Origin of the sequence: Nostoc cf. commune SO-36 (assembly GCF_023734775.1) — a bacterium.
Classification (GTDB): Bacteria; Cyanobacteriota; Cyanobacteriia; order Cyanobacteriales; family Nostocaceae; genus Nostoc; species Nostoc commune_A.
In genome coordinates this window covers 4,462,501-4,577,843 of record NZ_AP025732.1, presented here as the reverse complement: position 1 = coordinate 4,577,843, position 115,343 = coordinate 4,462,501, and the positions used below count along the sequence as shown (strand labels likewise).

The window sequence follows — 115,343 nt, the reverse complement described above, 5'->3', positions numbered from 1 at the left end:
GATCATGCTGATTGTCGTAACTGATGGTTACGAGACACATTCTAAATTGATGGATTTATCGCCAACACCAGAAGAAACACAACGCGATTCAGAGGTAATCGATCGCGAGGTACAGATTGTTTCTAACTTTTTGAATAGCCACTTGCGGGGGCGAAGTCTGTCGGAATTAGCCTACCTCAACTGGAGCGAACTAGATCAGGAGTTCCAACGTTACGGGGAATTCTTGAAAAACTCAGTTGCGGAATTGACTCGTCGAACTCTTGCGCCGACTGCAACCCAAATTATGGTTCGGGGTGTGTCAGAAGTTTTGCGCCAACCAGAATTTTCCCAGTTACAGCAAGTACAAACGATTATCCACCTGCTGGAAGAAGAACAAGACCAACTGTGGCGATTAATATTTGAGGAGCCAGAACCAGAAGATGGTGCTAAACCAAAGGTAACGGTTCGCATTGGCGCAGAAAACCCATTAGAACCGATACGCACCTGCACCTTAATTTCTTCCAACTATCGCCGAGGTTCGATACCCGTAGGAAGTGTGGGAGTTTTGGGGCCAACGCGCCTAGATTATGAAAGTGCGATCGCAGTAGTAGCATCTGCTGCTGATTATCTCTCGGAAGCTTTCAGCTACTTCAATCCTTAAATCGTATGAGATGATATTTAGGGAAAAGCCGCTACGGAGTCTAAGCGAATCAACAATATAATAGCAAGCAAATAGCCCAATTTGTAGCGGCAAAATTAATAATTAAAACTACGTAAATCTTTCATGGTTAGAAAAATTGCCTTTGGCTTGCTGTGGCTGGGATTGGTTGTCTATGCTTTTTTCCTTGCGCCTCCTGAGCAACCCGGTACATTGGAGTTAATTAAAAACCTTTCTCTTGGGCAGTGGGAGGGCATTAAACCATTAGTCATAGCACTATTCAACATCATGGGCATCTGGCCTCTAATTTACAGCGGAGTATTGTTTATTGATGGTAGAGGGCAAAAAATACCTGCTTGGCTGTTTGCGATCCCTTCTTTCGCAGTTGGTGCTTTTGCCTTGTTACCCTACTTAGCCCTTAGAGAACCAAATAATGAGTTTGTTGGTAAAAAGAATATCTTGCTTAAGCTGCTAGATTCTCGTGTTACTGGTTTTGTATTGATAGTAGGCACAGTTATTCTAGTTGCTTACGGTTTAAAAGGAGGAGATTGGGGCAGTTTTGTCCAAGAGTGGCAAACTAACCGCTTTATCCATGTAATGAGTTTAGATTTTTGTCTACTTTCCCTACTCTTTCCCGCATTGCTGGGAGATGATATGGCGCGTCGCGGTTGGAAAAATTCGCAGTTTTTCTGGTTAATAGCCTTGATACCGCTATTTGGTCCATTGATTTATTTATCTGTGCGTCCACCTTTACAAGAAGTGGGTGTAGAGTCCATATCCAACCAGCCAGTGGCGAATTAAACTGGAGACTAGGGCTTAGGGGCTTCGCACCCCTACGTTAAGGATTTTGGAAATGTCTAATCCAAAATCTAAAATTTAAAATCAAAAATCGTATCATCCAAAGTCCCCTTTTTCAATAAATTGGGGATTTTCTGTGGGTGCGTAAATCCCAAGAGAAAACTTTTTTCTGAAAGTACTTTACAAAACGCAATAAATTATTTAAGATGTGTAACAGGTAGTCAAACCTACCTAATTCATCCACAAATAATTGCACTTATAAAACAATGACAGCAACCATTCAACGTCGCGAAAGCGCCAACGTATGGGAGCGGTTCTGCAATTGGATCACCAGCACCAACAACCGCATTTACATCGGTTGGTTCGGCGTAGTCATGATTCCAACCCTGCTAGCCGCTACCGCCTGCTTCGTAATCGCCTTCATCGCTGCTCCTCCAGTAGACATCGATGGTATCCGTGAACCAGTTGCAGGTTCATTAATCTATGGAAACAACATCATCTCCGGTGCAGTTGTTCCTTCCTCCAACGCAATCGGCTTGCACTTCTACCCAATTTGGGAAGCAGCATCCTTAGACGAGTGGTTGTACAACGGTGGCCCTTACCAATTGGTAATTTTCCACTTCCTGATTGGCGTATTCTGCTACTTAGGTCGTGAATGGGAACTATCTTACCGCTTAGGTATGCGTCCTTGGATTGCTATAGCTTATTCTGCTCCAGTAGCAGCAGCAAGTGCAGTCTTCTTGGTATACCCCATCGGACAAGGATCATTCTCAGATGGTATGCCTTTGGGTATTTCTGGAACCTTCAACTTCATGATCGTGTTCCAAGCAGAACACAACATCTTGATGCACCCCTTCCACCAACTTGGCGTAGCTGGTGTATTCGGTGGTTCCTTGTTCTCTGCAATGCACGGTTCTTTGGTAACTTCCTCCTTGGTTCGTGAAACAACCGAAACCGAATCTCAAAACTACGGTTACAAATTCGGTCAAGAAGAAGAAACATACAACATCGTTGCCGCCCACGGTTACTTCGGTCGTCTCATCTTCCAATACGCTTCATTCAACAACAGCCGTTCACTGCACTTCTTCTTAGCAGCATGGCCTGTAATCGGCATCTGGTTCACCGCCTTGGGTGTAAGCACAATGGCGTTCAACTTGAACGGTTTCAACTTCAACCAATCAATCATTGACTCTGAAGGTCGTGTGATTGCAACTTGGGCAGACGTAATCAACCGCGCTAACCTGGGTATGGAAGTAATGCACGAGCGCAACGCTCACAACTTCCCTCTTGATTTGGCTGCTGGTGACTTTGCTCCTGTGGCTCTAACCGCTCCTGCTATCAACGGTTAATTCTCAAGTCTTAGCTAAATGAGAAAGCGCCCTCTCGCAACGGAGGGCGCTTTCTCTATTTGTACTAGGTAAAAGATTGGTTAACGTCATACAGTCCAAGTGCCAGAACAAGCACAAAAATAAACTTTTGCACAAACTCTAGGTAAAATACATAAGCCTAATCCTTTTTCTTTAAGATCATGGGCAACACTTTTGGTCATCTATTTCGCATCACTACTTTTGGTGAATCTCACGGCGGCGGTGTGGGGGTTGTGATTGATGGTTGTCCTCCACAACTAGAAATTTCGGCCGAAGAAATTCAAGTAGAATTAGATAGAAGGCGTCCGGGACAAAGCAAAATTACTACCCCTCGCAAAGAAGCAGATACCTGCGAGATTTTATCAGGGGTATTTGAAGGCAAAACATTAGGAACGCCTATAGCGATTTTGGTACGCAACAAAGATGCTCGTTCGCAAGATTACGACGAGATGGCCGAGAAGTATCGCCCTTCTCATGCGGATGCAACTTATGATGCAAAATATGGCATTCGTAATTGGCAAGGCGGGGGTAGGTCGTCAGCACGTGAGACAATTGGCAGAGTAGCAGCAGGTGCGATCGCTAAAAAAATTCTCCGTCAAGTTGCCAATGTTGAAGTTATTGGTTACGTCAAGCGCATTAAGGACTTGGAAGGTGTAGTCGATCCAAATACTGTCACCTTAGAACAAGTGGAAAGCAACATCGTTCGCTGTCCCGATGCTGAATGTAGCGATCGCATGATTGAATTAATTGAGCAAGTTGGGAGACTTGGTGATTCTATCGGCGGTGTCGTAGAATGTGTAGCGCGTAACGTACCGAAAGGTTTGGGCGAGCCAGTATTTGATAAATTGGAAGCTGATATCGCTAAGGGTGTGATGTCTCTTCCTGCTAGCAAAGGCTTTGAAATCGGTTCCGGTTTTGGCGGGACGTTGTTAACGGGAATTGAGCATAACGACGAATATTATATTGATGAAAATGGTGAAATTCGCACTGTAACTAACCGTTCTGGTGGTATTCAAGGGGGAATTTCTAACGGGGAAAATATCATTTTACGAGTTGCATTTAAGCCGACGGCGACAATTAGAAAAGAGCAAAAGACAGTAACTCGTGAAGGTGAAGAAACTCTATTGGCTGCGAAAGGACGACACGATCCTTGTGTGTTACCGCGTGCAGTTCCAATGGTTGAGGCGATGGTGGCGCTGGTATTGTGTGACCATTTGTTACGGCATCATGCACAGTGTAAGGTGTTGTAGGAATTCTACTTTGACTTTCAGAAAATATTTATGCTTCGGGGGTGGGTGTCTGACTCGCCCTTTTTTATCTGTATTGCTATGGTAGCGGATAACACATTTAACTACGTGCGATCGCATCTACTATCAATATGGATAAAGAGTCTCAAAATTGCTTAGAACACTTTGCTGCTTTAAAGTCCAAATACCAAGCAACTCAATATAAAGATTTATTACCCCCTAGTTTGCTGTATCTCATACTACGAAAACTCTTAGGTAATGTTTAATAAAATGTAATAAGCAAGACTTAGGTAATATTAACAAATTTTTATAAAGCTGCTCAATAAAACTTCAAATTCAAAATTTGAAAATAGAGTTGATATTATAAACATCTCTATTCTGTACTTCTCACCCTTTCAAACAAAGCCCGATAAATAGGTTCACCTTTTTTTTGCGTGCCTATTTCCCTTTCTGTGGAAACTGGTAGGGGATTTTCAGCCAACCATTCTTCTGTACCAACTTTCTGAAAAGCTGAATTAGCAGCAAAGCGATCGCGCATTTCCACAGCGACAAATTCCATATCTGATTGCAGAAACACAACTCCCCCAACCGCAAGATAATTAGCTAAGTCTGCCACTAATTCTGCTTGCACTACACGACGTTTAGCATGGCGGGTTTTAAACCAAGGATCGGGGAATTGAATTGTAACGCGTTGTAAACTTCCTGGAGGGAGGGAAGATAAAAGTGAGTGCAGTGAGTTATTTACATTGCAAAATAAATAATGCAGATTTGTCAAAGCTAACTCAGAACCTAACTTATTTGCCTCCGCCACTAGCGGTTCTCGAATTTCCAAGCCTAAATAATTCCAGTTGGGTTCTATCTTAGCCATATTCAGCAAAAATAGTCCTTTAGCGCAGCCAATATCTAAATGTAGTGGTTGATTTGGCTTTGCATAAATTTTTTCCCAGTCAAGCGGACTTGCTGGTGTTTGATACTTTTTACCAAGTGGATTAACATGTTGGCGGACTCGGACTGCTGCCAAAGTTTGCTCTCCTTTACGTGAAAATATCTTGCGATCAAACTCCAGGTTATAAGGAAGTCTAGCAAAAGTATGCCAAAAATTATCGGTCTATCATTAAACCTCTGACAAAAGTCCCTAAATTCCACCCCCAAAGCCTTCAACCGGACAGGGGAGACAAAGCACGGGGTAGGCTTATTCGAGCTTAAAAGTAATCAAGCGGACATGATCTTAGCCAAATACGTCACGCTTGCCCTGCTTTTTTAGGTTTGCGAGAAATTTATATTTTGGAAGTCCCTCATTTTGCATTAATCTCTAGAATTAAAATGCCTTAGCACATTTGCTTTAGTCATGGAGGGAGGAAGCTTAAACAGTGGATATTTTAGATTTGTTTTATAAAGGCGGGCCAGCAATGTGGCCTCTGCTTGTTCTGTCGATTCTGTCTTTGAGTGTGATTTTCGAGCGTTTGTGGTTCTGGTTGCGAATTTTTGCTCAGGAAAAGCAAATAGTCGATCGCGTTGTGGATGCTGCCCAGGATAATTGGGAAGTAGCTGCGGACATTGCAAGACAAGCAAGCAATCAGCCTGTCGGACGTTTTCTCTACGCCCCTCTACGTTTAGCGAAAAGTGATGCGGAAACCTTTCGGCTAGCATTAGAGGCTACGGCGGAAGACGAATTAGCGGGGATGCGGCGGGGCGAAAAACTTTTAGAAGCCGTGATTGCTCTAGCGCCTCTGCTGGGATTGTTAGGTACGGTTTTAGGTTTAATCCAGTCTCTACGCTCAATTAGAATTGGCGATTTGGGAACTGAATCTACTGCTGGGGTGACTACTGGTATTGGTGAATCCTTAATTAGTACTGCAACTGGGCTAATAGTTGCCATCATTAGTTTGGTATTTTACCGCTTATTTCAAAGTTTTGTTGTCAACCAAGTTAAAGTTTTTCGGAAGGCAGGAAATGAGATGGAATTGCTCTATCGTCAATCTCCTCCTAACTTTAGCAATAGTGCATCAACAATTGTTCGGGAAAATATCACTCCACCCCGCAAGCCAGGAAAGACTAGAGTTTCTGAATCTCCTGAACCCCCGAATACACCTAATTAATACTCAATAATTCAACCCCTGAACCAAGCTTGAGATAAGACATGAAAGTTAATCTACATACTCCAATTGAAGAAGTCCAAATTCAAATCATTCCTTTAATTGATGTCGTTTTTTGTATCCTGACGTTTTTTTTATTAGCAGCATTACAATTTACACGGCAACAGGCAATAAATGTTGATTTACCTAAAGCCAGCCCCAGTACAGTATCTGGAATAACGTCACAGAGTGGTAGCCTAATTGTGACTATCGATGCCGTTGGCAATACTTACATAGAAAAACAGCCTGTGAAACAAGAAGATTTGGGACAAAGGTTAAAACAGTATCTCCAAGGAAACCCCAGTGCTGTTGTTGTGCTGAATGCTTCGCGGACAGCAACTTACAATGATGTAATTGAGACATTGGACTTACTGCGGCAAGTAGGGGGCGATCGCGTGTCTTTAGGAATTATTCCTGGCCCATCTCAACTACCCACAAATTTACCAAATCAACCAATTGTCCCTTCTTTCCCAATAAATCCTGAGACTGCACCAGTTCCCGGTATAAATCCCGAAGGGAATCTTACCCTAAATTTCCCTTAGCACCTAATTCCGTACCCTTGCCCACGATAAATAGTAAACCTCCAACTGGACAAGGTATCAGTCCTATTAATCCTGGTATTTCCAATCCTCCAGCATCGCAAGAAGCGCCCGTAGCACCCAAACAAACCCAACCTACTCTTAAAAGATGAGATAGGGGTATGGGGCATTGGCAAGAGGCAGTGAGGCAGGGGAGGTAGTTTTTCTCCCTACCTCCCCTGCTTCTTCATCTCCCTCTGCCTCCCTGCTTCCCTTCAATATTCTTCCCAATCCTAAAGATATCTAAAATAAAATTAGGTTAGAGAAAATTTTCCTGCTAATTTATAGATAATTGGTTGAGCTTTAAAGATTTTTTCACCGATAAACTAAAGTAATTTATCACCAATTGCCATTCACGTTTCAGGGGTTGTGGCATGAATATAGTGACGCTTTTAATTGTTTGGCTAGTAACAGCTATCAGCCTGTTAATAATTAGTAAATTGCCTTTGGGAGTTGAAATCGACACTCCTGGCAAAGCCTTCCTTTCTGCCGCAGTGCTTGGTATCGTGACGGCAATAGTCAGACCGATTTTAAGGCTCGTTTTTGCCGTACCAAATTTACTCACATTAGACTTGTTATCCGGCATTTTCACATTTATGATTGCCGTGGTTTGTTTTAGTATTGCTGCTTGGTTAGTAGAGGGCTTTCGCTTGCGTTACGGGATTTGGAGTGCTGTTATTGGAGCATTTTCGCTGACTATAATTAACAGCTTAATCTACAAATTATTGAACGTATAAATCCAATTCGCAATGGGCTAACGCCCCGCTCCGCTAACGCAATTAAACTCAGCCACTCACAATGGGCGAGGTTTTGAACCTTTACCGAACAGAATTCAGGAGTCAGGAGTCAGAATTCAGAATGAATTCTGTACGACTGGTGGATAGCGTAGCGTTAGCGAGTATTCGAGCGTCGCGTCTGAATAATCGGGTTTAAGACCCCCACCAAATTGAAAATTTGGTGGTCTTCAATCAGTCGCGGGTCTGAATCTCCGACTGATAGCGTTCGCGTAGCGTCTCTAAGAGTTGCGTTAGCGAGTCCGCGATAGCGGAGCGTTAGCGAGTATTTTCGAGTCGCGTCTTGATTCTGACTCCTGAATTCTGACTTCTGAATTCTTCTTCAATTTTTTCATAAACTTAAAAATTAGGAGTTAAGAGTGAAGAGTTATTAACAATTCCTTACTCATAACTCCTAACTCATCACTCCAACATTCTAACTATTCGTTAGAACTTGGAGGAGCAACTGAGGTAGTTGATTGTTGTTTACGTTGTTCGCGTTTTTTGCGATCGGCTGAGAGCATATCTGCCATCACTACCAACGCTTGCGCCATCTTCTCTAGGTTAGAACGGTATAATTCCAAATCCTTGTTGAGTTTGTCATCGGACAGGTGCAAGCCAGCAGCGATCGCTTTTAGCGCCTCAGTGAGTTGCTTTTCATCTTTGACTAATTCCGGATCTGACTGTTCTAATAACGAAAATACACCAATTGCGAACAAACGGTTGTATTTAAAGTTAGGATTGTTGGCGATCGCTTGCAGTTGTGCTTGCAAGTCAGTATCTCTATCTAAGTAAGTAGTTTGGGCCAGCCACCCAATTAAATCTTTAACAGGCAAACCTTTAGCTACAGCTTGCAATCTTTGGGCATCGTGTCGATAGTGTTGCGGATCTGTTTCTATAGCCTGACATAAGGCGTTAAAAATTGATTCTTGATCCCGTTCTGGTTGATAGCCTTCCATAAAACGGTCAAAAGTAGTGACGACACCCAAGGCATAAATTGGATTGTAGCTAAAATCGATATTTACTGACAGCAGATGCATTTCCACCATCAATTCTTCCACTACCCGACGATAAATAGTGTTGATCGGACGGGTGTGGAGATTGTAGAAAGTTCGCTTTGTATCAGAGACAGTACGGACGTTATTCACAAAGAAAAAGGAAATGTTAAGGGCGACGTATCTTTATTTTCTCGCTTAAAGGCTAGTTTGCCAAGTTGAGCTTTTGGCTGGTGACGATTTCATTTACAATATAAATAAATCAAAAGTATTTTATAACCTCTTGGGCACTGGATCTAAGACCATTTCTCCCAAAAGCTAGCCCAAAATTATCATCCTTAATGATTCGTTTATTGCATTTATGAACTTCTCGCCACAGTTAATGGCTTTAGGTGAGTACCTAGCTGGTGAATTTGATAATCGGGAACAAGCCATAGCCGAACCAATTTGGTATGTCCACCTGCGCCTGTGGCAAAGACCAGTTAATCTGTTTACAGAAGATAGCATCACCTTTTTTGCCGAACAGGCTAACGTTATTAACCTAGATCAAGCTTACCGTCAGCGAATTATCCGGTTGCGTCAGGGGAGCGACTCTGACGCAATCGTAGAAGTACAATATTATATGCCTCAAGAGCCAGGTATATTAAAAGGCGCAGGTCAAAACCCTGTTCTACTGAACAGATTGACACCCGAACAATTAGATTTACTACCAGGTTGTATACTAACAGTTACTTCAGAAAAACTAGCTGGCGATCGCTATAAATTTACCGCTAGCCCACTACCAGAAACCCGTTGCAGTTTTACTTATCTTGGTAATAGCGTGAATGTTTCATTGGGTTTTACAGCTACGGCGACAGAATTTCACAGCTACGACAAAGGAATTGATCCAGCAACAGGAAAAGCAACCTGGGGAGCGATTATGGGGCCTTATCGCTACACCAAGCGGAATCAGTATTAAATAAGATAAATTTATGAGTTATGAATTTTGAATTAACTCTTAACTCCTAACTCTTTTTTAACTGGCAATGCTACGAGGCACACCTTCTAAAGCTTCCTCTTCTGTTTCAAAAATTTCAAAGACAGTATCCATCATTGTCACTTCAAACACGAGTTTTGCTTCTGGATGTACATTGCAGATGCGGAAACTGCCCTTGACTTTATCAGCATCACGCATTCCAGCTACCAAAGAGGTGAGACCAGAACTATCAATAAAATTTACCTGAGCCAGATTTACAACTACATGGCGACTGAGTTTGGAAATACACTCTTGTAATTTCAGGCGAAATTGCCAAGCAGTGGTGATATCCAAACGACCTGCTGGTGTCAGGACAATAACGGTGTTTCCGTCTTGAGTTGTATAAGTTTTTTGGTCTATATGAATCACTAAAACTCTCCCCGTGGCATTCCTTTTAAGATTAGCTAGTTGCAGCATTTTTGAATGCTGTCACTTGAGATTAACAAGCTATAGCTAAAAATGTCACCTTTTTCTGCTAAGTGCTTAACTTTAGTAGTTTAACTCACCAAAATAATGCTGAGTAGCAATTTAAAAAGGAAGCGGGGATTATGGACTGAAAAGCAGGGACTGCAATATCTTTGCTAATACCCAATTTCCAGTCCCTAGCCTCTATTGAGGCGGTGTCCAATTGAGCCAATCTTGAGGCTTAAGGAAGGTTTCATACAACTCAGCTTCGGGAGAATTGGGTTCCGGTTTATAGCCGTATTCCCAGCGCACTAAGGGTGGTAAAGACATGAGAATTGATTCGGTGCGTCCGTTGGTTTGCAGACCAAAAATAGTGCCTCGGTCATAAACCAAGTTAAATTCTACATATCGTCCCCGGCGGTAAAGTTGAAAATTTCGTTGGCGATCGCCATACTCTATCCCATTGCGCCGTTCTACAATTGGTACGTAGGCTGGTAAAAATGCTCGACCACAGTCTTGCACAAAGGCAAATAAATCTTCCCAATTGCGGGTTGCTGGTGTTCCCACTTGGTTGCTATAAATAGCCGCTTCCCCATTGGGATTTGGCCCGCGATATAAAGCACCCTGACCATCTTGGTAATCAAAGAATAGACCACCTACACCCCGTGTCTCATCACGATGCTTCAGGTAAAAATATTCATCACACCACGGCTTAAACACTGAGTAATATTCTGGGTGGTGTTTGTCACAAGCCTGCTTCAATGTTTTGTGTAAATGTGCTGCATCTTCAGCAAAAGGGTAATAAGGTGTCAAATCCAGACCACCACCAAACCACCACACTGGCCCCGCTTCAAAATAGCGATAATTTAAATGAACTGTGGGTACATAAGGATTATGAGGATGTAATACCATTGAAGTCCCTGTAGCATAAAAGCCATGCCCTGCTGCTTCCGGGCGTTGGGCTAAAATCGAAGCTGGCAAATGGGAACCCCAAACTTCAGAAAAATTTACACCTGCTTGTTCAAATATTGCACCATCACGTAGCACGCGCGATCGCCCTCCCCCTCCCTCTGGGCGTTCCCAACTATCTTCATGAAACTTACCCACACCATCTACTTCTGCCAACGCGTCCGTAATTTCGTCTTGCAGTTGCTTCATAAACTGACTGACCCTAGCCTGAGCGTCAGTTGCTGGCAAAGATTTGGATGACTCTGCTTCTACAGTTGGTATTTGCGAGTTGGTCAACATAGATTCCCGAACCTAAATTACAATTTCCAGAAAGCCACAAATTTTTCATTTTAAAATTTGGGGGAAACACGCGCCAACAATCAAGCTTTATTTACCCAACCGGCTTTTTTATTACTGGTTAAGCATTTATACGATTGATAGGCATCACTAGAGTTATTTTCCCTCAAATGCGTATAGGCTTGTATATTGACTGAGTTTTTTTTGAAATTCTTAATTGGAACATTCTAGTATAAACACCAGACTTTAGTTTTAACCTTGAATTCTCAAGGGTTTGACTCTCCTACTCAGAACTTTTTTGCCATATTGCTGATGTTTTGCTATTGGAGCGCGTCCAGAATTAAGGCTTGCTATGGTTAGAGCATTTTTGAGAAAGTTTTAAATTAGGGGTTGAGCGTAGTTGCACACCATACCAGAGTTACCAGAAAGTGTCTAGGGAGGAGGATTAGGAAAATGCAAGGTTGGTTATCCAAATTCATCCACCGCAAACGTCGTCGGTTTTGCGCTTCTCTGGTGTGGACGTATCGAGAGATTAGCTCTGCTTCTGTAGATGAACTCTGGCAAAAAGTGGTTGACTTAACAGATGTTTCCTGGCATCCACAACTTAAGAGTACCAATGTCCCCCACGGATTAGTACCCAAACCAGGATTAATTTTTCAAGCCGTAACACGCTTTTCGCCGATTCCCATCCAGATTTTTGTAGAACGCGTCAATCCAAGAGAGATGCTGAGTATCCGAGTCTTGGCGATTCCTGGAATAGAGGAACGGGTGACATATCAAGTAGAGTCAACGGTTTGTGGTACTTGTTTGTCTTATTCTGTAACACTACGCGGATGGTTGTCGCCCTTAATTTGGTCTTTATCGCGTCCTTATGCAGACCGCGTTGCCCGGGCTTTAGTCGAGGCAGTAGAAAAGACGGCATTACCAGCGGTATCTAGTAAGAAAAAATCCCTTAATGATAGCTGTTTTGATTTTTAGAAGCTGGGCATTGGGGAAGTAGGAGAGCAGGGAATAGGTTACAGGGTACAGATTATTGCCACCTGTCTGTCTACCTGTCACTTCCCCCACAACATAATCCCAATGCCCAAAGAAAGTTAAGATTCTATTAGGTGATACTGCAATTTGCTAAGTTTTATTACGGCAGTGACAGTGATAACACTAAGCTGACCTTACTTAAGAAAGGCATCGAGTTAATAACTAAGATGTTCGCCACAGATGTATTTATTCATTTTGAATTTTTATGTACGATGTTCTCGATTCTCGCTCTGTGTTAGAAGTCTTGCGACCAGTGGAAGACCCAGAACTCCGCAAAAGTCTGGTGGAACTGAATATGATTCGCAACGTGAAAATTGACGGTGGCAGAGTTAGTTTCACTTTGGTGTTAACCACTCCTGCCTGTCCTTTACGTGAATTTATCGTTGAAGACTGTAAGAAAGCTGTCAAAAAACTCCCAGGCGTTACAGATGTCAGCATAGAAGTGACGGCAGAAACACCGCAACAAAAAAGTTTACCTGACCGCACTGGCATTTCTGGGGTGAAAAATATCATTGCTGTTTCCAGTGGCAAAGGTGGCGTTGGTAAAAGTACGGTGGCGGTGAATGTCGCAGTTGCTCTAGCTCAAACTGGGGCAAAAGTCGGTTTGCTAGATGCTGATATTTACGGCCCCAATGACCCTACCATGCTGGGTTTAGCCGATGCTCAAATTGTAGTACGTTCCACTGAAACAGGCGACATCTTAGAACCTGCTTTTAATCACGGTGTCAAATTAGTTTCAATGGGCTTTTTGATTGACCGAGATCAACCAGTAATTTGGCGGGGGCCTATGCTCAATGGTGTAATTCGTCAGTTTCTCTATCAAGTTGAATGGGGAGAACTGGATTATTTAATTGTAGATATGCCACCAGGAACCGGAGATGCTCAGTTAACTTTAACCCAAGCAGTGCCAATGGCAGGGGCAGTAATTGTCACCACGCCGCAAAATGTAGCTCTGTTAGATTCCCGTAAAGGATTGCGGATGTTCCAGCAGATGAATGTCCCAGTATTGGGGATCGTGGAAAATATGAGCTATTTTATACCTCCAGATCAACCAGATAAGCAGTATGACATCTTTGGTTCCGGTGGTGGTTCCAAAACATCTACTGAATTGGGAGTGCCACTCTTGGGGTGCGTACCCCTAGAGATTTCCACGCGAGTTGGTGGCGACAGTGGTGTACCGATAGTCGTTGGCGATCCAGATTCAGCTTCGGCAAAAGCATTAACAGCGATCGCTCTTAATATTGCTGGTAAAGTATCAGTTGCTGCTTTGACATAATTAATTTTAATTTCTATCTACTTCCTGGGCTATAGCTTGGGAATACTAGGGACTGGGTATTAGGGACAAGATGGGGAAGCAGAGGGAAAATAACCAATACCCATGCCCCATACCCCATGCCCAACAATTAAATCTAAAAGCTAAAGTCTAAACTAGCACAATGTTATTAAAACGATCGCTCCCCAAAATTCGCTGGAAGTCTTGGGTTAAGCCTTGGCAGAATGTAGATTGGCTACTATTTTGTTTGCCAATTGCTGTCAGTATCTTTGGCGGCATCATGATTCTCAGTACGGAACTGAAGCAGCCAGTAACTGACTGGTGGTGGCACTGGATGGTAGCGGGTATCGGCGTGCTTATAGCCCTGTTTTTATCTCGTATCCGTTATGAAGTTTTAATGCAGTGGCACTGGATAACTTATGCACTAACGAACTTCAGCTTAATCGCCGTGATGATTGCTGGTACTAGCGCCAAAGGGGCACAGAGGTGGATTCCTATTGCTGGTTTCAATGTCCAACCCTCTGAATTTGCCAAAGTCGGCATGATTATCACCTTAGCAGCTTTGCTACACAGGCGTACTGCTTCCACCCTTGAAGGTGTTTTCCGCGTTCTGGCGATCACCGCCATACCTTGGGGATTAATATTTTTGCAGCCAGATTTAGCAACATCAATGGTATTTGGTGCGATCGTCTTAGGAATGCTTTACTGGGCAAATGCTAACCCAGGTTGGTTAATTCTGATGATTTCTCCTGTGGTTGCGGCCATTTTGTTTAGTATATCTTGGCCTTTATCAGAGCCAATAATTTTATTCAAAGAACTATCTTTTGGCCCATTAGGGCTAATTTGGTCAGTTGCGATGGCTATTGTCGGCTGGCAAACTCTTCCGTGGCGTCGATTTGGTTTCGGTGCTATCGGTGCGTGGACTTTCAATATACTGGGTGGCGAATTAGGAGTTTTCGCCTGGAGCCATATTTTGAAAGAGTATCAAAAAGATCGGCTAACTGTATTCATGAACCCCGATCATGATCCCCTCGGTGCTGGGTATCACTTAATCCAATCTCGCATTGCGATTGGTGCTGGTGAAATTTGGGGATGGGGTCTGTTCAAGGGGCCAATGACGCAACTGAATTTCGTACCTGAACAGCATACAGACTTTATTTTCTCCGCAGTCGGGGAAGAATTCGGTTTTATTGGTTGTTTGCTTGTGCTGTTTGTCTTCTGCTTAATTTGCTTGCGTCTACTGCATATTGCCCAAACCGCCAAAGATAACTTTGGTTCCTTGTTGGCTATTGGCGTTTTGTCCATGATCGTGTTTCAGGTGATTGTGAACGTTGGCATGACTGTCGGTTTAGCACCTGTGGCAGGAATTCCCCTACCTTGGATGAGTTATGGGCGTTCTGCGATGCTGACTAACTTCATTGCCTTGGGAATAGTAGAATCGGTAGCAAATTTTCGACAAAGGCAGAAGTATTATTGATTCGTCATTAGTCATTAGTCCTTTGTTCTTTGCTCTTTGCTAATAACCAATGACAAATGACAAATGACTAATAAGAAGTATTAAGCTATTAAAAGGAAACAAGCGAGGCTAAAAACATGATCCTGCCTGGAGCAACTGTCCGCATCAAAAATCCCGCAGATACTTATTATCGTTACGAAGGACTCGTGCAACGGGTGACTGATGGTAAAGTAGCCGTCTTATTTGAAGGTGGTAACTGGGATAAATTAGTTACCTTCCGTTTGAGCGAATTGGAAATTGTAGAGACTACTGCCGGACGTAAAAAAGCCAAATAAAATTAGTCATTAGTCATTTGTCCTTTCTCGTTTGGCAAAAACTAATACTTCTCTTCTTAGGCTGCGCCAGAAGCAAAGCTTAGTACAAGTGACTAATGACCAATGACTAATGACTAATGACTAAATTACTATGCGCCTCCCACTACCACAGTTTGCCACTGGCGATCGCCATCCTAACCACATTGCAGAGGTGATCGAAACTACTAGTACTGAATTTTTGGCTCAGTGTTTAGAACCAGAAGATTTGAGCTTTCCCTCTATGCCACCTTTTGGTAGTTGGGTCTGTTCTATAGATGAAGAATCTGGCAATAAAATTTATGCTGTAGTCTATTATGCCACAACCATGCCCATAGATTCTGTACACCGAGCTAGAGCTTTGGGGTTGTCATTGCAAGATTTACGGGAGGAACAACCCCAAATATTTGCCATGCTCAGAACAGAATTCCGGGCTGCGATCGTCGGATTTGAACTATCTTTGCAAAATCAAAGTTATAACCGAAGAGTATATCAGTATTTACCACCCCGTCCCCCACAAATTCATCAAGCTGTTTATCGATGTGAACCAGAAGCTATCATTAAATTTACTGAAGAACTAGATTTTTTAAGGACACTGCTTTGTATCAATGGTGCGCCCATAGAGTCTTTAACCGCAGCGGCCATTCGAGATGTATATCAGTTACGCAAAGCTGACCGAGAATGGCTAATTAAAGCTGGACGGAGCTTAAGTGTGCTATTAAAAGACGACTACGATCGCTTACGGTTCATTTTGAGTCAAATCCACCCCTAGATAGTTAGTTCTGAGATAATCGCCTAGTTAATGTTAGTTAATATTTTTGATTTTTCTTCAGGTGGCTTCTCCATTTATATCGATCAAGCGATCGCCCCAAAATTAATCGCTATTTTACCATAGCCCCTTCAATTCCTACATCATGGAACTCATATCACAAGTTCTTGTTCTGGAACCAACTTCCCAAGTTCTTGGCAAGGAACCAATTGTTCCCTTTGCTATTTTACTGGTGGTCATCTTAGTTATACCCATCATGTTTGAGCGGCTAAGATTACCAGGATTAGTAGGTTTGGTTTTCTCAGGGCTAGTACTTGGGCCCTCAGGCTGGAATTTATTTCAGTCAGACTCACCAATGATTAACCTATTATCAGAAATTGGGTTAATTTATTTGCTCTTTGTCGCTGGGCTAGAAGTTAATCTAGAAAAGTTTCGCCGTCAAAAAAGTCGCGCCTTTGGGTTTGCTAGCTTGACTTTCAGTGTACCCCTGGTGATAGGAACCTTGCTAGGGCTGATTTTAGGCTATGGGTGGAATACTTCAATATTAGTTGGCTCTCTATTTGCTTCCTATACTCTTTTGGCATATCCCATAATCAGCCGTTTGGGAGTAGTAAACAACGAAGCTGTTACTGTCACCATTGGAGCTACGCTTTTTACAGATATTGGGGCAGTACTGATATTAGCCGTTTGTGTAGCCGTCGCCCATGCTGGAACATTTAGCTTTGCTAAACTACTCACTCTGTTGGGTTGGTTAACTATTTACTCTGTTGTCATTGTGACAGGCTTTGATTGGGCGGGTAAAGAATTTTTTAAGCGGTCTGGAGACGACGAAGGAAACAAGTTTTTGTTTGTGTTGCTTTCTGTGTTTCTGGCAGCTGTGGGCGCTCAATTGATGGGGGTAGAAAAAATTGTTGGTGCATTTTTAGCCGGGTTGGCGGTGAATGAAGCTGTGGGTGAAGGCCCAGTCAAAGAAAAGGTGGTATTTATTGGCAGTGTACTATTTATTCCCATTTTCTTTGTTGACCTTGGCTTACTGATCAATCTACCCGCCTTTGCCAACAACCCAGACACACTCAAGTTAACGCTGTTGATGATAGTTGGTTTGATTGCCACTAAATTGATTGCAGCTTTCTTGACTAAATTGGTTTATCGCTATAAATGGCAAGAAATGCTAACCATCTGGTCGCTGTCACTGCCGCAGGTTGGTACAACCTTAGCAGGAACGTTAGTGGGATATCGGGCTGGGTTACTGCCACTAGAAGTATTACACAGCATCATTGTTTTAATGCTTGTCACATCAACCTTGGGGCCGTTGATGACCAGTCGCATAGCTGTTGGCTTGAATTCCTCACCAGCCGAAGATCCAGCACCACCTGTCCCTGAACAGAATACCCCAGAGGCAGATAGTGCTTTTACTATAGTCGTACCTGTGTATAATCCTCATACCCAGCAGCATTTGATTGAAATGGCGGCATTATTAGCGCGTCAGTCTCAGGCGAAAATCATCCCATTAGCGATCGCCACAGCTGCTGCTCACATGGATGCACCGCAGTTAGAAGCCTCTCTACAACGGAGTGAGTGGTTATTGAGCAAAGCCACGGCACAAAGTCGAGCGCTGGGCGTAGCCGCAGAACCAGTGTTGCGAATTGATGATGCCTTTGCTCAAGGAATTAGCAGAGCGGCGCGTGAACAAAAGGCAAATTTAATTGTTATGGGTTGGGGTAAACGTACTGGGTTGCGAGCGCGTTTATTTGGAAATGTGATTGATGGGGTACTTTGGGCATCCCATTGCCCAGTAGCGGTGACACGCTTAGTAGAATCACCGAAAAAAATTCAACGCATCTTAGTACCAATAGAAAATTTAACAGCACCAACATTACAGCCTATCCAATTTGCCCAGATGCTGGCAGAGGCAAATCAGAGCCATATTACTGTGCTGAATGTGTGCGATCGCCGTACTAGTTCTAGTAAAATTGCTTGGAGGCGATCGCATCTCTCCTTATTAGTATCTAAATTAGCTTTGGCCAATCCCCCAGAAATCCAAATTATCGCTCATGAAAATGTTGCCCAAGCAATTTTGCAGGCAGCACGATTATATGATTTAGTGGTTTTACCTTTTATACGTAATCGTACCAGTCCTGGAGGGTTAGCCATTAGCGATGTCACAACCCAGCTAGCCAGACAACTCACCTGCTCCATTGTTATGCTTGGAGAACCACAACGCACTCAAGTGAATGTAATTACCTCTCATGCTGTTCCTAGCATTACATCTACTGTATAATATCAGCCAAAGTGCAGTTAACTTTAGTGAACTTGGGGTATGATAGCATTTGCGAAGATTCTTGCAAAAATCAATCAGCAGTGGGGATGTATATCTTTAAGCCCCGATAAGTGCATATATTTTTAGTACAAGTTTCATCAAATGGCATGAGTCTCTGTACTCAAGGGCAAAAGTGAATCTTAACAAACGCGGCACAGATCGACTATTACAAAAATATGGTGATAATAAAATCTTGAAATTGGCCGACTTTCAATCTAATTCCTGCTACTTTGTATCCAACTGATAAAATTAGCAACTGTGAAAATAATTTATATTCTTAAAGATTTGATGAAGTTTTGGTGGAAGGCTAACTATTTTCACACTAATTTTGTTAATTTGCTAATTAAAATCTTAAGGATCGTGGATTAAATAACCTGTAACTCTCGGTTGTTGTTTTCGCATAGGACAAGAAACCTCAAACAAAGTTTGATATCTTATTAAATCCACGATCCTAAGCAAAAAGGTAAAAAATAGTCAAGTTCAATACAAGTTTTTGGTTGAGCCTTGTTCCTTTTTTTATTTTGTATTTTTGTAGCCAGGGTGGGTAATCTAAAAGTAAGTGTAATAGCTGTTAAATATTTGTAAATAATTGGGAAACTATGAGAATTTTGGTGACGGGCGGTGCTGGATTTATTGGTTCCCATCTTATCGACCGACTAATGACTGCTGGCCATGAATTAATATGTTTGGATAATTTTTACACTGGCCACAAACGTAACATTCTTAAATGGTTAGGTCATCCGTACTTTGAACTGATCCGCCACGATATTACCGAACCAATTCGCTTAGAAGTGGATCAAATTTATCATTTAGCTTGTCCGGCTTCACCAGTACATTACCAGTACAACCCAGTTAAAACCGTTAAAACTAACGTGATGGGAACACTGAATATGTTGGGGCTAGCTAAACGTGTAAAAGCTAGGTTTTTCTTGGCTTCAACTAGTGAAGTCTATGGAGATCCAGAGGTTCATCCTCAACCCGAAGAGTATCGGGGTAGCGTCAATCCCATTGGCATACGTTCATGCTACGACGAAGGTAAAAGAATTGCTGAGACTCTAGCGTTTGACTACTACAGGCAAAATAAAGTTGATATTCGAGTTGTTCGGATATTCAACACCTACGGGCCAAGAATGTTAGAAAACGATGGTCGGGTGGTGAGCAACTTTATAGTACAAGCGTTGCGGGGTCATCCTTTAACCGTCTACGGTGATGGTTCGCAAACTCGTAGTTTCTGCTACGTTTCCGATTTAGTCGAAGGATTCATTCGCTTAATGAATAGCGACTACATTGGCCCAATGAACCTGGGTAATCCTGGTGAATACACGATTTTACAATTAGCACAAACTGTGCAAAATATGATTAATCCAGACGCGCAGATTAAGTTCGAGGAACTACCTTCGGACGATCCCCGACGTCGCCAGCCTGATATTACAAAGGCAAAAACTTGGTTAAATTGGGAACCTACCATTCCTCTACAAGACGGGTTAAAACTGACAATAGAAGATTTTCGCGATCGCATTCAAAGCGATGTTAATAATTTAACCACCTAAACAGCTTCTAGTGTCGCTTAGAATTTTCATGCAGGCTTGCCCTCAATAACCAATATACTTAGTGGCGAAGTTGCCTGGCAGTGTATAAGTCCGATATTCAGGACTTCTTTTTGAAGACTAACCCCAAAAAAGTGAGGAGTTAAAAAATGCGTGTTTGCGTGATTGGTACTGGTTATGTTGGTTTAGTTACAGGTGCTTGCTTGGCTCATATTGGGCATGATGTCATTTGCGTAGACAACAACGAAGAAAAAGTTAAGTTAATGAAGTCTGGGCAGTCCCCAATTTTTGAGCCGGGACTTTCAGAAATTATCCAATCTGCCATTCAAACCGAGAAAATTCATTTTACTAGCGATCTCGCTGCTGGAGTTTCCCACGGCGAGATTCTGTTTATTGCTGTGGGAACGCCACCTTTACCCACTGGTGAAAGTGACACTCGTTATGTTGAAGCTGTAGCCCGTGGGATTGGTGAAAATCTCAACGGTGGTTATAAAGTCATAGTGAATAAATCTACAGTACCCATTGGCTCAGGTGACTGGGTGCGGATGCTTGTTCTAGATGGTGTTGCTGAACGGCAGAAAACATTAGTGCCCGCAGGTGGGGTTCCGAGTAATGAAAAATTACCTGAGTTTGCAGCCGAGTTTGATGTAATCAGCAATCCAGAGTTTTTGCGCGAAGGTTCGGCAGTTCACGACACCTTCAACCCCGATCGCATTGTACTAGGCGGCAATAGTCAAAGGGCAGTAGGCTTAATGCGACAACTGTATGCCCCAATTGTCGAACGCAAATACGCTGAGGATCAATCTTTACCTCCTGTGCCAATTTTGGCAAACAGACCTAAGTTCGGCGGAAATGATTAAATACGCCGCTAATGCCTTTTTAGCCACTAAGATTAGTTTTATTAACGAAGTCGCTAATATTTGCGATCGCGTCGGTGCTGATGTCACTCAAGTAGCTAAAGGTATCGGTCTAGACTCCCGCATTGGTAACAAATTTTACAAGCTGGTATTGGTTGGGGTGGTTCTTGTTTTCCTAAAGATGTCTCCGCCCTGATTCACACTGCTGATGATTATGGCTATGAAGCCCAATTACTCAAAGCTGCTGTCAGTGTCAACGAACGCCAGCGATTGATTGCTTTAGAAAAACTCCAAAAAGTTCTGAAAATCCTCAAAGGCAAAACAGTTGGACTACTCGGACTGACCTTCAAGCCCGATACTGACGACTTGCGCGATGCCCCAGCCCTCAACCTAATTGAGCAGTTAAACCGACTGGGAGCCAAAGTTAAAGCCTACGACCCCATTGTTTCTCAAACAGGTTTACGTCATGGGCTTTCTGGAGTGCTAGTAGAAACCGATGCCGAAAGACTAGCTGATGGCTGCGATGCGTTAGTACTTGTCACCGAATGGCAGCAGTTCAGCACTCTTGACTATGTGAAGATGGCAAAATTGATGACCAACCCCGTTATCATCGACGGTCGTAACTTCCTTGACCCTGAAGTAATGATCCGGGCTGGATTCCAATATGTAGGGGTGGGGAGATAGAGAGTTAGAAGTTAGGAGTTATCAATAAAAATTAATTACAACCCATAATCAATAACTCCTAACTCCCTTCAAAACCTAAAGATTTAAACTACCGCCTAGAATACTCTAGGCGGTATTTAATTTGTTTAAAGCTTCACTTTATTTTGCATTTTTACGTGATAATTTAATGTCAAGCGCTATGTGGAATACGTTCGATTTCAGCATATCCACTGAAAATAAGTTTTTGACCTTCAGTTTCTAATCGATTGAGCCGCATTTTCACTCCATCAAGGTCAAAACGATCCAAATCGACCATATTATCTAAAATTTCTACCAACGCCACACTCAAGGTTTGCGAGATTTCCCTTTGTGCTTCTGGCACTTGATCAAGTTGGATTTTCGGATCTTTGAAAGAAACTCGCCGCCGCCTTTCAATGGCTATAGTTAAAATCATGCTCAGGGGTACGAGTTCGCCATTATTTAAATCTGCTTTTGCTACAAGCTGTAAGCGATTTTCCGGCAATAGCTTTATCTCAACTCCCGTAAAGGAGACTGGTTCACCGCCAGATAATTCTGTCAGTGATGGCACTGTGAGGTTAAGCAAGCGCTTTTTCACCAGTTCCGCATTAAAAGCTTGGTTTATGCCTACTTCTGATAAAATCACTTGAGCGATCGCTTGAGTGGGTTGCTTAAGACTGAGTTTGCCACTTAAAACCGAGCCGAAGTCAATGGCAACCGCATCGGTTTCAAAAGACATCTCATCTACTGCGAAATCTTTCCGAATCACCAAGCCACGACCGCTCATTTTGAAGCTATCAATGCTGCCTTGCAAGAGCTTGCTGGAGGGGTAGCAGCGCACAAAGACTTCTACTGACTCGCTTTGGGTAAACAGGTGGCGAATCGTTTGGCTGGCAACCGTGTTGAGCATCCGCTCTCCCCAATCTGTGCCTTTAGGATCTTGTAAACCAGTAAGTCCGCCGAACATGTGGTTTTGGGTCTCTAGAAGTTCTTTGTACTTTTGTAACAAACTGTGAAGAATACAGCAAGCGATCCCGTGATTAATTGTGCTGATAGGTAGGTATAGAATGGCTGATGGTTAATAGATAAATGTATAAAATATTATAAATATGATTTAAGTAAGTATGAAGTTGCAGCATTTATGACATCAACAATTATATGTTGAAGTATATGCGCTAAAGGGTTTAGAGTAAACACCCTACCCTTGAGCCTCAAGTCTTACTTTTAACTAAACTGCGTAGGCGCAGCCCGTCGTAGACATCGCTTATCCAATAGAATATATGATTTAAGCATCTTGAATCAGCAGGTGATTCATTAAACATAATACTTTAACTACAAAATTACACAATTTTTTACTTAGTAGATTTGTTAATCACAAAGTATAAGAAGTTACAAAAATTTTAAATATTTACGCGCCATTTTACTGAGCTAGGAGAATAAAATAGCAGGCGAACAAATGGGTAAAACCTGCTAGCTTGAGAGATTTGATTGAATAACAAACTCAAACAACAAAGTATGTTTTGATACTAATAACATCGTTGTTATCGAAATCTATAGAGAATCACATCACTGCGGCATAGTATTTTATGTGTGATTAAAATGCAGCATTTATGTGCTTATAATACATTGTCGGTACTTTAACACTACATAAAGTACTGCTGAATCTTGCGGAGTCAGCTTCAGACTCATATTTTCCATACGCATAGCGAGGTCTTATGATACCCTCAAATACTGAATTAGCAATGTTAACCGTGCTAATTTTGATATTATTCTGGATTTATTTAAAATATAAAATCAGAATAATATCAAGATATTTACGCCCTCTGGCAATTTTCGTGATAGTTTCTCTGGCGATCGCTGGTGGAGGTATCGTATCCGCGCAAGTAACACCGAATCCGGCTCCCCTAAATAACATAACGAGTTTACCACTGGCTACACCTGGAGATCCTACCCCGGCGAACCCACCACTCTTGACAGCAGTGGCTCAACCAAGCAATCTCGCAGACTTTGTTGACGACCAAACAGCTCTACTCAAGCTAGGAAAAGCCCTATTCTGGGATATGCAACTTGGTAGTGATGGCGTTCAGTCTTGTGCTAGTTGTCACTTTCATGCCGGAGCTGATAACAGATCAAAGAATCAAATTAATCCTGGTAGTGGTCTTTTAGAATCGCTGAAAGATATAACTTTCCAGGTAGGTGGTGGTGCAAACTATCAACTCACTGCGGCAGATTTTCCATTTCACAAACTGGCAGACCCTAATGATCGAACCAGTACAATTATTTCTGACACTAACGATATCGCTTCATCCCAAGGTGTGTTTAACAGTGTTCTTAAAAACACTGTTCCGGGTCAAGCAGTGGATTCGACTACATCTGAACCTGATCCAGACGGCTTTCAAGTCAATGGAATTAATGTGCGTCGAGTTGCGCCGCGTAATAGCCCAACGGTAATTAATGCAATCTTCAACAAACTCCAGTTTTGGGATGGTCGCGCCAAGGAAACCTTCAATGGGGTGAATCCAAAAGGAGCAACAGAGCTTAGTGCTAAAGTTTACAAAGCTACAAAACCAAAGGAACTAACTGCTGTTTCCGTTTCGCTCAACAATTCCTCTATAGCTTCTCTAGTAACTGGGCCACTATTGAGTGAATTTGAGACATCTGCTGATGGTCGTACCTTACCTCAAATCGGTGCTAAGTTTCTGCGAAAAAAAGGTCAGAAGATCAAAAGCCTTAGACCCTTAGCTAAACAATTTGTAGATCCGCAAGACAGTGTTTTAGGATCTGACAGTCGATCCCGTCAGCCCGGTCTGAAAATCGCATCTTATGATCAGCTAATTCGGAAAGCCTTTAAGAAGCAATGGTGGAAATCAAAGTCAATCATTCAAGTTGACAGTAAAGGAACACCAACAATCCTCGCTAAAAATGATGATGGTAATGAGAGTGAGGAAGGACAGACTTTACCTACCAATCAGTTTTCGCTCAGAGATTGGAATTTTTCTTTATTCTCTGGGTTAGCAATGCAAAAGTATATATCTACTCTTGTGTCTGACAAGACACCTTTTGATCAATTCCAAGCGGGAAATACCAATGCTCTCACCGCTCAGGAAAAAAGCGGTCTGAGTGTCTTTGTCAATAATGGGGTTAATGGTGGTGGTAGTTGTAACGTCTGCCATACGATTCCAGAATTCACTACCGCTTCCGTGAGAAGAACCGCAGGAGTAGCTTCAACTGATTCAACTGATCCGCTCATTAGCCCAACTAACGGCTTCTTTCCTAACTTCGGTGTCACACCTGCCTCAGATGACCCAGGAGCCGGAAGCACTAGCAGATCACTCTTCAAAGCACCTGCCCTCCGTAACGTCGGCTTGACAGCTCCATATATGCATAACGGTGGGATGGCAACTCTAGAGCAAGTAGTAGACTTTTACAATCGTGGTCGAGGTGACGACGGTGGCCCTGGTGCACCACCGTTGAACTTAACCGATGCTAAAAAAGCTGATTTGGTCGCTTTCTTAAGAAACGGACTTACTGATCAACGAGTCCTTCTTGAAAAAGCACCCTTTGACCATCCGCAATTGTTTATCCCCAATGGACATCCCGGTAATCAAAGTTCAGTGACTCCCAGTGGCAATAGTAATGGAACTCCTACTGCTACAGATCAGCTAGTGGAAATACCTGCTGTTGGTCGTAATGGTGTCACTACTCCTAAGCCAAATTTCTTAGGACTTTAAACTTGAAACCTTCAAGATTACTTGAAGCCATAAGTATCACAGTCAAAAAAGTTATTTTGGACTAAACACAGAGCCAGCGATCGCACTTATTTTACTTACCTTTTAAATAAGTGCGATCGCTCCATAGTTTTTTTTATTCGTCCAAGACTTATACCAATTCTGTATGAAGATGCACAGAATATTAAACGAACGACCAAGTACGCCAAGAATATAGAGTTACTTATTTAGTGTAGCTTCACATTAAATTGGTATTACGTAACATAAATGTTAATTTTTTAACTGTGCATAGTAACTCTAGGTTGAGAGAAAGAAGTCTTCGGGTGCAAAAATGGACTCTTTTGTAACAAACTGTAAAAAACACAGCAAGCGATCGCGTTATTAATTGTACTGATGGGTAGGATAGCTGATGGTTAAAAGTTAACTGTGTCAAATGTTACTTTTAATTTAATGAGTGGGAATAATTGAACTAAGTTATTGCTAAGATTCTCACCAGTACTAAGTATGATACAGCTAAACATTCTAGAACTTGCCAAGCAGGGCGATACAAATGCGATTAACATTCTGGTAAGTCAGTGGTTAAATTTACCCAGAATTACGCCAAAAACTAGTTTTAAACAAAATTGTCTACAGATAATGTTGGAATCATTTGAGGTTCCAGTACAACAGTTAGTAGTCCCGGTTATTTGTGATGGATTAATTAATTTAGGCATCCAATCTTTTAAGAATGTCAAAATATACGGTAGAGTAAAAGGTGAAGATTTTCCCGATTGGCAACAAGAAATTGAGTTAGAAGCACTAGTAAATTTAGCTGTGCTAACACCTCAAACTAATATTGAAGTGGAATCTTCAATTGTCATTACTAAACCAACAGATAATAAATTAACTGTACAAAAACCATCTTTTTTGGGTTCATTGTTTGGAGCAGTAACAGGAACAGCTGGAGTCGTTGGGGGTGCTGCTGTTCAAGCTGGACAAGCTGCTACAGGAGCAGCTATAGGAATCAGTGGGACTATTGGAGGTGCTGCTGTTCAAGCAGGGCAAGCGGTTGCAGGGACGGCTGTAGGTATTGGTGGTACAATTGGTGGTGCAACTTTTCAGGCAGCACAAATCGCAGGTCAAGCATTAGCAATAGTTGGTAATAATCCTTCTCTACGATCAGCAATTGAATCTTTAAATAAAGACTGGTTGAATCCCTTGATTCAACAAGTTGATGTAGTCAAGGCTGAGGCTGCTGTTAGAAAGTTACAGCAAAATTATCCAAATGAACAACCGGCTGGAATTGCCCACCATCTGATGTTAGAGAAAGCTGTTTTCGCAGGAATGACAGGATTTACTACTAGTGCTGTACCAGGACAAGCTGTCGTAACATTTGCTGTTGATTGGGCTGCTACAGCTGCATTATCCGTGGAGTTAGTTTATCAAATTGCTGCTGCCTATGGAATGGATTTAAATGATTCTGAGCGTAAAGGGGAAGCAGTAGCAATTTTTGGTTTAGGGCTGGGTGGAAAAACAGCAATCAAAGCAGGTTTGGGTTTACTACGAATTGTGCCAGTAGCGGGAGCCGTCATTGGTGCTAGTTCAAATGCAGTAATGATCTACGCATTAGGTTATGCGGCTTGTCAGTTTTATGAAGCAAAGCAGAATCCATTAACTTTAGAAGCAACATTAGTAGATGCTCAGGTAAAGAGTGAAAAATTTATTGAAGCTGCTATTTCCCAAGAAAAGATTATGGATCAGATTTTGGTTCATATTGTCTTAGCAGGTAATCCAGATAAATCTTGGGAGGATATTTTACCAGAATTACAAGCTACCAACCTTAGCCCTGCGTCAATCGATGCGATCGCAGCTAATATCAAATCTCCACCATCTTTAGAAACCTTACTTGAGCAAATTAATAGTGATTTTACTGTACCGCTGCTGGCACAATGTCAAAAAATTGCTCATATAGACGGAGTAATCATGCCAGAAGAAGCTAAGGTGTTAGCAATGATTAACAAAAAGTTAAACTGTGATTTGGCTTTAATCAAATAACCTGAACACTGATGTTAAGATTTTTTACAAAAGTGCGATTGCTTCTCTGCTAATCATGAGGCTACCTGGTAAATTGCAGGTCTATATCTCGGTTCAGGAGTTGGTTTACGCTCCACTTTTGCAGCATCTAACCATGCTGCTTTGGCTTGCAAGACTTCATGAAGTGCTTTTTCTTCTGTTAAACCAAATGCTGAACAGTATTTCAAATCAGGAATATCAGCAATATCACCATCATCTTCTTCACTGTAGAAAATATTAATGTGATAATGTTTCATCCGTATCGGCTCAGTATCGCCACCAAAATCCGAAGCAAGTCGTTTATGTCAGCAGGAACACGATATAAATTTAGGTCTTGAGTTATTTGTTTACTTTCTCGATTCAATAGAGCAAATTGCCAAATATCCCCTGTAGAAACAGCCCCTTGTAAATTTGCCTCTTGAGAATCAGTCCACGCATCAATAGCAATCAATTCTACAGCAAGCTGGGTAAAACCTCTTGCCAAATCAGCATTTTTAGCTTCTACAACTAAGAGTTTATGGTCTGCGTGCAAATAATAATCAAGAGAACCTTTTAATTGTTCTGTAACTATAAGAGGATATTCGATTCTAAGTTGGGCTTGAGTGTAATGAACAACATCTAATAAAATTGGTGCAATTAGTAACTCTCTGCGGGCTGCTTCACTAGTCAAACTAATATATGGCAAACTCTCTTCAATCCTAGATTTGAGATTTTCGAGTCTATCTAATTCAATGGTGGACTTTTTTTGATTGAGAGAAGAACGTTTTAAAGAATAGCCAAATTCAGCCAGTATGTCTTCTGGCTCAAATGACATCTCAAAATAGCTTCTGAAAGTGTATGAGTAATTTGGTTTAAGAATAGGAGTTTTGCTCATAGCTGCATAATTGATAATTGAGTTTTTTAACATACCATTAGATTTTCAAACGGATACTGATTTTTCCAACGGTAAGCATTCAAATCTCTGAAATCTATAGACAAAATTCTCCCATGCTCCAGATGTTCTGCCAAAACTACTAACGAAGCATTGGCCAGATCCATTGGTAAGTTGGCATATTTTTCCATCAGTTCACAAATGCGTTTACCATGATGGGGTTGCAAATCAAAAACCGTAAATACCCCTAAAAATAAGTTATTAATGAAACTTACTTGCGCGTGGTTCCCCATCTTTGTTAGCAGTAGATAGGAAGTCTCTGTAACGACAGCCCAAGTCGTAATCAGAGGTTCGTTGACATTGGCAAGTACTGTTATTGCTTGAGTGTGGTACGAGTCATTGCGATTTGCCAATGCTAACCAAAAGCCAGTATCAACGATAATCATACTTAGTTTTTAAGCCATCTCTCAAAATTGATTTGTAATTTACAGATAGATCCGGATGTGTCTCACCGCAACCAATAAAGCCTGTTTGGGTCAGCATTGAGAAAGGATTCTTTTGCTCCTGCTGAAGCTGCTGGTAGTACAATTCAAGGGCAGATTTAATTACATCTGTTACTGCCTGATTAGTCTGCTGTTGAATAAAGGCTAGTTTGTCAGCATACTCGTCATCTAATCGCGCATTAATTCGCATAGTTGGGTTCCTTTGTCATACAAACGTATGACGAAGATAACATACCTTCTACCTCGTCAACAACTTCCGCCGCAGATTATCCAATGCTGCATTTGCGCTGACATGACGAATTAAAGCTCGACCTCGCATTGCACCAAACTGATATTCAAAACTTGCCACTTCATCCTTTGGCCCAGCTAAACCAATGTAAACTAAACCCACCGGCTTAGTATTTGTCCCTCCAGTTGGGCCAGCAATACCAGTAATACTCAATCCCCAAGTTGTTGCAAGGCGGGTTTTGACTCCAACAGCCATTTGCTCTGCAACAGTAGCACTTACCGCCCCAAATTTATCTAAATCTTCCTGGTTAACCCCCAGCAGTCCAACCTTCACAGAATTATCATAAGAAATTACTCCACCCCAAAAGTAATCAGAACTCGCAGAAATCTCAGTCAACATTTGCCCTAAACCGCCACCAGTACAAGATTCTGCTACCGAAAGCGTTTCTTTTGATGCCCGCAATAACTCACCAACCACGGAAGCAAGAGTATCATTATTAATGCCGTAAAAATCTAGTCCGGCAATTTCTTTAAGTTGTTTTTCAATGGGCGCAATTAACGTTTCTGCGGCTGCTTCTGAAGTGGCTTTAGCACAGACTCGCAATCTTACTTCTCCTTTACCTGCATAAGGGGCTACTGTGGGATTTGGCAACTTCAAATAAGAAGAAACTTTTTCCGCCAAAGCAGATTCACCAATACCCCAAAACTTTAAACTCCGGCTGTAAATAATTTCTTTACCCCAACCTTGATTTTTGAGAAATGGCACGGCTGTTTCTTCCCACATTACGTGCATTTCACTAGGAACACCGGGAAAGGTAAAAATCGTAATTTCAGGTCGAGGTTGCCAAATAATACCGGGTGCTGTTCCAGTGGGGTTGGGGAGAATTTCTGCACCTTGGGGAATCAAAGCTTGCTTGCGGTTACTTGGTGACATAACCCGACCACGTTGTGCGAATTTTTGGGTTATGTCTTCGATGATGTCAGAACGTTCTACCAACGGGACTTTAAAAAAATCGGCGATGGTTTCGCAGGTGAGATCATCTGGTGTTGGGCCGAGTCCACCAGTGAAAATGAGAATTTGCGCTCTGGAAATAGCAATTTCCATAACTTGCTTTAACCGTTCTGGATTATCCCCAACCACTGTTTGATAGTAATGGGGAATTCCTAGCTGCGCTAATTGTTGCGCTAAAAATTGAGCATTGCCGTTGAGAATATCTCCTAGCAGCAGTTCAGTACCAACACAAATAATTTCTGCACTCATTGGATTGGGGAAGGGGAGTAGGGAGTCGGGATGAGGGAGCAGGGGAAGCAGGGGGAGCAAAGGGAGAAATAACCAATGCCCCATGCCCTATGCCCCATGCCCAATTATGCTAGTGCTGGTACAGGAATTTCCAGGTGAGGATATAAGGGGAAGCGATCGCACAATGCTGCTACCCTTTGCCGACAATCTTGGGTTACTACGTCGGAATCTGGAGAAAGCAGGCGATCGCTAATAATATTTGCAATCTCAGCAAATTCTGCTACTCCTAAACCTCGCGTGGTCATTGCAGGTGAACCTAACCTTAAACCACTAGTAACAAATGGCGATTGCGGATCAAAAGGAATAGTATTTTTGTTAGCAGTAATATTCACAGTACTAACTAGCTGATCTGCCTGCTTACCAGTTAGACCGACAGAACGTAAATCCACAAGAATTAAATGGTTGTCAGTACCATTGGATACTAGCTTTAAACCCCGGTTTTGTAATTGTTCTGCTAAAGCACGAGCATTTTCAATCACTTGGGCTGAATAGGTTTTAAACTCAGGCTTTAGGGCTTCTCCAAAAGCTACTGCTTTTCCAGCAATGACATGTTCCAATGGCCCACCCTGGCTACCAGGAAAAACAGATTTATCTAGCTTTTTGCCTAGTTCTGCGTCGCTGGTCAAAATTAAACCACCTCTAGGGCCGCGTAGAGTCTTGTGTGTAGTTGTTGTTACTACATGACAATGAGGAATGGGATCGGGATGAAGACCACTAGCAACTAAACCAGCAATATGGGCAATATCGGCAAGTAAGTAAGCGCCGATTTCATCAGCAATACTACGGAATTTTGCAAAATCAATTATACGGGGATAAGCCGAATAACCACAAATCAAGAGCTTAGGACGCTCCCTCAGCGCCAGCTCTCGAATTTGATCGTAGTCGAGTTGTTCTGTTTGTTGACTAACACCGTAGTGGCTAACTTGGAACCACTTACCTGAGACATTTACAGGTGAACCGTGGGTGAGATGTCCCCCATGAGACAAATCCATGCCCATAATTTTGTCTCCTGGTTCCAACAGCGACAAGAAGACTGCAAAATTGGCTTGTGCGCCAGAATGAGGTTGCACATTCGCATGAGCAGCACCAAATATTTGTTTAGCACGATTGATCGCCAGTTGTTCGATTTTGTCGATATACTCACAACCGCCATAGTAGCGTTTACCAGGTAATCCCTCGGCATATTTATTTGTCAATACCGAACCTTGAGCCGCCAGTACAGCAGCTGAGGTAAAGTTTTCACTAGCAATCAATTCCAAGTGATCTCGCTGACGCTGTAGTTCGTCGTTGATTAACCCTGCGATCGCTGGATCGGTGGAAGAAAGAAAGTCTGAATTAGTCCTAGTCACTTCAATTATCCTTATGGAAATTTGTACAACGGCTGATTTTGGTTGGCGCAGCGCCTAAATAACAGTCAAAAACCATTGTTTTTGACTGCTGCACAGAGGCGATTAATCGTCTCCGTATTCTGGAGGTTTATTTGTGCCAACTTATTTATTATTAGACCCAAGCTCGATTAATGCATTAATTATCATAACGTTGCTTTTTGAAATCCTCACCTTGCTGCGTGTTGTGAAGTCGTTAGACAGTATTTTTTATGAACCTGTGTTAAATAATGCTTGCTGCGTAGGTGTAGCCCGTCGGAGACATCGCTACTCTATAAGAATCAAGGAGCGAGAGAAAGGCGATCGCTTCAGCGTTACTGTAGAAAAATTCCAAGTCAAGAGTCAGGAATATATACTGAAGTAGTAAAACACCATTACCCTACTTAATCATTCGTGAACAAAAGATCCCCAACTTCTTTAAGAAGCCGGGGATCTGCGGGTTACAATTCTCACACAATTAAATAGGGCTAATATAGCGATTTTGATAGTAAGCCAAAATTTGGTTCACTCGTTGACGACTTTCTAAACCAGAGTTTGCTGCCCACGAGAGGCTTAAGCCACCAATTTGACTTTGATTATAATCAAACTCTTGGGATGACTGGGGAATTAAATCTACTTCCACCCCTTCGACTTGACGTAAATGCGCTGCTATTTCTCTATAGACAGCTAAAGGCAAACCAGCGAATTCAATTTTTTCCTTAGTCTCCATCTTTATGAAGCTCCCATATTAAAAGAATTTTGGGAGGGCATTGTCACTGAAATAGGATTGCCAGTAGCAGATGCATCTGACGGTGTTGATTTGACAGGCCCTTCCCCTACCATTTTGGCAACTTCAATACCATATTGTTCCAAAATCACGATGGGGTTGTAGCCTCCATTCATTTCAATACGTTTAATCAGTACCCCATTTGCTAATCGCTGTCCCGCTTGTACATAGCGACTCGTTGGCTCATCCGGTACTTTGATAATTGCCTGTGGTTCCTTACTAATTAGAACTACACCAGTCACAACCACTGCTCTTGCTAACTCAGGTTGTGTTGTCGGTGGCAGTACAGAGACTAAAGTGGGATTGGGGACAACTTGAGGCAAAACCCTAGGCAAGACTGAAGTCAAGGTAGGATTGATTTTTTTTGGTACAGATTTCTGTGGATTTAAAGCTATGCTGCGTGTTGGAAGTTTTGGTTTTACTGCTGATGGAGTAGGTAACTTAGGCAACACAGGAACTGGTCTCCCAGATGTTTTAGACATTCCGGGAACCGTCTGCCCAAAAAGTTGTGCAAAAGGATCACTCCGATCTTTTGATACCACAAGTTCCCGTGCCCGCTCTGTAGCATTAGTGGATTGAATCAAGTTAACAGATGCAAGATTAACTTGTGAAACCTGTTTGGCAGGTGTCAATGGATTCTTAAAGGATTGAGCCGTTGCTGGCGACTTTGTTGCTATTTTGGGAATTGGCGCAGGATTGATAGCTTGTTGTGTATCTTCAGAAGCACATCCAGCGATCGCCAAAGTTAGAATAGCTGCAATTGTAATTTTTGAAGTTCTGCCCATGAGCCTTTCTCAAAAGCCATTGGAAAATTTAAAAGTGGAAATCAACATGCCTTAAATTTATATCAAAGGCAAAGTATGTTCCCTTTATAACCTAATTTTTTACATTTCAAGGGTTATTTTTAGCACTGCTTACCCAGCATAACTGCGGGTTAACTTTGTTTGCAGTCAATCGTCTGCCACACCCATAAGCTCTTTCATCAAATCTAGTCCTTTCTTGACTCTACGGGAAACCGTTACTACACTGATGCCCAGATGCTCTGCAACTTGCTTTTGTGTCAAATCTTGCAAAAACACACATTCCAACACATCGCGGGTGCGTTTTTCTAGCTGAACCAATGCTTGTTGCAAGCGAAGTTGATCTTCTTGTGCCAGTTGAAAACTGCGATAGTTAGGATCTGGAACCAATTCTCCTAAACAGGTAGAGCCTTCTTCTCCATCTTGAATTGGTACATCGAGACTCAAGGGAGCGCGATTAACCCATGCCAATTTAATTTCTTGCCATTCATTTGGAGAAATTTCTAGTGCTGCTGCTAATTCAGAGTCTGTTGGTTGACGATTATGTTTTTCACGCCAAGAACGTGATACTCCTATTGCTTGCTGTTGAAGCGCTAACCATCTCCGGGGAATTCGCACGGTAACACCTTTATCTCGGAGATAGTGTTGAATTTCACCCCGAATATAAGGAAGAGCGTAGGAACTGAAGGCATGTCCCTTAGAAAGTTCAAATCTTTCAATAGCTCTGATTAAACCCAAACATCCAACCTGAAGCAAATCATCGTAAGTTTCATGACATTGATTTGTCCAGTAGTGAGCTTCTTTTCTCACAAGTCCAAAATTGAGTTTTACCAGTTGATTGCGGATATTTTCTGACGGAGATTGCTGATATTCTCGCAACAACTGCCAAATTTCGTGCTTTAGTTCATTGGTGGCTGTGGTAGGCATAGCACCGGATTTATTGAGCGAATAAGGAATCAATTATTAACTTTTAAATTCAGCTGCGATCGCACGACATCAAAGACAATATCGCGCTATATTGCCTAGCAAATCCTATGGTATGTAATCAAGATTTGCTCTTATAATTCCATAGCTTGCTTAACAATCGAGCTAAATTTAAATAGGCAAAATCGCTATTTAGTTGGTTATTTATCTTTGGGATGAATTGTAGCTGTTTTAGAACTACATAGGAATAAAATATAAAATTAATCACTAAATATCAAACCGAGATTGTACGTAACTTGAATTAATTAATAGTGAATTTAATTTATAGAAACAAAACAACAGTAGCTGGGCTTTTGTTTGAGAAGCAAACGTTGTATTTACAGTAAAATTACGTGTCTATTCAACTAAAATTTATCTAATAATTAAAAATTACTAATAATTTAAAAAAATACTGTGTATATTTACGCAACTAAATAAAAAAAAGGGTATATTACCCTTTTTTTACTTAAGTCTATAGTCTTTTAATCAAAGAGAAAAGTTCAAAGAAATGAATCAAGTTACTTAAAAGAGCGAGGTATCAAAATTTTTCCAATTGCAAAGGTTATTTCGCCCACAATCTTTGCTGGGCTTTAACTTTTCCCCATCTTTGTAAAAAACCTATCTACCCTCCTAAAAAAAAGAGGGTAAATAAGTCAACTTTTGCGATCAAGTCTGAATACTTACAGAATTGTCGTTCTGAGTGCCAGCTAGTTGAGTTACTTCAGAGGATTTAGCCGCGAGTTGGTTCAACCCGTGCATAAAATAGACCGCGAATCTTGACTTCTTTAGGTTCGCCAGCACCTAAATCTGTATCAGATGGTTGTTCGCTCTCGAAAGTACCAGCAATTTCACCGCTAGAATTGTCTATTTTAGCGATTTGCAGAGAAATCTTGCCATTGAGATTTTCAGCACGCTTGACGTTAGTGCGGGTAAGTTCTTCATCATCCGCTTGGGCGGGGAGAGCCACGGCATTATCGTAGCCGCTGACGACACCACGACCTTTGGGATCTAGGAAAGCAGCACCACGATAGGAAGGAACTTTGAAGGTGCCTTCAAAGTCCGTAGAGGTGTTAATACTGGTCAAATTGGGTTGAGTTTGAGCAACCAAGTTTTTGATAGTGAAGAGGAAAGGTACTCGCTCACCACCAGGAAGTTGCACAGTTATGGCTTGGAAGTCAAGACCATCAGTTTCTGCAAAGGTTAGGCTATTATCTGCGTTGATTTTTAGATTACCCTGCACTTGGTCAATGGTGGAAGTGTATCTGGTCAACAATTTGCCAGCAACAAATTCTGCTTGTTGGCGTTTATTAGCAGGTTCTTCTTTGATAAAGAAGCTAGTTGGTTCCAAGCAAAGTTCTTTGACGGCATAAGACTGGCTTGAATCAATGGGAATGGAACCACGGCTTGTTTCTGCTAGTTGGGGGCATTTGTTAGCCAAGCCAGTGCCGCGAATTTGATCATAAGTGAGTACGTCTCTACTACTACTAGCAGGAGCATCACTACAAGCAGTTATTAGCCCCAGGCACAAAGCCAAGAATGCAACAATTAAAGCGCGATACCTCATGGTCAACCTCAATCTCAAAAATTAATATCTAAGTTGTAAAACTGCATCGAAGCTTTGATCTCTGACGAGAAGCCGCTACTCTGCGAAAAGCTACCTTTGTTCGGACATTGCTTTGCTCTGATTAAGAGAGTTGAAGCAAGTGTCCGGGTATTTAAGTTGTCGCTGCTCAAACTTTTCTCTGCTAAACGTAGTTAAACGTGTCGCTCTCTTGAGCTTAGGGTGTAAACCCCAGACGACGTAGCACACCGTATCCATTTTGGATGTGTGTCACTATGGGAGCAAAAAACCAGCAGTTTTACTGTTGGTAGCATTTGTGAAAGTTGGGCGAGTGGATGAGAAAGCCCCACACAAAGCAGCATAAATGCTTACCTCGGAGAGTGCGAAGAGGAGTGTCTGCTTCGCACTTTGCTTTTGCAATCGGCAAAAGCGGCATCGCCCAAGTCTTTTTGTATCATGTATGTGACGCTACTACATACAGCCCATTGTTTGATGGGGAAATCAGCCAGATCATACGATTTTTTTTAACTCAAAATCAAAGTACTCAAAATCCAAGAAAGTCTCGTTTTGATCGCATCTAGGTTCTGTAAAGCCTATGCTAAAGGTTACTACGCTCTTTTAGGCGCGATCGCAACTACTTTTGATAAAGATACAAATCTAGTTATATTCATCGCTGACTAGGGCAAGTGAGGGGATGCAGTAACAGGTAGGCACAGGGATTAAAAGAATCAATACTGACAAACTAGGGAAAATTAAAAATCTCCGGTAAATTTGAGTTGACCTCATTTATACGGAAAAGGTGGCATGAACGATCATAAGTCTATTGAATCAGAGAAGTTTTCTTCTCAACTCCAAGCGATCGCATCTGTGGTGTATGATGCAGCTACAGCTTGTGAGGGCGATAGTGTAGCTCTTTTGGCAATGCTTAGGCAATTGGAGCAGTTACACCGAGAGATCCGGGATGGGGTTTTTCAAGAGAGTTTGCCTGTTAACCGTCGCCAACTTTACTCACTGCTGAAAGATATTGAGTCTGAGGGAGGCTGGCCTTACATTGAGCGCATGAGGCTACAAGCATTTTTAGCCAATTTGCCACAAGAGGCTACTGAAGAAAATAACCACGAAGTCTTGGAAAGCGATCGCTCTTTTGGCTGATTAGCTCGAAATTTATTTCTAGCTCTGAATTAACAACTCTGATCGCCTCATCAACCGCTAAACCAAGAGCGGTTGCTCATTGAGGCTTCAAGCTAATTCGTAATTCGTAATGACGCTCGATGACTCGCTAACGTAATTCGTAATTAAAAAGGGTTTGTACGGGTTATGCCATCACAAAGAAGGCGATCGCGCTTTTCAAGATTGCGGTTGTGTTTGAGGTAATCGCCCACCCAGTCGCAACCACGAACAAGCAGATCATCAAGATGTAAATTCCATAAAATTATAGTGTTGTCATCACTAGCTGATGCTAGTGTTTGACCATCTGGGCTAAAGCTAACACTCAACACCGGAGCGCGATGCCCATTAAGACTTTTAATTAATTTGCCCTCACGGCTCCAAAGTTTCACTGTACTGTCCCAACTGGCGGCGGCAAGTAATTCACCACTGGGGCTGAAAGTGACGGCATTAACGCTATCGCTATACCCCTTTAATAAGGTTTTTAACAACGTCCCATCCCGTCGCCACAGTTTCACAGTATTATCCCAGCTAGCAGAAGCTAGCAACTCGTCAGTGGGACTAAAGCTGACACCCAACACCCAACTGTTATGAGGTGAAAAAGTTTTGAGCAAGGTACCATCCCGTTGCCAAAGTTTCACAGTTTGGTCATCACTGGCAGAGGCTATAACTTGACCATCTGGGCTGAAATTTACGCTATTTACCCAACCCTGATGCCCCGCTAAGGTTTTGAGCAACTTGCCCTCACGGTTCCAAAGTTTTACTGTTTTATCTTTGCTAGCTGATGCCAGAAACTGACCATCAGGGCTGAAAGTCACGCCTCATCACACTTATCAGTATGTCCGTGGAGAGTCATGATTAAAGTACCATCAAGCCGCAAAAGTTTCACCGTTTTGTCATAAACTTCCTGAAGCCAGCATTTCACCTTTTGGGTCAAAACTGACACTAGGGACTTGATTTGTATGCCCCACTAAAGTTTTGTAAAGTCGGGTTTTGACTTCGCCATTACTGGTGTATCTTTGCCAAAGTTTATAGTGCGATCGCTACTACCAGAAGCTAGTACCTGACCGTCGGGACTCCAAGCAACGCTCAAAACTCGACTCTGATGCCCTCTGAAGAATAGACGGTTTTGGGGGTTCTAAACTCCATAACTTTATGCTTTTGTCGTAACTTCCTGAGGCCAGCAATTTGTTATTTGGACTGAAAGCTAAACTGACAACATAATCGCTGTGTCCTTTCAAGGTTTTGAGCAAAGTACCATTGTTACTCCAGAGGTTTATGATTTTGTCTTCACCTGCGGAAGCTAACTTTTTACTATCGGAACTAAAACTTAAACTCCACACAGTCTTGCTATGCTGCCGTAAAGTTTTGTAAAAGACGAAAGTCAAAACCGTCTTTAGTACTGTTACTTTCCCGCCGCCAAAGTTTCACTGTTTTATCTCGACCTGTTGAAGCCAACAATTTACCATCTGGGCTGAAAACAGCTATAGTCACAGCTTTCTGATGTCCCTGCAAAGTTGTAACAAGGCTACCGTCGCGTCGCCAGATTTTCACTGTCTTGTCGTTGCTAGATGAGGCGATGAATTGACCATCAGGGCTGAAGTTTACCCAGTTAACTGACCCTTGATGTCCTCTCAGTATTTTTACTAAGCTACCGTCTTTACGCCAAAGTTTTACGGTTCTATCCTGACCGCCAGTAGCTAACAACTCACCATCAGGACTGAAATTAACGCTGTCAACCGAACCACCCTGTCCTCTTAGGGTTTTATATGGCTTGGGGTCAAATTCACCTGTAACCGGGTTTTTGTGCCAGATTTGCACTGTTTTGTCGAGGCTTGCGGACGCTAGGGTTTTACCATCAGGGCTAAAACTTACACAATTAACAGCATCAGTGTGACCCTTAAGGGTTTGGAGTAAGGTACCGTCAAGATGCCAAAGTTTCACCGTCGTATCTAAGCTACCTGATGCTAACAACTGACCATCAGGGCTGAAAGTTACTCCCCAGACAACATCTGTGTGCCCTTCCAGGCGGTTGATCTCCGTTACCCCATAAACTGCCTGTTGCAGCGCTGTGACAACGCGCATTCGGGTATCTGGTTGCACGACCTCTGCTTGTTTAAGTCCTCTCCAAGCCCGCAAACCTTCTAATAGAGCATCAAATTCCTTATTAGAGGCAAACAGAGCTTCACTAGCAGCAGTAATTCCACTAATCCTCAAGTTATTTTCACTGTGTTCAGCTCGTAGAGTTTGGCGGACTGCTGCTCTTTTTTGCAAGTCAGCTTGCCACCATAAGGCTGCTATTGTTCCGCCCATGATTGCCAAAGATTGCGCATGCTATCCGTGCTTCCCGCAGTCGCCGTTTGCAATACTAAATTAAGTTGTTTTTGGCTAAGTTGTTGGGCTACTTCCGCTCTAGTTTTTTCAAGTTTGATTTTTTCTAATTCGGCGAGCATCCCATAATTGTTCTTTTGACGAATTGGTTCAACTAAATAATCGTGAACCAACTGGTAGCGATCGCCTAACTCTTCTCTGACTCGCAACACCAACCCTGAACCCACCAATATTTCTAAAATCAGTTCCCCAACTGTGTTAAAGCTTGATATTGTATCTATATCAAGATTATTAACTAATGCAGCAGCTAAATCAGCTTTAGTTTTTAACGGTCGTGTCCCCTTTTCATCAGTTAACTCAAATAATAATTTCCAACTTAGCTCTTCGTTTTCCTGACCACAGTCTTTAATAACTTCGCCAAGCCAGCGTTCCACCAATTTTGTCGAGCCACCGCAAAGCTTGGATTCTCCAAGTGTGCTAATGTTTTCTATTTGTAATTGAGCGCCGACTATTTGTAATTCAATTGGATGTAGCTTCGTCTAGCTCTCACTGTTAAATCCTGCACTAATCGGTTAATTAATTCATCACTCAGTTCATAATGTGAACGTTGAGTAAGACTGTGAATTATGGCTTTAGCATCCTGGCTAGAGAATTTTCCTAAATAGTAGCGAATGTCTTTATCGAGAATATTTTTATTAATTACGCCTAAATCATATAATCCGGTACTATTTTTCTGGCTCAAACGTTCAAACTCTAATAAATGATGCAAGTAATCTTCTCGTAATGAAATAATAGTTTTCACATAAGAAATATTTAAACATTCACTAAAAAATTTATAAAATTCTATTCGTTGTGTGAGGAGTATTACTAACAAAGAAAAATTCTTCAAATTGGTCTAGTATAATAACTATTGTATAATTTCGCATCCGATGCTAACCGAATTTTTTCTAGAAGTATAGTGGGTGTAGAGTCAAGATTAACTGATATTCCTGTGTATGCCAGAACTTGATTGATACCACTGATTAAGATTGTTATCCAATCTGTATAAACAGATATAACAATCGGTATAGGAATGCGTTCACCAATAACTTTTCCCTTGAGTGCTGGAACTAAACCAGCTTTTGAGAATTGAACTTTTACCTACACCTGACGGCCCATAAATTACTGTTAGTTTGTAGTCAGCACGGGCGATTCTTTCAATTAAGCGATTGACATCTTGTTGCCGTCCAGAAGCAGATATTTCTTGAGCAATCTCTTCAGTAATAAACGGTATTTTGTGAGGTTCCAATACTGGGTTAATTCTGGGGCGTTGTGGCTGCAATTGACTTGCCCCGATGAAGGCACGAAAGCCATACTGATGTTCTATTTTAATTTTTTCTTGCTTCAGCTTAAAGGCTTCTGTATAGTCATGACGCTCGAAAAAGTAAAGCGATCGCAGTTCCTCTAAAATTTCTAAATACAGTGATGGCTGATGTTGTAACTCACAAACTACTCTTGCCCATTCCAAGTTATTAATAGCTTCTTCACACTCACCCAAATGCCTCTGTGTACGTGCTAGCAAGAGAAGATACCAACTTTCTTGTCGTCGTCTTTGCAAAGCATCTCGCAGAGAAACTTGTGTTACTTCTTCGGAGATAGAAAGTGCTGTATTCGCTAATTCATGAGCCAGTACCCAATTCGACTCATAAGCAGCCACATTTGCTAAAAAACCATAATTTTGAGCAATTTGTGTGGGAGTTCCATAAGTTTTATGTAAATATAATGACTTTTGAGCTAATTCTTTTAATTCATCCCAGAGTTGTAAGCGTTGCAGCATTTCGCAAGCAGGCAGAATGAATTTAGCAACTAAGTCTTCTCTTTGTGCTTCCTCCAATAGTTCCAAGCATTGTTTAAACCACGACAAAGCACGTTCGCAATAGCTAATATTATTCTGGTATAAGTCTGCCATTCGGTGATAGCAAAGCCCCAAGTGAAATAGTACTATTGCTTGCTTGAGTAACGACGAGGGAGCAGTAGAATGAGGAGATAAGATGGGGAAAGAAGAATGATTCTCCCACTCTGTTACTCTCCTTGCTTCCTGCTGCCATAAAGCTAGGCTTCTTTGATAATTAGCTAAAGCACCATTAATTTGATCGTTGGCGTATTTATCTCGCCCCAACACAAATTCTAAACTAGCTTCTAATCCTGGTGTTAATTGAACGCCATACAGTCGCACCAAATCATTACGGGCTGATTCTATTTCGTGGCGGTGTTGAGACTTGGGATCTAAATCTAAAAAGGCATTAGATAAAAATGTCTCAGCACCTGCTTCTAAAACTTTGGTAAATAGAGATTCTGCCTCTTGATGGATCAAAGCAATTAAATCTGCTTTGGCCATTTCAAATTTAATCGTGGTTGCAGCCCAGCTTTTAAAATCAGGCGCTAATCTTGACAGCAATGATGCCACTTCATCTTGTAGCCACAACACCACTGGAAATGGAAAAGTCGCGGCATAGATATCTCGTGCTTGGTTAATACCTGTAAGTAAGTTTTCCAGGTCGGTAGTTGACTCAATACCAAAAACCATTACAGCCGATGGCAAAGAGTCTGTAAGGACGGCAGGATTATCTAAAGATAGTTCTGAGATTATTGTGCCGTGTAAGGAAATAGTTGATGGATTAAGAACGATTTCTCTGATATAGATGTCTTTGCTGATGGAGCGAATATTCTCTAACATTTGCTCACGTAATCGCCCATAGTTACATCGAACTAAAATCAGAGCAAATTGACCTTCAGAAAGTGCGATCGCTCTAATCAGTCTTTGCAAAGTATGCTGATTTTCTTTGGTGTAGACGCGTAGCTGCTTGTCATTAGTCATTGGATGTGGAGTATTTAGGATTGAGGATTGGGGATGAGGCATTGGATATTACAGCACTTCCGGCAGCTATGAGGTACATCCTCAAAGCTAAAAGCTATGTTAGGAGAGAGGCAATAAGAAAAACTGTATTGCATAATAGCGGGAAGCGCTGTAGTTATTAGTCCAATGACAATTGACACTTGACTGTTACTTTTTTTGTTGCCAAGCCAAAACTTTTTCTGTTTCTGCCAAGGCTGGACTGATGCCAAACCAGCGCCCCACAGGATCGCGATATTCAAACAGATACATACTTCTTAGTAAACTTTGATAGTCAGACTCACCTTTAACTCTTTGTTGCTGCACTACTTCAAACAATAATTCCCACTGGGACTCATCAATAGCTAATAGCAAATCGTCGCGGTAGTCCTTAATCACGGCTTCTAAGCATTCCCTAGAAAAAGGTGGATCTTGCCGTTGCAAGCAGCTATAAAGTAAACCCAATAAGTTACGAATATGACCACCACTAACGCGACATAGGCGATCCAAGGTTTGGGAATGATCGAATAATTCTGTAATTAATAAAAGTCTGCTATTTAAAGGAACTTCTGGAAAAGCTCTAGCTAGAACTAACTGGCGTACTAGTGACATTCCTGGTTCGTAATCACTGCCGTCTCTTTGCCGCACTAATACCATCGGCAATACTTTTGGTGCAATCCCTCCTCCTAGGCGGTTTTTCAGTGTCTCATACTCATTGGAGAAAATTAACGTTAGGGGAATTGTGTAAACTAGGTGGCATTTGAGTCGGCGTAACTGTTCGCCTCGGTCGATAAAGAGATATTCTGGTTGCGATCGCCCTGATGCTAAGGGACGCATATCGACTCGATCCAAATTATCTACAATCACTACCAGTCCTTTTTGACCCCTTAGCTTTAGCTGTTCAACAGCCTTTTCTAAAATCTCTTCGTTAATCGCTTGCAGAATACTATTGGTACGTGGTTCCAGATATTGTCTTAGTTGATTCCGCATCTGGGTGCTATCTTTGGTTTTGGCGGTAATTTTGGCAATACCCAAGGACAATTCTGCTTGTCCAGAAAGCTCTATGGGGCTTTGCAAAAAATCACCTACTTCTTTAAACAAATTGGTAAAGTAACCACCTTTGAGTTTGATGTTAATGCCTTCTAAACTGGCGCTGACTTGACGAGCTACACTCAGCAGAATATCGCTGATATCAATATCCGCCATGTCTAAATCTTGGCTGGACTCAAAATAAACCACATGAAATCCCGCCAATTCTAGTTCTGTCTTGAGCCGCTGCAATTCTGTTGACTTTCCACAACCAATATGACCCGTAAATAACTGGCAGGTTGGCTCATCAGGAGAAATGCGAACGATAGTCCGTTGCAATTCTTCAACAATCTTGCAACCACGTACATCAGCAAAATCTATGTAATACTGCCGATCTAGAACGTTACTTATGTTTAGTGTGTAACTGGGGTTACATGCTTTATAAAAACGTGACAGATTTAATGTTGTTTTCATGTATGTACAGGTGTATGTAGACGCAGTTTATTTCGTATTTTTTATACAATTAATCTCTGCCGACATATAGGCATAGGATTAACTCGCAAGGTGGTAATGTCTTGCAAGGGACAGCAATGCTTGCACAATTACTGTCAGTAGTATGGTGAGATTTAATTGACCCTAGTAGCCTTAAGCATATCTGTTCTTTTTACACCTGCTATTGAGGTTTTGATAATCTCTCGCTTTTATTTGACCTGCCACAAAATTGTATGATTTAGTGATTAAGTAAAAAAAGTTACAAGAATTCATGGTTTTGAGCTTGTCTAGCTGACGAGTATGGCTGGTATGAATTATAGCAAAGCACACAGAGATATAGGAATACCTGTTTATCATTTAATATACAATTTGTCAAGAAAACAAAATTCTCAACATTTCAATTAATATTTCGTAATTTTGAGGAAAAAATCTTCAAAAATAACTTGTCAAAAAGACTACATTCAGTTAAGAATGGACACCGGAAACTTTATGGGAATGATGACTAGGGCCAGAATCCTTGTGTAGTTACTGTAAAGTGTTACTAAAAATAAAAAAAGTCTTGAGGAGAGAGGCTATATAGATGCCAACAGTGTTTACTGAAATGAATAATGATAGAAGCGCGTCGAGGAATTTAGATTGTAACCACAAAGGGGTTTGAATGGCTGGCATAATATCAGTTTCCCGCACAAATCTAGCCCAACGTCGTCAGAAATTACGTCGTCAGCGGCAGATGAGAATTATTCAGGCTATTTGGCGAACTTTTGCTATTACTGGTTTCGCGGGTGGATTGCTGTGGGTTGCAGTCCAACCAGTGTGGATGCTAAAAACTCCCAAACAAATAATGATGAAATCAGGTAATAAATCACTGTCGGAGCAAACAACTCAGTCACTGTTGGCGCTGTCTTACCCCCAGTCTTTGTGGCGGATTGAACCGTCGGCGATCGCTAAGTCTTTGAAGAAACAACCAACTATCGCTCAAGCGATCGTCAGACGCCGCCTGTTTCCTCCTGGATTAATTATCGAAATTCAAGAACGCGTACCTGTAGCAGTCACTCAAACGCTTGGCAACAAAAAAGTTACAATCGGCTTACTAGATGCAACTGGGGCCTGGATGCCTTTAGAAAAATACACATCACTTAATCCCACTAAGAAATTACCCAATCTCAGAGTAATTGGCTCACCAACACAATACTGCCTCTACTGGACTCAACTTCATCAGGCTGTCAGCCAAAGTCCCGTAAAAGTTATGGAAATTAATTGCCAAAATCCAACGAATTTAATTTTGAAAACAGAAATAGGAAATGTGCATCTCGGCGTTCCAGGCCCTCAGTTAGCTGAACAAATTAAGGTACTCGCCCAAATGCGCCATTTAGCAACAAAGTTCAATTCCGGTCAAGTAGAGTATATTGATCTGAAAAACCCCGAATTTCCATTAGTACAAATGAACCAAAAAGATCAAAAATTAACTCCCAAAATCCCTAAAAATATCTAACGTGTTTAATTTATTGATAGCTCCTAGTAAATTAAGAAGCTTTATGCTGACAAATATATTTATTATTTTCAGTTTTCTAGTAAACTGCACGAAAATCGGCATTAACTTCTAATTAAAATGAAAGGATCAATCATAAAATCTCCATTGCGAGTTAAAGACCCTCAATTGTTACCCTAACATCTAATAGTAGGGTGCAAAATATTGGACAATCTGAATGATTGTCTAGGGCGTTCAAAACGCCTTCTGCCCATATATTCTTTGAGTAAACCCAATGCCCAAAAGAGAAGAATCCTTGAGTTTTTCATTAAGATTAGACTTGCGAGCAGAGGGCACTAATGAGAACGGTTTACGCCGCCATCGAAGTGCAGAGCTAAAAATACTCTTGGCTTTGGTCTGTTGAGGAGACTTCCAAAGACAGTTTACTGAAGTTTTAGCCTGTAATATAAAATTCCACCTGGGATTGCGTAAGTATTGCTTCTGGGCAATAAGTTTGGGTACTCTGCTCCGTAATTCTATTGGGTAACAAAACCTCTTAGGAAATCTTGATTGTTTGATCGTACTAGTGAGGGTTTTTGTAGGATAGAGTATTGCTCTAATAAAGTGTCTATTGAGACTCCCCAAGTAACAAATTAATCAAGTATAGTCTAACAAGTAAATTCTTGCTTACTTTAGTCTCAAGCATAAGTAAGTAAAAGGTAAATTTTGTGCCTAAAGTTGCAGTCAACCACAATGGTGAAACCTATTAACAATATTATTATTGAGGCAGAGAAGGTGCGCTGTAGTGTGTCTTTACCAGTTATCCCCTTAGTTGAGAATAATGAAGAGATTAATGTCTGGTTGAAGTTATACAGGTCACTTTTAGATCAATATAGGTATACTTCTGTAAAATTGGCTGTGCGATCGGTTGCTTTAAAAGCTTATCCCATAGCAAATTTTCGGACTGCCAATTCTGTTAGGCTTGGCAGTAGTGAAAACAATAAAGAACAATGCCATAGTATTGTGGCACTGTCAAAATAAAGTTGACTCTGAGGTGAATAACACCTGAAAAAGTCGTTTATCTACCCTCTTACAAATCCAATGACACTTGATAATAACCAAGGACTTAACTATAAAAATTCCCAATCTACGGGACAGCCAGGGTTTTCTCTGGCAGTTAACTCGAGCAATCCCTTTAATAACTCTGGGTTAAACTTCGGACAAAATCACGATAATAAGAAGATTTCTCCGGAAAATAGCCGAATTGGTGAGATTGTTCCTGGCCGGGTCGCCAACATCAAAGTGATTGGTGTCGGTGGTGGTGGTGGCAATGCTGTCAACCGCATGATCGAGTCTGATGTCTCTGGGGTAGAGTTTTGGTCAATTAACACTGATGCTCAAGCTCTTACCTTAGCTGGCGCTCCAAGTCGATTGCAAATTGGACAGAAGCTAACGCGGGGTTTAGGAGCAGGTGGTAATCCTGCCATTGGCCAAAAGGCAGCTGAGGAATCACGGGACGAAATTGCTACGGCTTTAGAGGGAGCAGACTTAGTATTTATCACTGCTGGTATGGGGGGTGGTACTGGGACGGGTGCAGCCCCAATTGTGGCAGAAGTGGCAAAAGAAATGGGCGCTCTTACTGTTGGTGTGGTTACACGTCCGTTTGTTTTTGAGGGCCGTCGCCGCACCAGCCAAGCGGAAGAAGGTATTCAAGGACTAAAAAGTAGAGTAGATACACTGATCATTATCCCCAACAACAAATTGCTGGAAGTGATCCCCGAACAAACACCTGTGCAAGAAGCTTTTCGCTACGCAGATGATGTGCTACGTCAAGGGGTACAAGGTATTTCTGATATCATCACGATCCCCGGTTTGGTAAACGTTGACTTTGCTGATGTCCGAGCTGTGATGGCAGATGCGGGATCGGCATTAATGGGAATTGGCGTTAGCTCCGGAAAATCTAGAGCTAGAGAAGCTGCGATCGCAGCTATTTCTTCACCATTACTAGAATGTTCTATTGAAGGTGCTAGAGGGGTTGTATTTAATATTACTGGTGGCACTGATCTGACTTTGCATGAAGTGAATGCTGCCGCAGAAGCAATCTATGAAGTAGTTGATCCCAACGCCAATATTATTTTCGGGGCGGTAATTGATGACAGACTCCAAGGTGAGGTAAGAATTACTGTAATTGCCACCGGGTTTACAGGTGAAGTGCAAGCTGTGCAACAACAAAGTGTGGCTAACGTTCGGGTAACACCTAATACTCCGAAGCGGTCAACAACACAGCAACCCGCTGTTACTCCCCCAACCTCAGCCCCAAATCCAACTTCAACTCCAACTTCAACTCCAACTCCAACTCCAGAACCAAAAGAAAAACCTGGATTAGATATACCTGATTTTCTCAGAAACCGACGAACACCAAGGAATTAAAAGATTTTGGATAGGAGATTTTAGATTAACTTAGCAGTCTCAGGTCAGGCTGAACGCAGTATAAAATCTGCTAGTTAAACCAGGGTTTTACTAAGGGCAGGGGTAAGCAAGATGTTGCCATCCCCAATTTTGTCAATTGGTAAAAAAATTCGTCAATTCTACTTTATGGAATGAATTTGGGCAGGAAGTCTACTGGCTTGTATGTCCAGATATGCTTTTGCCATTAAAAGAACAGGAAGACCTGCCCAACTACGGATGCGTAGAGTAGTCTGTCGTAGACATCGCTACATCTACTCCTCGCAATCCATTAAACTTATATTCGTTAGAAGTAAATATATTGACTCAAAGCAAATTGCGTAAGAAACTCGCCGACGCAAGTCTTCAAAGGAAGCCTGTTTTCTGGGAAATAAAACACTAAAAATCAAAAATATAAATAGACATCTGGTGAAAAAGAATGTATGGAGACGTTAGTAGTCTAGTCTAATTTCCCTTCTCTACAAGAGTTTGAGGTAATGCAGAATTAATTTCACCAGATGTCTAACGTAAATTAATTTTTGATTTTTAGGGTTTGTTCAATCCATTGAATAACCTGATGACCAAGCTGAGTACCATCAAGTCGGTCAATCTCACGAATTCCGGTAGGGCTAGTGACATTAACTTCAGTTAGATAGCCACCAATAACATCAATACCCACAAAAACTAAGCCATCTTGGCGTAAACGTTCGGCTACTAAAGTACAGATTTCATACTCTTCTGGAGTAATCGCGGTTTGAGCAACTGTGCCACCAGTTGCCATATTATTGCGAAAATCAGTTCCACTAGAGAGGCGATTGAGGGCACCAATCGGTTCGCCATTAAGCAAGATAATTCGCTTATCTCCTTCTTTTGCCTCCGGTAAATAGGTTTGTACCATCACTGGCACTCGACCTTGGAGGGTACTGAGTTCAACAATGGAGTTAAAATTGCGATCGCCTGGTTGCAAAAACAAAATACCTTCGCCAGCTTTGTTACCCAAGGGTTTGAGAATTGCTGCCCCCTTTGCTTCTACAAATTGGCGGATAAACTGCTTATCAGCACTGACAATGGTTTCTGGAATCGCTTTGGTAAACTGGAGGGCGTACATTTTTTCATTTGCCCCTCGGATGCCGCTAGGACTATTAATCACCAAGGTTTTATTTTGGTCAATGTAATCCAGAATATAGGTGGCATAGAGGTAGGAATCATTGACAGGTGGATCTGTCCGCATAAATACGGCGTCCATTGTCTCTAAAGAAGTTAAAGAGGAATCGCTCAACTTATACCAAGGATTCGCTGCTACCCACCGTCTGTCTATCAACTGTACTGGTACAAGTTCGACTTGCTGTAGCACAGCCCAAGCTTTTCCCTCCACCACACTCAGCAAGCTTGCCTGAGTCACCCAAACTTTGTGTCCCAGGATTTGCGCTGCTTCGATTAAGGCAACACTGGTATCATGACACGGGTCAAGCAGATGGATGGAATCAATGATAAAAACCAGTTTCACCCTTTATACCTCAATCACCAAGAAATTAAATGGTTATTCAATTATTATCTCTTGATGCTCTCACCAATTGACGTACTTTTGTACTACTGAGTATGATCTGGAGGGTAAAGTCTTGTAGACAGATATCGTTTTGTAGGGGTAAAAGACATTAAACAAGGCAGAGCGTTGTTTTTTCAGAGTTGTAGCGACTGCCGTGTGATTTGCAGCGGCTTGTCGCTAAAGCAATACCTTCTGAATCTTAAACGCTGTTGTTAGAAGTTAGTAGCTCATCCAGCTTACCTTGACTGTCTAAAGCGTGGATATCGTCACAGCCACCAACATGATCATCATTGATGAAAATTTGCGGTAAAGAACGACGTCCATTTGCTCTTTGAGCCATTTTATTTCTGGCTGCCTCATCTCCATCGATGCTGTATTCGATAAATTCAACGCCCTTGTTCTTCAGCAAACTTTTGGCACGAATACAAAACGGGCAAGTTCTCCAAGTGTAAATTTCTACTTTTGCAGCCATAAAGTCCTCAAATTAATGTCATACATTCTTAATTTTAGAACGTTGATACTAACTGTAGCTTCAATATCATACTTTTGCTCAAACCATATATAAATTTTTTATGTATTAACCGATTTTATAAATGTAGTCAATAATCTAAGGGAGTTATTTATATCGGATAAAGTCTAAAGTTTACTTTCTCTTAAAATAGTTCTGATGTACAAGGCTTACTTAAGCAAATAATTACCACCATACAAGCAAGGGGTGATGAAGTACCTCTGTGCCTCACCACCAAGTTAAATCAGCAGTGTTGCTGACTCTTGTGCAGACTGTTTGTTTTTTTGATAAGTCCTAAAGCACCCAAAGCAAATAAAGCTAGAGCAACTGTTGTCCTTGGTTCAGGCACATATTTAGGTTTAGGTGGGGCCTGATAATAAGAACTCGCCCCTACCCATATTGAATTAGTACCAGAAATTCCTGGGTTATTACCGTAATTCCCAATGTGAACTGCCGCGAATATTTGATTGAGAGTATCTTTAAAATTAAAGTTTGCTGCATTGAGATCAAAATTCTTCAATGAAAGTGTGGCTGTGAAGCCATCATTGGTTGAGCCAGTGGATGATGGGTTAATTTCTAAATCTAATTTACCTTGATAACCACCTGGTTTTTGCTTGTTTTCATCTACTGTAATGGGGTTACTGCCCATAGCGTAAGATGAAGCTGCCGATATTTGAAAAGCATTGTTATTAAATTTGCTGTCGTCGTAATTCAAATCAAATGTTTGAACTTTATGCTTGTTTGTTCCTGCTAGGTCGATGACAACATCTACTTTTTTGGCATCAGTCGCATTGTCCTTAATAGTAAGCGTTCCAAAAGAAGTGTTTACTTTGGCACAGGTACTTCCACCATTATAGTTTTGTGTACCTACAGTTCCAGAAATAATGCAATCCAAATTATATGTAAAAGAAGCGGCATTCGCAGGGGAAAAAACAGAGGATGATATTACAACGGCAGTTGCAGCTAAAAAGGATGGTACTGCTGAAGTTGAAAAGAGATTTTTCATGTTAATTGATAAGTTAAATAGAATGGTAAGACTTCGTTGCTAAGATGGGAATTTACTGCTTGCCACCCATCAAAGTCAAAAGCGCTCAAGAGAAAGCCTTACACCACTCTAAACACTGGACAACAGGTTGTCTCTAATACAGGATGTGTCTTCAAAAACATTTTATTTTCAGCTTTATATACATAAAAAGCTCAGTAAAATTACTGAGCTTAATTAAATTTAAAATATATTAAATTTCAACATTTTTCTACTTGTCAATGGCATATTCAATTAGCTTGGCAAGACGCTGACGTAGGGTTTCTAATCCCAAGCGCTGACTTGCAGAAATAAACACCGCTAAAGGAAATTCTTCTCTAGCTAAAGCTAGTGTCTCACTATTGGCTTGATCAATCTTGTTAAAAACAACCAGCGCCGGGCCAGGAGTTATTGGCATTTGTGCCAAGATTTCTCTGACTGAGCGAATATGACGCAACCAAGCGGGGTGAGACAAATCTACCAAATGTAGTAGGGCATCGGCTTCTGTGACTTCCTCCAAGGTGGCGCGGAAGGCATCCATTAACGATGCAGGCAGTTCGTGTATAAACCCTACTGTATCTGTAATGAGAATTTCCTGATGTTCATTGGTTTCGCCATAAGGAATTGCCAAGCGGCGCGTGGTGGGATCGAGAGTGGCAAATAACTGGTCGGCTGTATATACTTCTGCATTCGTGAGCGCATTCAGCAAAGTGGACTTGCCAGCGTTGGTATATCCAACTAAAGCGACTGAAGGAACTTCTCGATGCTGCCGTCGCTGCCGTAACCGCGAACGATGGGCCTGCAACTGAGTTACTTCTTTTTGCAGTCGGGAAATGCGCTGCCCAATGGCACGGCGTTCAGTTTCCAGTTTAGTTTCACCAGGGCCACGAGTCCCAATACCACCACCTAATCGGGACATGGTGCGACCTCTACCAGCCAGTCGCGGTTGCATATATTCTAGCTGCGCTAATTCTACTTGCAACTTACCAGCACGAGACTGAGCGCGTTGGGCAAAGATATCCAAAATAACTTCGGTGCGGTCAACCACCCGGATACCAATTTGCATTTCTAAGTTGCGGACTTGGGAGGGTGAAAGATCGCGGTCGAAGACAACGAGGTTGACTCCTAGTGTTTGGGCAGTTAGAGCAATTTCTTGCACCTTACCTTCGCCAACTACTGTTTGGGGATGAATGCGCGATCGCTTTTGTTGTATTGTCTGTAATACATCTCCCCCAGCCGTATCAACTAAACGTGCCAATTCTAATAGGGTGTCTTGGAATTGTAGGGGAGTCATCTCACTGGTCATCAGCCCCACAATCAGCACGCGATCGTGGTCAGAATCTACTTCCTGGGCGATAAATTCGCGCTGAAATTCCGCTTCCAGATTTTCTACCAAGTCTACTAAATCCTGGTCTGCCAGATCGTCCAAATCCAAAGGTGGCGATATATTCCAACTTGGGGATTGGATTTGTTTAGAGTGAGCGAAGCCGAATTGGCTTTCCTCCACTTTGACAGCAGCAGGACTAGGAATCAGGGTGCGAGAGTCTTGGGGTGTCAGATGAGCTAGATAAGCTTCTTTCACATACCCAGTCGCACCGCCTCCCCGCCGTGTAAATCCCGTTCCAGTAATATTTAGGACAACTAGGGCATCTAAGCGTTGTAATGCCATCGCCGTGAGTGCCGCTTCATTGGGCGGTTCTGGCTTGAGATGGGTGGCAATACAACGAATACCACTGAGTCGTTCTGCACCGTAACGGGGCAATTCCATCGGTGGTATTTGCGTTTGACGCGGTGTGCCTACCCCGACGCGAATCACTTGTCCGCGACGGTTGACGTAGGCGCACACAGGCTGATTGACTTCTGCGCTAATTGCTGCCAGACGCTGGGAAAACTCAGGCGTGGTGATGCGATCGCCCGGTATACGCTGGTGGTACAGTCGCTGTAGTTGCTTCAGCTGGCTGGACTTCAGACCTTGGAGATTTCCAAAAATAGTTTCTATAGGCGTTTTATGACCAGTTAAATGGCCCGCCCGAATCCTTATATGTCTATTTTATAACAGGGTTTCGGCTCCTACCTCTAAATTGTATTTTTATCAAAGATCCTCTTTTTCAGTCGTTGCTTTCAGGAGCATAATCAATACAGATAATTAAACCGTCTAGCAATTCTTGCATAACGGCTGTTGAAACTTTTCCTAAGCACCTGATAAATCGCTCGGTTGTTACACTACGAAGCTGCAAAACATTACCTGCTGAGTTGGAGTCTAAACCATTTTCATTAGTTTGCTGAATAGGAATCATGAAAATGCGATTTTGGAATTTAGGTTGCCATGTTGCCACAGGGATAATAATCCGCATTGGTATAGAAATAAAGATATCAGAACTAATCACAACAGCAGGGCGAGTCTTCTGAATTTCTTGTCCTCTAGTTGGATCAAGTTGCACTAGCCAAATCTCACCTTTTTTAGGATTAGTCATTCTCGGTTTCCCAGTCTTCACCATCCAGAACGGCAAACTCTGTTAATTCTGGATCATTCAAAAAATCTTCGGCTATGGCGGCGATAAAAGGTTCTAGTATTTTGTGACGTTCGGCTACAGGTAGTCGGGCAATTTCTCGGAGAGATAGTCGTTTTTGCTGTTGGAGATTTGATGAGATATTAGAATCTGAATCTTCAGTGTCTAACTGCTGGTGATTGACTGTTTTTTTTACAAGAAACTCAACAAAATCTAGGACTTCTTGTTGCTTGTCATTCGAGAGAATTCGCAGATTATCTAATACTGCTTGTTCAATATTGAGTATTTGTGACATTTGATTTGCGTTTTTCAAGATAGGTTAAGTTTTTAATTTGTCATTCATAACTATCGCTGTTAATTTCAGTGAATATTTTCAGTGGAAGTATGAAGGCGATCGCTACATTAATCCTACATTAATCGCTACATTAATTTAGTCTTTATAGCAGCTATTGAATTAAAGCTTGAAACCGCTCATTTTCCCGAATACCATCAAAATCTGAGTCTGTTTTTACCATCTCACGATATTTGTCAGATTCAGATTAATTGCTTGTTGTAGATTCTCTAGTGCCTGCTCAATATTACCTTTAAGGGCATAATAGCAAGCTTTATTGTACCAAGCTTGGTGGTAATCTGGTTTAAATTTCAGTGCTTGGTCGTAGGATGCGATCGCTTCTTCATTGCGTCCTAAATCATCTAGCGCAATGCCCCGATTGTTCCAAGCTTGGTGGTAATCTGGTTTAAATTTCAGTGCTTGGTCGTAGGATGCGATCGCTTCTTCATTGCGTCCTAAATTGCCTAGCGTAATGCCCCGATTGTACCAAGCATCGTGTTTATCTGGTTTAAATTTCAGTGCTTGGTCGTAGGATGCGATCGCTTCTTCATTGCGTCCTAAATTTCTTAATGCAATACCCCGATTACTCCAAGCTACATAATCATCTGCTTGAATTTTAAGTACTTCGTCAAAAGAAATGATTGCTTCTTCATAGCGTTGTAGATTATCACATAGAACAACACCTCTGTTGTTCCAGGCTTCGTAATAATTAGAGTTAATTTTTAGTGCTTGGTCGTCGGATGCAATTGCTTCTTCATACTGTCCTAAATTACTTAATGCAATACCCCGGTTACTCCAAGCGTGGTAATCATCTGGTTGAAATTCAAGTGCTTGATCAAAGGATGCGATCGCTTCTTCATTGCGTCCTAAATTGCGTAGCGTAATGCCCCGATTGTACCAAGCTTCGTGGTCATCTGGTTTCAATTTCAGTGCTTGGTCGTAGGATGCGATTGCTTCTTTATTGCGTCCTAAATCATCTAGCGCAATGCCCCGATTGTTCCAAGCTTTGTGATAATCTGGTTTCAATTTCAGTGCTTGGTCGTAGGATGCGATCGCTTCTTCAGTGCGTCCTAAATCATCTAGCGCAATGCCCCGATTGTTCCAAGCATCGTGGTAATCTGGTTTCAATTTCAGTGCTTGGTCGTAGGATGCGATCGCTTCTTCATTGCGTCCTAAATTGCCTAGCGCATAGCCCCGATTGTACCAAGCTTGGTGGTAATCTGGTTTAAATTTCAGTGCTTGGTCGTAGGATGCGATCGCTTTATTGTAATCTTGTTCAGCAACCTGCAAATCTCCCAGTTTAATTAATAATTCTGCTTGGCTACTACTTATTTGATGGTTTTGTGTAATTAATTCTTGAATTGCTAGTATTTCTTGAGTTCTTTCTTCTGGCGTTATTGTGAGATATTTTTGATAGTTTCCATCTTGGATAATACGTAATGATTCTTGCTCTACAGTTTCTAAATCTCTAGGGAATTCAAAGAACCCCGAACGCCAGTCAAAAAAGTCTGGAGCGCGTTGGATAAAATATTTAATAGCAAATAGAGGTAGCAAGAAAACAAAACAGATATTAAAGTTATCTCTAAACCTTTCTCTCTGCTGATTGAGGTTCATTAAAACAGGTGGTACACCTTTCCAACTATATGAATAGATATCCCTACTATTCCAGCCTATTAATTGTTTACATTCTTCATATTCATAAAATGAATGCTCTAAACCTGTAATAAATAAAATATCTATCTGCTCTTTATTATCTAATTTGTCTATAATTTCATATAAATTAGTAACAGCTTGCTTTAATTGCAAAACCTCAATATTTTTATTTGTAATTTCTTCTTTCACTTTGCCAATTAACTGCTCACCCTCAGCCGGAGAACAACGAGCAAATAATAAGCCAAAGCCTTCTGTAAAGTTCAGGGTACGGACTAAGGCTTGATATTCTTCATCTGGTTCCGATGGTAAATCTTTATCCCAATCAGTCAATTCTAGTTTCATCAGGCTGTGTCTCACTAAGGTTCAAATTAGCAAAAGTATCCTGAAACTCTTTAATTCCTTTAATTAAAGGATGAATATCATACCAACATTGAATTTGTTCTTCTTTATTACGGTAGCGATATTCCAAAATACAGCGATTGAATAATAAGTTACGGTGTTGTTCATCATTTACTATTTGTTTAGAATGATAAACTTTGGCTAGTGCTTGCCATTAATCTGCATAAACTGTATTGCGGTAGGTAATTCTAGTTTCGCTAATTGACCGTTGTAAAGCTCTAGTCGTAATGGGTAGCTTATTAGTATATTTAATTGCTTCCTTCATTAATAATAGCAAATTCCGCACATGACCTCCACTCATTAAGCATAGTTGCTGTAAAGCTTCTGGCTGCTCAAACATATTTCTGATAGAAAGGTTAGGGTCAATCTGACTCACCCGCTTTTGCAACAATTCCTGGACTTTATTAATTCCTCGTTGATAACTTTTATTTTCAGGAGTTTGCACCATAATCATTGGTAAAACTTGAGCATCAGTACCATAGATATCTCGTAAATCTGTTAGCGCGGTTAGAGTACACCAATGAAATCGGTACTGTATAAATTAGATGGCAATTTAAAGCTTTGAGTTGTTCGCTACGGTCTAAAAAAATATGTTCGTGATTGCTGCGTCCATCTTCCTGGGGTATGGGTACAATCCGATCTAGATTATCAGCGATGACTACCAATTGAGAATATTCCGAAGGTAAGCGTTTTTTTGCATCTTCAATAAATTGATTCAAAGCCAAAATCAAAGTTTGGGTGTGGGGGTTAAGTCGTTCGCGGATTTTGTGGCGGAGACTAGGTTCGGTTCTCAATTTGGCTGTGATTTTGGCAAAAAGAGAAATTTCCTTCTCTACCTCCAGACCTTCTAAAGATACATCAGGTAGCAAATCTTTTAAATCATGCCAGCGGCTTTTCAACCATGACACCAAAGGTTCAGGATTAGCGTTATCTTTTAATGCTTCTAATAAACGTCGTGTACAAGCAAGAAGAATATCTGTATATTGGGCATCTTCCGGCTCGATATCTTGTTCATCGGCGGCAAAATAGACAACAAAGCAACCTTGCTCGTTTAAATATTTCTGAAGACGCAGCAATTCTGTTGATTTGCCTGCACCACGATGACCAGCATAAAGTTGACAAGTCTTTCTGTCAGACAACAAAATATCTCTACCCACCTCTACCAAAATGTCGCCATCTCCTCGCACCTCCTGACAATCGACATAAGCCGGATCTCCTGCGGGCAAGGGACGAAATGGGTCAAAAACGTTGTATATCTTTTTTAAAGTTGCAAAATCCTGAACCATAGGTGAACTTACCAGTTTAGTGCGATGATAACGTAGGATTGGGGACTGGGTAATCAACACCCCTAAAATTCATTAGTGAAGTTCTGATACTCGTTGACTAGTATCAAAGACTCATTCACGAGTATCAAAGACTCGGCGACGAGTATCAAAGACTCATAAACAAAGACACTAACAGGAAAGGAAAAAATCTTTACTTCTTTGTTATTACACAAGAAAAGCCGGAGTTAAAGTTTTTTGCCAGCGTTTCACTGCTGTTTGTAACTCCCCCGACAACCAACTATCAAATTGCGGATAAACTGGCGATCGCGCCACCAATTCCCACCCCGCAGGTTGTAAAATTTCTCTTAATGCTTGTTCCTGAACATGAGGATAATCGGGATTTACTTCATCTTTTGGGCCAATTCCGCCCAAATCTCGCGCACCAGCTTCGATACAAGCGAGTAACCAGCAGTCATCTTTAACTAAATTCGGCGGAATTTGAATAGTAATATCTGGCGGTAAAATCTGACGTGCTTTAGCAATTACTTCTGGTAATTCATGAGGATCAAAAGGTGGTGCATCAAAAGTTTGCTGATGTCCAGGACTATGAGGTTGCAGGATGACTTCTTGAATGTGATGATAACGTTGATGCAGTTCAGATATAGCTGTCAATGTTTCCCACCAATCATCTACAGTTTCCCCAATTCCCAACAGTAACCCAGTTGTAAAGGGAATCTGCAATTCTCCCGCCCATTGCAATTGTTGTAAACGAACTTCGGGTAATTTACTCGGTGCGTGCCGATGTACACTATTTAACAATGTTGGCGTTAGCTGTTCCAACATCAGCCCCATCGAAACATTCACACGCTTGAGCTTTTGCATTTCTTCAAAACTCAGTGGCCCCGCATTTGTATGCGGTAAAAATCCCATTGAAAGCGCTAATTCACACAAATCATAAATCCGCTCAAACCACGCCTGACGCTTTGGCGAATGGGGATGCACTTCACCGCTAAGGATGAGGATTTCACAGACTTTTTCGTTTTGAAGTAACTTTAAAATACTTTCTGCATCTGAAATACTCATCCAGGGACTTTTACCCGGTTCGCTGCGAAAGTTGCAATAGCTACAGCGATTAAAGCACTCGTAAGTAGGAACGATTGTATAAGCAGGGCTGTAAGTGACAAGACGAGAATTATTAATTGACATAAGCAGGATAATCTAAAAGAATGTCTTGCTCAAACTATATAGATTACCTGGTAACTTTTGTTGCTATGACCTTTAAATAAACAACAACTATTTTGCTTTGTAAATTTCTGGTAACTGCCACCAACAAACATTGGGATATTCGTGATGTTCCTCGTGGTAGCCGAAATGATAGCACGTGATAAATGACCACCAAATAGGACGGCTAATTGTTCGGGCACGATGAGGTTGAACATAACCCCCTATTGGTTCACTATGGGGTAAAAAAGTCCCGAAATAGAACAGTTGTAATGAACTCAAAAGCGAGGGTAGCACCCAAAAGTAAGTTAGATTATCACTTGGTATATGGAGTATGTACTTAGCAAAGTTATAAATAATAATCAACGCAATTATTTGTCCCCAACTCCAGTAACCTTTCATAAAATGAAAATACCAAGCAAAGAAATTTTGGTGTTTACCATTATGAAAATCTGGGTCTATTTTGCTTGCTGGATTATGGTGATGCAACCAATGTTTTTTCAGTAGTTTTTGATATGGTAAAAGACCATAAAGAGATAAGGTCAATCTTCCAATAAAATGATTAATCTTGGGATTCTGGGGAAATACTACCCCATGCATGGCATCATGAGATGTAATAAATAATCCCGTATATAAAAATGTCTGCCAAAGTATAACAGGCAATAACATCCAAAATTTTAGCTCGGAAATGTCAAGGGAAAGTAATATACTCAGGCTAATAACCCACACGCTAACAACGATAATAGCAATGAAAAGCCCCTTAAACTCAGATTTACTTTTTACTACTGGAGGCAGTTTTATATGATGACTTGGTGGTTGTTCTAACTGGATCACGCTTTTACTCCGCCTAGTATTGAAGTGAAAATTTCAAAAATCATAGTCATCACAAAAACAACTAACCGATAAAATTTGTTAGTGGTAAATGCAAATGCTCAAAAATATGTATAAATATTAAGATACTTTAACTAGTATTACACAAGCAACTGCTATTCTAAAAACTGTTTTCGGTTAGAAGGTTGGGTAATACAAGTAATGCAGGGCTATTTCATTCTAAACATAAAGGCTGTATGGTACAATGCAGCACTAAAAATGAAATACATCTAGTACCGTGAGCCAACCAGCAATAATTGAAGCTTTTCTTGAGCTTCAAGACCCCCGCCGCCGAGATGGGCAACGTCATACGTTGCCATTGTGCCTAGCATTATTTACCCTTGCGTAGGCGCAGCCCGCCGTAGGCATCGCAGCGGGGAATAAAGGATTTTTAGCAATCGGAGATTGGATTGCAAGCTACCAAGAAGAATTGATAGAACTATTAAAAACCTGCGAAAAATAGATTACCCTCGTATAGCACCTTACGTCGTGCCTTGTTACAGGTTAATTACGAGGAATATGGAGCGTGTCTTGCTAAGTTCTTTAATATACAACCAGTCTGCGGAGAAACCATAGGGTTAGATGGCAAAGTCATCAAAGGTTCGTATCAAATCGAAGAAGATAATCCAAATTCCGATTCTCATCCGGCAATAATGTTAGTTAGCACCTATATTGTCGAGCGTGGTTTGATTTTAGAGCCGTGGGAAGTAGATGCTAAAACCAATGAAATTAAAGCTCTACCAATTTTGATTCAAAAATTAGCTCTTCAAGGGGTAGTTTTCGCTTTTGATGCGATTAATACCCAAAAAAAACTTGTGAATTGATAATCGAAACTGGTAATGATTACATTGCTGCTCTTAAAGGCAACCAACCAACTCTGTTTAAAGATGTTAAAACAAATTTTATACCAGACTCTACTGTTTCACTAATTAATAAAAGGTCATGGTCGAATCGAAAAACGTAGAGTTAGTATTTGTCAGTCGCCAAATGATATTACATTCTGGCCTGGTCTGAAAACTATCATCCGAGTCCAATCAGAACGTCAGACTATCAGGCACAATCATATTGAAGTCCAAAATGAAACACGTTATTACATATCTTCCTTAAGTACGACAGCCCAAGAGTTTAGCGAGCGCATCCGGGGATATTGGGGTGTTGAAAATAAAGTTCATTATGTTCGAGATGTAACTCAAGGAGAAGACGCTTCTAGAATTCGTACTAAACCTTTACCCCAGATTTTTGCTATCGCTCGTAATTTCACTCTGAATTTATATCGAAGTCAAATGTTTGAAAATATGGCACAAGCTCAACGATTATGTTCATTTGGGTTAGACACACTTAAGCAATTTTTTAGAATGAAATAGCCCTGCAAGTAATGACACTGGAAAACTAAGTATTTAGTATAACCAGTGCCTTCTATTTATACTTTGGATATAATCTAAGCCTGCAACAAAGATGGTCAATAATTAGCGGGGAGTTTAGGAAACGAGGTGAAGTACGTCCCGCAATACGCTATAACCCTTGAGATCCCAAAGTAGGTAAGCTAGAAAACCGATCATAGCCAAGCGACCGTTCCAAAGTTCAGACTGAGGAGTTACCCCAATATCACCAGCATTGCGGTCTTTGCCATTGTATGCAGTTTCAGTTTTATCACTAGGATAAAGTGCCATTGTTAAATTTCCTTAAGTAAGCTAATTACTTTGTTCATATTACTTAACTTACCCATTTGGCGCTATCTGTCTCTAGTTTCAAAGTAGAAGCAACTCTAAAGAATGAAGTTTAAGGAGTTTAGCAAAATATTTATCTAACAAAAGTTGAATCATAGCCTCTATTGGTCTATAAAGCAGAGGTATTATTACTAAACAACTGCTAATAAGAACTTGTGATTTAACCAAAAAACTATTTTTAACAGGAGAAAAAATCTAACAAAAGTTAGAAGGTTTCTGGAGTGCTATTAACTAGATGCATAAATAGTAAATAGGTTTTTCAAACTTAAAGTATGACTTCTAAGGTACTGATTACAGGTGCGATGGTTAGTTCGGCGAATTTATCGCAAGCTTCGTATCGATTGTTTCGCGGCAAGGGTTGAAAAATTAGGATAATTAATTTTTGCTACTAACCGAAGTTGCTATTGTGATTCACATTCTCGTTTCGTTACATAGTGGCGATAGCGAAACATAGCTTCTAGTTGCACTTGCACTAACCAACCACTGACAAATTCAACTGTTCCTCCGCCAGGCATAGAGAAAGAGATGGCATCAGTCAGCCTAGTTTTGCCAGCTTCCGGTTCAAATTCATGTCGATGTATCCAAGATTCAAAGGGGCCAGATATCTGTTCATCGGTAAACAGACGATATTTTTCACATTCAGTATGACGCGCTAACCAAGTTAAGGGTAATGGGCCGAGAAACAGGCGAAATTCTGTGATAGCGCCCACGTTCAGCCCCCCCTCACGACGAACCACTTGAACTGGCTGCCAAGGTGGATTCAGCAGTTGCAAAATATCTGCCCTTTCGTGAAATTTCCAAACTACTTCTGGCGACGCATTAATTACTGAGGAATGTTTAAAGTGCAGCATGGAAAGAAAAACCTAAAATTCAACTTTCGGATTCTGTATCAATCTCGATATCTAGGGTATCTTCATCAACCCGCACATACAAAATATTTGGGTTACAGCAAACTTGACAATCTTCAACGTAGGATTGCTGTCCTCCAGCACTCAAGTCAATAAAAGTTAAGTTCGGTTCGCCGCAATAGGCGCAGTAATACTCGGCTGTGTTTTGCATTAAGTTTTCAGCTATGAATTCAATGGTATTGGGTATGGGGCATAGGGCATTGGGCATTGGGCATTGATTATTTATTTCTTCCTTGTCCTTGCCTACTCCTCTGTCCCCACTCCTCTATTACTGAGTCCCTCCCAGTACTGGCTGTAATTCCTTTGGAGTTGGGTTGATATAACTCTGAGCTTCAGCCAAATGCTTTAGTAGTGTAGACTGTGGCAGAGGCCCTTGCAAGTGGTTCCAAGGTAATACTTGTTCTGTTGACCATTCGGCGTGGACGTAGAAATCTAAATCGGGGATTTGTCCTTTGAGTTCTTTGAAAGCACGTTTGTAGCTACCCAAGGAGTCGCCAAAGTCACGAGTAAGTTGCAGGAGTTGGGACAGTCTGCGATCGCCTCTCGACAACAAAGCTTGTATAATCGACCAATTATAACTTTCTGGGCGAAACTCTATCCCTTGTGGTTTTAGCTGTTTTTGCAAAAACTGCAACCGCTTTTCTGCTTGGCGATTCACTCCAAACCATTGAAATGGTGTGTGTGCTTTGGGTACAAAGGTGCTGCATCCGTATGTTAAGCGCAATCCCGGCGCAGCTTTTTTGATATTACGCATCATCGCCACAGTTTGCTCTAAATCCTCTGTTTCTTCACCAGGAATTCCCGCCATTCCGTAGAGTTTCAAGCTTTTTAATCCGCCAGCTTTGGCATTTATCGCCGCTTGGATAATTTCGTCGTTATACAGCTTTTTGTTGACGATTTGGCGGATTTTCTCAGAACCACTTTCTACTGCAATAGTAAGCGATCGCGTGTCTCGTTTTGTCAAAGTTTCTGCTAACTGCACTGTTACGGTATTAGTTCGTACTGAGGCAATACTGAGGCGGACATCATCATACTTTGGCTGACTAATATAATTTAGCAAAGCCTCAAATTTCTGGATGTTGAGTAACTGAAGCCCCTAATAATCCTAGCCGATTTGTGACTTCTAAACCTCTTTCAATGGCTGGAATTAATGAACTTTCAAGACTGGCTGTTCTAAAAGGCAGTGTGAGATAACTCGCCAAACAAAAGCGGCACATTTCTGGGCAACTTCTCACCACTTCCACCATGTAAATATTTTCCCATGCGGCTTTTTCGGTAACTACAGTCGATGCGGATAGCATATTTCCTCGATAAGTCTGCTTTTGCACCACTGCCGGAATTTCGGGAGAAATTGGATTAATTGACTTTACTGCACCATCTATTGCGTGATATTCGACTGCATACAAACTGGGTACATAAATTCCTGGGATTTGTGCAAGTCTTTTTAGTTGAGTTTGTCTTGAGGCATTTCTAACTTCTTTGTACGCCTCAATAAAATTTCCCAGGAGATTTTCACCATCTCCCAGTAAAATTACATCAAAAAAATCTGCAAAAGGTTCGGGGTTAGCAGTGAGAACGGGGCCACCACCAAAAACTATCGGCTGAGAATCATTACGAGAGGTTGCCAAAATGGGAATTTCTAAAGATTCCAGCAAATTTAGAATATTCACATAATCCAGTTCCCACGAAATAGAAAATCCCACAATTTCCGGTGTTCTGGGGAGTTGTTCGTGAGTATCTGTAAACAGGCGACTCACCTGCACATCATTACGCATTGCTAAGGTTGCCCAAACTACCTGATAGCCGAGGCTAGTGATACCTACGCTGTACTCATTGGGAAAAGCAAAGATTATGGGGATAGCGTTGGTGTCTGGGGTGGCGGGGGTGAACAAAAGGCGTTCAGAGTCAAATACAGATGATGTCACAGGTGTTTGTTAGAGGCAAGTTTATTTATCTATATTTAATTTTAAGCCATAGAATAATTAAGTTAAAAACCAATGTCACGGCGTTAGCAAAAATAATCGGTAACGATTGTAAATAAATTCCATAAATTAACCACAAAAAAACACCAGTTATGAATGTAACTAGCGTCACGAAAGAAACATCTTTTGCTGATTTTGTTTGCCAAGTTTTAAACATCTGTGGCAGAAAAGAAATTGTGGTTATTGTGGCGGCTGCTAATCCTAAAACTGTTATAAAATCCATGCAATGCAACCAGATGAATTCATTTGTAGTGTAATGTTAGAGTAACACTTGCGTTATATTAAATTTTACTTAGTGAGCTTTTGCTTTTATGATGTAATTTTATTTTTTGATTCAGATTTTATTATTTGAATTTTTGATATAAGACTTTACCCAAGCATATCGCTGTGGTTCTTTGTTTAGTGGGTAGGTTATCACTTGCGGACGCTTGCTTTCATCCACTAGAGATATGAGAATGTAGAGACGTAGCACTGCTACGTCTCTACAAGGGTTATGGATAACACATATTTAATTTCACCAGATACAGCGCTTCCCGCTATTATGCAATACAGTTTTTCTTATTGCCTCTCTCCTAACATAGCTTTTAGCTTTGAGGATGTACCTCATAGCTGCCGGAAGTGCTGTAACTACTGAATCCTTCTATAATCAAATCCAAGAGTTGAACCACATTCGCAGCTTATAATCGTGAGGTGAGAGGGGTAAACCCAAATAGATGGGCATCCAGAAAATAAAAGCAGCCAAAATGATAAAAGTAATGGTGACACCTAGCGCCCGGAGTTGTTGATAATAACTGCGAAGACACTGATCAACAAACCAAGCGATCGCTAAAAATACAAACACCACTGCACACATATAGTGGTATATAAAAACGCACCTTGTCACTTTTACCCAAGGTAATAAGTTAGCAGCATAATTTATAACTAAATACAAGGCAATCCAAGTATCAACGCTAAGAGTTGCAGGTATTGAAAAATGCTTTTCTTTCACCCAAAGAATTACGGGTTGTGACACCAGAATTCCTATTAAAAACAACATGGCAGCAACACCAAACCACCACAAAAATGGATTGCCCATTGCATGGACATCATAAATAACTTGTCCAGCACCGGCAGGTAAAGGCGGGCCCATCACAGGTAAAGGATCGGTGATACTTTTAGCCGTTTGATAATAATATGCCATTGGTCGAGTCATCAACGGCCATTTGTACCAGGCAGCACAATAAGGATGCACGTTAGGACTATTGCCACCTAGCTGTAAATGGAACTTCAAAATTTGCTGATGTACTGCAATAAATCCATAAGTTTTATCTAGTTGAAGGTGAGGAATCCAGATGATGCTGTAAATGAAAGCTGGGATAATTCCTAGATAAAACAGCATCTGAAAAATATTTAGCTGAGTTAGGTTTTGTAGTGGTGTCTGAGATGAGGGGGATGAGGGGGAATAAGTACTAACCTCTGCCTCCCCTGCCTCCCTGCTTCCCCTGCTTCCCCTGCTCCTCTACTCTCGCTGCCTCCTGCCTCTTTCAATGAAGAAGATGCAAAAAAGAGTTTGGAGTTAAGAAAATAATATATAAAATAGATTACCCAAGCTGTTATCCAAATGAGATAAGCACCTGAGAGGAACCATAAACCGTTCCATTTAGTACCGACTGACGCACCAAAAGCAATGCCAGCAAAAACTAACCAAAAAGAACGCCGTCGATTTTGGTTATCTAATGCCAATAATAAAAACCAGTGACCTAATAAACCAAAGATGACGATATAAATATTACTTAAAGCATAGCGAGACTCAACTAGAAAAATGCCATCACAAGCTGTAAACAAACCTGCAAGCAGAGCAAAGCTACACCGATAACTTAATTGATAAGCGATCGCAGCCACAACTAAAGGAATAAATGAGCCAGTAAGGGCATTGAACCACCGATAAGTCCAAGGCGATCGCAATGATCCTGTTAATCCATTTACCGTATCGTGCCAAAAAGGAATGTGGCTGCCAATCCAAATGCCGATGCCGATCATATATTGACTGAGCGGCGGATGAGCATTAAAAAATGGCGTATGCGTGAGATAATTATTACCAAATTTGGCAAAGTAAACTTCATCAAATACCAGAGTATTGAATCGCTCCAATCCCCAAAACCTCAAGGCAAGTGAGAGAAGAAATACACTCACCATCCCAATTCGGAACCACTTTTTAGTCATTTGTCATTTTTCATTGGGCATTGGGCATTCATTGGGCATTGAGAATAGGGGATGAGTCTTTGATACTCGTGAATGAGTCTTTGATACTCGCCGATGAGTCTTTGATACTCGCCGATGAGTCTTTGATACTCGCCGACGAGTCTTTGATACTCGTGAATGAGTCTTTGATACTCGTGAATGAGTCTTTGATACTCGTGAATGAGTGTTTAATACTCGCCGATGAGTCTTTGATACTCGTGAATGAGTCTTTGATACTCGTGAATGAGTGTTTAATACTCGCCGATGAGTTTTTGAACTCCACTCCCTTGCCCCCCTACCCTCTGCTTAAGAACTGCTCCCCTGTTTTCCCTTCACTCTTCAGGTGCATCTAGTTGAAACAGGAGTAGTTCAATATTGTAATACTTGTTTGTTCGCCCTATTGGTTTCATGCCCAATCGTTCTGTTACACGGATTGAAGCATGATTTTCGGGCTTCACTACGGCATAAATCACTGGCAAGTTCAGGACACTAAATCCTTAATTGAGCATAACTCGCCCTGCTTCTGTTGCATACCCTTTACCCCAAGAAGCTCGCCTCAAGTGCCAGCCTACCTCATAATCTTGAGTGGGTAAACCATCTTTGTCGGGCAATTGTTTGAGAATGATAGTTCCTACAATTGTTGTAGTTTGCTTTTCGACAATTGCCCAATATCCAGTACCATTGTTGCGTCGGTGCGATTGCTCGATGTTGTCAATCAAACGCTGACGCTGTGACTCAACACTTGTAACCAGAGAAGCTTTACCAAGAAAGTGCGTAACTTCGGGGTCATTATAAATTACAAACGCTTGTTCGGCATCGCGTTCGGGTATCCAACTGCGAATGATCAAGCGTTCGGTTTCCCAAAGATTTGTCATCTTGCTTTTGACTAAGCTAAATTGCCATTCTGCAAAATAGTAAGATACTTATGGTTGAGCAGTCAAAAGTTTTGTAGCCAATTAGACAAACAAAAAATGGCGATCGCTATGCTATGGGCAATTATTCAGAAGTTTAACTACCGTTGGCTATACAATCGCAAATTCGGAATTTTCCCGCAGTTCTTCAGACCGAAATCCCAATACAATCCGATCCTTCGGCACACTAGCCCTAACCAGTTCCGTTGCTAACCCCTCTTCAGTGCCATCACGCTGAATCCAAATTTTGCCATCAATAATATCAACGTGAATCAGACAGCCGTGAACGCGCCGCGTTGCAGTTGGAGAGAGTTCTGGGACTGGTTCTCGACCAAGAATCATCACCAAATATCGATCCTGTTCTTTATCAAAAATAGTTTCATGCTGAATATCACCGTAAGAGTAAGGAATTTTTGTGTGTTCAGTAAGAATGCTGCAAATTAGCTGCCTGTATTGCTCCAGAGTATCCATCGGACTATAACCTCTCGCTTTGGATTAAAAACGATCAGAGGAATTTTGTAGTCTTCCAATATAAGTTTACCAAGCGGCTCTTCCTCAAAAATATCAGTAAAAACATCCTCATGAACAGCGATATACAAAACCCTATCTCGATAATTGCGGGACATTACAGCAAAGTAGGTAAAGTACTGACCAATGGCCTGTTCTAGGTCTGTTACTTCTGAGTTGCTAGTGAGATACCCTTAAATGAAGGGGGACAAATGAGTTTATTTTGATAATTATTAATTAATAACGGTTAACTATCACCATCAAGTAATAATTACAGGAGGTAATTAAACATGAAAGTTAGAGGTATAAAACGTGGTCAAAACATTGAAGTTTCAGAACAACTGAATAATATTCCAGATGGGACAGAAATCATTATAGACGTAAAATTTATTGCCGATACAATTGCAGAACCACAATTACTATTAACAGACTCAGAGAAAACTAGCTAGACTCAATCAATTATTTGGCGCTTGGAAAAACCAACCAGAATTAAAAGAAATATTTATAGAAATTGACCAACAGCGTCATACTTATCAAGGCAGAATTATAGACTCACTTGATAATCAGGATAACGGCTAATGTATCTATTAGATACCAACATTTGCATTGCACTGCTAAATGAAAATCGCCAAGCTGTTACTAAATTTAATCCATTTTTCAGCCAATGCTATCTGTCCATTATTGTAGTTTCAGAGCTATACAAAGGTGTTTATTGTTCTCGACAAGTAGCCGAGAATCTAGAGATATTAGCACAGTTTCTACAACTACTACCAGTGGAAGAATTTGAAATAGAAGCAGCTATTGAATTTGGCAAGATTCAAAATGAACTCCGAATAATTGGGAAACCAACTGGAGAATTTGATGCTTTAATTGCTGCTGTGGCTCGTTCTCGTGACGATATTCTTGTTACTAATAATATCGAAGATTTTGAAAATATTCCTAACTTAAAATTAGATAACTGGTTAGAAACTTGAAAATATCGAGCGTCGGAACGAGCGTCATTACTAATTACGAATTACTACCCTCAACTTTTGCCACTTCTAGCATTGTCTTTAAAACCGAATCTGGATTCAGACTAATCGAGTCAATTCCTAATTCAACCAAAAACTGGGCAAATTCTGGATAGTCGCTGGGTGCTTGTCCACAAATGCCGATTTTGCGATCGCATTTTTTCGCCGCTTCTATGGCCATTTTTACCATTCGTTTCACAGCTGGACTGCGTTCATCAAACAATCGCGCTACCAACGCCGAATCCCTGTCTATCCCTAATGTAAGTTGAGTTAAATCATTAGAACCAATCGAGAAGCCATCAAATACCTCAGCAAATTCCTCAGCCAGAATAACGTTACTGGGCAACTCGCACATCACATAAACCTGTAAGCCGTTAACACCTTGCTTTAAACCATTTTTTGCCATCTCTGCTAAAAACCAACCGCCCTTCATCGGGAGTACGACAAAACGGAATCATCGGGATAACATTCGTTAAACCCATATCTTCCCGCACCCGTTTCAGGGAATGACATTCTAGGGCAAAAGCTTCTCTGTAGCCTTCATCATAATAACGTGCTGCTCCTCGCCAACCCAGCATTGGGTTTCTTCATGAGGTTCAAACTGTCGCCCACCTAACAAATTTGCATATTCATTACTTTTGAAATCTGACATTCGCACAATTACTGGTTTAGGATAAAATGCTGCGGCAATTCTACCAATGCCTTGAGCTAATTTATCTACAAAATATTGGGGTTTATCATCATAAAGTGAGGTGATTTCAGCAATTTTAGCTTTTGCAAATTCATCTTTTAATAATTCATAATGAATCAATGCCATTGGATGAATTTGAATTTGGTTAGCAATGATAAATTCTGTCCGTGCTAAACCTACACCATCGTTAGGAATTGCCGATAAACTCAATGCTTCTTGGGGATTACCCACATTCATTAAAATTTGAGTATGAGTACGCGGTAAGTTTTCTAAAGCAACTTCTTCAACTTCAAAAGGTAATAAACCTGCATAAACTTTTCCTTCTTCTCCTTCAGCGCAAGAAATTGTTACCTCTTGACCAGGTTTTAAGATTTCTGTAGCATTGCCACATCCCACGATCGCAGGTACACCCAATTCTCGCGCAATGATTGCTGCATGGCATGTTCTGCCCCCAGAATTAGTAACAATTGCACTGGCGCGTTTCATAATCGGTTCCCAATCGGGATCGGTTCTTTCTGTCACTAAAACTTCCCCAACTTGAAACTGTTCGAGTTTTTGAACATCTAAAATTAAGCGGGCTTTCCCTTGGCTAATAGCTTCTCCAATTGCACTTCCTGTAATTAGGGGAATGGGTGATTGGGAATCGGCGAGTGAAGAGTGGGAATTTTCCCCATTCCCTATTCCCCATTCCCTATTCCCTAATAACAACCGATAACTCCGCAGCACATTTCCTGTCTTCTGCGACTGGACGGTTTCGGGACGCGCTTGCACAATAAAAAGTTGGTTAGTAATGCCATCTTTTGCCCACTCGATATCCATTGGAGTGAAAATGCCGTGGACTTGAGAATAATGATCTTCAATTAAACATGCCCAAGTTCCTAGTTGTAAAATCTCTTCATCACTCAGGGCAAATTTACCTCTTTCGCTGGGGGAAACAGAGACATTTTTCGTAAATTTGGAGCCGTCATCATAAATCATTTTTAGTTCTTTACTGCCCAATTTTTTGTCAATAATTGGGCGGAAACCAGCTTTTAAAGTTGGTTTAAAAACATAATATTCATCAGGATTTACAGACCCTTGGACAACGTTTTCGCCTAAACCATAGGCAGCTGTAATCAGTGCTGCATCCTTAAATCCGGTTTCTGTATCAATGGAGAACATCACCCCAGAGGTTGCTAAGTCAGAGCGCACCATTTTTTGCACACCCACAGCCAGAGCAATGCTAAAGTGATCAAATCCTTTGGTGTGACGATAAGAAATGGCGCGATCGGTAAATATGGAAGCAAAGCACTTGTGACAAGCTGCTAAAACTCCTTCAGCGCCGACAACGTTGAGGTAAGTTTCTTGCTGTCCAGCAAAACTAGCATCTGGAAGGTCTTCGGCGGTGGCGCTAGAACGGACTGCAACATCTGTCTCTGCGTTGTATTGTTCACAAAGACTTTGGTAAGCTTTAGCGATCGCCTCCCGCAATTCTACAGGAAAAGGGGTGTGGATTAATAGCGATCGCGCTTTTTTCCCCCGTTCTCGTAAATTTTTGACATCCTCAACATCCAAGTCAGCAAAGAGTTTGCGTAGCTTTGCTTCTAAACCTGCTGATTGAATAAAATAACGATAAGCGTAAGCAGTAGTGGCGAATCCTGTAGGAACGTTAATACCTTTGGGCGTTAGCTGTTGAATCATTTCGCCCAATGAAGCATTTTTACCACCAACTACGGGGATATCAGCAATACCAACTTCATCAAACCACAAAATGAGCGATCGCTCTTGGGAAGATTGAGACAATGTGCTTTTAGATACTATAGTCATAATTACCTTTTAAGTTTATACTCAGTTTGTTAGTGCGTAACCGCTAACCGCAAGGCGGAAGTCAAAAGCCAAAAGTCAAAAGTCAAAAGTATTATGGAATAAACTCTTTAGTGATTTTTAATGGTTCCTCTATTTTCGCGGTGGCGTACTAGTATATTTTTCCATATTCACTTTTAGATATTACAGCTAGTATCATAATTTTGGATTATGAAATTAAATACCAAACCATAGTCCATAAATAACAATTATTCGGGATAATGACTGTATCGGATTCGGACGTAATGCATAATGGCACAACTAGAACGACTGCTCAAAATGGCAGAAGATGAGCTAACAGAGTACAGCACAGATGCCCGCAAAATTGAAAAACTACGGCGCAAAATAGGTTTGTCAGTATCAGCAGCCGAACAGCGAGAAGTCAAAGAGGCATTACTCGCTAGTAAGCAATCTTCTAATATGATTAGTCAAATTGTGGAAGAACAAAGACAAGCAGCAGCTTTACCATTTTGGGGAATTGCTGGATTGGGTTTGTTATTCGGAATTTCTTTAAATCAACCTGTATGTTTGTTAGCTGCTATAGTTGGAACTGTATTAGCTTTTAGAATTCAAAAATGGGGTTGGCAATTACAGGCAAGTCGTCTATTGTTACAAACATTGGAAGATATTGAAGCGCGTATTGCCCAACCGAATAAGTAACATAACAGATCCATTTTATAGAGAAAATATTTCTATATACTTGTATTTTAATATACGAATTTATTGCATAGTTACTTGATTGACGCCTCGTAATTACTTAACAATTCCTTTGGGATCACCATAGCAAAAAAAATTAGATATTGGATTTGATTCAGATATTTATTCATATAATTTGCGTACAATAAATGCTACATGACCTTTTGACAGTAGGTATTTACCATAACGATGGGTTGTTTCAACTTCAAAGCCCACGCGCTGGAGTTCACTTTCAACAGTTGTCGCTTCGTATAACCCAGGATTTCTAAAATACCAGGAGCAGATTTGAGAGCGAAGTCACGGAAACCGTCATCATGAATAAACGCGAGGTCTTCTTTGTACCACTCATTCATATTGCTTAAGATCGGCAGTCTAACTCAGAGGAAGTCAGTATTAAGAACTTGTTCCACAGTAAAAGGACACTCAAGGGGAAAAGTTTCTATTGGTTTTTGAGTTTCATTTGCTGCATCTCTACGAGCGCGTCGATAATATTTCTGTATCCACTCCCAATCCTCAAGAAAGCGCTGCAAACTGGGAGTATCTTCCAAACAATCTTGAATTTGGTTTCGGCTGTTAGAGATTGTATTAACCCAACTTTTGGTTTTTCGCTCTGGTTGATATTGGCATTTGAGTAAGTGCATTAAAAGTAGCTGCAAATAACTTCCAAGTTCCTTTTGTTCACTCCGACCCAAAGCCTCTAGTTCCTCTACCAAATGTTCAACGTCTAACTCAGCCCAGCGTCCTTTCTTCAGGCACTCAGCTTGTTGCTGCGTCCACACTAGAAAGTCTTGATTATAGAGTGTTGCTTTACTCATCAACAGTTACCCCTTTGTTTTCAGCAACATTTCGCCTATTTTTGTCCAATGCAGTGCTTTACTAGACATCTGCAAAAATGAATTGTTTTGACGTAGCACTGCTACGTCTCTACAAGGTTTATAGGTGATGTATATTCAATTTCTGGAGATATCTAATACAGTTTTTCTCCTTGCCCCTCTTCTAGCATACCTTTCAGCTTTGAGGATAAATGTACCTCGTAGCTGCCGGAAGTGCTGTATCTCTACGATTCTCTTCCCGACGCCCAGCTGTCACGCCATTTTACAGTACCTTCTTTCGCAATCACCCAGCGACGATTTACCAAATTTTCGCGCAGAGGCGATCGCCCTTCCCGCCACATGGCATATTTATAAGCAATCAGCTTACCAGTACTCTCATCAAAGGGAATTTCAGCAGACCAAGTATTCGGGTTGATATACTCTAAAGGATATGCTTTACTGATATCCCAGTTGCCCAACTCTGGGCAATCTCCTGTCACCACAATGATTTCACCGGGTTGGGTATCCACGCCAGTGAGTTGAACACGGACAATTGTCTGTGCTTTGATCCGTTCCCCAACGTGGCTGAAAACAAGCACTCCCCGTTCTTCTAATACCAAGTTATAAATCTTGCCGTCTTTTACCTCATACTTATTGCGAGTCACTATGCAAGTATGTTCGCCATCAGGCAATTCTGTTTCTACTTCTGGTAGAGTAACTTCTCCTCCCCGGTTTAAAGCGACAAAACACACAGAGTCACGATAGCGGCGTACATAACAGTAAACATCTGGTGTTAAGTATTTTTGCCAGTGGCTACCCATTGATACGGCTGGATTCAGTCGCCGTAAGCCAGACAGCAGCCTAATGCAACGATAAACTTCAGTCTCAGTATCCCAATTTTCCATCATCGGGCGGTTATAGGGATCGTTACCGCCATCGGTGTCGTCATGCAGATATTGTTCTGTACCGTAATAGATGCAGGGAATACCGCGACAGGTCATAATTAAGGCGATCGCAACTTTCAACATCGCTGGATCAGGGTTCAGCGATTGGAAGCGGGACATATCATGATTATCGATGAAGGTAACTAACTCTGTAGCCCCGTTGTAGCGATAATCTTGGTCAAAAATGTATTGAATTGTCTCGAATCCCATTTCTGAACCTTGCCCTAATGCGGCTCGAATTGCCACACACAAGCCAAAGTCTAGGAGTGTCATGCCTGAGTGGTTAACAAATTCCACCGAGCGATCGTCAGTAGGATTACTGTAAATCCATTCGCCAAAAATGAATACATCTGGTTTGTGATTGGTCATATCACCAGTGAATTCTTGCCAAAACCAGATAGGCATGTGCTTGACAGTATCCACCCGCAGTGCATCTACACCACGGTCTAGCCATTGTTTAATGGCTGATTTGATATACTCACGATATTCAGTATTATTCTCATTGAAGGTTGCTAGACCAGATAGTTCACAGTTCTGTACTTGCCAATCGTCTTCCCAGTTTTGCACTTCGCCATAGTGGTGATACCAATTATTGACATCATCATTGAAATCAGCAATTTTCACGCCATCATCATACAATTCACCTTTACTACCGCTAGTGTCAGGGCTGCTATGGTTGCAGACAATATCTAGCACCAGCTTCATATTCCGCTTGTGCAGTTCTGTAACTAGCCGATCAAAGGTCGTATTTTTTTCTTCTTGCGTAGCGTTTAAAGAAGGATTTTCTCCATCAGCAATGTAGCGAGGATTTAGCCGCTTAAAGTCTTTTGTCCAATAGCCATGTAGCGCTGCATTTCCAACAAATAACTCTTCAACCTGCTCAAACAGTGGAGTTAACCAAAGGGCTGTCACTCCCATGTTTTTGAGATAATCTAATTTATCGATGACACCTTGCAAGTCGCCACCCCAGTATTTACCCCAATCTTGTCTAGTTGGATCATGCAGTTCTGAGTTTGCACCTTCGCTGTTGTCTGGATCGCCATCATAAAAGCGATCAACCACAAGAAAGTAAATGGTTTCCTGACGAAATTCAATATCTCTAGTGTAAAGAAACTCTAAATCAATCTCAGTATCTGATGGTGGTGTTTCTATAATAGCTTGTACTTTTTCTTGTGCAGAATCAACTTTATATTGATCTGGTGAAAACTGAGATGGAGGGGTTTGTACCATAAAAGAACTCAAAATTTCATGTAATTCATACTTGTAGACCAACAGTACAATGTTTCGAGTATTGTGTGTTGTTACAAACTTTGGTATTGTGACATCTGTCCTACGGTGTAGGTATCTATCGTTAGCTAGTTTATAATTCTATCGATAGACATAATTCATCTGCTAGAAGATAAAAACAAAGGAATATAGCAACGCTTAATTAGTGCTGGAGATTAGCTACACCTGAGCAATACTGACTAAATCACGGATTAGCCAACTTTTTCTCTATAAGATTCGCTGCATTGGTAAACTGACCATTGTCACTTTCAATCTGTTATTACTATCAAGGAATTAAGTCAGGTAGCATTTATGACTAAATATGACAAGGTTTTTAATTCACCAAAGACATCAGAGGAATCGCTAAGTCCAGAGGAAGCAGTAGCGGCGATCGCAACTGTGACTGCGATCGTGGATTCAGTGATTGAAGATGTAGATGCAGAAAGTTTAGCGGGTATCCTCTGGGAATTTGAGGTTTTCGAGGAATACTCAGAAGATGAAATCACCGAAATAGTTGATAGACTCATCTCCATTGCCGAAGAAGAGGGAATTGGACCCCTGTTTAATGCCGCGAAAGTATCTCTTTCAGATGAATTAGTGCTGGATGGTTTTGCTGCTGGGGTGATAGTACTTTTAGACGATGAACTCGCCATCCCGAAATCGAAACAAGCCTACCTCAAAAAGCTACAAGCAGCTTTAGACTTGGAGGATGAAGAAGCAGAGGAAATTATCAAGGAGGTAATCGCAGCCTTTCAAGAAGCAGAAGATGAAGAATATGCAGACGATGAAGATGAGACAGTAGTCATCGAAGATTTTAGCGAACAGACATATCAATCCCCATTAGGCAATTTTACCGTGCCGATTCCTGTTGATCCGCAACAGGGCGGGAGAATTCAGAGTCAGGAAGGAGTAGTTGGCTTTTCTGATGACATCGGTACTCTGCTGAGAATCGATTATTATCCTTTTCCTCTGGAACAGTTAGAAGAACTGGAATCTGTTGGACAAGAAGAATATTTACAAACAATTTTAGTAGACAAGTATATACCCCAAGCGATTTTCGCCAATGTACCAGACGCTTCTGTGGAGTATACCGAGTATCTGGAAAATACTTTGCGAGGCGCTTACTATGTATTAATTGATATGCCCAAAGGTTCCACCATTTCTAAGCAAGAAAATAATGGAACTGCGATCAGATTAGATGCGTACCGGGGACTGCTCTCCTTTATTAGTGGTGAATTTTTGTATATAGTTAGTAGTCAGCACAGCTTTATTAACGGCGAAACTCCCGATTCCGTTGAAGAAGAAGCTGAAGACATCAAGGAAAGTATTTTAGAGTTTGTTGATACTATAGAATTCACTTAGGTAGCTGTAAACCTTAGTTAATTTTTTCAAACTTTAATAATTCTAGGAATATTTTTTAAATCACAGATGCAATCGTATCTGTGATTTTCATTACTTTTTGACCGATTAAAAATACTCTCAAGTCAGCCTCAAAATATCCGTTACTTTTGACAATTTTGTAACATTTTTACTTTCTTGTTGAGCCTCGATAAATTCGCTCCATTTGCTCTGGAGAAAGCACTGTCATTGGAAACCATTCATGTGTGGAAATAGGGGATTCCTGGGACGATTGAAATGCCCGTTGTTGAGTTTTAGTGAAATGTATCTCCACATTGCTAGCTAAAGGTGAGCTAACTAACGTCTCATCTATCTCCGATGGGAGAAGCTGATTTTGAGGCAAGACATAGGCGTGCTTTTCTGGATCGTATGCCAATATTTCTCCTGTCTCGATTTGATAAATCCAAGCATAAATACTAAGTTGCCCTTGATGGAGCTTAGAGTGAATCACCGGATAAGTCCGTAAATTTTCGATTTGGGTGAGTACATTCTCAGCAATAATTACTTCTAAGAGTTCTTCTCCTTCGTAGTGGCTATAATTGTCTTTCACCAGTCGTCGGGTTGCCTCTGCATACTTAAGCCAGTCATGTACAAGCGGCATTTCTACCCGCAAGCTGTCTAACTTCATTAACCCTTTCATAGCACCACAATGCGAGTGACCACAGACAATAATTTGTTGAATATCTAATGCCTGAATCGCATATTCAATTGTTGCCCCTTCACCGCCATTAGTTGCACCAAATGGTGGAATAATGTTACCTGCATTGCGGATAACAAACAATTCACCTAACCCAGCTTGTGTAATTAGGTTTGGATCGATACGCGAATCAGAACAAGTAATAAATAGTACTCTGGGCTTTTGACCATGAGAAAGTTGTTCAAACAGTTCTTCATTGGCGGAAAAATAACTGCTTTTGAATTCGCGCAAACCTTTAATCAATTTTTTCATAGCAGTACCTAAATGAACAAGTAATAATTATACTTGAAGTTTCTGGTTAAATAAAAATTTAATTCTCAAATTAATAAAGCAGGGACGCGCAAGCAAGAATTGGTTTAGATTAATAGTATCTATAAACAGATTTACTCAATTGATCGGTTTGTGCCATTGCACTATCGGCTTAGTCAAAGGGTAAAATTTGTTGTTGTATTGCTTAAGCAGTCTTGCCAAACCACCCTCTTTGGTTGCAGTTTTAATGTGAAATTAATCTGCAATTGGTAATAAATTTGCTATTTTTCTCCTTCGACTCTCTAATTTCCCATTCCTCATTCTTTATTTGCACAAACAATCCCCTACTGCGGAAATTTTGGCAACAGCTTTTTAATGATTATCTGCTTTCGCCGGGTCATCCCCCCAGCACGACAGCAAGTCCTTGAAGCTTAGGCTTTCTCTCGAAATCTCAGCTATCTTAAGTTTTTCCAGTCTTGCAGCCCGCAATGCAGACCTAAAAGCTATGTCTATGATGGTCTACGCCTACGCTAAAAGGATTCACGGCATCACTCTGCCAATAAACTATTAAGAACGGATGGCGTTCTTATCTCAGTCTTCATAACTCATGAACTCATCTGATGTACATTTGGAAAGGGCGATGTCTGACGACAAGCCCAGAGGCGAAATGTCTCCGGTGTCTACGCTTGTGATTTCTCATGACAATAACCCTGCTAAACAATCGCTATCAAGTTATCCAGGTAATCGGCGCTGGTGGGTTTGGCGAAACCTTTCTAGCAGAAGATATCCACATGCCTTCTCGCCGTCGCTGTGTAATCAAGCAACTAAAACCGATAACCAATAATGATCCGCAAAACTACCAGCTTATCCAACAACGGTTTGAACGGGAAGCAGCAACCTTAGAGTTTTTGGGTGAAAGTAGTAACCAAATTCCGAAACTCTACGCCTACTTTTCTGAAAATGGACAATTTTACCTCGTCCAAGAATGGATTCACGGGCAAACCTTAACAAAAATTGTCGAAGCCAAAGGATTTGAGAGTGAAGTTGCTGTTCGGCAAATTCTCTTAAGTCTGCTTTCAGTTTTAGATTATGTCCACAGCAAAGGCATTATTCACCGAGATATCAAACCAGATAACATTATTCTGCGTTCTGTTGATAGCGAACCAGTTTTAATTGATTTTGGGGCAGTCAAAGAAACAATCCGTTCAGTGGTTAATTCTCCAGGATACCCTACGCGATCGCTCGTCATTGGTACACCTGGCTATATGCCTAGTGAACAAGCTGTTGGCCGCCCAGTTTACGCTACAGATATCTACAGCTTAGGCTTAACAGCGATTTATCTGCTAACTGGTAAACACCCGCAAGAACTACTAACTGACCTCAAAACTGGGGAAATACTTTGGCAAGATCACGCCCCTCATGTCTCTTCCCAATTAGCGGCGATACTTAATCAGGCAATTAAACCTCATGCTGGCGATCGCTACAGTACTGCCAGTAAAATGTTATATGCTTTGCAGTCTGCTAGTAATATACCTCCTGAGTTAGCTGCAAATACTCCCACAGTAATTTTTTCTCCCACTACATCGACTCGACAAACTCAGCCATTATATTCTCCGCAAAACAATTCTGCGTTAGCGAAGCTTACCGAAGGTATCGCACCGTCTTCCTCTAGTAGAAACTGGCAAAAACCTGCTGTGATTGTCAGTAGTTTGCTGATAGGTGGTTTGCTTAGTACAGTAGCAATTTCTAACATCACTCGTCAGCAAAAACCAGAAACAACTATTGCCACAAGTCCTACCCCATCGCCAGAATTTTTGCCCACTCCTGCATCTACCGAACCGCCTGTTTTTTCCCAAACTTCTCCAGTCCCAGTTGTACCGACTTCACCAACACGACGGCGAGTAATTCCCGATCCTTTGCCAACCTCTGATCCCCCAGTTGTATCTATACCACAGCCAGAAAAAGAGCTTGTAACTTCAGATACTCCAGTGCCAGTAGCAGTATCCACACCACAGTCAGAACCAGAGAATGAGGCGCTGCCTGCTTTGGGTAATGCCAGCCCAGTTCCCATACCCGAAATGCGTTCCACGCCACAGAAGAAGCCGCGCAGTAAATTAGCTGCAACTACCAGCAGGCAAAGCGTTCCCGCATTCCCTACAGGTACACCAAGAAACATCGTAGAAGCTACCCTTGGCAAACCAAATCGAGATTTAAGAGGCGTATGGGGTAATACCCGTGCTGTCGTTTACAAATTAGTGCCAAATAAAATTGACCTTGGCTACTTATTTGATCGTAATTCTAAAGTACTGCGTCAAACTGAGGTATCTTTTGCCGAATCAGTAGACCCGCAGGTAATGGAGACTACATTAAATGGAATGTTACGTGGGCAAGCCACTGAAGATATAAAGCAGGGACTCAAACAAGTACAACAGCGTCAGTCTGATAATTTTAGTTTTAATAATGGCTCAGTCAAGGGTCAAATTATCCGCCAACAATGTAATTTTATTTACATCAGCATTTGGGATGTAAATTTACATGATTTTGTGAATCCATCTACAGCTAAACAGTGCTAGCTTATTAAGCTACGGATAAAACAAAAAAATTACATCAGTATATCAAGCTATTAGCCTTATGATAATAAATACATTCGGTGACAGTGATGAAACCCCCTTGCCCAATGTAGCAAATATTGCTGAACTTGGAGTCCCCGTAAGTGATGTAGTAGATATTGCCGAACATGAAGCTGATGTAGGAAATATTGCTGAATTTGAAGTTCCCTTAACTGATGCAGTAAATATTTCCGAACCTGAAGCTTCCGTAGTTAATGTAGTAAATACAGCACTTCCGGCAGCTATGAGGTACATCCTCAAAGCTAAAAGCTATGTTAGGAGAGAGGCAATAAGAAAAACTGTATTGCATAATAGCGGGAAGCGCTGTATCATTGAAGCTGAGACTTCCGTCGCTGATGTAGTTAACATCATTGAAGCTGAAACTTCCGTCGCTGATGTAGTAAACGTCATTGAAACTAAGACTTCCGTAGCTGATGTAGTTAACATAATTGGAACAGCGCCGGATGGTACACTTATCCTAGTAGATTTAGATGAAACTCTCTTTCTACGGAATTCCACACAAGAGTATCTCAACACTTTAGAACCCCGCATTCTTGGGTACTTATTGCTCACCCTGTTGAATGTTATCAAACCGTGGAATTGGCTACCAGGGAAAATTAAAGGAGAGGTTTCACGAGATTGGATACGAGTTTTAATCGCAACCATAGTTTTTCCCTGGACTGTAATTTTGTGGCAATGGCGAGCTAAACAGCAAGCTCAAGCTTATGCCAATACTACCCTGATCCAGGCACTTACTAAGAATGCAAATTTACGTGTAATACTAGCCACCCAAGGGTTTGGTTTTATTGTTCGTCCCCTGTGTAAACATTTACCCATAAATTTTAATGATGTCATCGCTTGTCGATTCTGGCAGGGAGGGATAGATAGACAGCGAGGAAAACATTTCTTAGTGACAGCATCACTGGGAGAAAAGGAAGTTGCTCGTGCGATCGCAGTTACAGACTCAGTTGATGATAACCAATTACTTGCATCTGTAGCAACTCCATGTTTAGTTATTTGGCCAGAAGCAAAGTATGTTTCAGCTATGGCTGATATTTATATCCCGTTTTTGTATCTAGAGCGAGCAAAGCGGCCAGGTAAAAAATTTTTTCTGACCAAGGTATTATTGGACGATCTTGTGGTCTTGATAGTATGTTTGAGTTTGGTGAATAGCCAACCAATTATTCATGCCATTAGTATGTTTTTTTTAATACTTTCTTTCTGGTGCATCTATGAACTAGGCTATGTAGAAAATGACACAGTTGCTGAACGGTTTGAGAAAAAACCAACGCTTTCAGAAACGTACCAAAAGTATAAGAACCGAATCAATGTATGGCAGGCTTGGCTTTGGTCTGTAACTTTCGCGGTTCCTGGACTAATTATTCTGGAATTGACTAAAGTTGTCTCAAGTGATAAAAGTTTTGCTACCGAAATTAGTGCCTTAGACTTAGTAGCAATTTGGACTAATATGGCATTGTGGATCGGTCTACTCGTGTTGGTACGAGTGAGTTACTATGCTTACAACTTTGTTGATAAGCAGACACGAATTTGGCTTTACTTTATATTGCAAGCTTACAAGTACTTTGGTTTTCTGGTAGTCACAAAAAGCAATATCATTGGGTCGATATTATTCACAGCACAAGTGATTAGTCGCTGGATACCTTATTTTATTTATCGTATGACTAAAAGTGAGTGGTCAAAAGATTTACCAAATCAACTGGTTCGTGTCTTTCTGTTTGTATTTATACTTTTCGCCGTCGCGCTAGGGACTGAAAATATTTCTATATTAATGAATTGGCAGACTTTGATAATTTTCGTTCTGTGTACCTACTGGGCAAGACATCAGATTTTGAAAATAGTCAATGAAATGCATCCAATTTCCCAAGATAAATTAAGATAGTAACAACCTTTCATCACATACGTAGACGAAGAAGTTGTTTTAAAAGTTTTAAAAGGTTTAACACTCGCTGAAAGTTCGGAAGCAGACCACCAAGCCATTGAGTTAACGACTTTTATTTATAAAAAAAACATACGATAGCATAATTGTAGTATGTAAAAGACATTGCATTACTAGATCATCTTAACGGCTTTTATATATATATAGACTAAGAGTACTCCAAGTAAAAAAATGCTCAATTGTCATTGCGATCTTAGAGAAGCAATCGCAAGGGCTGGGATTGCTTCTCTACGATCGCAATGACGGATTTTGGATCATTTATTTTTTGGAACACTCTAAGAGGATGTTTTAAAAGTCCTTTTGTCGGTAGCAAAACGTTCTAGATCCCCCTAAATCCCCCTAAATCCCCCTTAAAAAGGGGGACTTTGATTCCGGTTCCCCCCTTTTTAAGGCAGGGCTGTTTCATTCGATCTCTTAAAGATTTTATCAAGAGTATAAGTCAGAAATTTGCTTGACTAGGACAAATAAAAGCTACCACCTCAACGAGTAAATTTCAGTGCGATCGCTATTTTCTTACCCAATCAGATTTTTTAGTCACCTGACTTTTTTGCTTGAAACGCTTGTAAATCACCGCCTTTTAGGGAATGAAACAGCCCTGCCTTTTTAAGGGGGGCTAGGGGGGATCATTAAGTGCCTAAAATCACAGCCAAATACTTTTAAAACATCCTCTAAAGCGACAGGTATGAAAGTCTACATTTTTATAAAGTTATAAATACCATTATTAAGTTTTTAATAATACTTATATCAACTTCTACATTCATGTCGTAAAGTTCGATCAAAATTGTGTAATCTGAAAACAGCAAAGCTAAATTATTCAATTGAGGTTTGATGACTCCTACAATCATGCGTCAGCTTTGGTCAGTGGTTGAAACCGCCCAAGCCAAGCTCCTCTTACAACTGGATGATGCTAACTTGGTGCAGTGGTTAGTGAAACAAACCGAAACGCAAGTGTTCTTAGATTCTAACCAAAGTGATTATCTGTGCCACTACATTCAATCTCGGCTAGCTCTTATACGTGATATTGCCCATGAACGTCAGTGTTCATGATGCCTACGGCGGGCTACGCCAACGCAAAATCACGATAAATTGATTGATAGTCAAGTGTTATTACTATTGACTATTAGTTTTTTGAGGAAAATAACCTTCTACTAAGCAGTCAGAACCTACTACACGCCAACGAACACGTTCTAGAGACAACGCCTCAGTCATGGTAGTAAAACCTAAATCGCCCACTGGTGTGGGAGCAATACTACCACCAATGATTTTTGGGGCAATAAATGCTAAAACTTTTTGTATTGCTCCTTGAGCGATCGCACTAGCAGCTAGGGTACCACCACACTCCCACAACACGCTACAAAAACCCCGCTCATATAAGTACGCCATTGCCTTATCTGGTGTAAGTGATGTTAATTCCACCACCTCCACACCCTGTTTGAGCAACAGTTCTTGAAAATCGGGATTAGCACCTTTCTGTGTCAACACCAAAGTTGGAGCATCCGCAGTTTGCCACAGATGGGCACTTTCCGGTAAGTTGAGATGGCGACTCATTACCACCCGCAGGGGTTTATGTGCCTCTACCTGACGAGTGGTTAAATAAGGATTATCTTGTCGAACTGTATTACCGCCGACAATTATGGCATCGCAAGCCGCCCGCAACTGATGTACTTCACTGCGGGCTTCTTGGCTTGTCACCCAAGCGCTATGACCAGAGGTAGTAGCAATTTTGCCATCTAAAGTCATGGCATATTTTAAAATTCCCAAAGGTCGTTTGTAGAGAATGCGATGAACAAAAGCTTCATTTAGCTGACGGCAGGCTGCTTCTTCTACTCCTACCAACACCTCGATCCCCGCCGCACGTAAACGGGCGATACCACCTCCAGCTACTAGTGGATTAGGATCAACCATACCCACCACTACTTTTGCCACCCCTGCTTCGATCAATCCTTCCGAACAAGGGGGAGTACGCCCGTAGTGATTGCAAGGTTCGAGGCTGACATAGATTGTTGCACCACGAGCGCCGCCAACACCTGCTGCTTTTAAGGCAAACACTTCTGCATGAGGCTCACCGGCACGAGGATGAAACCCTTCGCCAACAATCTCACCATCCTTGACAATTACCGCTCCCACTAAAGGATTTGGCGAAGTACGGCCTAAAGCGCGGCGGGCAAGTTCCAAACACCGCAGCATCATGCGAGAGTCAAAGTCACTTCCTATCTTTTCCTTCGGTGGTGAATTCGATCCAACTGCTGACTCCACTATTTGTATATTTTCCTGAGTGTCATTTGGTAAGGATGCATCTGCTTGAGCGACCACTGGGGAATTATCCATAATTTTAGGCAACACTGTAAATATTCTGCACGCGATCGCGCAGCCTTTCCACAAGAGAATCCCGCTTTGCTCCTGATAATTAAACAGTAATATCTAGGCGCTATTAGTCGTTGTGTTAACTTACATGAGTCTGTAATATTCACACTTACAGTTCACTGTAGCTTGAATCCATATTGCCAGAGGTTGCCCAAATTCCCCAAATATTTAGGTAGGTTACAGGTAACAGGAGATAGTTTTCTTTACTCTCACCTGTTACCTGTAACCTATTCCCTTCTTAACAGACACGATTAATCGCGTCTCTTCCTTGACTATTGCTCCAACAATTTCATCCTCTGCCACCAAAGATTTAGGGGATAATAGACGACAGGCGCCCATAAACTACTCAGAATGGCAGAAGCAAGGGCGACACGCTGGTAATATGTCCAAATATCTGTCACCTTGCGCTCATTGCCAAGCAAAGTTAATTGCAACCCAAAGATAGTTTCTGCCAAAACTGCCAAAACAAAGACAATTACAGCAATCGAAATAAAATCTTCTTCGATAAAACGCTGTTTCTGGAGCAGACTAGTTAAAGCCCCCACTATCCCTAAGCTAATGGCATGAGAAGGGTTAGGTGATGTCATTGAATCTTGAAGTAGCCCCAGAACTATACCTGCCAATGCTCCGGCAAACACCGTGCGCTTCACACTCCAAGCTACTACCCAAATTAACAGCCAGTTAGGGCCAATACCCAATAATTCCATACCTGGCAGACGGGTTGGCAATAATAATAAACATAACAGTACAGATCCAACCGTCACTATCCAACTCAACAACTTACGTACAGCAGGATGCCAACGAGGAAGAGGCTGGATTGGGAATTTTGATTTTCGCTCTGACGATTTTGGCTTTTTCTGCCTGCTACCACCGAATGCAGGAATTTTCATTTTTATATGGATTTTTTCAAAGAATTACTTAGACTTTTGCGGCACTTTATTTGCCGACTCTTGGTTTTCTGGCTTTGGATATACAGCTACCCAATCGAGAGAGCGGATTGGCGGAAAAAGCTCAATTTTCGCCACTGATGCGGGGAGTTTCTTTAAATCCAGCGATTTAATTCGTCCTACTGCCAAGCCAGAGGGAAATTTTTGGCTGTAAGTAGATGTGGAAACTAAGTCTCCTACCTTGGCATTTGGGACTTTTTCATAAAATTCCAGTACAGCTTCTGCAGAAGAATCTCCTCGCAAAACGCCTTTAGCTGCCGTGCGGCTTACGGATACACCCACTTGACTCTTGAGGTCACTGATTAACAACACACGGCTAGTATTGGGAGTTACACTCTCCACCAAACCCACTAATCCGCCATCTGCCTTGACTATGAAGCCTTCCTGAATCCCCGCATTTGTACCGCGATTCAGGGTGACTTGTTGCCACCATTGGTCAGCACTACGTCCTATTACCCGTGCTGGAATCGGGCGTGATGCCAGTGGCTCTTTTTCCACATAGCCTAATAAATCTTGTAATTTTGTCTTTTGACTTTCCAAATCTTCTATACGGGTTTGCAATTCCAATATCCGGGCGTCTCTGAGACGTTCTTCGGGAGTTGGCCTTGACTGCAACATCTCTAACGGACGGGTAATTGCTTGGTATGTCTCAAACACCAATTCACCTTGAGTCTGTCGCAATATCCAAGCACTACCAACTACTAAAGCTAACAACCCAATTTGTAACCCTTTACGATCCCACCAACGCCGTATTGTCACCATATATACCTTTGTATACTTATATAAATTGAGTTCTACTTGGATTCTATTTATATAAAACCCAAATAGAACTCAAATAGAACTCAAGTCTGATATTTTTTTTGTTACATATTGCGAGAGCTTTCGGTGACAACTCGTTCCAACTGTTTGAAGTTTTCTAACACACGACCTGTACCTAGCACAACACAGCTTAAAGGATCAGCAGCAATGTGGGTAATAATCCCTGTTTCATGGCTAATCAGGGTATCTATGCCTTTGAGCAAAGCACCACCACCCGCTAACATAATACCTCTGTCAATAATATCTGCGGCCAGCTCTGGCGGTGTGCGTTCCAGTGTCCGCTTCACAGCTTCTATAATTACTGATAGCGGTTCCAACATACTTTCACGGATTTCTGGGGCTTTGATTGTTACAGTTCGCGGTAGACCAGAAAGCAGGTGTAAGCCTCGGACTTCCATCATCGCCTCATTATCATCATTAGTGGGATAGGCAGAACCAAGCCGAATCTTGATATCCTCGGCAGTACGTTCACCAATGACTAAGTTATGAACTTTCTTAATATACTGAATGATTGATTCAGTCAGTTCATCGCCAGCAATGCGTACTGATTCACTAATTACCGTACCCTGGAGACTCAGCACTGCAACTTCTGTTGTGCCACCACCAATATCGATGATCATGTTGCCAGTGGGTTCCGCAACAGGTAATCCTGCACCAATAGCCGCAGCTACAGGTTCATCGATTAAATACACTTTTCTTGCTCCTGCTTGGTGAGCTGCATCCATCACAGCTCGCCTTTCTACTCCGGTCACGCCACTAGGAATACCAATAACAATCCGGGGTAAAATCAAAGACCTACCTTCATTTACACGCTGAATAAAGCTTTTCAGCATTAGCTCGGCTATATCAAAGTCAGCAATTACACCATCCCGCAAAGGGCGGAGAGCAATTACATTTCCAGGTGTGCGACCGAGCATTTTTTTGGCTTCTTCTCCTACTGCTAGTGCTACCTTTTCGTTGACATCGATAGCAACTACAGAAGGTTCTTGTAGTACAATACCTTTACCAGATACATAAACTAGGGTGTTTGCGGTACCGAGGTCGATACCCATGTCCCATGATGTGCGAAAGTTCCTAAAAATACCCACGCGTCTGTAAGCCCCCTATGTGCGCTACTTCTTGACTACAACGGTAAGAATTAATCGTGCTTGATTCGATTATGTTTGTATCCTGAGTTGAGTAAACTAGATTATATTTTTATATGATTCCCAAGAATATTTAGTATGTCTCAAGCTCCGTACTTTTTGATATTCTCTGGTTAACTTAGTATATCCGTATAATTTTATGTGTTTCTCCAAATAGTGTGTATAAATTTTCAAGTCAATTATATTGTTAACTGTTTAACACATTATTTTCAAGTGTTTCACAATTCGCTATGATGAAAGTCGGAATTGCTAAGTACATTTGTACTGAAAGGTAACGTAGATGAGTATTAATATTGTCACCCTTGTTGGCCGTGTAGGCAGCGACCCTGATATAAAGTATTTTGAGTCTGGCAGTGTTAAGTGTAGATTGACACTTGCGGTCAAAAGGCGATCGCGCAACAGCGATGAACCTGACTGGTTCACGTTGGAATTATGGGATAAGACGGCTGAGGTAGCAGGTAATTATGTCCGTAAGGGGAGTTTAATCGGCATAAAAGGTTCCTTAAAGTTTGACACATGGAGCGATCGCCAAACAGGAGCAAATCGTTCTACGCCAATCATTAGAGTAGATCAACTAGATTTACTAGGCTCTAAGCGAGATGGAGAGGGCAGTGCAGGTGATATGTCTTCAGAACATTTTTAATTTGGCATTGGGCATGGGGCATTGGGTATTGGGCATTGATTATTAGTCCTTTGCCCTCACAAATGACAAAGGACAAAGGACTAATGACTAATAACTAATTTGCAATGTCACTGATGCTTCTACTTGCTGTTCCCCACCGATTACAGGGGTGGAATTATCAGCTGACTTTGCAGCTTCAGCCCGTAAAAACATGGGTGGTGGAGGCGCAGTAGCATTATTAACTTGAATGCTCACTACTTCTTTGGATTTAAAACCCAAGGCACTGAAAACGGCATCAGCTTGCTGTTGGGCATCTTGGGTAGCTTCTTTTAATGCTTGTTTTTGCGCTAAGGCGATCGCTTCATCATTCGCAACAAAACTAATGCCATTAATTTGTGTTGCACCCGCTTTTACTGCATCATCCAATAATGTCCCAGCTTGCTCGGTAGGAATACTAAAACTTACAGTGTTATTGGCAGCATAGCCTGTAATCCGTTGCACATTATCGGTGTAGCTGTAAACTGGGTTGAGCCGGATACCAGTAGTTTGTAATTTTTCAACATTTTTGCTCTTGAGAAAGGCAACTACAGCAGATGACCTCCGGGCAGCTTCTTGCTGTACTTCCTGTGCTGTTTTCCCTTGAATTTCTACTCCTAAACTTACTTGTGCCAGGGTTGTAGGAATTGTTTCCACTCCACGACCACTGACACTAAGGGTTCGCCATAATCTATCCTTTTCTTGTGCAAATGCAGGTAGTACGAAAGTTGCACATAAAAGCATCGTTAAAGGCAGTATTTTCCACAAATTTCCAGATGGAAATTGAGAACCGGGTAAAGCGGCTCTAGTCATAATATTTGCACTCCTCAAAGTATCCACAGATGTTTTGAATAAACGTATGTAGCAATCTTGCGATGGCTGTTGAAAGTCAACAGCTACCACAAGTTTTTCACAACTCAAGTGCGATCGCTAGATACGATTTGTATGTTCTTACTTTGACACTGCGATCGTCAAAAGCTGAAATGGTTACATTTTTGGAAACTAAAAAACTACACTAATTGGGTTGACAAATAGCACAAGATAATAATCAAGAAATGCAATAGCGTCTCCATAGGATGTTTTTCAGAAACGCGTCAGAATCAAAGAGAAGGATTTTCAGAGAACCTATGCATTTGTTAGATCCAATCAACTTCTCTTTTCCTCTGTTGGCTACCGCAACAGAAGCCGCAGACAGTTCAATGGTAGTAGCAGCAGTGCTACTGAGCTTAGTAGTAGTTTATCTTGCCAGCAAAGTTGGTGGAGAGTTATCAAACCTAGTGGGTTTGCCGCCTGTCTTAGGCGAACTGCTAGGTGGTGTGGTAGTTGGTATCTCTGTTTTCCACCTTTTGGTTTTTCCAGAAGGCGGTACAGACAGTTCTAACTCTTTAATCATGTCCTTCCTGCAAACCACTGCTGGTTTAGCGCCTGAAGCCACTCCAGCCGTGTTTGCAGCGCAGTCCGAAGTTGTTTCTGTTTTGGCAGAATTGGGTGTGATCATTCTGCTGTTTGAAATCGGCTTAGAATCAAATTTAAAAGATTTAATGGCTGTTGGTATTCAAGCCACCGTCGTCGCAATAGTTGGGGTAGTAGTACCCTTTGCTGCTGGGACTGTGGGACTGATGACTTTGTTTGGGATTGGGGCTGTGCCTGCAATTTTTGCAGGGGCGGCTTTGACTGCCACTAGTATCGGTATTACTTCCAAGGTGCTGTCTGAGTTGGGGCGACTCAATTCTAAAGAAGGGCAGATTATTTTGGGTGCTGCCGTAATTGATGACGTACTGGGAATCATCGTTTTAGCGGTAGTTGCTAGCCTAGCTAAAGACGGTGTGGTGGATGTCAGCAAAGTTATTTATTTGATTATCAGCGCCACTGGTTTTATTTTGGGAGCAATCCTACTAGGCAATGTTTTCAATAAATCCTTTGTGGCGATCGCTGATAAACTCAAAACACGCGGTGGACTGGTAATACCAGCATTCATCTTCGCTTTTGCTATGGCATACCTTGCCGCCGTCATCCACTTAGAGACAATTTTAGGAGCTTTTGCAGCTGGTTTAGTTTTAGAAGAGACAGATAAGCGCAAAGAGCTGCAAAGACAAGTCTGTCCTATTGCTGATATGTTAGTGCCAATTTTCTTTGTGACTGTTGGGGCAAAAACCGATTTGGGAGTTTTAAACCCAGCAATTCCCGACAATCGGGAAGGTCTGATTATGGCAACTTTCCTGATCATAGTAGCCATTCTCGGTAAAGTGATCACAGGTTTCAGCGTGTTTGGTCTACCGGGAATTAACCGTTTAGCGATCGGTGTCGGGATGATTCCTAGAGGCGAGGTTGGGTTAGTGTTCGCTGGTGTTGGCGCTGCCAGTGGCGCTCTCTCGAAACCATTAGGGGCAGCAATTATCATGATGGTTATTTTGACAACCTTTTTAGCTCCTCCTTTGTTACGATTTGTGTTTCCAGATCCAAAAACCGTGGACGGAAGCTCAGAGCAACTAATTTTAGACGGTTCCTCTGGGACACTGGTAATTGAACCACCTCAGTTAAGGGTTCCAGCATCAAATGACAGGGATAATTTGGAAGTAACCCCTGAATCTAGCGATCGTTAATCTTTGGAAATGAGGAATTGGGAATGGGGCATTGGGAAGAGATAAAGAAGAAACTTGTTTAATATAATTCCCCCTCTTACCCATTTCCCAATTATGCAGTGGAAACTTCTCTCGCCAAATCTCCGTCCCGTGTGATTGTAAAATAATCGTTTGTTTCTAATTTCTACCAGCATTCAAAATGTTAGTTATTTCTACTCGCCCTTAGCTTGTGAGCTTTTATCTAAATATTTTCTAGATAATTAAGGGATAACACCGATAAATTTTGCTAGATCATCTGACAGTAATGGGAATTATTCATTTAGTGCATCAATGACAGCAAAAAACAAACACTTATCAGTAAACAGCTATCAATTATCAGTTTTTTAGCTTTATTGGGAGTCAAAATCCCCCACCTTTACAGGTGGAAGGTTTCGCATGGGGATTTACACTGAACATGAAACCTGATAATTGAATTTTAAGTGTGTCTTAATAGCAGCTTAAAAATCAAAAAAGGCATCTGAGTTCAAGTTTAGGTGGTGACAATGTGAAGGATTTACCAATGAGTTGAGATGTTGACGGCTCCCATGAACGTGAATTAGGAGAAAGGACTGTGAAATTACACTGGTTACTACCCAGCACAATTGGAACTATCTTCATGCTATCGTCGCCGGCAATGGCTGCGAAACTTGAATCTTGGCGCTTTGATGCCAATCAAAACAAGCTGGAAATTAATACTGTGGGAGCAGTTCAGCCCCAGGCACAACTAATTTTCAATCCGACTCGGCTAGTAATTGATTTGCCAGGAACTACATTTGGTCGTCCACAGCTAACACAACAAATCGGTGGTGGAATTCGCTCGATCCGTGTTGGGCAGTTTGATGTAGAAACAACACGGATAGTTGTTGAACTGACCCCTGGTTATACTTTAGACCCTAAACGAGTACAATTTGTTGGTACAACTGGCGATCGCTGGACTGTGCAATTACCTAGACCCGAAATTGACAAAGCAGCATCCCCTCCCAGAAGTGTTTACAGTGTAGTTACCCCAAACTCTGAACCTCAACCCAATATTTCAAGGGTTGCCACTACTACACGAGGGGCGACTCAAATTGAGAACTTACAAGTAACAGGCGATGGGTTGTTCATTCGTACCAGTGGTGGTAATCCGCCAATTCAGGTAATTCGCAGCCGCGATCGCGCTACCATTTTTGTAGATATCTCTGGCGCATCTTTATCACCACGTTTAGCACAGCAGAGAAATATACCCATCAACAAATATGGTATTAGTCGCGTCGAATTCACCTCGTTGCAAACCCAACCTCCTGGCGTTCGCTTGACTTTACGGGTTGATAAAAATAGCCCAGACTGGCGAGTAACTAATAGTAACAGTGGTGGCTTAGTAATTTTACCTAGTCGTGTTGTCACCTTGCCTGGGAGTAATAATTTAAACAACCTATCGGACAATCAATCACAACCACCGTCCTTTCCTAGTAGACCGTCTGCCGACAACTCGCCAGCAACAATTGAGTCTGTGCAACTGGCTGATAATGGCACACAACTGCTAATTAGAGGCAACCAACCTTTATCCGCTACGGGAACCTGGGATAGAACCTCTGGTATCTTCCGCGTCACAATTACTAATGCCAAGTTAGCACCTAGAGTTACAGGGCCTACTTTTGCTGCCAATAGCCCCATTCTGCGAGTACGTCTGCAACCCCAACAACCCAATACTGTCGTTGTCTTGATTCAACCAGCAGGTGGAGTGCAACTTGGGCAACCCACGCAAATCAGCGACCAGCTTTTGGCTCTACCAATACAAGGCTCTCGGCGAATTGTTGCCCTCCCTGGAAGACCCCGCTTTGCTTTACCTGGGCTACCACCGCCAAACCGAGGGCCATTCCCAGACCCAAATAATCCCAATCCTCAGCCCTCAATACAACCACAACGCCCGATTACCAATGGACGAGTGGTAGTCCTCATTGACCCTGGACATGGCGGTAAAGACCCTGGAGCAGTAGGTCTTGGAGGATTACGCGAAAAGGATATTATTTTGTCTATTGGCAAAAGAATAGCTCAAGTTTTGCAGCAAAATGGCGTACAGGTAGTTATGACGCGAGATTCTGACTATTTCGTTACCCTTCCAGGACGGGTGCAGTTAGCAGAGCGAGCGAATGCTGATATATTTGTTAGCATTCATGCTAATGCAGTCGGGCCGGGTCGTTCGGATGTCAGTGGCTTAGAAACGTATTATTACGGCAGTGGTTTAGGTCTAGCTCGCACTGTCCATAACAGTATTCTTCAAAATGTAAATGTCAGAGATAGGGGAGTGCGGCGAGCCAGATTTTTTGTCCTCAGAAAAAGTTCTATGCCTTCTATTCTCGTAGAAACAGGTTATTTGACTGGTCGAGATGATAACGCTAAACTCAGAACCTCAGCTTATCAAAATCAAATGGCAGATGCGATCGCTCGTGGCATCCTTCAGTATCTAAAGAGAAGATAAGTAATTTGGTCTAAATTATTGAGTAAATACATCTAATCTTTACCATTTTAGTAGTAAAACAATTTAAGTATTCTTGCGGCGGAATAGGAGTAGCTTCTTTGTTATTGTCATCTGATGCTTTGCAAGTCAACAGATTTTGGATTTAGGGTAACGCGATGTTTAGTCTGGCATAACCGAAAATTGCCACTCTAAAAAACGCTCGGTAACTCGCTAAAGCTTCGCTATCGGCAATCTAAAATCTAAAGTTGGTAGTCAAATTTATCTAGGCTAATAACATGGCAAAATCAGAGGAGCGTGCTATATTTTACGCCATTAGCTGTGTCTTAATAACAGCGCAAAACTCAAGTGTGCGTGGTGACGGTGTGAGGATTTGCCAATATGTTGAGATGTTGACGGCTCCCATAAATGTGAATTAGGAGAAAAGACTGTGAAATTACGCTGGTTACTATCCAGTACTATTGGAACCATCTTCATGCTATCGTCGCCCGCAATGGCCGCGAAACTAGAATCTTGGCGTTTTGATGCTAATCAAAACAGGCTAGAAATTAATACTCTCGGGAATGTTCAACCCCAAGCACAATTAATTTTTAACCCTACTCGTTTGGTAATTGATTTGCCAGGAACCACATTTGGGCGTCCTCAGCTAAACCAACAGGTGGGTGGTGCAATTCGTTCAATCCGTATTGGGCAGTTTGATGTAGAAACAACACGCATCGTAGTTGAAATTACTCCTGGTTATACTTTAGACCCCAAACGAGTACAGTTTCTCAGTACAACAGGCGATCGCTGGACAGTACAATTACCTATGCCAGAACCTGAGAATGTACCCTCAAAAAATACTGAGGGGCAGCCAGGAGAAGCTATAGCCACACAAACTTCTCCGAGAATATCTACGCCAACATTCCCCCCCAGGAATATTTACAATGTAATAACGGCAGGTTCTGTGAAACCACTGAACAACGGAACGGTTATCGCCAGGGCTACTCAAATTGAGAGCTTACAAGTCACAGGTGATGGTTTTTTTGTCCGTACAAATGGTGGTAATCCTCAGATTCAGGTAAATCGTAGCAACAATCAAAAAGCAATTAACATCGACATTGCTGGCGCAACTTTATCACCAAGTCTAGAGCAGCGAGATTTGCCGATTAATCGCTATGGTGTCAGCCGTATCCAGTTCACCCAACTGCAAACCAGCCCATCTCTTGTTCGCCTGACTTTGCAGGTGGATGAAAATAGTCCAAATTGGCGAGCAACTACTAGCAGTGTTGGTGGTTTTGTGATTCTACCTAGTCGTGGCGTTGTGCAGTTGCCTGGAAATAACAGTCCGCGCCCTATACCATCTGCTAACACCTCAACTGCAACCATTCAGTCTGTGGAACTGGCTAATAATGGTACACAACTGCTGATTCGAGCCGACCAAGCTTTATCTGCTATCGGAGGCTGGGATAGAACTTCTGGTCTGTTCCGCATTTCTATTAACAATGCTAAGTTGGCTCCCAAGGTAACAGGCCCTACTTTTAATCCTAATAGCACTATATTGCGAGTCCGCCTGCAACCACAAGAATCTAATACTGTTAACGTCTTAGTTCAGCCAGCAGCCGGAGTGCAAATTGGCGAACTCAACCAAGTTAGCGACCAGCTTTTAGCTTTACAATTACAACGCGTTAGTAGCATCACACCGCCCATTACTTTACCTTCTCTGTCATCGCCAGACCAAGCTCAATTACCAAATCCCACAGATAATCCCCGTCCAATTTCCCAGCCACGGCCACGTCCCTCGGCTCCTAAAGGGAAATTGCTAGTAGTTATTGACCCAGGACATGGTGGAAAAGACTCAGGCGCTCCTGGTCTGGGCGGACTTTTAGAAAAGGATGTAATTCTGCCCATTGGTAAAAGGGTAGGAGCAATTTTAGAGCAAAATGGTGTACAAACAGTGCTAACGCGGGATGCCGACTTTTTCGTCGAGCTTCAAGGACGGGTAGACATTGCCAAACGAGTTAATGCGACTTTGTTTGTCAGCATTCACGCTAATTCTGTTGAGAATCGCCCTGATGTTAATGGTTTAGAAGTATATTATTACGATAGCGGTTATGCTCTGGCTGAAGTAGTTCGTAAAAGCATCCTTCAGGAAATCGGTACTATCAAAGACCGGGGAACCCGCAAAGCCAGATTCTACGTTCTCAGAAAAAACTCCATGCCTTCGATTTTGGTAGAAACAGGCTATATGAGTGGTTATGAGGATAATCCCAGATTGGGAACACCAGAATATCAAAATCGGATGGCAGAAGCGATCGCTCGTGGCATCCTAAAATACTTGCAGCAGAGGTAATATAGTACAAATTACTAATTAAAGAGGTGGTATTTAAACTTCTTTTACGCGTAGAATTTAGTGGTCAATTTGAAGATTGTCTGCTAAATTCTGTATTTTAAATCCCAAAACCTAAATTTATATCTGCCTGTGCATTCATCTTCCATTTTTGAAGGAAATCTTGACGATTTTTCTAATCAAGAACCCCAACGTGCCCCAATTGGCATCTTTGATAGTGGTGTGGGTGGACTGACGGTATTGCGACAACTATATCGCCAACTCCCCAATGAATCAATTGTTTATTTTGGGGATACAGCCCGACTTCCTTACGGAATTCGTTCGCAAGCAGAAATTTTACGATTTACGCGTGAAATTATTACCTGGCTACAACAGCAGCAGGTAAAAATGGTGATTATGGCTTGCAACACCAGTTCTGCTTTAGCCCTAGAAACCGTGCGTCAAGAATTTAGCATACCTATTTTGGGAGTAATCCTACCGGGTGCAAAAGCTGCGGTGCAGCAAGGAAAACGCATTGGTGTAATTGCTACTCCAGCTACAGCTAAGAGTAATGCTTATAAGCACGCTATTCTCGAAATTGCTCCCGATGTCCAAGTGTGGCAAGTTGGATGTCCAGAGTTTGTGCCACTTATTGAGCAAAATCGCATTCACGATCCTTACACTGCTGAAGTAGCAAGATCCTACCTAGAGCCTTTATTAGAGCAAGAAATTGACACCCTAGTTCACGGCTGTACTCATTATCCCCACCTTACACCAGTATTGCGATCGCTCCTTCCTTCTCAAGTTCAGTTGGTTGACCCAGCTGTTCATGTTGTGGCAGCTTGTGCCCAAGAGCTAGACTTACTAGGTTTAAGAAATACTCATCTACCATTACCAACGCGCTTCGCTGTCAGTGGTTGTCCGAAACAGTTTTCCCAGTCAGGAGTGCAGTGGTTAGGTTATACCCCAATGGTTGAAGAGGTTTCCTTCACTGATATCGCTATTTCCCAACTCCAATAAAAATAATAAGTCCTTAGTCCTTGAATCAAAACAAATGACCAAGGACGAAGGACAAATGACTATTGACTATTTACTGATATCTCCTGCTTATGTTTTCCCTCAGCAGATGAAGGGAAACTTGTAGGAACAGTCTTTGTACCCGTTCGCTTTGCCAGTGCTAATAACAGGTAGACCGTGAACAAATATCCAGAGGCTAAAATAAAAATCATCATAGGCATACTTCCGTAAATCATTGTTCTACTAGCACCCTTTTAAAACGAATATAAAATTACATAAAATTAGTAGAACCTTAGCCACACAAGTGCATTCTTGATGGCTGTAGTTTCATAATGCTAAAATTGCCTATAGAGATAAAATCCTCTAAGGACAAAAAATTTATTATCTAATACAACTTTTTGCAGACCATAGCTCGCACAGCAGTTACGTTGCCGTTTAGCAATCGAAAACTACGATTCTCAGCGGTCTACTTGATCTGCTTTATTTTTGCTCAAACTGCTGTGAAAAGAGCAATGTTTGCGCTCAACGTGCGCTTAAGACGTGTAGCGGCTTCCCATAGGGATATCACACAGCTCCAAACCAGGAGTTTTGCCTATCGTAGGAAAAATTAAAGGAACTATTACCTTAATCTAACCGACGAATATTTATTTTAGACTCACAAAACCAACTAGGTAAAATCAACTAGTAGCTGATTTACTTTTGGGGTGTGAATATCTGAAAAATTTAAAATTCCTATATTTTAGCGTAACACAATGACCTTGAATTTGAAGCCCAATCGGCTGCTAAATTTGAAATTTTTTGAAGAACTAGACTTCAGTGCAGGAGAAATTTAGTCTTACCTATGGGCGACAAATTTAAATCACATCTTTATTTGTCAATAAGTAATATTGCTTAAATTATGTTTTTACTGTAGCGTAAACGTCAGAGAGGAAACTACTTAACATAATTCAGGCTGATATTTGTTTTTTCATCCTGATAATTCAGGTTTTGAGTTATTTTAAAACCTGAATTATCAAAACTTAAGTACAATTACTTATTGACAAATTCATTGGCAACCCTAATTATCACCCATAGACTCATAAATGTGGGATTACCTGATGAAAACTTTGCGCTGGCACAGGGTTATCTTAAAATGAGTATAGGATATGTAAACTTTCGTAACCTAAGTCAGAGTCCGCCCATCCATGACCCCAGCCACCTCCCTGTTTACCCCTGTGGAAGCAGACCTGCGACTACTAGCAGATAACCTAAAACAGCTAGTTGGAAATCGCCACCCCATTCTGTTTGCAGCAGCCGAACATTTATTCGGAGCTGGGGGAAAGCGTATCAGACCAGCAATTGTCCTGCTAATATCGCGGGCAACAATGTTAGAACAAGATATTACACCGCGTCATCGCCGCCTAGCTGAGATTACAGAAATGATTCACACAGCAAGTTTGGTACATGACGATGTGGTAGATGAATCAGACGTGCGGCGAGGCGTCCCTACCGTTCATAGTTTGTTCGGGAACCGCATTGCCATCTTAGCAGGAGATTTTCTCTTTGCCCAATCATCCTGGTATTTAGCAAACTTGGATAATTTAGAGGTGGTGAAACTACTCTCAGAAGTCATTATGGATTTGGCTACTGGGGAGATTCAGCAGGGACTGAATCGTTTTGATGCTAGTATCTCTATTGAAACTTACCTCCAGAAGAGTTATTACAAAACAGCTTCTTTAATCGCCAACAGTTCTAAAGCCGCTGGATTGCTAAGTGAAGTATCACGAGAAACTGTTGAGCATCTGTATAGCTACGGTCGTCATTTTGGTATCGCATTTCAAATTGTTGATGACATTCTAGATTTCACTAGTACAACAGATACCTTGGGTAAACCAGTGGGGTCGGATCTCAAAAGTGGTAATCTGACTGCACCCGTTTTATTTGCTTTAGCCCAAAAACCATCTTTGGAAGTGCTGATTGAGCGAGAGTTTGCCCAAGAAGGGGATTTAGAGCAAGCACTAGCACTGATTCAAGATAGTCAAGGTATACAGCAGGCAAGAGATTTGGCTGCTCACCATGCTAAGTTGGCAATTGAACATCTTGCAGTTCTCCCACCCTCAGAATCTCACCAGGCATTGATTAACATAGCTGAGTACACACTGAGTCGCCTCTATTAAATCAGCTATCAAGTAGAAAGTGGGAATTTAGGTATAGGGTGTATTACAGCTTCCGTAATGCACCGGAAACCTGAAATATCGTATTGCGCTAACGCCTAAACACACATTAGAGCAGTTTTACATTTAATTCAACCCACCTTTTTACTAGGTAGAAAGTGGAGTTTTTTATTTGGAACTTCTTAAGTGTAAAATCTGGTTCACTAGGAAACTAAAAATTTAAAACTGAAAAATGTTCACTGAGAACTGTTTTTTTTAAAATTTTAAGTTTCACCAAGAGTTGAGTTAGTAGCATGGTGTAAGTGAAAGAAAAAATTTCTTTTTTTACTAATTTAGAAAACTTTTTTCAAAGAATTTAAGATTTAAAAATTTGGATGTGGGATTGTATCTAAAAAACCCCACATCCAAATTTTTTCTATGCAATATCAGGGGGTATCTGTTTAGGCGATCGCTGCTGTCGTAACTGTTGCTGTATGAGTTTCTCTAGTTCAGTTCGCCGAACTTCGACGGTATGAGTGGTCTTACCCGGCGTTTCCAAAAAAACGATACTATCTACGGGTTCTAATGCCACCATTTGGAACAAAATATGGGTGACAGGAGTAATTTTAGCTAGCATTTGAGGGTCAAGCCCAGCAGGGGAAATTAGAGAGACATCCTGTATGGTAGGGAAAGCGTAAATCACACGCTTTTCCAATCCTGGATTAGCACGATTGCTCAATGTAGTTAAAACCCACCTTGACTCCGAATTTTGGAGAATATAGTACTGGGAGTAGCGTAATTTTTGAGCGATCGCTCTAAGGGCAGGAGCAATTGCTGCAACAAGATGTGGTGTCATACCATCGCGGGGTGCATTGTCAATCAGCAATTGAATTTGTGCTTCTAAATCCATAATTACTTGTATACGACTCTTGGGTAATGGCAATAACATCTATCAAGTGTGAACAATCCCATCAAAATTGGGAATAATAAAATCAGCCATATCCTCAATAGTAGGATTGGTCTGCGTTTAGCTTATACGTAAAACCGAACAAGCCAATACCCACAGTCCTACAGGTTGTATTTAAATACTTAGGGTCTTTTGAAAACTGAGACTATGAATTCAGCCGCAACCGCAACTATTCCATCTGCAACTATTCTGGGAGAAAATTCTACAGGCGTGGAGGTGATCTTTCAACTCTTGTCCAAGGAGTTTCAGCAGTCAACCAAAGCTTCGGAACAAAATTGCCACGATGTAGCAAGACGTATCACCACCGAAGTCTACCGGATTTGTCATGAAAGCAAACGTATCCAAGCTTCTGGAACTGTAGAAAGCTCGGCGATGACCCTAGCTCGGCATCGGCTGCAACAGTGTCTCAGGTACTATCAGTTGGGTTCAAATCGGGGCAGGGTCGAATTACACAGTACTCTGAGTGCAATTGTTTATCGATACATTAATCCACCTCAGAAGCAATTGAGCTATCAAGGGCGGCTGACAATAATTGAAGATTTTCTCCAGAGTTTTTATTTAGAAGCGTTGAACGCTTTCCGGCGAGAAAATCAACTTGGTGCCACTTATCGCCCGCAAACGCTCTTGGAATTGTCCGAGTACATGGCATTTACCGAGCGCTACGGCAAGCGACGCATTCCCTTACCAGGCCGTCAGCAGCAGCTAATTATTCTGCGGGCACAAACTTTTTCCCAACAGCAGCCCCCAGAAACCAGCGTAGATATAGAACAAGCTTCAGAGGGTAGCAATAATGAAGGTGATGGTTCTTGGGAAGAGCCAGCAGTTCACCAATTGCGCTCCACAATGGCAACGCAAGCCGAACCCGAACCCGAAGAAGACACCTTGCGCTCTGTTGTGGTTACGGAATTAATGAATTATCTCGAACAGCGGCAACAATCTGACTGCGCTGATTATTTTTCCCTCCGCCTCCAGGATTTATCAGCACAGGAAATTGAGTCGGTTTTAGGTTTAACCCCTCGTCAGAGAGATTATTTGCAACAGCGCTTTAAGTATCATTTGATTCGGTTTGCCCTGTTGCACCGTTGGGAATTAGTTCACGAATGGCTGGAAGCTTCTCTGCACACCAATTTGGGCTTAACTCCCCAGCAATGGCAAGTATACACAGCACAACTGGACAATAAGCAACGGTCTTTATTAGAGTTGAAGCAACAAGGACAAGCTGATGAAAAAATAGCAAAAACTTTAGGGCTGTCAATGGCACAACTGCAAAAACGATGGTTTAAGATTCTTGAGCAAGCTTGGGAAATTCGTAACTCATTAGTTTCCGGATCAGGTGCATCTACTCATGAATAGTGACTCAGAATCCTTACAATCTCAGTATCTCGGTTGGTTATTGACAGATGATGTCAAAAATACTGACCAATCTGTAGAATGTGAGGAAAATGACGGGGTAAAAAACCTCCACAATGAAGCTACTGCTTCAAAAAGCAGTGAGCCAAAATTGGGAGGAACGCCCCAGACCTTTCAATTAGGAGAAATTCCTACTGTGCTAGATCGTTTCCAAACTGTCCTTAAAAATCGGTTACAAATTCAAGCCCAAGACCACCCACCATTATTTCCTTGGGAAACACAATTAACCGAATATCCTGATTTTGTTGATGAGCCGTCAATGACACTCGTTCCTAGCTGGGGATGGATGGTACAACAGTCAAAGTTGACCTTACCGACTCGGTTGCCGGAAAGAGTTTTCCAGCAATTGCTAGAACAGTGTCAGGCATTGGTGACATCTTCTGTGCCGTTGGGGGCAAAATTAGTTCAAGTGGTGGAGAACTTTTTTCCCAACGAGTCTCAAGCATTAAACGATATCGCTGGATTGGTGCTAAGAAGCACCTATCGATCTGTAAGTACTCTGGAGACAATGCCTGCTATTCAGAGCGATTACTCAGATTTACAACCGCGTCAACAGATGGCTTTGTCGTTGCTAGCAGCTAAACAACTGCTGGAAAACCTGACTCTACCACTTTCAGCAACCAGTCCAGTGGTGGAAAGAGAATGGTTAACCAGTGTTGGTGCTTTGAACATCAGAGTAGAGTACCAGTCTTTAGGTAAACTTACGAAGTTACTTGTTCAGGCTGAGTTACCCGTTAAAGGAAGTTTGACGCTGCGGGGAAGTGGCACCTTAGCAATGACAACTTCTTCGACTTCGGGATATTTAAATGTAGAGTTAGGCTGCGAACAACTTAACCCAACTTATACCCTGGAAGTTGAGTTTCCCGAAATAGACGAACAGCCATTGTTGTTTGTCATTAATCCCACGATTTAGTTTAAATTGCCACCGCTAGCACACTATGTCAATCAACGCCGATATATATTAAGAGGATTTTCCTGGTTTTGAAGTTTATCCTATTTTTCAACAAGCGGTCATTGGGGTGTCTACGAGAAGCAGTTATTACAAAGACACAGAGACGCCGGGATATGGGGACATGGAGATATTGAGAAAGTATTTGATTATTTCTCGATTCACCGCGTCACCCATTTCTCGTTTCTCTCCATAATCTACGCCTGATAATTTTTTTGACACAGTAGTAGGGTAAGTAATTACGTCCCCTGCATTGTGTTTTTTGCATCTACATCATTGCTTCTACTAAACTCAAATGTTTAACTTATCCAGGATGAATCGGTTTTGGCGTCTCCCTGTAGGTAATTTCTGGCGGCGAAATCCGCAGGGGTCGCCTTTAATAGAAGTGGAAGATTCAATTTCTTTGCGGGTGCTGGTGCTAGCGTTGGTTATTTTGGGAATTGGGGCGACGGATATCGCTGCTGAAACTTCGTTTAGTTTTTGGGCGTTACCACTGAGTGTAGTGGGTGCAATTTGGAGTTACTATCGTCGCCGCGATCGCAATGTTGCAGTTCAATTCTGTATCGCCATTGGAATGCTAGTAGCACTGGGTGCTTTCTTTGGGCGATTAGCAGGGGAGTTGAATGATACGCGGCTGGGTTTGGCGGAGTTGTTGATTCAACTACAGGTGTTACATAGTTTTGACACACCGCGCCGTAAAAATTTGGGCTATTCGATTGTCATCGGACTAATTTTATTAGGCGTAGCAGCAACGCTAAGTCAGACTTTAGCATTTGCACCTGTATTGCTGTTATTTTTAGCGATCGCTCTGCCAACTTTAATATTAGATTATCGATCACGCTTAGGTTTACAGCCATTAAAGACTCAAAAGGAAAAATTCAATCAGAAGAATTCCTCCAGTCTTAATTTTAAATTTTTAATTCTAAATTTTTTGCTAATTGTCGGTCTGGGACTGGCAATTTTTGCTATTTTGCCGAGATTCCCCGGTTATCAATTACGGAATTTTCCTGTAAGTTCTGCTATTCAAGTAAAAAGTAATTTCACAGGGCGTAGTATCATTAATCCCGGTTATATCCGCCAAGGTAAAGGTAATAATCAAGGCAGTGGTAGCGGTGGTACGGGACAAAATCAAACTGGTCAACCAGGGAAAATAGATAATAACTTTTATTACGGTTTTAATAGCCAAATTAACCAAAACCTGCGGGGTGAGATGAAACCCAAGGTAGTGATGCGGGTGCGATCGCAAGCTGAGGGTTTTTGGCGAGTATTAGGATTTGACCGTTATACAGGTAAGGGATGGGAAATTTCTCGTAACGAAGATGTGACAACTATCAAGCGATCGCCTTGGTCTTACCAAATTTTTATTCCCCCATCGGCGATCGCTGGTAAAACCCAAGAGGTAGTGCAAACTTATACAGTAGTGTCGGATTTGCCTAACCTAATTCCAGCGATGGCTAATCCCAAGGAAGTTTACTTTCCCACACCAATGATCGCTGTTGATAAGGAAGACGGATTGCGATCGCCTGTAGAACTATCAGAAGGACTTACCTACACAGTAGTTTCCGAAGTACCATACCGCGATCGCACTCTGTTAGGTGAAGCTTCTACTAAATATCCGCAACAGATTAAAAAGCATTATTTACAAATTCCTCCCGAAATTGCCGAAAAAGTCCGGCAACGTACCGAAGAAATTCTCGCCAACTACAATCAAGAAAAAGTCTCAAAGTCTGCGAAAAGACTGGATTCACCTTATGAAAAGGCTCTCTACTTAGCCCAATATTTAAAGCAACGTTACTCTGTTCCCCAAAATCCCTTAGAACTGCCTTATTTAAGTGAAAAAGAAGACTTGGTAGAAACTTTCTTGTTCAAACAAAAAGGAGGCTATCCAGACCACTTTTCCACAGTTCTGACGGTGATGCTGCGTTCTATTGGCATCCCAGCGCGGTTAGTTGCAGGGTTTAGTCCAGGAGAATTTAATCCATTTACGGGGCTGTATGTTGTCCGTAATACTGACGCTTATGTGATGACGGAAGTATATTTTCCTAGATATGGTTGGTTTGCTTTTGACGCCCATTCCCAATCATCCTCTGATTCCCCCATCTATTGAAGATACTCAGACTTTTAGTGTGTTACGCCAGTTGTGGCATTGGGTTGCTGGATGGTTGCCGTCTCCGGTGACAGGTTTGTTGAATAATGTATTTGGGACAATATTAAGTTGGGTGATGAGAGCGATCGCTTGGTTTTTAGCTTTATTCTCTCAAGGTTGGTTTGGTGTATTAACTGGCTTAATTGTAGGGACTACAACGGCTTTCTTAAGTTGGCTAGGTTGGAGACAATGGCGAGAGTGGCGCAACCGCCGATGGTTAAAGAAATTGCCAGCAATGGAGAGCCTTTATCAACAAATGCTGCAATGGACAACCCAAAAAGGTTTAGGAAAACATCCAGCACAAACACCTTTAGAGTATGCTAAAGGTTCATACCAGCATCATGCCCCAGCAACTGCTGAGGTAATAGATGAGATTAGCCAAGCCTATGTTAGTTGGCGTTATGGTGGTCATACTCCTAACTTGAAGCGATTGCGAGAAAGATGGCAAGGTTTGAAAAAAGCTGGTAAGACTGATAAGTAATCCAAGTTGCGGGTTATCAACTAATGTGTGTTTGCTAACCCTCAATTCATGGGGTGTTTTATTTAAGTCCTATAGAAGAAACTCTAAACTTTCTGCGCTTTGTCAAGCACAAGTAACAATCACGGTAGAAGCACCAAAGTAAGCGCATCTTGTCAAGAATAACTTCCATATCGTTGTGTTGTATCCACCTGCAATTATAGGATTAAATTTTGTAAAATTAGCATACCAGTCAAGAAAGCCGAAAAGTGAAAAGAATTGCTGTGAATACAGCTGTCAGGAAGATTGGGCGCAGGTAGAATCTCAAGGTGTTAAGGGTTTGTTGACAAAGGCAAATCAATGTGGTATTGCAGTTACGAGTTGTTCTTAGAACCCCACCCCCAACTCTTCTTGCAAGGGAAGAGGAGGCTATAAGAGTTACTTTTAAAATTTTGGTTTTGAGATATTTGCTATGGCTTATCCATTTCCAGGAATGAACCCCTATTTAGAAGATCCTGAACTATGGCCAGGAGTACATGGGAGACTAATAGTAGCGATCGCAGATTACCTCTCTCCTCAACTACGTCCTAAATATTTTGTCGCTATTGAAGAACGAATTTATCAAACTACTGGCGATGATAAACTCTTAGTTGGTATTCCTGATGTAGTAGTACAAAAGTCGCAGACAGCAATAAATCCTAAAATACCGAATATAGCTATAGCTACACCTGCCATTCAACCTAAAACGGTTACAGTTCCTATACCTGAGATAGTAAAGGAGAGATATTTAGAAGTGCGAAAGGTAGGAACAAAAGAAGTAGTGACAGTGATTGAAATTCTCTCACCAAAAAATAAACGTCTAGGAGAAGGACGCAACGCATACGAAACTAAGCGACAGCGAGTGTTAGGAAGTTCAACACATTTGGTAGAAATTGATTTATTGCGTGTCGGGGAACCAATGTTAGTTTTTGGGGATGGTACGCAAAATGATTATCGTATTTTGGTTAGTCGAGCAGAAAATCGTCCCCAATCTGATTTATATGCCTTTGATTTGCAAGATATAATTCCTTCATTTCTCTTGCCTTTGCAAACGGGTGATAGTGAACCGTTGGTGGATTTGCAGAGTTTATTAGCTGGGATTTATGACCGTGCAAGTTATGATTTGGTAATAGATTACAGTCAAGAGCCAGCGTCACGATTATCAGAAGAGAATGCAGTTTGGGTAGATGCGCTGTTGCAGGAGAAGGGTTTGCGGTAGTGTGTTGCTAATGAGCAAAATATAAACTCAGCATTTACAGCGCTTCCGCCTGTTATAAGGTACACTAGGTTAAAATATAAATACTTTTAAATGAAGTCATACTCTATCGAGCTTCGAGAAAAAATAGTTGCAGCACATATTCAAAAAAATATCTCAATCAGGAAAGTAGCTAACATATTTTCTGTCTCAAAGAGTTTAGTGCAAAAGCTTGTAAAACAACAAAAACTTGAAGGAAATTTACAACCAAAGCCGCGAGGAAAACCACAATTTAGTCATCTGACAAATGCTGACATAGAGTTAAGAGAATTAGTTGAAGCACATCCAGATGCAACATTGATAGAGTTGTGTGAATTATTTGCAGACAAAACTGGTAATTGGGTAGGTCGAAGTGCAATGTGTCGTGCCTTACAAAAATTAGGATTAAATCGTAAAAAAAAACATTGCGGAGTAGTCAAGCAGCAACAGAAAGAGTTCAAAAACTAAGAGTAGAATATTGGGAACAGGTCAGAGATATAGATCCAGATAACTTAGTATTCCTAGATGAGACAGGAGTTTTATTAGGTCTGGCAAGAACTCATGCGCGTTCGCAACAAGGAACAAGAGCTTACGACCAAAAACCATTTTATAGAGGTGCAAAAGTCACAGTAATTGGAGCAATTAGTATTAAAAAAGTAGTGGCGTTAATGACGATGAATAACTCAATGGATAGCCAAGCATTTGATGTATTCATTGAGAAGTTTTTAGCGCCTAATTTATGGACAGGAGCAGTAGTCGTCATGGATAACTTACCTGCCCATAAACTAGCATCAATTGTACCAATGATTGAAGCTGTAGGTGCGAAAGTTATTTGTTTATCCTCATACTCTCCTGATTTTAATCCAATCGAGTTATGGTGGTCACAACTCAAATCTTTTTTACGCAGTTTTGCTCCAACTACAACAGAAATGGTTGATACAGTAATCTCAGTTGCACTCGACTTAATGAATCCTCAACATTTAAAAAACTGGTTTACTAATTGTTGCTATTGTACCTCATAACACCGGGAAGTGCTGTATACCTGTAAAGCCAAAAAAGTAACTTGATTTTAAGGCTGTACAATCGTGCTAGTTTTTATATTGATATATATCATCGATTTACTATTTCACTGTAAACCATTTTTACACAAAAAACTTTTTAATAAACTTTGGCTTATTTCTAAGGCTTTTCTCAAATATTTAACCACTTTTTGTAAATTACTTATTTGCTCTTGATTATTATTTGTCGCCATTTGCATTTCTAAAATTTGTTCTTCTGGTTCATTAATCGCATTTCTCTGTCCTTTAATTATGTTTCTAGCGTTCAAAGCAATTTCCTGCTTTATAACATCTTCTTGAACTAATATAATATCGTTAAAAGTCACTAGAAATTTTGCTGCTTCGCGGACTGCTAAATTCGGTGACTGAGCAAATAATGAACTAATACCAGTACCAGCGCCAGTGCCAAGAATTGCACCGCCACCAACAATCACAGCCATTCCACCTGCCATACCAAAACCACCTGCTGCAATAGCACCTCCGCCCAAGGCTGCTAGCACAGCTGAAATTGCCGCTGCGCCTGAAAGCCCCGGTGCAAGTATAGGAGCCAGCAAAGGAACAAGAATAGGTATTGCAATAGCAGCAGCTACCGCTGCTACAGCGACTCCCGCTATCAAGCCTCCTAACAAAAAATTCAAAGGGTTTGAGCCTGTAATTTCATTGTTCCATTTTTGATAATTAGATTTAAATCTTGTGACGTGTTCTTTTTCTACTCCAAGCTCATTTGCAAAAAACACAAGTGTTTCTATAATTATTGGACGAAATGTTTCGCTAAGTTTTAATTTTTTGAATTGTTCATCCTCCTCAGTACCAAAAGGAGCATAGAGATTAAACAGTGACAATTCTAATACAATTGTATATAAAGGTCGTCTTTTATCGAGTGACCACTTCATTATTTTGAATGCTTCCTCGAATAAAGAATAATCAGTATATAAAAAACTATTATTTTTTTGTAAATCATTACTAGCTAGAGTTCCTAAAAAATTTTCAACTGATTTACTCCACTTGTTTAAATATCTAAGTTTAAGCTGCTTTTTTACAAATTCTGTCTCTCTGTCAATATCTTGTTGTACTAAAAAATACTGAAAACTATACAAAATTTTTGTTTGCTCAAAATTTAGCCCAAACTCTTCCATTGGTGAAGTCATATTTTTATCCTTAAAACTTATATATAGTATTCCCATATTGCTTAAGCGATTAACATAATCCACGCGCTCAAAATCACTATCCTGTAAAATAATTGTCAAATTATTACGATCGCACACACCACCAAAAATCACATAATTAGCCCCCTCCTCGCTTGCGGGGAGGGGGTTGGGGGTGGGGTTCTATCTCTGCAAGTGACTAGCAATATCCTGTAACATCCCCTCCATCCTCTCCAGAACATCCTCATTTCTAAATCGCACAACCTTCAACCCCAAACTCTCCAAAAATTCTTGACGTATCGCATCTTCCTGTTGGGTGTAATCATGAATTTCGCCATCTACTTCCACCACTAAACGCGCTTCATTACAGTAAAAATCGACGATAAAACGGTCAATTGTCTGCTGACGGCGGAACTTAAAACCCAAAAGTTGCTTGTCTCTCAACTTATGCCAAAGTAACTTTTCTGCTGGAGTTGGTTCACAACGCATCTGTCGCGCCAATGGCTTAAGTTTTTTCCAAAGTTCGTGTGGGGTTTGCCAAGGGTATCCCGGAACCCCACCCCCTAACCCCCTCCCCGCAAGCGAAGAGGGGGAATTGGAGCCGGTGAGAGACTTTGGCTTGGGTTTTTGATCTTGGGTCATTTGTGCGATTGGTGGTTAGCTAATTAATATTTCATGTATTATTCCCAGCGATCGCACTTTCAGACCTCCCTAGCAGTCAAAACTCCGGCATAATCAGACATAGACTTGAAAAAAATGCAGTTGTAGTTTGCATTTTTTGGGCAAGTCTAGTAAATTAGCTGTTATTTTGAATTTCATCTAACTTAGCTCGTACAGCCTGGATATCCTGCCACATCAACCATTTAGGCGCACCTCTTTCTTTAGAAGGATTACGCAGCAAGTAGGAAGGATGAAAAATTGGCATACATAAACGTCCTTCCCACTCCAGCCACTGTCCGCGAATTTTTGTAATTCCCCGCTTATCGCCAGTAATGCCTTTGACAGCAGTTGCACCTGTTAACAAAATAATTTTGGGGTCAACCAAGCGAATTTGTTCTAATAAATAGGGTAAACAAGCTGCCACTTCTACAGGGGTAGGAACTCTATTATCTGGTGGACGACATTTATTGATATTGGCAATGTATACATCTTGCTCAGTAGTCAGATTTACAGATGCCAGAATTTTCTCCAACAACTGGCCTGATCTGCCTACAAATGGTAAGCCAGTTTCGTCTTCATTTTGACCGGGCGCTTCCCCTATAACCATGATTGGTGCTTTGAGATTACCGCGTCCGACAACAGCATGAGTGCGAGTGTCTCCCAATGGACAACGGTGGCAGCGATCGCAATCCTGTGTCAATTCCGTTATGTTGGAATAAGTTCCCGGAGCGATCGCAATTTTTGCGTCTGTAGGAATTAGTTCTCGTTGGTTAAAACTTGAGTCGTCGAAGAGGCTGAGTTGGGTTTCGCTGCTCATGAAAATCAGGATTTTGGCATCAGCGCTAACTATCATATCTGAGTTAAATACCCCTCTGGCTGGATATTTATCAGAACAAATAGATTTTTACTGAATACTTAGTTATTTATACAAATCTTATTGTATCAGTTAATTTAAGACAAAATTCAGTCATGATAAAAGCAGTGCCGTCCTAAAATGCTGGGGGAAACCATGTCACATACCCCATTTTTCGCCGATCGCACCTATGCGGGTGAGTTATTGGCGCGAGTGATTCATGATGTTTTGACTCAGCAAACTATTGATTCTGGGGTAAAGCCTGTACCAATTGTTTATGCTTTGCCAAGAGGGGGTGTACCAGTAGCAGCACCAATAGCGCGTCTTTTGGATTGTCCCTTGACAATTGTTGTGGCAAAAAAGATAAGCCATCCAGAAAACCCAGAGTTAGCAATTGGTGCAGTCACTACTTTTGGAAATGTTCTTTGGACTGATCAAAAGCTATTTCGCTCTAAACATGATGCGCGGGGAAGGGAAGTAGCTTTAAATAAAGCGATAAACCTTGCTAAGTCTCTTGAGGCTCAATTAATTCCTGCTTGTCCGCAGGTGAATGCACAGGATGCCACACTCATCTTAGTTGATGATGGCATTGCTACAGGTATGACAATAGCGGTAGCGGCAACTGCTCTTAAAACGCTTTCTCCAGCAGCAGTTTGGCTATGTACTCCAGTAGCGCCACAAAAATTGCTACCCTGGTTAAAACAATGGGGCGATCGCACAATTATCTTAGAAACACCAGAACTCTTTTGGAGTGTAAGTAATTTTTACGCCCAATTTCCCCAAGTAGATACATTAGAAGTTCTCGCATATCTCCAGCAACAAAAGACAATAGGATAAATTGACCTAGGCGAGTAATTTTGAATTGTTTTCCTCTTTTGCTTTTTAAGTATTTTGAGACGTTCCCTGCTGATATTGCATGGCTTTGGCATAATCACCCAAGGCGTAGCAAGCGACTTTCAGACTAGCAAGAGCTTGTTCTTCACTGCGGCGATCTTTGATATTCCTCGCTAACAACAAACGTTCTTCATAATATGTAATTGCTTTGTTGTAGTCACCCAAAGCTTCACAAGCAACTCCTAAACTACTTAAAGACTGTTCCTCGCTACGCTTGTCTTGAATTTCTTTGGCTAATTGCAATCGGTCTTCATAATACTTAATGGCTTTGGTATAATCACCTAAAGCATAACAAGCATTACCCAGATTCTTTAGCACCTGAGAAGCACTGCGAACATTTTTTAAGGAGCGTGATAGTACTACGCACTGTTCATAATAGGCGATCGCTTTTGGATAATTGTTCAAAGCATACCAAGCATTACCCAAATTCTTGAGTACCTGTTCTTCGCCCCAGTTATCTTTGAGTTCCCGTACAATCTCTAGGCTTTGCTGCTGATACTCAATAGCCTGTGTAAAGTTGCCCAAAGCTTTATACACCAATCCCAAATTATTCAGTGCTGCCACTTGACTGCGTTTGTCTTGCAGTTGCTGCGTTATTTTCAAACACTTTTCCAAAAACTCAATAGCCTTATTATGGTCATTCAGGTGACGGTATGCATTGCCTAAATGGGAAAGTGCTTGCATCTGCAATGCTAAATCTGAAGTGTTATTGAGCAAAGACAAACACTGTTGAGAGTAAGAAATAGCACCTTTGTAGTCTCCAGCGCTGTAAGTCAACAATCCTAATAAAGAAAGTACCTGTGCCTGTTTTTCTAAATCCCCAACTGCCTGAAACAGCCCCAATGATTGTTGTAAAGACTTCATCGCCGTTATTAATTCACCAGCTTGTTGTTGTTGAATTCCCAGGCGTAGTAGGTTGGATGCTTCAGATAAACGATCATCACTTTCCTGTGGAGGTAGTATTTCTGCTTGTGAACCAGAGTCAAATTCATGGGTAATTGTATTACGCTTCACTGGTTTTAGGTGTTTTATGGGTAATTGCAGGGGAACTGTATTTTTTGATCTATTATTCCATTCGCCTTTAGGCATGAACCCCTTCCTGTTAAGTCTGGTGGTAAATCTAGTGTTCCCAAAACCAGGATGCATCTTTCATCAAGCTGATTTACCACACTCGCATAAGCAATTCATAGCAACAATATTATTTAACAGTTCTATTCTCAACATCTGCGTCGTATGTATGATGCAGGATCTCTCGCACCTCCATTAAAATTTTTCCTAGCATATTTTTACCACTCCCATCGGCTCCGCAACCCCAGTAAAAATCAATAGGTCAGTTTTCAACAATTTCTGCATTGCCTCTGGAAAGTAAGATATCTCTGATATCTGTATGAGTTTGAAGTTTATGTAGCACAGCTTGCCGCATACAGCACTTCCGGCGGCTATGAGGTACATCCTCAAAGCTGAAAGCTATGATATGAGGGGGCTAGAGGAAAACTGTATTGCATAATAGCCGGAAGCGCGATGATTCATGATTTACCTTGGAGTAAAAAGCCAGTACTCTTAAAAATAAATCGTCGCCAGTTCAAATGTCATAAATGTAAAAAAGTCTTTAGTGAGAAACTAGATTTTGTAGATAAAAGTAAAGGATATATAAAAAAATTAGCAACAGACATAGTACAACAGGTATTAAATAGTAATATTCATAGTGTTGTCGAAAGGAATCGATTGAGTGATGAAGAAGTAGAATCAATGTTCAAAAAGCAAGTGTCACAAATATTAAATATTAACTTAAGTCAGGTAAAAAGTTAGGCATAGATGAAACAGTTTTAGTTAAAAGGCCAGGAAACTACTTAGCAGTATTAGTGGATTTAGATACTCATAAGCCAATTTAAATAGTGCAATTACTTCACGGATATCTTGTATTCGTGAAGTAATTGCTGGCTGGGAATTTGAAGTACTTAATTATGCTTGTTGAAGTGAGTATTGATCTCTGGTCGCCTTATAAAAGTTTAGTAGAAGATTTAACGCCAAATGCTAAAATAACTGCTGACAGTTTTCATGTGATGAAACAAGTAAATTATGAATTAGATAGGATGCGTAAAACTGAGAAGAAAGCAGTAATGTCGTGAAAAGATAAATCCGAAAAATCTTGCATACTAGAGGCATTAGGTAAAAGCAAATATAGTTTAATTAAAAATGAATCTTCTTTAAATGACAAGCAAAAATAAAAATTAAACTCCGTGTTAGACGTGTCGCCGACTCTCGCTAAAATGCACGCACTTAAAGAACAATTTCGCCAGATATTTGAAACCACTAAATCTTGGGGAGATAGCATAACAAAATTATTAGATTGGATGTATGATGCATGTTCATACTTCCCGAAAAGTCTAGGGACAATAATAAATGAATCGTCTGTAGAGGCGTAGAGCTGTCATTGGTGTCAACTTAAGGTAAAAGCCTTTTCAAATCTAGTTTCCAGCCAGAGGCTAGTAATGCTGCTCCTTGGTTGCTGCCGCCAGTACTGAAAAGCCCTATTTTTATGCCTAAAAGTTGTATACGTACATAACAGTCACTATCAACCAATATCTTTATAAGTAAATGGGCGTAAATAAATATAATACGGCTTATGTGAGTTGAAGGCTGAAACAACGTAGTCTTGTTCATAAGGCTAGAGGTTACAATTGAAGCTAAGGCTGAAACCTTTGATATTGCTTGATAATTTTTAATTCACATATAGCGGTTATCGATTGGATGAGAACACCAAAGTCCTTACTGTCAAATTATTTCAGCAAAGTTTTTGTATCTCACTCAACTGCATACCGCTATAAGGCGTATAATATGTTCCGTCGTTGCGAGTGAAGCGAAGCAATCCCTGAGACTTTGTGATTGCTTCGCTTCACTCGCAATGACATCTTGTATTTAATCATGCCTACCTACTTAGATATAACTAAAAAACTTAATTTTAGGATAATTCCATCTGTAGACTCACGCAATTTAAACAAAAAAGGTTAATACTAAAAAATAACTTTACCAATATAAAACTTGATTGTACTCAAAAATTACAGTCGAGGAAAAGTAAACAGACAAATAACTACAAACTATGGCAACTTCTACAGACCGCGATCAACAGATTAAAAAACTGCATGAACTAATTAAAAATATTGATTATGGTATGTTTACCACAGTCGATGATGATGGCAGTTTGCATAGTTACCCCATGTCAAAAAGTGGTGAGATTAACTCTGAAGCCGCACTCTGGTTCTTTACTTATGCTGGTTCCCATAAGGTGACTGAGATTGAACACTATGACCAGGTAAATATTACTTTCTCGTCACCCGAACAGCAGCGATACGTTTCTATTTCAGGTTCAGCAGGACTGGTGAAAGACCGCAACAAGATGCGAGAGCTATGGAAGCCCGAACTCCAAACCTGGTTTCCAAAAGGACTAGATGAACTCGATATTGCTTTGCTGAAAGTGAACATTAACCAGCTTAATTATTGGGATAGTGAATCGAGCTTCAAGCCACAAACAATTAGTTTTTTGGCATAATCAAGCTTGTAATTCGTAATTCGTAATTCGTAATTCGTAGTTAAGGATTCAATTACGAATTATTTTCAAAGATGTAATTGGTGTTGACAAAAATTAAGTATTTTTAATTACGAAAAATTAATGGTAGAACAAAACAATAATGATGAAGCTGCTCAAAAGCATCTACCTTTAGAGGTAAAGCGGCGACATTTTTTAAAAGGAATAGGCTTTATCGGTGCAGGTGCAGGGGCAATATTTGCTGATCACATCCTCAATGCTAATCCCAAAGTAGAAGCAGCACAGGTTCCAGTATCATCTGCAACTCCAACGAACAGCGCAAACACTGGTGAAATTCCTCTCCACCCACTGGGAAAAACTGGGGTGAAAGTGTCGGCGATGTCTACGACGTGCTACGCCTACGCACTTGGAGGTTCAACTTTAGGGCAAGCAAAGAGCAAGGAAGAGGCGATTCGCATGACCCACGAAGCTATTGACAATGGCATCACCTTCATGGATAACGCTTGGGAGTATAACAAGCATCGTAGTGAAGAGTGGATGGGAGAGGCGCTACAAGGACGACGAGACAAGGTTTTTTTGATGACGAAGGATGACGAAGGTTTGCACCCACGGACGCGATCGCTGTGCCCAATACGCTGCCAATGGGCGTTTTGAACTCTTCAAAACCTCCAAGCAGTTTGATGCTAATGAAGGCAGACTTCAGCATGGCTTTCCGCTCCAAAGCCAAGTGCAAACGTGAGACAGGGGAAATGAAACTTATGCCCTACAAACAGATTGCAGACTTACCAGATTCAGTCAAAGAAAACTTACCTAAGCATCTCAAGAAATTTTTCGGGCTGCATTTAACAGCGCCTAAGAACAATATGATGGAGAAGAACGTGCCTTTCGAGTCGCTTGCAGTGCGGTAAAGCGCGATTACGAAAAAGGTGATGATGGGCATTGGCACAAAAAACCAGAATAGAAGCGAACGACAGGCGTTGCTGAATCAAAATATAAATTATTATGCGGCGATCGTTTCAAAAAAAGCGATCGCTCCATTTGTTTTCCTTAAAAAAGGCTACACATCTATGTTGTAGCCTTTTTAAGGTATTTTTATTTGCAAGTCCCTTACAATTATTATGACTAATAAAGAATCGCTTTTGATTTATAAGACATAGTATTTTGCGTAGAATCGTAGTGTAAGTAGTAGTGCAAAAATATTTATACATTTTGAAAACTTCAAACCCTTGTCATTGCAAGGAACGAAGCAATCGCAATATATATTTAATTTTGCTTAACCACTTATTTGAAACGCAGAGGGACGCAAAGTAAGCGCATAGGCGCTTTAGCTTCCCAGAAAGTAAGTATGCAGAGTCTTTTTCGAGAGAATTCGTTTCAAATTTCTGCAATGTCGTACTTTAGGAAGTCTCAAATGTCGCACAAACAATTTATTTATTGCTGGCAAAAATGGTTGCTTCCCATCTTAGTACCTGCTGCTGTGCGAGTAGTAATAATGATTTGTCTAACAGCAGGGGTGTTGGGCATCTTGGGAAGTACTGCTTCTATGAGTCATGCTCAAGCTGTTTTTCCTACTTCTGTTGTAGGCAATGCTCAACTGGTAAGTGCTACTAAGCGCATCCAGGATCAACAAACACCATTAAATTCAATAGCCTTAAATGCCACCGTATATCACAGTCCCGACTGTAACTGTTGTGGTGGGTGGATTGATCATTTAAAGGGACAAGGTTTTAAAATCACTGACATTTTTACGCCTGACATCGAAACAGTCAAACAAAGGTATAACGTGCCGGCTAACTTGTCATCTTGCCACACAGCAATTGTTAATGGATATGTCATCGAAGGACATGTCCCAGGAGACGATATTAAACGTCTGCTTCAAGAAAAGCCAAATGTTGCTGGTTTATCAGTTCCCCAAATGCCCGTAGGCACTCCTGGGATGGAGATGGGGAATCGAAAAGACCCGTATTCAGTGTTTTCTTTTGATCGCAAAGACTCAGTTGCAGTATTCAATCAGTATCGTGCTGAGTCCTGAGTGAATTACAATACAAGAGTTTCTCATTATTTATGTATTTATTACATCTCCGCTCCTTATGAAGCTACTGTAGTTTTCTTGCAAGTAGCGTGGCGTCTTTTAACTCTAAGCCGAAGCATGGGCTAAAGCCCCGCTATCGCTAAGGGAACTCAGCACTTTTAATTATTGAGAACTAGCTTTGATCAACTGCGACAAATTAGTTAACCATCTCTCAAACCAGAAGCTAGATGCTACGCTTGCAACATTTTCAGAAAGCAGCTCAATGGCATGGTTACAATCTTGTAGGCTA

93 protein-coding genes and 12 pseudogenes (2 of these 105 only partly in view) are annotated in these 115,343 nt (G+C 41.4%); 52 read left to right on the top strand and 53 right to left on the bottom strand.

Features of this window, described 5'->3' with window-relative positions:
* From hrcA to aroC, 4 genes are all read left to right on the top strand, one after another.
* Positions 1-640, top strand: partial view of a heat-inducible transcriptional repressor HrcA gene (gene hrcA / locus ANSO36C_RS20605; RefSeq protein ID WP_251956024.1) — the 3' portion only. The gene continues 470 nt to the left of window position 1, outside the view; the window shows 640 of its 1,110 coding nt (coding positions 471-1,110); its start codon lies beyond the left edge, outside the window; it ends in the stop codon at positions 638-640.
* Between the two features lie 123 nt (positions 641-763).
* Complete coding sequence (locus ANSO36C_RS20600; protein ID WP_251956023.1) at positions 764-1,438, top strand: DUF2834 domain-containing protein; 675 nt, start codon at positions 764-766, stop codon at positions 1,436-1,438.
* Between the two features lie 263 nt (positions 1,439-1,701).
* Complete coding sequence (gene psbA, locus ANSO36C_RS20595) at positions 1,702-2,784, top strand: photosystem II q(b) protein (RefSeq protein WP_251956022.1); 1,083 nt, start codon at positions 1,702-1,704, stop codon at positions 2,782-2,784.
* Between the two features lie 179 nt (positions 2,785-2,963).
* On the top strand, positions 2,964-4,052 hold the full coding sequence (gene aroC / locus ANSO36C_RS20590) for a chorismate synthase (RefSeq protein ID WP_251956021.1): 1,089 nt from the start codon (positions 2,964-2,966) through the stop codon (positions 4,050-4,052).
* A gap of 370 nt (positions 4,053-4,422) precedes the next feature.
* On the opposite strand, the gene trmB is transcribed toward aroC, so the two are convergent.
* Entirely contained in the window at positions 4,423-5,070 is a 648-nt protein-coding gene (gene trmB, locus ANSO36C_RS20585; RefSeq protein ID WP_251956020.1) for a tRNA (guanosine(46)-N7)-methyltransferase TrmB, read from the bottom strand.
* Positions 5,071-5,419: 349 nt separating this feature from the next.
* Between trmB and ANSO36C_RS20580 the strand changes: the two genes are divergently transcribed.
* The 3 genes and pseudogenes from ANSO36C_RS20580 (at position 5,420) to ANSO36C_RS20570 (ending at position 7,499) form a co-directional block, all read left to right on the top strand.
* Entirely contained in the window at positions 5,420-6,148 is a 729-nt protein-coding gene (locus tag ANSO36C_RS20580) for a MotA/TolQ/ExbB proton channel family protein (RefSeq protein WP_251956019.1), read from the top strand.
* Positions 6,149-6,189: 41 nt separating this feature from the next.
* Positions 6,190-6,875 (top strand): annotated as a pseudogene (locus tag ANSO36C_RS20575) (biopolymer transporter ExbD).
* Positions 6,876-7,136: 261 nt separating this feature from the next.
* Positions 7,137-7,499: a phage holin family protein gene (locus tag ANSO36C_RS20570; RefSeq protein ID WP_251956018.1), complete on the top strand. Its 363-nt coding sequence runs from the start codon at positions 7,137-7,139 to the stop codon at positions 7,497-7,499.
* Between the two features lie 476 nt (positions 7,500-7,975).
* Here the strand turns inward: ANSO36C_RS20570 and psb29 are convergent, their stop codons facing one another.
* Complete coding sequence (gene psb29, locus ANSO36C_RS20565; protein WP_251956017.1) at positions 7,976-8,683, bottom strand: photosystem II biogenesis protein Psp29; 708 nt, start codon at positions 8,681-8,683, stop codon at positions 7,976-7,978.
* Positions 8,684-8,891: 208 nt separating this feature from the next.
* On the opposite strand from psb29, the gene ANSO36C_RS20560 reads away from it, so the two are divergent.
* The gene (locus tag ANSO36C_RS20560) at positions 8,892-9,488 is read left to right on the top strand and encodes a chromophore lyase CpcT/CpeT (RefSeq protein ID WP_251956016.1); all 597 of its coding nucleotides are present in this window, start codon (positions 8,892-8,894) and stop codon (positions 9,486-9,488) included.
* 57 nt (positions 9,489-9,545) lie between these two features.
* On the opposite strand, the gene ANSO36C_RS20555 is transcribed toward ANSO36C_RS20560, so the two are convergent.
* Both ANSO36C_RS20555 and hemF read right to left on the bottom strand, forming a co-directional pair.
* Complete coding sequence (locus tag ANSO36C_RS20555; protein WP_012411454.1) at positions 9,546-9,914, bottom strand: STAS domain-containing protein; 369 nt, start codon at positions 9,912-9,914, stop codon at positions 9,546-9,548.
* Between the two features lie 240 nt (positions 9,915-10,154).
* The gene (gene hemF, locus ANSO36C_RS20550; RefSeq protein ID WP_251956015.1) at positions 10,155-11,198 is read right to left on the bottom strand and encodes an oxygen-dependent coproporphyrinogen oxidase; all 1,044 of its coding nucleotides are present in this window, start codon (positions 11,196-11,198) and stop codon (positions 10,155-10,157) included.
* Between the two features lie 450 nt (positions 11,199-11,648).
* Between hemF and ANSO36C_RS20545 the strand changes: the two genes are divergently transcribed.
* From ANSO36C_RS20545 to ANSO36C_RS20510, 8 genes and pseudogenes are all read left to right on the top strand, one after another.
* Entirely contained in the window at positions 11,649-12,173 is a 525-nt protein-coding gene (locus ANSO36C_RS20545; RefSeq protein ID WP_251956014.1) for an SRPBCC family protein, read from the top strand.
* Positions 12,174-12,435: 262 nt separating this feature from the next.
* Positions 12,436-13,506 carry an Mrp/NBP35 family ATP-binding protein gene (locus ANSO36C_RS20540; RefSeq protein ID WP_251956013.1) on the top strand — a complete coding sequence of 357 codons (1,071 nt, stop codon included), beginning with the start codon at positions 12,436-12,438 and terminating at the stop codon, positions 13,504-13,506.
* Between the two features lie 160 nt (positions 13,507-13,666).
* Complete coding sequence (rodA, locus tag ANSO36C_RS20535; RefSeq protein WP_251956012.1) at positions 13,667-14,980, top strand: rod shape-determining protein RodA; 1,314 nt, start codon at positions 13,667-13,669, stop codon at positions 14,978-14,980.
* A gap of 116 nt (positions 14,981-15,096) precedes the next feature.
* Complete coding sequence (locus tag ANSO36C_RS20530; RefSeq protein ID WP_190943332.1) at positions 15,097-15,294, top strand: NAD(P)H dehydrogenase subunit NdhS; 198 nt, start codon at positions 15,097-15,099, stop codon at positions 15,292-15,294.
* A 130-nt stretch (positions 15,295-15,424) separates the two neighbouring features.
* Positions 15,425-16,081 (top strand): HAS-barrel domain-containing protein, encoded by a 657-nt coding sequence (locus tag ANSO36C_RS20525; protein ID WP_251956011.1) that lies wholly within the window; start codon positions 15,425-15,427, stop codon positions 16,079-16,081.
* A 142-nt stretch (positions 16,082-16,223) separates the two neighbouring features.
* Positions 16,224-18,359: a cation:proton antiporter domain-containing protein gene (locus tag ANSO36C_RS20520; RefSeq protein ID WP_251956010.1), complete on the top strand. Its 2,136-nt coding sequence runs from the start codon at positions 16,224-16,226 to the stop codon at positions 18,357-18,359.
* Between the two features lie 638 nt (positions 18,360-18,997).
* Positions 18,998-19,948 carry a UDP-glucuronic acid decarboxylase family protein gene (locus tag ANSO36C_RS20515; protein WP_251956009.1) on the top strand — a complete coding sequence of 317 codons (951 nt, stop codon included), beginning with the start codon at positions 18,998-19,000 and terminating at the stop codon, positions 19,946-19,948.
* Between the two features lie 146 nt (positions 19,949-20,094).
* A pseudogene (locus tag ANSO36C_RS20510) lies at positions 20,095-21,486 on the top strand (UDP-glucose dehydrogenase family protein).
* A 169-nt stretch (positions 21,487-21,655) separates the two neighbouring features.
* Here the strand turns inward: ANSO36C_RS20510 and ANSO36C_RS20505 are convergent.
* Positions 21,656-22,450, bottom strand: a complete 795-nt coding sequence (locus tag ANSO36C_RS20505) for an LmeA family phospholipid-binding protein (protein WP_251956008.1) — start codon at positions 22,448-22,450, stop codon at positions 21,656-21,658.
* Positions 22,451-23,318: 868 nt separating this feature from the next.
* Between ANSO36C_RS20505 and ANSO36C_RS20500 the strand changes: the two genes are divergently transcribed.
* A complete protein-coding gene (locus ANSO36C_RS20500) occupies positions 23,319-25,214 on the top strand; it encodes a cytochrome-c peroxidase (protein ID WP_251956007.1) in 1,896 nt (631 codons plus the stop codon).
* Positions 25,215-25,715: 501 nt separating this feature from the next.
* On the top strand, positions 25,716-27,245 hold the full coding sequence (locus ANSO36C_RS20495) for a hypothetical protein (protein WP_251956006.1): 1,530 nt from the start codon (positions 25,716-25,718) through the stop codon (positions 27,243-27,245).
* Between the two features lie 53 nt (positions 27,246-27,298).
* Here ANSO36C_RS20495 and ANSO36C_RS20490 read toward each other — a convergent pair whose 3' ends face one another.
* From ANSO36C_RS20490 to glyA, 6 genes are all read right to left on the bottom strand, one after another.
* Complete coding sequence (locus tag ANSO36C_RS20490; RefSeq protein WP_251956005.1) at positions 27,299-27,520, bottom strand: type II toxin-antitoxin system HicB family antitoxin; 222 nt, start codon at positions 27,518-27,520, stop codon at positions 27,299-27,301.
* Positions 27,517-28,137 carry a hypothetical protein gene (locus ANSO36C_RS20485; protein ID WP_251956004.1) on the bottom strand — a complete coding sequence of 207 codons (621 nt, stop codon included), beginning with the start codon at positions 28,135-28,137 and terminating at the stop codon, positions 27,517-27,519. Before ANSO36C_RS20485 ends, ANSO36C_RS20490 begins: the two co-directional genes overlap by 4 nt.
* A gap of 26 nt (positions 28,138-28,163) precedes the next feature.
* Entirely contained in the window at positions 28,164-28,580 is a 417-nt protein-coding gene (locus tag ANSO36C_RS20480) for a type II toxin-antitoxin system VapC family toxin (protein WP_251956003.1), read from the bottom strand.
* Positions 28,567-28,827, bottom strand: a complete 261-nt coding sequence (locus ANSO36C_RS20475) for a CopG family transcriptional regulator (RefSeq protein ID WP_251956002.1) — start codon at positions 28,825-28,827, stop codon at positions 28,567-28,569. The genes ANSO36C_RS20480 and ANSO36C_RS20475 overlap by 14 nt, the downstream gene beginning before the upstream one ends.
* A 48-nt stretch (positions 28,828-28,875) precedes the next feature.
* A complete protein-coding gene (locus tag ANSO36C_RS20470; protein ID WP_251956001.1) occupies positions 28,876-30,126 on the bottom strand; it encodes a competence/damage-inducible protein A in 1,251 nt (416 codons plus the stop codon).
* 104 nt (positions 30,127-30,230) lie between these two features.
* Positions 30,231-31,514, bottom strand: coding sequence for a serine hydroxymethyltransferase (gene glyA / locus ANSO36C_RS20465; protein ID WP_251956000.1), 1,284 nt, complete (start codon positions 31,512-31,514; stop codon positions 30,231-30,233).
* Positions 31,515-31,647: 133 nt separating this feature from the next.
* On the opposite strand from glyA, the gene ANSO36C_RS20460 reads away from it, so the two are divergent.
* Positions 31,648-31,914, top strand: a complete 267-nt coding sequence (locus ANSO36C_RS20460) for a hypothetical protein (protein WP_251955999.1) — start codon at positions 31,648-31,650, stop codon at positions 31,912-31,914.
* Between the two features lie 93 nt (positions 31,915-32,007).
* On the opposite strand, the gene ANSO36C_RS20455 is transcribed toward ANSO36C_RS20460, so the two are convergent.
* The 4 genes from ANSO36C_RS20455 to psbO all read right to left on the bottom strand — a co-directional run bounded on the left by ANSO36C_RS20455 (position 32,008) and on the right by psbO (position 35,643).
* The gene (locus tag ANSO36C_RS20455; protein WP_251955998.1) at positions 32,008-32,259 is read right to left on the bottom strand and encodes a hypothetical protein; all 252 of its coding nucleotides are present in this window, start codon (positions 32,257-32,259) and stop codon (positions 32,008-32,010) included.
* Positions 32,260-32,261: 2 nt separating this feature from the next.
* On the bottom strand, positions 32,262-33,101 hold the full coding sequence (locus ANSO36C_RS20450) for a hypothetical protein (RefSeq protein ID WP_251955997.1): 840 nt from the start codon (positions 33,099-33,101) through the stop codon (positions 32,262-32,264).
* Between the two features lie 165 nt (positions 33,102-33,266).
* Positions 33,267-34,043, bottom strand: coding sequence for an RNA polymerase sigma factor SigF (locus tag ANSO36C_RS20445; RefSeq protein WP_251955996.1), 777 nt, complete (start codon positions 34,041-34,043; stop codon positions 33,267-33,269).
* Positions 34,044-34,809: 766 nt separating this feature from the next.
* Positions 34,810-35,643: a photosystem II manganese-stabilizing polypeptide gene (gene psbO / locus ANSO36C_RS20440; protein ID WP_251955995.1), complete on the bottom strand. Its 834-nt coding sequence runs from the start codon at positions 35,641-35,643 to the stop codon at positions 34,810-34,812.
* An 801-nt stretch (positions 35,644-36,444) separates the two neighbouring features.
* Between psbO and ANSO36C_RS20435 the strand changes: the two genes are divergently transcribed.
* Positions 36,445-36,792, top strand: coding sequence for a hypothetical protein (locus tag ANSO36C_RS20435; protein WP_251955994.1), 348 nt, complete (start codon positions 36,445-36,447; stop codon positions 36,790-36,792).
* Between the two features lie 143 nt (positions 36,793-36,935).
* Here the strand turns inward: ANSO36C_RS20435 and ANSO36C_RS20430 are convergent.
* Both ANSO36C_RS20430 and ANSO36C_RS20425 read right to left on the bottom strand, forming a co-directional pair.
* Positions 36,936-41,995: pseudogene (locus tag ANSO36C_RS20430) on the bottom strand (WD40 domain-containing protein).
* 186 nt (positions 41,996-42,181) lie between these two features.
* On the bottom strand, positions 42,182-43,513 hold the full coding sequence (locus tag ANSO36C_RS20425; protein ID WP_251955993.1) for a P-loop NTPase fold protein: 1,332 nt from the start codon (positions 43,511-43,513) through the stop codon (positions 42,182-42,184).
* Between the two features lie 676 nt (positions 43,514-44,189).
* Between ANSO36C_RS20425 and ANSO36C_RS20420 the strand changes: the two genes are divergently transcribed.
* From ANSO36C_RS20420 to ftsZ, 3 genes are all read left to right on the top strand, one after another.
* Positions 44,190-45,023, top strand: a complete 834-nt coding sequence (locus tag ANSO36C_RS20420) for a cell division protein FtsQ/DivIB (RefSeq protein WP_251955992.1) — start codon at positions 44,190-44,192, stop codon at positions 45,021-45,023.
* 729 nt (positions 45,024-45,752) lie between these two features.
* On the top strand, positions 45,753-46,040 hold the full coding sequence (locus tag ANSO36C_RS20415) for a hypothetical protein (RefSeq protein WP_251955991.1): 288 nt from the start codon (positions 45,753-45,755) through the stop codon (positions 46,038-46,040).
* A 60-nt stretch (positions 46,041-46,100) separates the two neighbouring features.
* The gene (ftsZ, locus tag ANSO36C_RS20410; protein ID WP_251955990.1) at positions 46,101-47,429 is read left to right on the top strand and encodes a cell division protein FtsZ; all 1,329 of its coding nucleotides are present in this window, start codon (positions 46,101-46,103) and stop codon (positions 47,427-47,429) included.
* 547 nt (positions 47,430-47,976) lie between these two features.
* Here the strand turns inward: ftsZ and gshB are convergent.
* The 11 genes and pseudogenes from gshB to crtW form a co-directional block, all read right to left on the bottom strand.
* Entirely contained in the window at positions 47,977-48,951 is a 975-nt protein-coding gene (gene gshB / locus ANSO36C_RS20405; protein WP_251955989.1) for a glutathione synthase, read from the bottom strand.
* Positions 48,952-49,189: 238 nt separating this feature from the next.
* On the bottom strand, positions 49,190-49,462 hold the full coding sequence (gene grxC / locus ANSO36C_RS20400; RefSeq protein WP_251955988.1) for a glutaredoxin 3: 273 nt from the start codon (positions 49,460-49,462) through the stop codon (positions 49,190-49,192).
* 280 nt (positions 49,463-49,742) lie between these two features.
* Complete coding sequence (locus ANSO36C_RS20395; RefSeq protein WP_251955987.1) at positions 49,743-50,504, bottom strand: type 1 periplasmic-binding domain-containing protein; 762 nt, start codon at positions 50,502-50,504, stop codon at positions 49,743-49,745.
* A 247-nt stretch (positions 50,505-50,751) separates the two neighbouring features.
* Entirely contained in the window at positions 50,752-52,518 is a 1,767-nt protein-coding gene (gene hflX, locus ANSO36C_RS20390) for a GTPase HflX (protein WP_251960392.1), read from the bottom strand.
* A gap of 109 nt (positions 52,519-52,627) precedes the next feature.
* The gene (locus ANSO36C_RS20385; protein WP_251955986.1) at positions 52,628-52,993 is read right to left on the bottom strand and encodes a type II toxin-antitoxin system PemK/MazF family toxin; all 366 of its coding nucleotides are present in this window, start codon (positions 52,991-52,993) and stop codon (positions 52,628-52,630) included.
* Positions 52,986-53,324, bottom strand: a complete 339-nt coding sequence (locus tag ANSO36C_RS20380; protein WP_251955985.1) for a DUF2281 domain-containing protein — start codon at positions 53,322-53,324, stop codon at positions 52,986-52,988. Before ANSO36C_RS20380 ends, ANSO36C_RS20385 begins: the two co-directional genes overlap by 8 nt.
* 151 nt (positions 53,325-53,475) lie before the next feature.
* Positions 53,476-53,544, bottom strand: coding sequence for a TPR end-of-group domain-containing protein (locus ANSO36C_RS34975; RefSeq protein WP_410174720.1), 69 nt, complete (start codon positions 53,542-53,544; stop codon positions 53,476-53,478).
* Positions 53,538-55,355 carry a tetratricopeptide repeat protein gene (locus ANSO36C_RS20375; protein WP_251955984.1) on the bottom strand — a complete coding sequence of 606 codons (1,818 nt, stop codon included), beginning with the start codon at positions 55,353-55,355 and terminating at the stop codon, positions 53,538-53,540. The genes ANSO36C_RS34975 and ANSO36C_RS20375 overlap by 7 nt, the downstream gene beginning before the upstream one ends.
* A pseudogene (locus ANSO36C_RS20370) lies at positions 55,336-56,698 on the bottom strand (ATP-binding protein). The gene ANSO36C_RS20375 and the pseudogene ANSO36C_RS20370 overlap by 20 nt, the downstream one beginning before the upstream one ends.
* A gap of 204 nt (positions 56,699-56,902) precedes the next feature.
* Positions 56,903-57,883, bottom strand: a complete 981-nt coding sequence (gene cofG / locus ANSO36C_RS20365) for a 7,8-didemethyl-8-hydroxy-5-deazariboflavin synthase subunit CofG (RefSeq protein ID WP_251955982.1) — start codon at positions 57,881-57,883, stop codon at positions 56,903-56,905.
* Between the two features lie 87 nt (positions 57,884-57,970).
* A complete protein-coding gene (gene crtW / locus ANSO36C_RS20360) occupies positions 57,971-58,732 on the bottom strand; it encodes a beta-carotene ketolase CrtW (protein ID WP_251955980.1) in 762 nt (253 codons plus the stop codon).
* Between the two features lie 530 nt (positions 58,733-59,262).
* Between crtW and ANSO36C_RS20355 the strand changes: the two genes are divergently transcribed.
* Both ANSO36C_RS20355 and ANSO36C_RS34970 read left to right on the top strand, forming a co-directional pair.
* Positions 59,263-59,592: a hypothetical protein gene (locus ANSO36C_RS20355; RefSeq protein WP_251955978.1), complete on the top strand. Its 330-nt coding sequence runs from the start codon at positions 59,263-59,265 to the stop codon at positions 59,590-59,592.
* A 108-nt stretch (positions 59,593-59,700) separates the two neighbouring features.
* On the top strand, positions 59,701-60,132 hold the full coding sequence (locus ANSO36C_RS34970) for an ISAs1 family transposase (protein ID WP_410174719.1): 432 nt from the start codon (positions 59,701-59,703) through the stop codon (positions 60,130-60,132).
* Between the two features lie 114 nt (positions 60,133-60,246).
* Here ANSO36C_RS34970 and ANSO36C_RS20350 read toward each other — a convergent pair whose 3' ends face one another.
* From ANSO36C_RS20350 to ANSO36C_RS34965, 9 genes and pseudogenes are all read right to left on the bottom strand, one after another.
* Positions 60,247-60,438, bottom strand: a complete 192-nt coding sequence (locus ANSO36C_RS20350) for a chlorophyll a/b-binding protein (protein WP_251955977.1) — start codon at positions 60,436-60,438, stop codon at positions 60,247-60,249.
* A gap of 458 nt (positions 60,439-60,896) precedes the next feature.
* Positions 60,897-61,346 carry an SRPBCC family protein gene (locus tag ANSO36C_RS20345; RefSeq protein WP_251955976.1) on the bottom strand — a complete coding sequence of 150 codons (450 nt, stop codon included), beginning with the start codon at positions 61,344-61,346 and terminating at the stop codon, positions 60,897-60,899.
* A 19-nt stretch (positions 61,347-61,365) separates the two neighbouring features.
* On the bottom strand, positions 61,366-61,554 hold the full coding sequence (locus ANSO36C_RS20340; RefSeq protein ID WP_012411100.1) for a CPXCG motif-containing cysteine-rich protein: 189 nt from the start codon (positions 61,552-61,554) through the stop codon (positions 61,366-61,368).
* A 117-nt stretch (positions 61,555-61,671) separates the two neighbouring features.
* Positions 61,672-63,328, bottom strand: a pseudogene (locus ANSO36C_RS20335) (B12-binding domain-containing radical SAM protein).
* Between the two features lie 25 nt (positions 63,329-63,353).
* The gene (locus tag ANSO36C_RS20330; protein ID WP_251955975.1) at positions 63,354-63,608 is read right to left on the bottom strand and encodes a SemiSWEET transporter; all 255 of its coding nucleotides are present in this window, start codon (positions 63,606-63,608) and stop codon (positions 63,354-63,356) included.
* A gap of 423 nt (positions 63,609-64,031) precedes the next feature.
* A pseudogene (locus tag ANSO36C_RS20325) lies at positions 64,032-65,587 on the bottom strand (dolichyl-phosphate-mannose--protein mannosyltransferase).
* A gap of 515 nt (positions 65,588-66,102) precedes the next feature.
* Positions 66,103-66,480, bottom strand: coding sequence for a GNAT family N-acetyltransferase (locus ANSO36C_RS20320; RefSeq protein WP_251955974.1), 378 nt, complete (start codon positions 66,478-66,480; stop codon positions 66,103-66,105).
* 147 nt (positions 66,481-66,627) lie between these two features.
* Positions 66,628-66,987 carry a XisI protein gene (locus tag ANSO36C_RS20315; protein ID WP_251955973.1) on the bottom strand — a complete coding sequence of 120 codons (360 nt, stop codon included), beginning with the start codon at positions 66,985-66,987 and terminating at the stop codon, positions 66,628-66,630.
* Entirely contained in the window at positions 66,957-67,172 is a 216-nt protein-coding gene (locus tag ANSO36C_RS34965; protein ID WP_410174718.1) for an element excision factor XisH family protein, read from the bottom strand. The genes ANSO36C_RS20315 and ANSO36C_RS34965 overlap by 31 nt, the downstream gene beginning before the upstream one ends.
* A 141-nt stretch (positions 67,173-67,313) precedes the next feature.
* On the opposite strand from ANSO36C_RS34965, the pseudogene ANSO36C_RS20310 reads away from it, so the two are divergent.
* Both ANSO36C_RS20310 and ANSO36C_RS20305 read left to right on the top strand, forming a co-directional pair.
* Positions 67,314-67,602, top strand: a pseudogene (locus ANSO36C_RS20310) (hypothetical protein).
* Positions 67,602-67,997 (top strand): type II toxin-antitoxin system VapC family toxin, encoded by a 396-nt coding sequence (locus ANSO36C_RS20305; RefSeq protein ID WP_251955972.1) that lies wholly within the window; start codon positions 67,602-67,604, stop codon positions 67,995-67,997. Before ANSO36C_RS20310 ends, ANSO36C_RS20305 begins: the two are co-directional and overlap by 1 nt.
* Before the next feature lie 34 nt (positions 67,998-68,031).
* Here the strand turns inward: ANSO36C_RS20305 and ppsA are convergent.
* A pseudogene (ppsA, locus tag ANSO36C_RS20300) lies at positions 68,032-70,530 on the bottom strand (phosphoenolpyruvate synthase).
* A gap of 288 nt (positions 70,531-70,818) precedes the next feature.
* Between ppsA and ANSO36C_RS20295 the strand changes: the two are divergent.
* A complete protein-coding gene (locus ANSO36C_RS20295; RefSeq protein ID WP_251955971.1) occupies positions 70,819-71,226 on the top strand; it encodes a hypothetical protein in 408 nt (135 codons plus the stop codon).
* Positions 71,227-71,639: 413 nt separating this feature from the next.
* Here the strand turns inward: ANSO36C_RS20295 and ANSO36C_RS20290 are convergent, their stop codons facing one another.
* Positions 71,640-72,077, bottom strand: coding sequence for a DUF29 domain-containing protein (locus ANSO36C_RS20290; protein ID WP_251955970.1), 438 nt, complete (start codon positions 72,075-72,077; stop codon positions 71,640-71,642).
* A gap of 242 nt (positions 72,078-72,319) precedes the next feature.
* Positions 72,320-74,248, bottom strand: coding sequence for an alpha-amylase family glycosyl hydrolase (locus ANSO36C_RS20285; protein ID WP_251955969.1), 1,929 nt, complete (start codon positions 74,246-74,248; stop codon positions 72,320-72,322).
* Positions 74,249-74,596: 348 nt separating this feature from the next.
* On the opposite strand from ANSO36C_RS20285, the gene ANSO36C_RS20280 reads away from it, so the two are divergent.
* Positions 74,597-75,646 carry a tellurite resistance TerB family protein gene (locus ANSO36C_RS20280; protein WP_251955968.1) on the top strand — a complete coding sequence of 350 codons (1,050 nt, stop codon included), beginning with the start codon at positions 74,597-74,599 and terminating at the stop codon, positions 75,644-75,646.
* A gap of 166 nt (positions 75,647-75,812) precedes the next feature.
* Here ANSO36C_RS20280 and ANSO36C_RS20275 read toward each other — a convergent pair whose 3' ends face one another.
* Complete coding sequence (locus ANSO36C_RS20275) at positions 75,813-76,631, bottom strand: carbonic anhydrase (RefSeq protein WP_251955967.1); 819 nt, start codon at positions 76,629-76,631, stop codon at positions 75,813-75,815.
* A 695-nt stretch (positions 76,632-77,326) separates the two neighbouring features.
* On the opposite strand from ANSO36C_RS20275, the gene ANSO36C_RS20270 reads away from it, so the two are divergent.
* The 3 genes from ANSO36C_RS20270 (at position 77,327) to ANSO36C_RS20260 (ending at position 82,241) form a co-directional block, all read left to right on the top strand.
* On the top strand, positions 77,327-79,201 hold the full coding sequence (locus tag ANSO36C_RS20270) for a serine/threonine-protein kinase (protein ID WP_251955966.1): 1,875 nt from the start codon (positions 77,327-77,329) through the stop codon (positions 79,199-79,201).
* Between the two features lie 58 nt (positions 79,202-79,259).
* Positions 79,260-81,137: an HAD family hydrolase gene (locus ANSO36C_RS20265; protein ID WP_251955965.1), complete on the top strand. Its 1,878-nt coding sequence runs from the start codon at positions 79,260-79,262 to the stop codon at positions 81,135-81,137.
* 885 nt (positions 81,138-82,022) lie between these two features.
* Complete coding sequence (locus ANSO36C_RS20260; RefSeq protein ID WP_251955964.1) at positions 82,023-82,241, top strand: hypothetical protein; 219 nt, start codon at positions 82,023-82,025, stop codon at positions 82,239-82,241.
* A gap of 63 nt (positions 82,242-82,304) precedes the next feature.
* Here ANSO36C_RS20260 and ribD read toward each other — a convergent pair whose 3' ends face one another.
* The 4 genes from ribD to ANSO36C_RS20240 all read right to left on the bottom strand — a co-directional run bounded on the left by ribD (position 82,305) and on the right by ANSO36C_RS20240 (position 86,376).
* On the bottom strand, positions 82,305-83,522 hold the full coding sequence (gene ribD / locus ANSO36C_RS20255) for a bifunctional diaminohydroxyphosphoribosylaminopyrimidine deaminase/5-amino-6-(5-phosphoribosylamino)uracil reductase RibD (protein ID WP_251960391.1): 1,218 nt from the start codon (positions 83,520-83,522) through the stop codon (positions 82,305-82,307).
* A gap of 308 nt (positions 83,523-83,830) precedes the next feature.
* A complete protein-coding gene (gene mreD, locus ANSO36C_RS20250; protein WP_251955963.1) occupies positions 83,831-84,448 on the bottom strand; it encodes a rod shape-determining protein MreD in 618 nt (205 codons plus the stop codon).
* Between the two features lie 24 nt (positions 84,449-84,472).
* Positions 84,473-85,267, bottom strand: a complete 795-nt coding sequence (mreC, locus tag ANSO36C_RS20245; protein WP_251955962.1) for a rod shape-determining protein MreC — start codon at positions 85,265-85,267, stop codon at positions 84,473-84,475.
* Positions 85,268-85,368: 101 nt separating this feature from the next.
* On the bottom strand, positions 85,369-86,376 hold the full coding sequence (locus tag ANSO36C_RS20240) for a rod shape-determining protein (RefSeq protein ID WP_190942265.1): 1,008 nt from the start codon (positions 86,374-86,376) through the stop codon (positions 85,369-85,371).
* 373 nt (positions 86,377-86,749) lie between these two features.
* Here ANSO36C_RS20240 and ANSO36C_RS20235 point away from each other — a divergent pair, with 373 nt between their 5' ends.
* Entirely contained in the window at positions 86,750-87,112 is a 363-nt protein-coding gene (locus ANSO36C_RS20235; protein ID WP_190942266.1) for a single-stranded DNA-binding protein, read from the top strand.
* Positions 87,113-87,199: 87 nt separating this feature from the next.
* On the opposite strand, the gene ANSO36C_RS20230 is transcribed toward ANSO36C_RS20235, so the two are convergent.
* Complete coding sequence (locus ANSO36C_RS20230) at positions 87,200-87,940, bottom strand: SIMPL domain-containing protein (protein ID WP_251955961.1); 741 nt, start codon at positions 87,938-87,940, stop codon at positions 87,200-87,202.
* Positions 87,941-88,002: 62 nt separating this feature from the next.
* On the opposite strand from ANSO36C_RS20230, the gene ANSO36C_RS20225 reads away from it, so the two are divergent.
* The 6 genes from ANSO36C_RS20225 to sds all read left to right on the top strand — a co-directional run bounded on the left by ANSO36C_RS20225 (position 88,003) and on the right by sds (position 97,687).
* Positions 88,003-88,146: a hypothetical protein gene (locus ANSO36C_RS20225; RefSeq protein ID WP_251955960.1), complete on the top strand. Its 144-nt coding sequence runs from the start codon at positions 88,003-88,005 to the stop codon at positions 88,144-88,146.
* 108 nt (positions 88,147-88,254) lie between these two features.
* Entirely contained in the window at positions 88,255-89,730 is a 1,476-nt protein-coding gene (locus tag ANSO36C_RS20220; RefSeq protein ID WP_251955959.1) for a cation:proton antiporter, read from the top strand.
* A 589-nt stretch (positions 89,731-90,319) separates the two neighbouring features.
* On the top strand, positions 90,320-92,209 hold the full coding sequence (locus ANSO36C_RS20215; protein WP_251955958.1) for an N-acetylmuramoyl-L-alanine amidase: 1,890 nt from the start codon (positions 90,320-90,322) through the stop codon (positions 92,207-92,209).
* 427 nt (positions 92,210-92,636) lie between these two features.
* Positions 92,637-94,538, top strand: coding sequence for an N-acetylmuramoyl-L-alanine amidase (locus tag ANSO36C_RS20210; protein WP_251955957.1), 1,902 nt, complete (start codon positions 92,637-92,639; stop codon positions 94,536-94,538).
* 129 nt (positions 94,539-94,667) lie between these two features.
* Positions 94,668-95,534 (top strand): glutamate racemase, encoded by an 867-nt coding sequence (murI, locus tag ANSO36C_RS20205; protein WP_251955956.1) that lies wholly within the window; start codon positions 94,668-94,670, stop codon positions 95,532-95,534.
* A 1,181-nt stretch (positions 95,535-96,715) separates the two neighbouring features.
* On the top strand, positions 96,716-97,687 hold the full coding sequence (gene sds / locus ANSO36C_RS20200; RefSeq protein WP_251955955.1) for a solanesyl diphosphate synthase: 972 nt from the start codon (positions 96,716-96,718) through the stop codon (positions 97,685-97,687).
* Positions 97,688-98,099: 412 nt separating this feature from the next.
* Here the strand turns inward: sds and ANSO36C_RS20195 are convergent, their stop codons facing one another.
* A complete protein-coding gene (locus tag ANSO36C_RS20195) occupies positions 98,100-98,573 on the bottom strand; it encodes a hypothetical protein (RefSeq protein WP_251960390.1) in 474 nt (157 codons plus the stop codon).
* Positions 98,574-98,777: 204 nt separating this feature from the next.
* Between ANSO36C_RS20195 and hetZ the strand changes: the two genes are divergently transcribed.
* The 6 genes and pseudogenes from hetZ (at position 98,778) to ANSO36C_RS20160 (ending at position 105,887) form a co-directional block, all read left to right on the top strand.
* Positions 98,778-99,983 carry a heterocyst differentiation protein HetZ gene (gene hetZ, locus ANSO36C_RS20190; RefSeq protein WP_251955954.1) on the top strand — a complete coding sequence of 402 codons (1,206 nt, stop codon included), beginning with the start codon at positions 98,778-98,780 and terminating at the stop codon, positions 99,981-99,983.
* A complete protein-coding gene (locus ANSO36C_RS20185; protein ID WP_251955953.1) occupies positions 99,976-100,953 on the top strand; it encodes a PatU in 978 nt (325 codons plus the stop codon). Before hetZ ends, ANSO36C_RS20185 begins: the two co-directional genes overlap by 8 nt.
* 349 nt (positions 100,954-101,302) lie before the next feature.
* A pseudogene (locus tag ANSO36C_RS20180) lies at positions 101,303-103,616 on the top strand (transglutaminase TgpA family protein).
* Between the two features lie 448 nt (positions 103,617-104,064).
* Positions 104,065-104,850, top strand: a complete 786-nt coding sequence (locus ANSO36C_RS20170; protein WP_251955952.1) for a DUF4058 family protein — start codon at positions 104,065-104,067, stop codon at positions 104,848-104,850.
* A 90-nt stretch (positions 104,851-104,940) separates the two neighbouring features.
* Positions 104,941-105,333 (top strand): helix-turn-helix domain-containing protein, encoded by a 393-nt coding sequence (locus ANSO36C_RS20165; protein ID WP_251955951.1) that lies wholly within the window; start codon positions 104,941-104,943, stop codon positions 105,331-105,333.
* Positions 105,291-105,887, top strand: coding sequence for an IS630 family transposase (locus tag ANSO36C_RS20160; RefSeq protein WP_251955950.1), 597 nt, complete (start codon positions 105,291-105,293; stop codon positions 105,885-105,887). Before ANSO36C_RS20165 ends, ANSO36C_RS20160 begins: the two co-directional genes overlap by 43 nt.
* 104 nt (positions 105,888-105,991) lie before the next feature.
* Here ANSO36C_RS20160 and ANSO36C_RS20155 read toward each other — a convergent pair whose 3' ends face one another.
* The 3 genes from ANSO36C_RS20155 to ANSO36C_RS20145 all read right to left on the bottom strand — a co-directional run bounded on the left by ANSO36C_RS20155 (position 105,992) and on the right by ANSO36C_RS20145 (position 108,545).
* Positions 105,992-107,203 (bottom strand): hypothetical protein, encoded by a 1,212-nt coding sequence (locus ANSO36C_RS20155; protein WP_251955949.1) that lies wholly within the window; start codon positions 107,201-107,203, stop codon positions 105,992-105,994.
* A gap of 48 nt (positions 107,204-107,251) precedes the next feature.
* Positions 107,252-107,710, bottom strand: coding sequence for an endonuclease domain-containing protein (locus ANSO36C_RS20150; RefSeq protein WP_251955948.1), 459 nt, complete (start codon positions 107,708-107,710; stop codon positions 107,252-107,254).
* 154 nt (positions 107,711-107,864) lie between these two features.
* Complete coding sequence (locus ANSO36C_RS20145; RefSeq protein WP_251960389.1) at positions 107,865-108,545, bottom strand: uracil-DNA glycosylase; 681 nt, start codon at positions 108,543-108,545, stop codon at positions 107,865-107,867.
* Between the two features lie 192 nt (positions 108,546-108,737).
* Between ANSO36C_RS20145 and ANSO36C_RS20140 the strand changes: the two genes are divergently transcribed.
* Positions 108,738-109,418 carry a phosphoribosyltransferase gene (locus ANSO36C_RS20140; protein ID WP_251955947.1) on the top strand — a complete coding sequence of 227 codons (681 nt, stop codon included), beginning with the start codon at positions 108,738-108,740 and terminating at the stop codon, positions 109,416-109,418.
* A 45-nt stretch (positions 109,419-109,463) separates the two neighbouring features.
* Here ANSO36C_RS20140 and ANSO36C_RS20135 read toward each other — a convergent pair whose 3' ends face one another.
* Both ANSO36C_RS20135 and ANSO36C_RS20130 read right to left on the bottom strand, forming a co-directional pair.
* Positions 109,464-110,564 (bottom strand): tetratricopeptide repeat protein, encoded by a 1,101-nt coding sequence (locus tag ANSO36C_RS20135; RefSeq protein WP_251955946.1) that lies wholly within the window; start codon positions 110,562-110,564, stop codon positions 109,464-109,466.
* Between the two features lie 109 nt (positions 110,565-110,673).
* Positions 110,674-110,898, bottom strand: a pseudogene (locus ANSO36C_RS20130) (NADAR family protein); the annotation flags it as partial.
* A gap of 98 nt (positions 110,899-110,996) precedes the next feature.
* On the opposite strand from ANSO36C_RS20130, the pseudogene ANSO36C_RS20125 reads away from it, so the two are divergent.
* The 6 genes and pseudogenes from ANSO36C_RS20125 to ANSO36C_RS20100 all read left to right on the top strand — a co-directional run.
* Positions 110,997-111,877, top strand: a pseudogene (locus tag ANSO36C_RS20125) (ISL3 family transposase); the annotation flags it as partial.
* A gap of 698 nt (positions 111,878-112,575) precedes the next feature.
* Positions 112,576-113,025, top strand: a complete 450-nt coding sequence (locus ANSO36C_RS20120; protein ID WP_251955945.1) for a pyridoxamine 5'-phosphate oxidase family protein — start codon at positions 112,576-112,578, stop codon at positions 113,023-113,025.
* Between the two features lie 120 nt (positions 113,026-113,145).
* Positions 113,146-113,676 (top strand): aldo/keto reductase, encoded by a 531-nt coding sequence (locus ANSO36C_RS20115; RefSeq protein WP_251955944.1) that lies wholly within the window; start codon positions 113,146-113,148, stop codon positions 113,674-113,676.
* Positions 113,646-113,930 carry a hypothetical protein gene (locus tag ANSO36C_RS20110; protein ID WP_251955943.1) on the top strand — a complete coding sequence of 95 codons (285 nt, stop codon included), beginning with the start codon at positions 113,646-113,648 and terminating at the stop codon, positions 113,928-113,930. The genes ANSO36C_RS20115 and ANSO36C_RS20110 overlap by 31 nt, the downstream gene beginning before the upstream one ends.
* A pseudogene (locus ANSO36C_RS34325) lies at positions 113,924-113,983 on the top strand (ChaB family protein); the annotation flags it as partial. The gene ANSO36C_RS20110 and the pseudogene ANSO36C_RS34325, both read left to right, overlap by 7 nt.
* 450 nt (positions 113,984-114,433) lie before the next feature.
* A complete protein-coding gene (locus ANSO36C_RS20100; RefSeq protein ID WP_251955941.1) occupies positions 114,434-115,054 on the top strand; it encodes a DUF411 domain-containing protein in 621 nt (206 codons plus the stop codon).
* Between the two features lie 162 nt (positions 115,055-115,216).
* On the opposite strand, the gene ANSO36C_RS20095 is transcribed toward ANSO36C_RS20100, so the two are convergent.
* Positions 115,217-115,343 carry the final stretch of a tetratricopeptide repeat protein gene (locus tag ANSO36C_RS20095; protein ID WP_251955940.1) on the bottom strand. The gene runs 839 nt beyond the window's last position, so the window shows 127 of its 966 coding nt (coding positions 840-966); the start codon falls outside the window, past its right edge — the gene reads right to left on this strand; it ends in the stop codon at positions 115,217-115,219.

Bases quoted from the DNA above. Each gene is read 5' to 3' on its own strand.
- ANSO36C_RS20150 (WP_251955948.1), bottom strand. From the start codon at position 107,710: ATGACCCAAGATCAAAAACCCAAGCCAAAGTCTCTCACCGGCTCCAAT.
- ANSO36C_RS20295 (WP_251955971.1), top strand. From the start codon at position 70,819: ATGGCACAACTAGAACGACTGCTCAAAATGGCAGAAGATGAGCTAACA.
- ANSO36C_RS20450 (WP_251955997.1), bottom strand. From the start codon at position 33,101: ATGGGCAGAACTTCAAAAATTACAATTGCAGCTATTCTAACTTTGGCG.
- ANSO36C_RS20445 (WP_251955996.1), bottom strand. From the start codon at position 34,043: ATGCCTACCACAGCCACCAATGAACTAAAGCACGAAATTTGGCAGTTG.
- ANSO36C_RS20225 (WP_251955960.1), top strand. From the start codon at position 88,003: ATGGCTGTTGAAAGTCAACAGCTACCACAAGTTTTTCACAACTCAAGT.
- ANSO36C_RS20345 (WP_251955976.1), bottom strand. From the start codon at position 61,346: ATGCTGCACTTTAAACATTCCTCAGTAATTAATGCGTCGCCAGAAGTA.
- ANSO36C_RS20475 (WP_251956002.1), bottom strand. From the start codon at position 28,827: ATGCGAATTAATGCGCGATTAGATGACGAGTATGCTGACAAACTAGCC.
- ANSO36C_RS20540 (WP_251956013.1), top strand. From the start codon at position 12,436: ATGTACGATGTTCTCGATTCTCGCTCTGTGTTAGAAGTCTTGCGACCA.
- ANSO36C_RS20170 (WP_251955952.1), top strand. From the start codon at position 104,065: ATGGCTTATCCATTTCCAGGAATGAACCCCTATTTAGAAGATCCTGAA.
- ANSO36C_RS20415 (WP_251955991.1), top strand. From the start codon at position 45,753: ATGGTGAAACCTATTAACAATATTATTATTGAGGCAGAGAAGGTGCGC.
- ANSO36C_RS20570 (WP_251956018.1), top strand. From the start codon at position 7,137: ATGAATATAGTGACGCTTTTAATTGTTTGGCTAGTAACAGCTATCAGC.
- ANSO36C_RS20530 (WP_190943332.1), top strand. From the start codon at position 15,097: ATGATCCTGCCTGGAGCAACTGTCCGCATCAAAAATCCCGCAGATACT.
- ANSO36C_RS20100 (WP_251955941.1), top strand. From the start codon at position 114,434: ATGTCGCACAAACAATTTATTTATTGCTGGCAAAAATGGTTGCTTCCC.
- ANSO36C_RS20455 (WP_251955998.1), bottom strand. From the start codon at position 32,259: ATGGAGACTAAGGAAAAAATTGAATTCGCTGGTTTGCCTTTAGCTGTC.
- ANSO36C_RS20330 (WP_251955975.1), bottom strand. From the start codon at position 63,608: ATGGATTTTATAACAGTTTTAGGATTAGCAGCCGCCACAATAACCACA.
- ANSO36C_RS20320 (WP_251955974.1), bottom strand. From the start codon at position 66,480: ATGACAAATCTTTGGGAAACCGAACGCTTGATCATTCGCAGTTGGATA.
- ANSO36C_RS20395 (WP_251955987.1), bottom strand. From the start codon at position 50,504: ATGAAAAATCTCTTTTCAACTTCAGCAGTACCATCCTTTTTAGCTGCA.
- ANSO36C_RS20515 (WP_251956009.1), top strand. From the start codon at position 18,998: ATGAGAATTTTGGTGACGGGCGGTGCTGGATTTATTGGTTCCCATCTT.
- ANSO36C_RS20240 (WP_190942265.1), bottom strand. From the start codon at position 86,376: ATGGGTATCGACCTCGGTACCGCAAACACCCTAGTTTATGTATCTGGT.
- ANSO36C_RS20545 (WP_251956014.1), top strand. From the start codon at position 11,649: ATGCAAGGTTGGTTATCCAAATTCATCCACCGCAAACGTCGTCGGTTT.
- ANSO36C_RS20285 (WP_251955969.1), bottom strand. From the start codon at position 74,248: ATGGTACAAACCCCTCCATCTCAGTTTTCACCAGATCAATATAAAGTT.
- ANSO36C_RS20235 (WP_190942266.1), top strand. From the start codon at position 86,750: ATGAGTATTAATATTGTCACCCTTGTTGGCCGTGTAGGCAGCGACCCT.
- ANSO36C_RS20505 (WP_251956008.1), bottom strand. From the start codon at position 22,450: ATGTTCGGCGGACTTACTGGTTTACAAGATCCTAAAGGCACAGATTGG.
- ANSO36C_RS20280 (WP_251955968.1), top strand. From the start codon at position 74,597: ATGACTAAATATGACAAGGTTTTTAATTCACCAAAGACATCAGAGGAA.
- hemF (WP_251956015.1), bottom strand. From the start codon at position 11,198: ATGTTGACCAACTCGCAAATACCAACTGTAGAAGCAGAGTCATCCAAA.
- ANSO36C_RS20480 (WP_251956003.1), bottom strand. From the start codon at position 28,580: ATGATTATCGTTGATACTGGCTTTTGGTTAGCATTGGCAAATCGCAAT.
- ANSO36C_RS20265 (WP_251955965.1), top strand. From the start codon at position 79,260: ATGATAATAAATACATTCGGTGACAGTGATGAAACCCCCTTGCCCAAT.
- ANSO36C_RS20120 (WP_251955945.1), top strand. From the start codon at position 112,576: ATGGCAACTTCTACAGACCGCGATCAACAGATTAAAAAACTGCATGAA.
- mreD (WP_251955963.1), bottom strand. From the start codon at position 84,448: ATGAAAATTCCTGCATTCGGTGGTAGCAGGCAGAAAAAGCCAAAATCG.
- ANSO36C_RS20425 (WP_251955993.1), bottom strand. From the start codon at position 43,513: ATGAAAACAACATTAAATCTGTCACGTTTTTATAAAGCATGTAACCCC.
- ANSO36C_RS20525 (WP_251956011.1), top strand. From the start codon at position 15,425: ATGCGCCTCCCACTACCACAGTTTGCCACTGGCGATCGCCATCCTAAC.
- aroC (WP_251956021.1), top strand. From the start codon at position 2,964: ATGGGCAACACTTTTGGTCATCTATTTCGCATCACTACTTTTGGTGAA.
- ANSO36C_RS20305 (WP_251955972.1), top strand. From the start codon at position 67,602: ATGTATCTATTAGATACCAACATTTGCATTGCACTGCTAAATGAAAAT.
- ANSO36C_RS20600 (WP_251956023.1), top strand. From the start codon at position 764: ATGGTTAGAAAAATTGCCTTTGGCTTGCTGTGGCTGGGATTGGTTGTC.
- hetZ (WP_251955954.1), top strand. From the start codon at position 98,778: ATGAATTCAGCCGCAACCGCAACTATTCCATCTGCAACTATTCTGGGA.
- ANSO36C_RS20115 (WP_251955944.1), top strand. From the start codon at position 113,146: ATGGTAGAACAAAACAATAATGATGAAGCTGCTCAAAAGCATCTACCT.
- ANSO36C_RS20350 (WP_251955977.1), bottom strand. From the start codon at position 60,438: ATGGCACTTTATCCTAGTGATAAAACTGAAACTGCATACAATGGCAAA.
- grxC (WP_251955988.1), bottom strand. From the start codon at position 49,462: ATGGCTGCAAAAGTAGAAATTTACACTTGGAGAACTTGCCCGTTTTGT.
- ANSO36C_RS20185 (WP_251955953.1), top strand. From the start codon at position 99,976: ATGAATAGTGACTCAGAATCCTTACAATCTCAGTATCTCGGTTGGTTA.
- sds (WP_251955955.1), top strand. From the start codon at position 96,716: ATGACCCCAGCCACCTCCCTGTTTACCCCTGTGGAAGCAGACCTGCGA.
- ANSO36C_RS20490 (WP_251956005.1), bottom strand. From the start codon at position 27,520: ATGAAACATTATCACATTAATATTTTCTACAGTGAAGAAGATGATGGT.
- ANSO36C_RS20435 (WP_251955994.1), top strand. From the start codon at position 36,445: ATGAACGATCATAAGTCTATTGAATCAGAGAAGTTTTCTTCTCAACTC.
- ANSO36C_RS20380 (WP_251955985.1), bottom strand. From the start codon at position 53,324: ATGTCACAAATACTCAATATTGAACAAGCAGTATTAGATAATCTGCGA.
- ANSO36C_RS20470 (WP_251956001.1), bottom strand. From the start codon at position 30,126: ATGAGTGCAGAAATTATTTGTGTTGGTACTGAACTGCTGCTAGGAGAT.
- ANSO36C_RS20135 (WP_251955946.1), bottom strand. From the start codon at position 110,564: ATGCCTAAAGGCGAATGGAATAATAGATCAAAAAATACAGTTCCCCTG.
- ANSO36C_RS20520 (WP_251956010.1), top strand. From the start codon at position 16,224: ATGGAACTCATATCACAAGTTCTTGTTCTGGAACCAACTTCCCAAGTT.
- ANSO36C_RS20560 (WP_251956016.1), top strand. From the start codon at position 8,892: ATGAACTTCTCGCCACAGTTAATGGCTTTAGGTGAGTACCTAGCTGGT.
- ANSO36C_RS20220 (WP_251955959.1), top strand. From the start codon at position 88,255: ATGCATTTGTTAGATCCAATCAACTTCTCTTTTCCTCTGTTGGCTACC.
- ANSO36C_RS20145 (WP_251960389.1), bottom strand. From the start codon at position 108,545: ATGAGCAGCGAAACCCAACTCAGCCTCTTCGACGACTCAAGTTTTAAC.
- psbA (WP_251956022.1), top strand. From the start codon at position 1,702: ATGACAGCAACCATTCAACGTCGCGAAAGCGCCAACGTATGGGAGCGG.
- ANSO36C_RS20385 (WP_251955986.1), bottom strand. From the start codon at position 52,993: ATGACTAATCCTAAAAAAGGTGAGATTTGGCTAGTGCAACTTGATCCA.
- ANSO36C_RS20260 (WP_251955964.1), top strand. From the start codon at position 82,023: ATGACTCCTACAATCATGCGTCAGCTTTGGTCAGTGGTTGAAACCGCC.
- ANSO36C_RS20165 (WP_251955951.1), top strand. From the start codon at position 104,941: ATGAAGTCATACTCTATCGAGCTTCGAGAAAAAATAGTTGCAGCACAT.
- ANSO36C_RS20485 (WP_251956004.1), bottom strand. From the start codon at position 28,137: ATGAGCAAAACTCCTATTCTTAAACCAAATTACTCATACACTTTCAGA.
- rodA (WP_251956012.1), top strand. From the start codon at position 13,667: ATGTTATTAAAACGATCGCTCCCCAAAATTCGCTGGAAGTCTTGGGTT.
- ANSO36C_RS20315 (WP_251955973.1), bottom strand. From the start codon at position 66,987: ATGGATACTCTGGAGCAATACAGGCAGCTAATTTGCAGCATTCTTACT.
- cofG (WP_251955982.1), bottom strand. From the start codon at position 57,883: ATGTCAATTAATAATTCTCGTCTTGTCACTTACAGCCCTGCTTATACA.
- ANSO36C_RS20195 (WP_251960390.1), bottom strand. From the start codon at position 98,573: ATGGATTTAGAAGCACAAATTCAATTGCTGATTGACAATGCACCCCGC.
- ANSO36C_RS20340 (WP_012411100.1), bottom strand. From the start codon at position 61,554: ATGCAAAACACAGCCGAGTATTACTGCGCCTATTGCGGCGAACCGAAC.
- ANSO36C_RS20290 (WP_251955970.1), bottom strand. From the start codon at position 72,077: ATGAGTAAAGCAACACTCTATAATCAAGACTTTCTAGTGTGGACGCAG.
- ANSO36C_RS20375 (WP_251955984.1), bottom strand. From the start codon at position 55,355: ATGAAACTAGAATTGACTGATTGGGATAAAGATTTACCATCGGAACCA.
- mreC (WP_251955962.1), bottom strand. From the start codon at position 85,267: ATGGTGACAATACGGCGTTGGTGGGATCGTAAAGGGTTACAAATTGGG.
- ANSO36C_RS20230 (WP_251955961.1), bottom strand. From the start codon at position 87,940: ATGACTAGAGCCGCTTTACCCGGTTCTCAATTTCCATCTGGAAATTTG.
- ftsZ (WP_251955990.1), top strand. From the start codon at position 46,101: ATGACACTTGATAATAACCAAGGACTTAACTATAAAAATTCCCAATCT.
- ANSO36C_RS20140 (WP_251955947.1), top strand. From the start codon at position 108,738: ATGTCACATACCCCATTTTTCGCCGATCGCACCTATGCGGGTGAGTTA.
- ANSO36C_RS20495 (WP_251956006.1), top strand. From the start codon at position 25,716: ATGATACAGCTAAACATTCTAGAACTTGCCAAGCAGGGCGATACAAAT.
- psbO (WP_251955995.1), bottom strand. From the start codon at position 35,643: ATGAGGTATCGCGCTTTAATTGTTGCATTCTTGGCTTTGTGCCTGGGG.
- ANSO36C_RS20275 (WP_251955967.1), bottom strand. From the start codon at position 76,631: ATGAAAAAATTGATTAAAGGTTTGCGCGAATTCAAAAGCAGTTATTTT.
- ribD (WP_251960391.1), bottom strand. From the start codon at position 83,522: ATGGATAATTCCCCAGTGGTCGCTCAAGCAGATGCATCCTTACCAAAT.
- ANSO36C_RS20270 (WP_251955966.1), top strand. From the start codon at position 77,327: ATGACAATAACCCTGCTAAACAATCGCTATCAAGTTATCCAGGTAATC.
- ANSO36C_RS20420 (WP_251955992.1), top strand. From the start codon at position 44,190: ATGGCTGGCATAATATCAGTTTCCCGCACAAATCTAGCCCAACGTCGT.